Annotated in this window: 108 protein-coding genes and 2 tRNA genes (2 of these 110 only partly in view); 36 read left to right on the top strand and 74 right to left on the bottom strand. The window is 65.3% G+C overall.

What is annotated here, in order from left to right:
• Positions 1-263, top strand: the end of a protein-coding gene (locus tag ACK6C6_RS17995; RefSeq protein WP_409268582.1) for an integrase. 736 nt of this gene lie to the left of the window's left edge; 263 of the gene's 999 nt are visible here — the last part of the coding sequence; the start codon falls outside the window, past its left edge; the stop codon is at positions 261-263.
• A 632-nt stretch (positions 264-895) separates the two neighbouring features.
• Here the strand turns inward: ACK6C6_RS17995 and ACK6C6_RS18000 are convergent.
• Both ACK6C6_RS18000 and ychF read right to left on the bottom strand, forming a co-directional pair.
• Positions 896-2,089 carry a tyrosine-type recombinase/integrase gene (locus ACK6C6_RS18000; RefSeq protein WP_409268584.1) on the bottom strand — a complete coding sequence of 398 codons (1,194 nt, stop codon included), beginning with the start codon at positions 2,087-2,089 and terminating at the stop codon, positions 896-898.
• Positions 2,090-2,303: 214 nt separating this feature from the next.
• Positions 2,304-3,395, bottom strand: a complete 1,092-nt coding sequence (ychF, locus tag ACK6C6_RS18005; protein WP_036208816.1) for a redox-regulated ATPase YchF — start codon at positions 3,393-3,395, stop codon at positions 2,304-2,306.
• A gap of 270 nt (positions 3,396-3,665) precedes the next feature.
• Between ychF and ACK6C6_RS18010 the strand changes: the two genes are divergently transcribed.
• Positions 3,666-4,361, top strand: coding sequence for a transglycosylase domain-containing protein (locus ACK6C6_RS18010; RefSeq protein ID WP_409268585.1), 696 nt, complete (start codon positions 3,666-3,668; stop codon positions 4,359-4,361).
• On the opposite strand, the gene ACK6C6_RS18015 is transcribed toward ACK6C6_RS18010, so the two are convergent.
• A complete protein-coding gene (locus ACK6C6_RS18015) occupies positions 4,358-5,452 on the bottom strand; it encodes a patatin-like phospholipase family protein (RefSeq protein ID WP_409268586.1) in 1,095 nt (364 codons plus the stop codon). The two genes, ACK6C6_RS18010 and ACK6C6_RS18015, sit on opposite strands and share 4 nt — an antisense overlap.
• 97 nt (positions 5,453-5,549) lie before the next feature.
• Between ACK6C6_RS18015 and ACK6C6_RS18020 the strand changes: the two genes are divergently transcribed.
• A complete protein-coding gene (locus ACK6C6_RS18020) occupies positions 5,550-7,412 on the top strand; it encodes a DUF3857 domain-containing protein (protein WP_409268587.1) in 1,863 nt (620 codons plus the stop codon).
• A gap of 25 nt (positions 7,413-7,437) precedes the next feature.
• Here the strand turns inward: ACK6C6_RS18020 and pth are convergent, their stop codons facing one another.
• From pth to ACK6C6_RS18055, 7 genes are all read right to left on the bottom strand, one after another.
• Positions 7,438-8,022 carry an aminoacyl-tRNA hydrolase gene (pth, locus tag ACK6C6_RS18025; RefSeq protein ID WP_027867204.1) on the bottom strand — a complete coding sequence of 195 codons (585 nt, stop codon included), beginning with the start codon at positions 8,020-8,022 and terminating at the stop codon, positions 7,438-7,440.
• Between the two features lie 153 nt (positions 8,023-8,175).
• The gene (locus ACK6C6_RS18030; protein ID WP_209589137.1) at positions 8,176-8,763 is read right to left on the bottom strand and encodes a 50S ribosomal protein L25/general stress protein Ctc; all 588 of its coding nucleotides are present in this window, start codon (positions 8,761-8,763) and stop codon (positions 8,176-8,178) included.
• Between the two features lie 194 nt (positions 8,764-8,957).
• Positions 8,958-9,908, bottom strand: a complete 951-nt coding sequence (locus ACK6C6_RS18035) for a ribose-phosphate pyrophosphokinase (RefSeq protein WP_036208830.1) — start codon at positions 9,906-9,908, stop codon at positions 8,958-8,960.
• Positions 9,909-10,051: 143 nt separating this feature from the next.
• A tRNA-Gln gene (locus tag ACK6C6_RS18040) sits at positions 10,052-10,128 on the bottom strand.
• Positions 10,129-10,200: 72 nt separating this feature from the next.
• Positions 10,201-11,094, bottom strand: a complete 894-nt coding sequence (ispE, locus tag ACK6C6_RS18045; protein ID WP_409268588.1) for a 4-(cytidine 5'-diphospho)-2-C-methyl-D-erythritol kinase — start codon at positions 11,092-11,094, stop codon at positions 10,201-10,203.
• A gap of 6 nt (positions 11,095-11,100) precedes the next feature.
• A complete protein-coding gene (locus tag ACK6C6_RS18050; RefSeq protein ID WP_409268590.1) occupies positions 11,101-11,706 on the bottom strand; it encodes an outer membrane lipoprotein LolB in 606 nt (201 codons plus the stop codon).
• A gap of 35 nt (positions 11,707-11,741) precedes the next feature.
• A complete protein-coding gene (locus tag ACK6C6_RS18055; RefSeq protein WP_409268591.1) occupies positions 11,742-13,589 on the bottom strand; it encodes a tetratricopeptide repeat protein in 1,848 nt (615 codons plus the stop codon).
• 114 nt (positions 13,590-13,703) lie between these two features.
• On the opposite strand from ACK6C6_RS18055, the gene mutM reads away from it, so the two are divergent.
• Genes mutM through mutY form a run of 3 tightly spaced genes read left to right on the top strand, consistent with a single transcriptional unit; the run spans position 13,704 to position 17,564 of the window.
• Positions 13,704-14,537, top strand: coding sequence for a bifunctional DNA-formamidopyrimidine glycosylase/DNA-(apurinic or apyrimidinic site) lyase (gene mutM, locus ACK6C6_RS18060; protein ID WP_036208840.1), 834 nt, complete (start codon positions 13,704-13,706; stop codon positions 14,535-14,537).
• A 19-nt stretch (positions 14,538-14,556) separates the two neighbouring features.
• Complete coding sequence (locus ACK6C6_RS18065; protein WP_409268593.1) at positions 14,557-16,464, top strand: dynamin family protein; 1,908 nt, start codon at positions 14,557-14,559, stop codon at positions 16,462-16,464.
• Positions 16,461-17,564, top strand: a complete 1,104-nt coding sequence (gene mutY / locus ACK6C6_RS18070; protein ID WP_409268594.1) for an A/G-specific adenine glycosylase — start codon at positions 16,461-16,463, stop codon at positions 17,562-17,564. The genes ACK6C6_RS18065 and mutY overlap by 4 nt, the downstream gene beginning before the upstream one ends.
• Before the next feature lie 183 nt (positions 17,565-17,747).
• On the opposite strand, the gene ACK6C6_RS18075 is transcribed toward mutY, so the two are convergent.
• The 8 genes from ACK6C6_RS18075 to ACK6C6_RS18110 all read right to left on the bottom strand — a co-directional run bounded on the left by ACK6C6_RS18075 (position 17,748) and on the right by ACK6C6_RS18110 (position 27,931).
• Positions 17,748-18,881, bottom strand: coding sequence for a deoxyguanosinetriphosphate triphosphohydrolase (locus tag ACK6C6_RS18075; protein WP_409268595.1), 1,134 nt, complete (start codon positions 18,879-18,881; stop codon positions 17,748-17,750).
• A gap of 5 nt (positions 18,882-18,886) precedes the next feature.
• Positions 18,887-20,530: a bifunctional shikimate kinase/3-dehydroquinate synthase AroKB gene (aroKB, locus tag ACK6C6_RS18080; RefSeq protein WP_409269193.1), complete on the bottom strand. Its 1,644-nt coding sequence runs from the start codon at positions 20,528-20,530 to the stop codon at positions 18,887-18,889.
• 120 nt (positions 20,531-20,650) lie between these two features.
• Complete coding sequence (locus ACK6C6_RS18085; RefSeq protein WP_409268596.1) at positions 20,651-22,780, bottom strand: Ig-like domain-containing protein; 2,130 nt, start codon at positions 22,778-22,780, stop codon at positions 20,651-20,653.
• 55 nt (positions 22,781-22,835) lie between these two features.
• The gene (gene pilQ, locus ACK6C6_RS18090; protein WP_036208856.1) at positions 22,836-25,022 is read right to left on the bottom strand and encodes a type IV pilus secretin PilQ; all 2,187 of its coding nucleotides are present in this window, start codon (positions 25,020-25,022) and stop codon (positions 22,836-22,838) included.
• Positions 25,023-25,030: 8 nt separating this feature from the next.
• Positions 25,031-25,579, bottom strand: coding sequence for a pilus assembly protein PilP (locus ACK6C6_RS18095; protein ID WP_409268598.1), 549 nt, complete (start codon positions 25,577-25,579; stop codon positions 25,031-25,033).
• A complete protein-coding gene (locus ACK6C6_RS18100; RefSeq protein WP_409268599.1) occupies positions 25,576-26,244 on the bottom strand; it encodes a type 4a pilus biogenesis protein PilO in 669 nt (222 codons plus the stop codon). The genes ACK6C6_RS18095 and ACK6C6_RS18100 overlap by 4 nt, the downstream gene beginning before the upstream one ends.
• Positions 26,241-26,867 carry a PilN domain-containing protein gene (locus ACK6C6_RS18105; protein ID WP_209589127.1) on the bottom strand — a complete coding sequence of 209 codons (627 nt, stop codon included), beginning with the start codon at positions 26,865-26,867 and terminating at the stop codon, positions 26,241-26,243. The genes ACK6C6_RS18100 and ACK6C6_RS18105 overlap by 4 nt, the downstream gene beginning before the upstream one ends.
• Positions 26,867-27,931 (bottom strand): pilus assembly protein PilM, encoded by a 1,065-nt coding sequence (locus ACK6C6_RS18110; RefSeq protein WP_409268601.1) that lies wholly within the window; start codon positions 27,929-27,931, stop codon positions 26,867-26,869. The genes ACK6C6_RS18105 and ACK6C6_RS18110 overlap by 1 nt, the downstream gene beginning before the upstream one ends.
• A gap of 342 nt (positions 27,932-28,273) precedes the next feature.
• On the opposite strand from ACK6C6_RS18110, the gene ACK6C6_RS18115 reads away from it, so the two are divergent.
• Complete coding sequence (locus tag ACK6C6_RS18115) at positions 28,274-30,607, top strand: penicillin-binding protein 1A (RefSeq protein ID WP_409268602.1); 2,334 nt, start codon at positions 28,274-28,276, stop codon at positions 30,605-30,607.
• 66 nt (positions 30,608-30,673) lie between these two features.
• On the opposite strand, the gene cyaY is transcribed toward ACK6C6_RS18115, so the two are convergent.
• Entirely contained in the window at positions 30,674-31,003 is a 330-nt protein-coding gene (gene cyaY / locus ACK6C6_RS18120; protein WP_027867221.1) for an iron donor protein CyaY, read from the bottom strand.
• A 41-nt stretch (positions 31,004-31,044) separates the two neighbouring features.
• On the opposite strand from cyaY, the gene lptM reads away from it, so the two are divergent.
• Together lptM and lysA are read left to right on the top strand one after the other, a co-directional pair.
• On the top strand, positions 31,045-31,239 hold the full coding sequence (gene lptM, locus ACK6C6_RS18125) for an LPS translocon maturation chaperone LptM (RefSeq protein ID WP_200879954.1): 195 nt from the start codon (positions 31,045-31,047) through the stop codon (positions 31,237-31,239).
• A gap of 8 nt (positions 31,240-31,247) precedes the next feature.
• Positions 31,248-32,525, top strand: a complete 1,278-nt coding sequence (gene lysA, locus ACK6C6_RS18130) for a diaminopimelate decarboxylase (protein WP_209589124.1) — start codon at positions 31,248-31,250, stop codon at positions 32,523-32,525.
• 109 nt (positions 32,526-32,634) lie between these two features.
• Here the strand turns inward: lysA and ACK6C6_RS18135 are convergent, their stop codons facing one another.
• The 4 genes from ACK6C6_RS18135 to ACK6C6_RS18150 form a co-directional block, all read right to left on the bottom strand.
• The gene (locus ACK6C6_RS18135) at positions 32,635-33,261 is read right to left on the bottom strand and encodes a sulfite oxidase heme-binding subunit YedZ (RefSeq protein ID WP_409268604.1); all 627 of its coding nucleotides are present in this window, start codon (positions 33,259-33,261) and stop codon (positions 32,635-32,637) included.
• Complete coding sequence (gene msrP, locus ACK6C6_RS18140; protein WP_027867224.1) at positions 33,261-34,232, bottom strand: protein-methionine-sulfoxide reductase catalytic subunit MsrP; 972 nt, start codon at positions 34,230-34,232, stop codon at positions 33,261-33,263. The genes ACK6C6_RS18135 and msrP overlap by 1 nt, the downstream gene beginning before the upstream one ends.
• A 131-nt stretch (positions 34,233-34,363) precedes the next feature.
• Positions 34,364-35,752, bottom strand: a complete 1,389-nt coding sequence (locus tag ACK6C6_RS18145) for a heavy metal sensor histidine kinase (RefSeq protein WP_409268605.1) — start codon at positions 35,750-35,752, stop codon at positions 34,364-34,366.
• Positions 35,749-36,435: a heavy metal response regulator transcription factor gene (locus ACK6C6_RS18150; RefSeq protein WP_209589120.1), complete on the bottom strand. Its 687-nt coding sequence runs from the start codon at positions 36,433-36,435 to the stop codon at positions 35,749-35,751. Before ACK6C6_RS18150 ends, ACK6C6_RS18145 begins: the two co-directional genes overlap by 4 nt.
• Before the next feature lie 117 nt (positions 36,436-36,552).
• Between ACK6C6_RS18150 and ACK6C6_RS18155 the strand changes: the two genes are divergently transcribed.
• Both ACK6C6_RS18155 and uraH read left to right on the top strand, forming a co-directional pair.
• On the top strand, positions 36,553-37,044 hold the full coding sequence (locus ACK6C6_RS18155) for a GlcG/HbpS family heme-binding protein (protein ID WP_409268607.1): 492 nt from the start codon (positions 36,553-36,555) through the stop codon (positions 37,042-37,044).
• A gap of 29 nt (positions 37,045-37,073) precedes the next feature.
• Entirely contained in the window at positions 37,074-37,484 is a 411-nt protein-coding gene (gene uraH / locus ACK6C6_RS18160) for a hydroxyisourate hydrolase (RefSeq protein WP_409268608.1), read from the top strand.
• 3 nt (positions 37,485-37,487) lie between these two features.
• Here uraH and ccsB read toward each other — a convergent pair whose 3' ends face one another.
• From ccsB to ACK6C6_RS18175, 3 genes are all read right to left on the bottom strand, one after another.
• Complete coding sequence (gene ccsB, locus ACK6C6_RS18165; RefSeq protein WP_409268610.1) at positions 37,488-38,648, bottom strand: c-type cytochrome biogenesis protein CcsB; 1,161 nt, start codon at positions 38,646-38,648, stop codon at positions 37,488-37,490.
• A gap of 21 nt (positions 38,649-38,669) precedes the next feature.
• Positions 38,670-40,760 (bottom strand): cytochrome c biogenesis protein ResB, encoded by a 2,091-nt coding sequence (locus tag ACK6C6_RS18170; RefSeq protein WP_409268612.1) that lies wholly within the window; start codon positions 40,758-40,760, stop codon positions 38,670-38,672.
• Between the two features lie 110 nt (positions 40,761-40,870).
• A complete protein-coding gene (locus tag ACK6C6_RS18175) occupies positions 40,871-41,530 on the bottom strand; it encodes a cytochrome c (protein ID WP_209589114.1) in 660 nt (219 codons plus the stop codon).
• 161 nt (positions 41,531-41,691) lie between these two features.
• On the opposite strand from ACK6C6_RS18175, the gene yihA reads away from it, so the two are divergent.
• Both yihA and hemB read left to right on the top strand, forming a co-directional pair.
• Complete coding sequence (gene yihA, locus ACK6C6_RS18180; RefSeq protein ID WP_409268614.1) at positions 41,692-42,402, top strand: ribosome biogenesis GTP-binding protein YihA/YsxC; 711 nt, start codon at positions 41,692-41,694, stop codon at positions 42,400-42,402.
• Between the two features lie 33 nt (positions 42,403-42,435).
• The gene (gene hemB, locus ACK6C6_RS18185; protein ID WP_409268615.1) at positions 42,436-43,443 is read left to right on the top strand and encodes a porphobilinogen synthase; all 1,008 of its coding nucleotides are present in this window, start codon (positions 42,436-42,438) and stop codon (positions 43,441-43,443) included.
• 76 nt (positions 43,444-43,519) lie between these two features.
• Here hemB and ACK6C6_RS18190 read toward each other — a convergent pair whose 3' ends face one another.
• The 6 genes from ACK6C6_RS18190 to ACK6C6_RS18215 form a co-directional block, all read right to left on the bottom strand.
• Positions 43,520-45,214 carry a tyrosinase family protein gene (locus tag ACK6C6_RS18190; protein ID WP_409268617.1) on the bottom strand — a complete coding sequence of 565 codons (1,695 nt, stop codon included), beginning with the start codon at positions 45,212-45,214 and terminating at the stop codon, positions 43,520-43,522.
• Between the two features lie 216 nt (positions 45,215-45,430).
• Positions 45,431-46,342 (bottom strand): hypothetical protein, encoded by a 912-nt coding sequence (locus tag ACK6C6_RS18195; RefSeq protein WP_409268618.1) that lies wholly within the window; start codon positions 46,340-46,342, stop codon positions 45,431-45,433.
• Positions 46,343-46,532: 190 nt separating this feature from the next.
• Positions 46,533-49,625, bottom strand: coding sequence for an efflux RND transporter permease subunit (locus ACK6C6_RS18200; RefSeq protein WP_209589105.1), 3,093 nt, complete (start codon positions 49,623-49,625; stop codon positions 46,533-46,535).
• Positions 49,622-50,818 carry an efflux RND transporter periplasmic adaptor subunit gene (locus ACK6C6_RS18205; RefSeq protein WP_209589104.1) on the bottom strand — a complete coding sequence of 399 codons (1,197 nt, stop codon included), beginning with the start codon at positions 50,816-50,818 and terminating at the stop codon, positions 49,622-49,624. Before ACK6C6_RS18205 ends, ACK6C6_RS18200 begins: the two co-directional genes overlap by 4 nt.
• A 150-nt stretch (positions 50,819-50,968) precedes the next feature.
• Positions 50,969-52,330 (bottom strand): ATP-binding protein, encoded by a 1,362-nt coding sequence (locus ACK6C6_RS18210; RefSeq protein ID WP_209589103.1) that lies wholly within the window; start codon positions 52,328-52,330, stop codon positions 50,969-50,971.
• Positions 52,327-53,055: a response regulator gene (locus ACK6C6_RS18215; protein ID WP_036208920.1), complete on the bottom strand. Its 729-nt coding sequence runs from the start codon at positions 53,053-53,055 to the stop codon at positions 52,327-52,329. The genes ACK6C6_RS18210 and ACK6C6_RS18215 overlap by 4 nt, the downstream gene beginning before the upstream one ends.
• A gap of 206 nt (positions 53,056-53,261) precedes the next feature.
• On the opposite strand from ACK6C6_RS18215, the gene ACK6C6_RS18220 reads away from it, so the two are divergent.
• Complete coding sequence (locus ACK6C6_RS18220) at positions 53,262-53,825, top strand: Spy/CpxP family protein refolding chaperone (protein ID WP_409268620.1); 564 nt, start codon at positions 53,262-53,264, stop codon at positions 53,823-53,825.
• 51 nt (positions 53,826-53,876) lie between these two features.
• Here ACK6C6_RS18220 and dsbD read toward each other — a convergent pair whose 3' ends face one another.
• From dsbD to ACK6C6_RS18370, 30 genes are all read right to left on the bottom strand, one after another.
• Positions 53,877-55,727 (bottom strand): protein-disulfide reductase DsbD, encoded by a 1,851-nt coding sequence (dsbD, locus tag ACK6C6_RS18225; protein ID WP_409268622.1) that lies wholly within the window; start codon positions 55,725-55,727, stop codon positions 53,877-53,879.
• 130 nt (positions 55,728-55,857) lie between these two features.
• A complete protein-coding gene (rplQ, locus tag ACK6C6_RS18230; RefSeq protein ID WP_005663400.1) occupies positions 55,858-56,253 on the bottom strand; it encodes a 50S ribosomal protein L17 in 396 nt (131 codons plus the stop codon).
• Between the two features lie 120 nt (positions 56,254-56,373).
• A complete protein-coding gene (locus ACK6C6_RS18235; RefSeq protein ID WP_027867241.1) occupies positions 56,374-57,351 on the bottom strand; it encodes a DNA-directed RNA polymerase subunit alpha in 978 nt (325 codons plus the stop codon).
• 232 nt (positions 57,352-57,583) lie between these two features.
• A complete protein-coding gene (gene rpsD, locus ACK6C6_RS18240; RefSeq protein ID WP_409268624.1) occupies positions 57,584-58,207 on the bottom strand; it encodes a 30S ribosomal protein S4 in 624 nt (207 codons plus the stop codon).
• 267 nt (positions 58,208-58,474) lie between these two features.
• On the bottom strand, positions 58,475-58,885 hold the full coding sequence (gene rpsK, locus ACK6C6_RS18245; protein ID WP_027867243.1) for a 30S ribosomal protein S11: 411 nt from the start codon (positions 58,883-58,885) through the stop codon (positions 58,475-58,477).
• Between the two features lie 14 nt (positions 58,886-58,899).
• Positions 58,900-59,265 carry a 30S ribosomal protein S13 gene (gene rpsM / locus ACK6C6_RS18250; protein WP_036208931.1) on the bottom strand — a complete coding sequence of 122 codons (366 nt, stop codon included), beginning with the start codon at positions 59,263-59,265 and terminating at the stop codon, positions 58,900-58,902.
• A gap of 16 nt (positions 59,266-59,281) precedes the next feature.
• The gene (rpmJ, locus tag ACK6C6_RS18255) at positions 59,282-59,395 is read right to left on the bottom strand and encodes a 50S ribosomal protein L36 (RefSeq protein ID WP_005663407.1); all 114 of its coding nucleotides are present in this window, start codon (positions 59,393-59,395) and stop codon (positions 59,282-59,284) included.
• A gap of 36 nt (positions 59,396-59,431) precedes the next feature.
• Positions 59,432-59,650, bottom strand: a complete 219-nt coding sequence (gene infA / locus ACK6C6_RS18260; RefSeq protein ID WP_005663428.1) for a translation initiation factor IF-1 — start codon at positions 59,648-59,650, stop codon at positions 59,432-59,434.
• Positions 59,651-59,670: 20 nt separating this feature from the next.
• On the bottom strand, positions 59,671-61,005 hold the full coding sequence (secY, locus tag ACK6C6_RS18265) for a preprotein translocase subunit SecY (protein ID WP_027867245.1): 1,335 nt from the start codon (positions 61,003-61,005) through the stop codon (positions 59,671-59,673).
• A gap of 28 nt (positions 61,006-61,033) precedes the next feature.
• On the bottom strand, positions 61,034-61,465 hold the full coding sequence (gene rplO / locus ACK6C6_RS18270; RefSeq protein ID WP_209589100.1) for a 50S ribosomal protein L15: 432 nt from the start codon (positions 61,463-61,465) through the stop codon (positions 61,034-61,036).
• A gap of 26 nt (positions 61,466-61,491) precedes the next feature.
• Positions 61,492-61,671, bottom strand: a complete 180-nt coding sequence (gene rpmD, locus ACK6C6_RS18275) for a 50S ribosomal protein L30 (RefSeq protein WP_027867247.1) — start codon at positions 61,669-61,671, stop codon at positions 61,492-61,494.
• An 11-nt stretch (positions 61,672-61,682) separates the two neighbouring features.
• Positions 61,683-62,201 (bottom strand): 30S ribosomal protein S5, encoded by a 519-nt coding sequence (gene rpsE, locus ACK6C6_RS18280; RefSeq protein ID WP_036208946.1) that lies wholly within the window; start codon positions 62,199-62,201, stop codon positions 61,683-61,685.
• A 12-nt stretch (positions 62,202-62,213) separates the two neighbouring features.
• Positions 62,214-62,576: a 50S ribosomal protein L18 gene (rplR, locus tag ACK6C6_RS18285; protein ID WP_005663438.1), complete on the bottom strand. Its 363-nt coding sequence runs from the start codon at positions 62,574-62,576 to the stop codon at positions 62,214-62,216.
• An 11-nt stretch (positions 62,577-62,587) separates the two neighbouring features.
• Positions 62,588-63,121: a 50S ribosomal protein L6 gene (gene rplF, locus ACK6C6_RS18290; protein ID WP_036208949.1), complete on the bottom strand. Its 534-nt coding sequence runs from the start codon at positions 63,119-63,121 to the stop codon at positions 62,588-62,590.
• A 9-nt stretch (positions 63,122-63,130) separates the two neighbouring features.
• On the bottom strand, positions 63,131-63,526 hold the full coding sequence (rpsH, locus tag ACK6C6_RS18295) for a 30S ribosomal protein S8 (RefSeq protein ID WP_027867250.1): 396 nt from the start codon (positions 63,524-63,526) through the stop codon (positions 63,131-63,133).
• Positions 63,527-63,541: 15 nt separating this feature from the next.
• Positions 63,542-63,847, bottom strand: a complete 306-nt coding sequence (gene rpsN / locus ACK6C6_RS18300; RefSeq protein WP_005663444.1) for a 30S ribosomal protein S14 — start codon at positions 63,845-63,847, stop codon at positions 63,542-63,544.
• A 4-nt stretch (positions 63,848-63,851) separates the two neighbouring features.
• Positions 63,852-64,391, bottom strand: coding sequence for a 50S ribosomal protein L5 (gene rplE / locus ACK6C6_RS18305; RefSeq protein WP_036208953.1), 540 nt, complete (start codon positions 64,389-64,391; stop codon positions 63,852-63,854).
• Between the two features lie 5 nt (positions 64,392-64,396).
• On the bottom strand, positions 64,397-64,711 hold the full coding sequence (gene rplX / locus ACK6C6_RS18310) for a 50S ribosomal protein L24 (protein ID WP_036208955.1): 315 nt from the start codon (positions 64,709-64,711) through the stop codon (positions 64,397-64,399).
• Positions 64,712-64,720: 9 nt separating this feature from the next.
• Entirely contained in the window at positions 64,721-65,089 is a 369-nt protein-coding gene (gene rplN, locus ACK6C6_RS18315; protein ID WP_005663451.1) for a 50S ribosomal protein L14, read from the bottom strand.
• A 225-nt stretch (positions 65,090-65,314) separates the two neighbouring features.
• Positions 65,315-65,587, bottom strand: a complete 273-nt coding sequence (gene rpsQ / locus ACK6C6_RS18320; protein ID WP_027867253.1) for a 30S ribosomal protein S17 — start codon at positions 65,585-65,587, stop codon at positions 65,315-65,317.
• A complete protein-coding gene (gene rpmC, locus ACK6C6_RS18325; RefSeq protein WP_027867254.1) occupies positions 65,584-65,775 on the bottom strand; it encodes a 50S ribosomal protein L29 in 192 nt (63 codons plus the stop codon). Before rpmC ends, rpsQ begins: the two co-directional genes overlap by 4 nt.
• Positions 65,776-65,787: 12 nt before the next feature.
• Positions 65,788-66,207 carry a 50S ribosomal protein L16 gene (gene rplP / locus ACK6C6_RS18330; RefSeq protein ID WP_027867255.1) on the bottom strand — a complete coding sequence of 140 codons (420 nt, stop codon included), beginning with the start codon at positions 66,205-66,207 and terminating at the stop codon, positions 65,788-65,790.
• 2 nt (positions 66,208-66,209) lie between these two features.
• Positions 66,210-67,004 (bottom strand): 30S ribosomal protein S3, encoded by a 795-nt coding sequence (rpsC, locus tag ACK6C6_RS18335; RefSeq protein ID WP_036208959.1) that lies wholly within the window; start codon positions 67,002-67,004, stop codon positions 66,210-66,212.
• A gap of 11 nt (positions 67,005-67,015) precedes the next feature.
• Entirely contained in the window at positions 67,016-67,348 is a 333-nt protein-coding gene (rplV, locus tag ACK6C6_RS18340; protein ID WP_171085678.1) for a 50S ribosomal protein L22, read from the bottom strand.
• Positions 67,345-67,620, bottom strand: coding sequence for a 30S ribosomal protein S19 (gene rpsS / locus ACK6C6_RS18345; protein ID WP_005663463.1), 276 nt, complete (start codon positions 67,618-67,620; stop codon positions 67,345-67,347). The genes rplV and rpsS overlap by 4 nt, the downstream gene beginning before the upstream one ends.
• Before the next feature lie 10 nt (positions 67,621-67,630).
• Positions 67,631-68,461, bottom strand: coding sequence for a 50S ribosomal protein L2 (rplB, locus tag ACK6C6_RS18350; RefSeq protein WP_036208962.1), 831 nt, complete (start codon positions 68,459-68,461; stop codon positions 67,631-67,633).
• Positions 68,461-68,778 (bottom strand): 50S ribosomal protein L23, encoded by a 318-nt coding sequence (gene rplW / locus ACK6C6_RS18355; RefSeq protein WP_027867259.1) that lies wholly within the window; start codon positions 68,776-68,778, stop codon positions 68,461-68,463. Before rplW ends, rplB begins: the two co-directional genes overlap by 1 nt.
• Complete coding sequence (gene rplD, locus ACK6C6_RS18360; protein ID WP_036208965.1) at positions 68,775-69,395, bottom strand: 50S ribosomal protein L4; 621 nt, start codon at positions 69,393-69,395, stop codon at positions 68,775-68,777. The genes rplW and rplD overlap by 4 nt, the downstream gene beginning before the upstream one ends.
• 3 nt (positions 69,396-69,398) lie before the next feature.
• Positions 69,399-70,055, bottom strand: a complete 657-nt coding sequence (rplC, locus tag ACK6C6_RS18365; protein WP_036246294.1) for a 50S ribosomal protein L3 — start codon at positions 70,053-70,055, stop codon at positions 69,399-69,401.
• Positions 70,056-70,332: 277 nt separating this feature from the next.
• Positions 70,333-70,409: transfer RNA gene (locus ACK6C6_RS18370), tRNA-Val, on the bottom strand.
• Positions 70,410-70,726: 317 nt separating this feature from the next.
• On the opposite strand from ACK6C6_RS18370, the gene ggpS reads away from it, so the two are divergent.
• Positions 70,727-73,048, top strand: coding sequence for a glucosylglycerol-phosphate synthase (gene ggpS / locus ACK6C6_RS18375; protein ID WP_409268626.1), 2,322 nt, complete (start codon positions 70,727-70,729; stop codon positions 73,046-73,048).
• Between the two features lie 11 nt (positions 73,049-73,059).
• A complete protein-coding gene (locus tag ACK6C6_RS18380) occupies positions 73,060-74,151 on the top strand; it encodes a mechanosensitive ion channel family protein (RefSeq protein ID WP_409268628.1) in 1,092 nt (363 codons plus the stop codon).
• Here ACK6C6_RS18380 and ACK6C6_RS18385 read toward each other — a convergent pair.
• Entirely contained in the window at positions 74,148-75,146 is a 999-nt protein-coding gene (locus ACK6C6_RS18385; protein WP_409268630.1) for a LacI family DNA-binding transcriptional regulator, read from the bottom strand. The genes ACK6C6_RS18380 and ACK6C6_RS18385 overlap by 4 nt on opposite strands.
• Before the next feature lie 159 nt (positions 75,147-75,305).
• Between ACK6C6_RS18385 and ACK6C6_RS18390 the strand changes: the two genes are divergently transcribed.
• The 7 genes from ACK6C6_RS18390 (at position 75,306) to ACK6C6_RS18420 (ending at position 82,114) form a co-directional block, all read left to right on the top strand.
• The gene (locus tag ACK6C6_RS18390; RefSeq protein WP_036208976.1) at positions 75,306-75,881 is read left to right on the top strand and encodes a TerD family protein; all 576 of its coding nucleotides are present in this window, start codon (positions 75,306-75,308) and stop codon (positions 75,879-75,881) included.
• A gap of 84 nt (positions 75,882-75,965) precedes the next feature.
• Complete coding sequence (locus ACK6C6_RS18395; RefSeq protein ID WP_409268631.1) at positions 75,966-76,985, top strand: ATP-grasp domain-containing protein; 1,020 nt, start codon at positions 75,966-75,968, stop codon at positions 76,983-76,985.
• Positions 76,982-78,166: a phosphoribosyltransferase domain-containing protein gene (locus tag ACK6C6_RS18400; RefSeq protein ID WP_409268632.1), complete on the top strand. Its 1,185-nt coding sequence runs from the start codon at positions 76,982-76,984 to the stop codon at positions 78,164-78,166. The genes ACK6C6_RS18395 and ACK6C6_RS18400 overlap by 4 nt, the downstream gene beginning before the upstream one ends.
• Positions 78,144-78,896, top strand: a complete 753-nt coding sequence (locus tag ACK6C6_RS18405) for a hypothetical protein (RefSeq protein WP_409268633.1) — start codon at positions 78,144-78,146, stop codon at positions 78,894-78,896. Before ACK6C6_RS18400 ends, ACK6C6_RS18405 begins: the two co-directional genes overlap by 23 nt.
• Complete coding sequence (locus ACK6C6_RS18410; RefSeq protein WP_409268635.1) at positions 78,893-79,975, top strand: cysteine protease StiP family protein; 1,083 nt, start codon at positions 78,893-78,895, stop codon at positions 79,973-79,975. The genes ACK6C6_RS18405 and ACK6C6_RS18410 overlap by 4 nt, the downstream gene beginning before the upstream one ends.
• The gene (locus tag ACK6C6_RS18415; protein ID WP_209589093.1) at positions 79,968-80,861 is read left to right on the top strand and encodes an HpcH/HpaI aldolase/citrate lyase family protein; all 894 of its coding nucleotides are present in this window, start codon (positions 79,968-79,970) and stop codon (positions 80,859-80,861) included. The genes ACK6C6_RS18410 and ACK6C6_RS18415 overlap by 8 nt, the downstream gene beginning before the upstream one ends.
• Entirely contained in the window at positions 80,858-82,114 is a 1,257-nt protein-coding gene (locus ACK6C6_RS18420; RefSeq protein ID WP_409268638.1) for a TerD family protein, read from the top strand. Before ACK6C6_RS18415 ends, ACK6C6_RS18420 begins: the two co-directional genes overlap by 4 nt.
• 13 nt (positions 82,115-82,127) lie before the next feature.
• Here the strand turns inward: ACK6C6_RS18420 and ACK6C6_RS18425 are convergent, their stop codons facing one another.
• The gene (locus tag ACK6C6_RS18425) at positions 82,128-82,697 is read right to left on the bottom strand and encodes a hypothetical protein (RefSeq protein WP_409268639.1); all 570 of its coding nucleotides are present in this window, start codon (positions 82,695-82,697) and stop codon (positions 82,128-82,130) included.
• Positions 82,694-83,587, bottom strand: a complete 894-nt coding sequence (locus ACK6C6_RS18430) for a hypothetical protein (RefSeq protein WP_409268641.1) — start codon at positions 83,585-83,587, stop codon at positions 82,694-82,696. Before ACK6C6_RS18430 ends, ACK6C6_RS18425 begins: the two co-directional genes overlap by 4 nt.
• 171 nt (positions 83,588-83,758) lie before the next feature.
• Between ACK6C6_RS18430 and ACK6C6_RS18435 the strand changes: the two genes are divergently transcribed.
• On the top strand, positions 83,759-83,947 hold the full coding sequence (locus ACK6C6_RS18435) for a hypothetical protein (protein WP_292038522.1): 189 nt from the start codon (positions 83,759-83,761) through the stop codon (positions 83,945-83,947).
• Between the two features lie 99 nt (positions 83,948-84,046).
• On the opposite strand, the gene rpsJ is transcribed toward ACK6C6_RS18435, so the two are convergent.
• The 5 genes from rpsJ to rpsL form a co-directional block, all read right to left on the bottom strand.
• Positions 84,047-84,364 carry a 30S ribosomal protein S10 gene (rpsJ, locus tag ACK6C6_RS18440; RefSeq protein WP_005663509.1) on the bottom strand — a complete coding sequence of 106 codons (318 nt, stop codon included), beginning with the start codon at positions 84,362-84,364 and terminating at the stop codon, positions 84,047-84,049.
• Between the two features lie 182 nt (positions 84,365-84,546).
• The gene (gene tuf / locus ACK6C6_RS18445) at positions 84,547-85,737 is read right to left on the bottom strand and encodes an elongation factor Tu (protein ID WP_036209002.1); all 1,191 of its coding nucleotides are present in this window, start codon (positions 85,735-85,737) and stop codon (positions 84,547-84,549) included.
• Between the two features lie 85 nt (positions 85,738-85,822).
• A complete protein-coding gene (gene fusA, locus ACK6C6_RS18450) occupies positions 85,823-87,928 on the bottom strand; it encodes an elongation factor G (RefSeq protein WP_036209005.1) in 2,106 nt (701 codons plus the stop codon).
• A 117-nt stretch (positions 87,929-88,045) separates the two neighbouring features.
• Entirely contained in the window at positions 88,046-88,516 is a 471-nt protein-coding gene (gene rpsG / locus ACK6C6_RS18455; protein WP_027867277.1) for a 30S ribosomal protein S7, read from the bottom strand.
• 148 nt (positions 88,517-88,664) lie between these two features.
• Positions 88,665-89,051, bottom strand: coding sequence for a 30S ribosomal protein S12 (rpsL, locus tag ACK6C6_RS18460; RefSeq protein WP_027867278.1), 387 nt, complete (start codon positions 89,049-89,051; stop codon positions 88,665-88,667).
• Between the two features lie 364 nt (positions 89,052-89,415).
• On the opposite strand from rpsL, the gene ACK6C6_RS18465 reads away from it, so the two are divergent.
• Entirely contained in the window at positions 89,416-91,194 is a 1,779-nt protein-coding gene (locus tag ACK6C6_RS18465; RefSeq protein WP_409268644.1) for a phosphoethanolamine transferase, read from the top strand.
• Here ACK6C6_RS18465 and ACK6C6_RS18470 read toward each other — a convergent pair.
• A complete protein-coding gene (locus tag ACK6C6_RS18470) occupies positions 91,181-92,767 on the bottom strand; it encodes a MutS-related protein (protein ID WP_409268646.1) in 1,587 nt (528 codons plus the stop codon). The genes ACK6C6_RS18465 and ACK6C6_RS18470 overlap by 14 nt on opposite strands.
• Before the next feature lie 35 nt (positions 92,768-92,802).
• Positions 92,803-93,696 carry a LysR family transcriptional regulator gene (locus ACK6C6_RS18475; RefSeq protein WP_409268648.1) on the bottom strand — a complete coding sequence of 298 codons (894 nt, stop codon included), beginning with the start codon at positions 93,694-93,696 and terminating at the stop codon, positions 92,803-92,805.
• 99 nt (positions 93,697-93,795) lie between these two features.
• Here ACK6C6_RS18475 and metE point away from each other — a divergent pair, with 99 nt between their 5' ends.
• From metE to ACK6C6_RS18530, 11 genes are all read left to right on the top strand, one after another.
• Positions 93,796-96,066, top strand: a complete 2,271-nt coding sequence (metE, locus tag ACK6C6_RS18480; RefSeq protein WP_409268650.1) for a 5-methyltetrahydropteroyltriglutamate--homocysteine S-methyltransferase — start codon at positions 93,796-93,798, stop codon at positions 96,064-96,066.
• 136 nt (positions 96,067-96,202) lie between these two features.
• Positions 96,203-97,978 carry a YbhB/YbcL family Raf kinase inhibitor-like protein gene (locus ACK6C6_RS18485; RefSeq protein WP_409268651.1) on the top strand — a complete coding sequence of 592 codons (1,776 nt, stop codon included), beginning with the start codon at positions 96,203-96,205 and terminating at the stop codon, positions 97,976-97,978.
• A 229-nt stretch (positions 97,979-98,207) separates the two neighbouring features.
• Positions 98,208-99,476: an efflux RND transporter periplasmic adaptor subunit gene (locus tag ACK6C6_RS18490; protein ID WP_409268652.1), complete on the top strand. Its 1,269-nt coding sequence runs from the start codon at positions 98,208-98,210 to the stop codon at positions 99,474-99,476.
• Between the two features lie 29 nt (positions 99,477-99,505).
• Entirely contained in the window at positions 99,506-100,216 is a 711-nt protein-coding gene (locus tag ACK6C6_RS18495; RefSeq protein ID WP_036209021.1) for an ABC transporter ATP-binding protein, read from the top strand.
• Between the two features lie 13 nt (positions 100,217-100,229).
• Positions 100,230-101,540 (top strand): ABC transporter permease, encoded by a 1,311-nt coding sequence (locus tag ACK6C6_RS18500; protein ID WP_409268654.1) that lies wholly within the window; start codon positions 100,230-100,232, stop codon positions 101,538-101,540.
• A gap of 25 nt (positions 101,541-101,565) precedes the next feature.
• Positions 101,566-102,798: an ABC transporter permease gene (locus ACK6C6_RS18505; RefSeq protein WP_409268655.1), complete on the top strand. Its 1,233-nt coding sequence runs from the start codon at positions 101,566-101,568 to the stop codon at positions 102,796-102,798.
• A 30-nt stretch (positions 102,799-102,828) separates the two neighbouring features.
• Entirely contained in the window at positions 102,829-104,160 is a 1,332-nt protein-coding gene (locus tag ACK6C6_RS18510; RefSeq protein ID WP_209589812.1) for a sigma-54 dependent transcriptional regulator, read from the top strand.
• Positions 104,157-105,530, top strand: coding sequence for a sensor histidine kinase (locus ACK6C6_RS18515; protein ID WP_409268657.1), 1,374 nt, complete (start codon positions 104,157-104,159; stop codon positions 105,528-105,530). Before ACK6C6_RS18510 ends, ACK6C6_RS18515 begins: the two co-directional genes overlap by 4 nt.
• A 16-nt stretch (positions 105,531-105,546) precedes the next feature.
• Complete coding sequence (locus ACK6C6_RS18520; protein ID WP_409268658.1) at positions 105,547-106,155, top strand: glutathione S-transferase family protein; 609 nt, start codon at positions 105,547-105,549, stop codon at positions 106,153-106,155.
• Positions 106,156-106,196: 41 nt separating this feature from the next.
• Positions 106,197-106,973 carry a spermidine synthase gene (locus ACK6C6_RS18525; RefSeq protein ID WP_209589815.1) on the top strand — a complete coding sequence of 259 codons (777 nt, stop codon included), beginning with the start codon at positions 106,197-106,199 and terminating at the stop codon, positions 106,971-106,973.
• A 248-nt stretch (positions 106,974-107,221) separates the two neighbouring features.
• The gene (locus ACK6C6_RS18530; protein ID WP_409268660.1) at positions 107,222-109,657 is read left to right on the top strand and encodes a TonB-dependent receptor plug domain-containing protein; all 2,436 of its coding nucleotides are present in this window, start codon (positions 107,222-107,224) and stop codon (positions 109,655-109,657) included.
• Positions 109,658-109,706: 49 nt separating this feature from the next.
• On the opposite strand, the gene ACK6C6_RS18535 is transcribed toward ACK6C6_RS18530, so the two are convergent.
• Both ACK6C6_RS18535 and ACK6C6_RS18540 read right to left on the bottom strand, forming a co-directional pair.
• On the bottom strand, positions 109,707-111,599 hold the full coding sequence (locus ACK6C6_RS18535; protein WP_409268662.1) for a kelch repeat-containing protein: 1,893 nt from the start codon (positions 111,597-111,599) through the stop codon (positions 109,707-109,709).
• A 15-nt stretch (positions 111,600-111,614) separates the two neighbouring features.
• Positions 111,615-111,852 carry the end of a hypothetical protein gene (locus tag ACK6C6_RS18540; RefSeq protein ID WP_409268663.1) on the bottom strand. It continues 1,292 nt past the right edge of the window, so only the last 238 of its 1,530 coding nucleotides appear in the window; its start codon lies off the right edge, out of view; its stop codon occupies positions 111,615-111,617.

A 111,852-nucleotide genomic window follows, 5' to 3' on the forward strand; every position in this document is an offset into this window, starting at 1 on the left:
GCCTATGGCCCATGCACCCTCAAACAATCACGGCCTATTGCTTTCGGCATCAATGGTCGGCTGATCTCAAACGCGCGGGCAACGCTGACGCTGCCAGTCGGGGGCTGGGCCACCGCAGTGCCAAAACGAGGCGAAACTATGGAACGGCCAATCAGGCGCACGGTGCTCATTGCCTACGCCCTATCAGTATCGAAGCCGATCAGCCTGTGATCGGTTTGCGCTCCCAATTTTGCCCCGATTTAATTACCCCGCAAGCAGAGTAATGCTGTCCGTCGAGAGCCGGGTAATTCCCGCGTTGATACCCCCCGCGCCTCCCCGGTGACCGTCGTCCGGTGACCATCGGGCAGAGGCTGAATTCTTTGCATTGCCAAATACAGTAAAAGGCGGCCATCACATTGCTCACACATTGAGAAGCAGTTGTTGTCACCGACTTCGCATAACGTTCCCATCTTTTTCGCACACAGCGGACACCATTCTTGTGCACAGCTGGCAACGTTCTCCACACAAGGATGACATCCTTTTTCATGCGGTTGTCGCCGTTAATGGCACATTTAAGTTGGATATAGCCTTCAAATGACCTGTCCCCAGCGCGTCCTGCACATTCTTTGAGCTGCATTCTTCGAGCTCAAAGAATGTGGCCGCTGAGCCAGATTTCGTCAGAAATCGGGCACTGCGGCAAGTGGGGACAACGTGAAGATCAGATGCGTCCAGTACTGCTCAAGCTGAAACCGGACTGTGACATGGGCCGAGTTGCCGCGAGCACGTGATGGGTGTAGACGAACTAGCGTAAGTCGCCAGGGCTGGCACCAGTCTAAAATACTGCCTTCACCGCATCAGTCAACTGCGTCCGCTAGGCTGCAAAAGTGGAGCCAACAGTCAGCTCAGATCGGCTGAGTCAGGCAGTTGGTTGCATGTCCGTGCCGACAGCTCTCCAAGCATCAAGCTTGTTTGCCCAATCCTGCATCATAGCTCGCCGCTCTTCCAAATAGGTCGCGTGGTTGTAAGTACGACGCACATTGTTTGGTTCAGCATGTGCGAGTTGAGCTTCAATGGCATCAGGTCGATACCCCATCTCGTTCAAGCGGGTACTACCTGTCGTACGCGTGCCATGCGGGCTGTACTTGGTCGCCCACCCAAGTTTTTTTAGTGCCTGTCGCAAGGCAGCGTCGGCCATCGGCCGCTGTCGGTCATCGCGGTTGGGGAAAACAAACTTCGTATGACCTGTAATCGGGTGCATTGCTTTGAGGAGGCCAACAGCTTGTATCGGCAACGGCACGATGTGTTCACGCCTAGCCTTCATGCGTCGAGCTGGAATTGTCCAGAGCGCATTTTCCATATCGAACTCACTCCACTCAGCCTGAACTGATTCGTTCGGTCGGCTCAACGTCAGCCACATCAATTGAAACGCTTTGATCGTTTGAAAGTTGCCTCCGTGCCCATCAAAGTCAGCGAGCAGCTTGCCGACCGCCTCAATGCTAAGCGCTCGCTTGTGTTGCGTCTTGTTTGGAGGTAGAGCCTTGCGAACAAACCAGACAGGGTCGCTGTCCGCACGCAAGGTAGAAACGGCATGCTCAAACACACTAGACATGGTCCGCTTTGCCTCTGCTGCGACCGTAGGTGCTCCACGCTTCGCAGTTTTGGTAAGGATGTCGAGCACGTGAGCCGATGTGATCTGGCGAACAGGAAGCTTGCCGATGGAGGGAAATACAACTCGCTCCAGCATGTCCAGCCGGCGCTTCTTTGTGACCTCTTCCCAGTCCTTCATCGCCAACCACTCCTCGGCGATGGCCTTGAATGTATTGGCAGAATCCTGCTCTCGTTTGATGCGCTCGATTTGGCGGTGCTGTACAGGATTGATACCCTCCCTGACCAGCTTGCGCGCAGCGTCACACTTCTCACGCGCCTCGCCGAGAGTCACGCTAGGGTAGTCGCCCAATGCGTACCACGAGGCCTTGTCGTTGAGCTTGAATCTGTAACGCCATGCCTTGATACCGTTCGGCTTGATCTCCAGGTACAGTCCCTTGTAATCATTGAGGCGATAGATCCCTTCCTTGGGCTTGGCAGCGCGGCATTGAGCATCGGTGAGCATATGAATAAGGTTGTTGTGGCAACACGCTCATCATATACACCCACCTTATTGATCTGCAAGTTTCGTATACACCGCCATAGGCACTTGCGCAGCACATACGCAAGTTGTTGCATGCAACAACAAGAAACAAGAAAGCCCCGATCTACGGGGCTTTCTTGAGGATTTCAGTCAGTTTTTGCAAACTCTTGAAACTGCCTGAAACGGCTTACTCGAATCAGACGTTGAACAAGAAGTTCAAAACATCCCCATCCTTGACGATGTACTCCTTGCCCTCCGCCCGCATCTTGCCCGCTTCCTTGGCGCCCGCCTCACCCTTGTAGGTAATGTAGTCGTCGTAGGAAATGGTCTGGGCACGGATGAAGCCGCGCTCGAAGTCGGTGTGGATCACGCCCGCCGCTTGCGGGGCGGTGGCGCCGACCTTCACGGTCCAGGCGCGCACTTCCTTCACGCCGGCGGTGAAATAGGTCTGCAGGCCCAGCAGCTTGTAGGCGGCGCGGATCAGGCGGTCCAGGCCCGGCTCTTCCATGCCCATGTCGGCCAGGAAGTCCTTCTTGTCCGCGTCGTCCATCTCGGCAATTTCCGATTCGATCGCGGCGGAGATGGCCACGATCGGCGCATTCTGCTTCTTCGCGAACTCGGTCAGCTTGTCCAGCAGCGGGTTGTCGGTGAAGCCGGTGTCCGAGACGTTGGCCACGTACATCGCGGGCTTGGCGGTGATCAGGTGCAGTTCGCGGATCAGGGCCATCTCGTCGGCGTCCAGGCCCAGGGTGCGGACCGGTTGGCCTTCGTTCAGGTGCGGCAGCATGCGTTCGCAGATGGCCACCAGCTTGGCCGCATCCTTGTCGCCCGAGCGCGCCTTCTTGTTCTCGCGGTGGATCGCCTTCTCGACGGCGCCCAGGTCGGCCAGCGCCAGCTCGGTCTGGATGACTTCGATGTCGTCGATCGGGCTGACTTTGCCCGCTACGTGGACCACGTTGTCGTCTTCGAAGCAGCGCACCACGTTGATGATCGCGTCGGTCTCGCGGATGTGCGCCAGGAACTGGTTGCCCAGGCCTTCGCCCTTCGACGCACCGGCGACCAGGCCTGCGATGTCGACGAATTCGACGATGGCCGGCACGACGCGTTCCGGCTTGACGATGTCAGCCAGCGCCTGCATGCGCGGATCCGGCACTTCGACCACGCCGACGTTCGGCTCGATGGTGCAGAACGGGTAGTTTTCAGCCGGGATGCCGGCCTTGGTCAGTGCGTTGAACAGGGTGGACTTGCCGACGTTCGGCAGGCCGACGATGCCGCATTGGAGGCTCATGGGAACTCTTTCTATTCGGTGAACGCGGAGCGCGAATGCTGCCTGCTCCAAAACCCCACATTGTAACCTCGGACGGGCCGGGTTGCCGAAAAAAACGGCGTGCGCCGCTCGTGCTGTTGTGTCCGATTACAGAGTGGATAGGTGTAAAAGCGCGTATTTTTGCCGGGTTTATTGCTGATAAGATCAAAATTCCACCATTTCCTGGAATGCCATGCCCCTCCAAGCACTGCAACTCGCCGTCGATACCCTGCTTGCATCAGGAGTGCTGCCATGAGCCGCGCGCGCAAGGCCTGGTGGCGCCTGCCCATGCTGCTGGCGCTGCTCCTGCTGGCCTACCTGGCGGTGGCCGCCGCCTGGGCATGGAGCGCCTTCGACGACGCGCGCCGCCTGGCCCCGCTGACGCACGAGGTCGAACTGTCCAACCGCCAGGCCGCGGTCCTGCTGCGCGTCGAAGACCCGGATTTCTACGGGCATCATGGACTGAGTCTCGGCCAGGGCCAGGGCGTGGCCACCATTTCATCGGCGCTGGCGCGTGAACTATTCCTCGGCAAGGATCGGCTCGACGGTGTGCCCGGCCTGATGCAGACGTTTTATCGTGGCGTGTTCGACTGCTGCAAGCGCATCGACCTGGGCCGCGACATGATGGCGCTGGTGCTGGACGCCAGGATGTCCAAGCGCGAACAGCTGCAGCGCTACAGCGCTACCGTCTACATGGGCACGCACGAAGGACAGCAGCTCAAGGGGCTGGCGCAGGCCGCGCGCAGCTACCTGGGCAAGCCGCTCGAGGCGACGACGGACGAGGAATTCATCCGCCTGGTAGCGATGATCAAGGCGCCCAACCACTACCATCCCTCGCGCAACGCGGCGGCGCTCGCCGAGCGCGCAGGGCGCATCCAGGCGCTTCTGCTCGGCAGCTGCGCGCCCGACGGATGGTTCGATACAGACTTCGAGGGCTGCGCGTCCTAGATCGGCTTGATCAGCGACAGGTCGGGCTTGGTCACGAACGCGGCCAGCTCGTCACGCAGGCGCTGCCCTTCCCCCATCGCGCGCGTCCAGCTGCGTATACGCTCGTCATGGTCGAGGCCATAGAACTTGAAGTCCGCCCGGTCCGGCAGCTTGGCGCGCGGCAGGGTACGCAGGAACTCATCGGATGGCGAAACGATCAGCACGTTATCTAACCAATGACGGTGCGCCCGCCCCGCGCGGCGCCACGGGAAGCCCTTGTCGAGCCAGCCCGGCACGATGTGCTGGGTGAAGTGCGGGTACAGCACCAGGTCGCCCTTCCCCTCCCCCGCCGCCTTCGCATAGGGCAGGGCCAGGTGGTAGTCGATGATGCCGCCGTCCCAGTAACAGCCCGGCGGCAGGTCGGCGATGCCGGTGACCGGCTTCATGATGAGCGGCAGCGTGCCGGACGCCAGCAGGCTGGCCGCCAGGTTCTGGCGCGTGAGCGACGAGAAATGCGTGGTGAAGGCGTCGAAGCGCTCGCGCAGCCACGGCGCCTGGGCGCGCGCGTCGCCGATCACCACACGTTCCATCATGCGGCCCAGCCAGGCGCGCGAGCAGGCGTTGTGCAGCGCCGCCGTGGCGAAGCCGCGCAGTTCGGCGCGCGAGTGCTGCGGCGCCGCCAGCCCGCCCTTGCCGCGCACCGCCAGCAGGTGCAGGCGGTGGTGCGGATGGCTGACGATGTCGTCCTCGTGGCCGCGCACGAATTCGCCCAGCAGGCCCTGCACCACCTCGTCGATCTGCTGCTGGGTCGGCTTCTTGCTGGTGTAGCGCTGGCCGGCGTACAGCTCGCCCAGGCGCGCGAAGGCCTTGACGGGATCGCGCTGGCAGGCGGCGGCCATGCGCCAGGCGCCGATCGAGGAACCGATGAGCACGCGCTCGCGCGGCGCGCCAGGGAGCCATTCGCCGAACATCCACTGGTCGAGCGCCTGGAAGATCAATCCCTTGGGGCCGCCGGCCGCGGCCGGCACGATGGCGATGTCCTGCGCGCGCAAGCCCTGCGCGCCGATCTGGGCCAGGGCCAGGGGCCCGGCGTGGAATGTGAGTGCCTTCATGGGGCGAAATTATGGCAGGAAGAACGTCGTTGCGCAGGCTCAAGGGTGGCATGGAGGCGCTGCGTAACATGGGTCTTTCGCTTTCGCGGAGCCCGCCATGCCCTTTCGACTTGCCTTGTTCCTGATGCTGCTATTCTCCTGCGGCCGGCTGGCGGCAGCCGACAGCGGCACGGACCGTTCGGTCCTCATCGAGCGGCATCACCAGCACTTCACGGTCGATGCCGACGGCGCCTATACCCTCGATGTCGAGCTGGTGAAAACCATCGCCACGCCCTCCGCCGTCGAGCAGCATGCCGAGCAGTTCATCAGCTTTAATGGCTCGCTCGACAAGGTGGAATCCATCGAAGCCTGGACCACCAAGCCCGACGGACGCCGCGTGAAGCTTGAACCGCAACAGATCCGCGACCAGCACGAAGCGGCCTCGCTCGAGGCACCCATGTTCCAGGACACACGCCTGAAAGTCCTCATCTTCCCCGGCGTGCAGGCCGGCGACACGCTCACCCTGCGCTATTCGCTACGGCGCCACACGCCCCTGTTTCCCGGCCAGTTCGAGGATTTCACCGTGGCCGGGCCCTACCGCCACAAGGACTTCCGGCTCACCTACGACCTGCCGGCCTCGATGACGCTGCAGGCGGACGCCGTCGGCTTCGTGCCGGTGGCCACCGACAGCGCGCCGGGCCGCCGCCGCCATGTCTTTCGCTACGTGGACGGCGACAACGCACGCATCGAGCAAGGCTCGGTGAGCTACCTCGACCATGGCCGGCGGCTGGCGGTCTCCACCTTCCCGGACTACCCGGCCTTCGCACGGGCCTACCATGCGCGCGCCAGCGGGGCAGCCAGGCCGGATGCGGCCATCGCGGCGCTGGCAAGCCAGCTCACGCAAGGACTGGACGACATACAGGCGCGCGCAATCGCGCTGTCGGACTGGGTACGGCGCAATATCCGCTACGTCGCGGTCTACCTGGGGCCGGGCGGCGTGGTGCCGCATGCCGCTTCCTCGGTGCTGGCGAACCGCTATGGCGACTGCAAGGACCATGCGGTGCTGCTGCAGGCGCTGCTGGCGGCCGCAGGCATTCCGTCCAGCGCCGCGCTGGTCAACGGCGACGGTGCCTATCGCCTGCCCGCGGTGCCGACGCTGGGCGTGCTGAACCACGTGATCGTCTATGTGCCGCAACTGCAGCTCTTCCTGGATCCGACTGCCGCCACGGTCGCGGGCGGCTTCCTGCCCCCAAGCCTGCTCGGCAAACCGGTGCTGCTGGCGGAGTCCGGCGGGTTTGCGGTCACGCCCATCTACCAGCCGGCACGCAGCCGCACCCTGACGCGCTTCGATATCGCGCGCGACGGCAGCAGCCGCTTCCATGTCCGGCGCACCAGCGGCGGCGCCATCGCCGAACCCTACCGCCAGGCCGTGCGCGGCACGCCCCAGTCCGAGCGCGAGCGTTTTGTCAGGCGCATGCTGGCAGGGCTTGGGCAGACGGGCGACGGCCTGTTCGAGCCGGGCGAGACCGACAGCGCCGGCAAGGCATCGCCCCGGGACGACTACACACTGGGCTTCTCGGGCGCGACGGACGGCTTCGTCCGCCTGCCGGGTCCGGCCGCGCTGGCCACCACCTACAATTTTTGGGGCGGACTGGGCGACGCGGTATTCGAGCTGGGACGCGAGCCGGAACGGCGCCAGGAATTCGTCTGCCCCGCCATCGATGCCGAGGACGAGCTGCGCTATGCGCTGCCGCCGCGCACCCGCGTGCTGGCGCTGCCCAAAGGGGTGACGGTGGATGACGGCAGGTTCTTCTACCGCTCGCAATATGTGCGGCAGGGGAATGAGGTGGTGGTGAAGCGCCGCCTGCAGTTCCGCCATACGGCGGCTACCTGTACGCCGGAAGACTACCGGAACATGCGGCCGGCGCTCGAGCGCATGATGGGCGACCTGCGCGGGCAGGTCGTGGTGCAGGGACGCTAGCGCGGTCCGGTTGCCGGCCGCGCGTTCAGGCGGTATGCAACTGCATCATCGCCACGTCCATCTTGCCTTCGCAGCATAGCGGAATGATGCGCAGGGCCTTGTCGATCGATTCCTCGATCAAGGTCTGCTCTTCGCGGCGCGGGCGGTGCAGCACGAAGTCGGCCACGCCCTGTTGCAGGTTGAGGCTGCGCGGATGGCCGATGCCGAGGCGCAGGCGCCAGTATTCCTGGGTGCCCAGCGCGGAGGTGATGTCCTTCAGGCCGTTGTGCCCGCCCGAGGAGCCGCCCTTCTTGAGCTTGGCGACGCCCGGCAACATGTCGAGCTCGTCGTGCACGACCAGCACCTCGTCTGGATTGATTTTATAAAAGCGCGCCAGCGCGCCGACCGACTGGCCGGAGCGGTTCATGTAGGTCAGCGGTTCCAGCAGCCAGACTTCGTTGCCCGCGATCCGGGTCTTCGCCACCATCGCATTGAAGCGCGATTCGCGCTGCAGGCGGCAGCCCGGCAGCGAATTGGCGAGATTGTCGACCAGCCAGAAGCCGGCGTTGTGGCGGGTTTGTTCGTATTCCGGGCCCGGGTTGCCGAGGCCGACGATCAGACGGATGGACATGCGCTGTCTACTTTGATTCTGGGAAAAACAGGATTATCGCCGAAAATAGCTGAGGAATAGCGCGAACAGGCGCGCCAACAAAAAACCCGCCGGGCAAGCCACGGCGGGTTTTCGATTCCAGCAAGCCGCCGAAGCGGCCGGCAAAGAAAGATATTACTCAGCAGCGGCTTCAGCCGAAGCGACGCCACGCGGGATCGAGGTGGTCACCAGGGTCAGGTTCTGGCCGTGGGTCAGCGCGGTCACGCCTTCCGGCAGGGTCAGGTCGTTCACGTGGATCGACTGGCCGGCTTCCAGCTTGCTCAGGTCGACTTCGATGAACTCCGGCAGTTTGCCCGGCAGGCAAGCCACTTCCAGTTCGTTGGCGACGTGCGAGATGACAGCGCTGCTCAGCTTGACGGCTGGCGAGATCTCGGCGTTGACGAAGTGCAGGGTGACCTTGGTGTGGATCGGCTTCGATGCGTCGACGCGCTGGAAGTCAGCGTGCAGGACCAGTTGCTTGTATGCGTGCATCTGGAAGTCGCGCAGCAGGACTTGCTGGGTCTTGCCTTCGATTTCGAGGTCCAGGACCGAACCGTGGAAAGCTTCTTTCTTGAGCGCGTGGAACAGCGCGTTGCCATCCAGAGCGATCAGTTGCGGGGCGTCGGCGCCACCGTAGATGATGCCCGGGGTCTGGCCAGCGTTGCGCAGGCGGCGGCTCGCTCCGGTCCCCTGCTGAGTGCGGTTGAATGCGACTACTTTCATGTGAAACTCCAAGATAAACGGGTCCGAATGCCGGAAAATTCCCGGCCCGGTAACCCAGTGGTGACCGCCCCGCGACCAGGGCAGTCGTGAACAAGCGCCATACTGCGCGCTCAAGAATTCGGTAAACCCAAGATGTTACAACGGCGCGCCGGCTATGTCAGCCAGGCGCGCCGTCAAAAACGACGATGTGTTGCTTATTCGGCGAACAGCGAGATGACCGAGTCACCCTTCACGATGCGCTTGAAGGTTTCGGCCAGCAGCGGTGCGCTGGTCAGCTGGCGGATCTTGGTGCAGGCGGCGCCGGCCGGGCTCAGCGGGATGGTGTCGGTGACGACCAGCTCGTCGAGCGGGGAATTCTGGATGCGGTCGATTGCCGGACCCGACAGCACCGGGTGGGTGCAGTAAGCGACGACTTTCTTGGCGCCGCGCTCTTTCAGCACTTCGGCGGCCTTGCACAGGGTGCCAGCGGTGTCGACCATGTCGTCCATGATCACGCAGTTGCGGCCTTCGACTTCACCGATGATGTTCATGACCTCCGACACGTTCGCCTTCGGGCGGCGCTTGTCGATGATCGCCAGGTCGCAGCCGAGGCGCTTGGCCAGCGCACGGGCGCGCACCACGCCGCCGACGTCTGGCGACACGACCAGCAGGTCGTCGTAGTTGCGCTTCTGCAGGTCGCCCAGCAGGATCGGCGATGCGTAGATGTTGTCGACCGGGATGTCGAAGAAGCCCTGGATCTGGTCGGCGTGCAGGTCCATGATCAGGACGCGCTCGACGCCGGCTTCTTCCAGCATGTTGGCGACCACCTTGGCCGAGATCGCGACGCGCGCCGAGCGCGGGCGACGGTCCTGGCGGGCGTAGCCGAAGTAAGGGATGGCGGCGGTGATGCGGCCTGCCGATGCGCGCTTGAGCGCGTCAACCATCAGGATGATTTCCATCAGGTTGTCGTTGGTCGGTGCGCAGGTCGATTGCAGGACGAAGACATCCTTGCCGCGCACGTTCTCGTTGATCTCGACCATGACTTCGCCGTCCGAGAATTTCGAGACGACTGCTTTACCGAGAGGAATGCCGAGATTCTTGGCGACCCCCTCTGCTAGTGCCGGATTAGCGTTGCCGGTAAAAACCATCAGGTTTTCGTAAGCCATGGAGGGAGTCCCAAGAAATGCGTTGTTGAATCTGGAAAAACAATCAGCCGGTCGAGCCGGCTGATTAGCTTATGGATGCAGGCCGAACGCTGCACCGCTGTTTATCCCGCTGGAGGATCATGCCTCGACAGCCGGGAAAACTTTGGCAGGGGAACAAGGATTCGAACCTTGGAATGCCGGAATCAAAATCCGGTGCCTTAACCAACTTGGCGATTCCCCTACACGACTGAACTGCTTGCCGTTACATTCTACGTATTTTAACGTCTAACGTCGCGACAGGCAAAATTTTATTCTACAACTCGTTGATTTGCAAGAGCGATTTCATCGGGTGGCTCGCCAGCGAATGCGCTTTCCAGGCTTTCCACCGCTCCGGCACCTGTGCCAGAACCTGGTCCGCTTCGCGCTCGCCGGAGAAGGCACAGAACACACATGCCCCCGAGCCAGTCATCCTGGCATCGCCGTAGCCGCTCAACCATCTCACCGCCTCTGCTACCGGCGGGAACAGGCGTTCAGCCACGTCCTGCAAATCATTTTTCCCGAAGCCAATCTGCTTGCCTGAAACAGCGAGGCTGCTGGAAAAGTCCGCTATTGTAACGGGCTTCGTATCCCTCGTCAAATCGTGCGCGGAAAAAATTGCTGGGGTCGGCACCGCGACGCCCGGCTCCAGCACCACGTACCAGCAATCCGGGCCCGGCACGGCCTGCAGGGCTTCGCCCACGCCTTCGGCAAACGCGGTCTCGCCGAACAGGAAAAACGGAATGTCGGCGCCGAGCGGCAGACCCAGTTCCATCAGTTCCTGTTGCGTCAATCCGGCCTGCCACAGGTGGTTGGCCGCCATCAGCGCGGTGGCCGCGTCCGACGAGCCGCCGCCCAGCCCGCCGCCCATCGGCAGGATCTTCTCGATGGCGACATCGATGCCCGGCGGTAGGCGGCCGTGGCGGCGTTGGTACTCCGCCTGCAGCAGATGCAGCGCGCGCACGATCAGGTCCTGCTCCTGCGGCACGCCCGGCACCTCGTTGGTGCGCACGATGCGTTCGTCGTCGCGCAGGTCGAAATGCAGGGTGTCGCCGTGGTCGATCAGCTGGAACACGCTTTGCAGCAGGTGGTAGCCGTCGGCGCGGCGGCCGGTCACATGCAGGAACAGATTCAGTTTGGCCGGAGCCGGGCAATGGTGAAGCGAACGCATTGATGCTTATCCCTGCCCTGCCGGATTGATGACAATGCGGATCTCGAGGTCCTGGATGTCGCCCACCGCGGCCCGGGTGGCGTGGATGAGGCGCGGCGCCGGCTGGGCGGCATTCGGGTCCTGCCATTCGACGAAGCGCAGGCGCCAGCCATCCTGCGTGACGACCTCGTTGCGTGCCGGCGATGCGCTGAAGCGCTGTCCTTGCGCATCCACGGCATAGCCCTGCAGCCAATCGCGCAGGCCGGACACCGGCAGCGGCCAGCCCAGCGTGCGCTGGCTCAGCGTGTCGACGTCGGCTTCCGTCACCGGCGCGCGGCCGGCCTGGGTCAGCGTAGCCGACTGGGGCGTGACCTCGATGGTCGCGACCGTCTGGCCCAGCGGGTTGGCGATGGTGACATCCACACGGCCCGGGCGCTGCGCCCAGTCGAAATTGACGGTCATCGATTCGCGGTTGCCGCTCTTCTGGTAGTTGACCGACAGGCGGCCGTCCAGGTCGATGCTGTCGCGGTAGGCGCCCACGGTGGCGACATTGGTGCTGGTGGTGGCGCAGCCGGCCAGGGTGATGAAGGCAGCGCTGAGGGCGAGCAGGGACAGGCGTCGGGTAATCGGCATCGGCAGTTGGGTCGGAATCGAAAGCGTGGATTATTTCACAAGCTCTGGCGCAGGCGCGCCAGCGTGCTGCGCAGGGTGTCGTTCTGCGGGTCCTTGGCGCGCGCCTCGCGCCACAACTCTTGCGCGGCGGCCTGCTGCCCCTTCTGGAACAGCACCTCGCCCAGGTGCACGGCGATTTCCGGGTCGCGCCGCAGCGCATAGGCATTGCGCAGGTATTTTTCGGCCTCGTCCAGCTTGCCCAGGCGGTACTGGACCCAGCCCATGCTGTCCATGATGAAGGGGTCGCCCGGCGCCATCTCGAGCGCCTTGGCGATCAGGGTGTAGGCTTCCTGCAGGCGGACATTGCGTTCGGCCAGCGAATAGCCGAGGGCGTTGTAGGCGTGGTGGTTGTCCGGCGCCAGCGCCATCACCTCGCGCAGCAGCTTCTCCATCACCTCGACGCGGCCGACCTTTTCGGCCAGCAGGGCGAAGTCGTACAGCAGGTCCGGGTTCTTCGGGAAGCGCTTGGCGGCGGCTTCCATCAGCGTATAGGCTTCCAGCAGGCGGCCGGCATCGCGCAGCAGCTGCACCTCGGCCACCGCCACCTGGGCCTGCTGCGCCGGCTCGATGGGTTTCAGGCCGGCCAGCAGCTTGCGCCCGCCCGCCAGGTCGCCCCCCTTGGCCATCAATTGGGCGCGGCGCAGCTGGGCGCTGAGCAGCAGCTCGGGGTCGGTGCCCGCGGGCACCTTGTCGAGCCAGGCCAGCGCGCCCGGAGCATCGCCGCGCTCGTCCGCGATCTGGGCCAGGATCAAGAGCGCCCGGGTTGGATCGCGCTCGTCGTCCGGATTGCGGCCGAGCACCTCGACGAAGCGGGTGAAATAGCCTTCGGCGGCCTTGGCGTCGTTCATCTGGGTGGCCAGCACGCCCAGCGCGTACAGGTTGCCGGCATCGTCCGGGCGTCCCTTGAGCAGGGTCTCGAACTGGGCGCGCGCCTGCGGGTACTGCTTCTGGTTGACCAGCACCCGGGCGTGCGCGGCGCGCACCTCGCGCGCCTCCGGATGGGTCTTCAGGAAGGCTTCCAGCATCGGGGCGATCTTCGCGTCGTCCCCGATGACCTGGGCCATCATGAGCACCGCGATTTCGGAATCCGGCTTGACGGCCAGTGCCGCCTGGGCTGCGCGCTGGGCCGCTTCCCGGTCGCCGCGCGCCAGGGCCGCCTGGGCGCGCACGATGTGCGCTTCGAAGGTGTCGTTGTAGGGAGCGATGACGCGCTCGAGCATCGCATTGGCCGCGTCCTTGTCCTTGGCGCGGCCGAGCAGTTGCTGGATCTGGAACAGCAGCACGCCGCGCTTCTCTGGAGGCGCTTCCTTCAGGCGCTCCACGAAGATCGGTTCGACGTCGGCGATATTGTCCGAGGTGACCACCATGCCGACGAAGTACTGGGTTGCCTCGTCCGACTGCGGGTCGAGCTCGCGCCACAGGCGCACGGCGGCCAGGGTGTCGTCGGCCTGGCGCGCGGTCACCGCCATCTCGGCCGCGCGGCGCGCCAGGCGCGGGTCGCGCGTCTGCTGGGCCAGCGACAGCATGGTGAGATACGGGCCCTGCCAGTCGCCCTTGCGGAATGCAAACTCGGCCTTAAGTAACTGGTTCAGCATGCTGCTGGTCAGCTCGACCTTCGGCAGCCGCGCTTCCACCTCGGCCCGTGCTTTCGCCTCAGCCTCCTCCTCGTCGTCCGCCTGCGCGGTGTCGGCGTCGCCGGACTGGGCCTCGGCGTCGGCCAGCGGCGTGTCCGAAGAGGCGCTTGCAGCCCCGGGCGCGGCCTGTTGTGCGGTTTGCTGTCCGGGCGCGACAGCGCATGCCGCCAGGATGCTGGAGAGGGTTACAATGACGAAAGCGTTTTTCAAGGCAATTCCATTCTGAGATGTTGTCTCTGATTCTACGCTCAAGCATGCGCCCGCGTGCACTGCAGCGCGTTTACTTAATGGCTGCCTAAGAATTTACACCACTCCCCTTACCCCATGCCTGAACTGCCAGAAGTAGAAGTCACCCGGCGCGGTGTCGCGCCCCATATCGAAGGCCGCGTCGTCGAAGGGGCGGTCTTGCGCCGCGAAGGCCTGCGCTGGCCCTTCCCGCCCGGCTTGTCCGAGCTGCTGGCCGGACGCCGCATCCTTGCTACCGGCCGCCGCGGCAAGTACCTGCTGATCGAATTCGAGCACGGCACCCTGATCGTCCACCTCGGCATGTCCGGCCACCTGCGCGTGCTGCCGCCCGGGATCGAGCCGCGCAAGCACGATCACTTCGACCTGGTGGTGAACGGTCCGGAGGGACGGCAGGTGCTGCGCCTGCACGACCCACGCCGCTTCGGCGCCGTGCTCTGGCATGGCAAGGACGAGGGCGAGCTCGAAGAACACCTGCTGCTGCGCGGGCTCGGCGTGGAGCCGCTGGGCGAGGGCTTTTCGGGCGAACTCCTGTGGCGCGAGACGCGCAAGCGCAATGCGCCGATCAAGCAGGTGCTGCTGGCGGGCGACATCGTGGTCGGCGTCGGCAACATCTACGCCTGCGAAAGCCTGTTCCGCGCCGGGATCAACCCGAAGACGCCGGCCGCGCGCATCAGCCGCGCCCGTTACGACCGGCTGGCCGAGGCCATCAAGGACATCCTGGCGGCCGCCATCGTGCAGGGCGGCAGCACGCTGCGCGACTTTATTGCGGTAAACGGGCAATCTGGATATTTCCAGCAGACATATTTCGTCTATGATCGTGCTGGAGTGCCCTGCCGCAACTGTGGGTCGCCGGTCCGCCAGATCAAGCAGGGCCAGCGTTCGACCTTCTACTGCGTGCAGTGCCAGCGCTGAACGTTACGAACACACAAAGATGCAGGATTTTCAACAGTATGGCGCCTGGCGCGCCGCCGTCGCGCAGCAGCTGGAGGGCTACGGCGCCGCGCTGCGCGAGGCCGCGCTGATCGACGGCGCCGGCGAGCAGCAGCTCGCGCGCGCCCTGGCGCGCCTGCGCGACGACCGTCTGTCGGTCGCCTTCGTGGCCGAGTTCTCGCGCGGGAAGACCGAACTGATCAACGCGATCTTCTTCGCCGACTACGGCCAGCGCATCCTGCCGTCCAGCGCCGGGCGCACCACCATGTGCCCGACCGAACTGCTGTACGACCCGGCGCTGCCGCCCTGCATTCGCCTGCTGCCGATCGAGACCCGGCGCCAGCACCTGTCCACCAGCGATTTCCGTGAGGACGCCGCTGCCTGGACCGTGCTGCCGCTCGAACTGGACGCCCCGGAGCGCATGACGGAGGCCTTCCGCCAGGTGAGCCAGACCCGCCGCGTGCCATCGATCGAGGCGCAGGAATACGGCCTGTGGGATTCGGACGACCCGGACCTGGCTTCCAGCCTGGGGGCGGACGGCACGGTCGAGATCCCGCAATGGCGCCACGCCATCATCAACCTGCCTCACCCGCTGTTGAAACAGGGCCTGGTGATCCTCGACACGCCCGGCCTGAACGCGATCGGCACCGAGCCGGAGCTGACCCTCAAGCTGATCCCGAACGCGCATGCGGTGCTGTTCGTGCTGGCCGCCGACACCGGCGTGACCAGGAGCGACATCGACGTCTGGCGCACCCACATCGGCGCCGGGCCGGGACGCCTGGCGGTGCTGAACAAGATCGACGCCATGTGGGACGAACTGCGCTCGCCGCAGGAAAACGAGGCCGAGATCGCACGCCAGCAGCACGATGCCGCCCAGCTGCTCGGCCTGGATGCTGCACGCGTGTACCCGGTGTCGGCGCAGAAGGCCCTGGTCGGCAAGATCAACGGCGACATGGCCCTGTTCGAGAAGAGCCGCCTGGGCCTGCTGGAAGCCGCGCTGTTCCACGACCTGGTTCCGGCACGCCGCGCCATCATCGCGGGCCAGCTGCGCGCAGACCTCGAGCAGCTGGCAGCCGGCCAGCAGGCGCTGGGCGCGGCGCGCATGCGCGACCTGGTCGAGCAGCTGCAGGAACTGAAAAGCCTGCGCGGCAAGAACCAGGGCGTGATCGCCCACATGATGCGCCGCGTCGAGCTGGAAAAGAAGGAATTCGACGCCAGCCTGTTCAAGCTGCAGGGCACGCGCGCGGTGTTCGCGCGCCTGTCCACCGAGCTGTACTCGACGCTGGGCATGGACGCCGTGCAGGAGCACACCGAGGCCGTACGCGCGGCCATGCAGGCGGCGCGCTTCGCGACCGGCATGCGGGCGCCGGTGCGCAGCTATTTCGAGGCGATGCGCGCCAACCTGAAGGCGTCGTCGGGCAAGGTCGGCGAGATCGGCGCCATGATGGACAGCATGGTCCGCAAGTTTTCAAGCGAGCATGGCCTGTCCCTGAGCAGCCCGATGTCGCTGTCGCTCGATCGCTACCGGCGCGAAATCGATGAGGTGGAAGCGCTGTTCCTGAAGCAGTTCGGCACCGCCACCCTGCTCATGACCAGCCGCGCCACCCTGCTCGAGCGCTTCTTCGACTCGATTGCCTCGCGCGTGCGCCACGTCTTCCGCGCCGCCAACACCGATGCGGAAGCCTGGCTGAAGGTGATCATGGCCCCGCTCGAGACGGCGATCCGCCAGCACCGCGACCAGCTGCGCCACCGCCAGGCTTCGATCCAGCGCATCCACGACGCCACCGACAGCCTGGAACAGAAGATCGCCGCCTTCGAGAGCAGCCAGCAGGCCTGGGACGGCACCCGCGCGCAGTTGGCGGGCATGGCGGAGCAGCTCGCCGCAGTATTGGAGAAACAAGCAGCATGAAACGCCTCACCGAATTCGACCAGCTGGCCGACCCGACCTTCTCGCAGGCGGTAATCGACTGGCAGCGCAGCCACGGCCGCCACACCCTGCCCTGGCAGAACACCACCGACGCCTACCGCATCTGGCTGTCCGAGATCATGCTGCAGCAGACCCAGGTGGCGGCGGTGCTCGGCTACTACGCGCGCTTCCTGGAGCGCTTCCCGACCGTGCAGGCGCTGGCCGAGGCGCCGAGCGAGGACGTGATGGCGCACTGGAGCGGCCTGGGTTACTACACCCGCGCGCGCAACCTGCATGCCTGCGCCAAGCGCGTGGTGCAGGACTACGGCGGCGTGTTCCCGAGCGACCCGGCGCTGCTGGCCGAGCTGCCCGGCATCGGCCGCTCGACCGCCGCGGCGATCGCCGCCTTCTCCAGCGGCGCGCGCGCCGCAATCCTGGACGGCAACGTCAAGCGCGTGTTCGCGCGGGTGTTCGGCATCGACCAGTATCCGGGCGAGAAGCGGGTCGAGGATGCGCTGTGGCGGCGTGCCGATGCGCTGCTGCCGGCGGAAGGCATCGAGTCGTACACGCAGGGCCTGATGGACCTGGGCGCGACGCTGTGCACCCGCAGCCGCCCGGATTGCCCGCGCTGCCCGCTGCAGGCGAGATGCGTCGCCTACGCGACCGGGCGCACGGCGGAACTCCCGGTACGCAAGCCGAAGAAGGCCACGCCGGAAAAGCGCGCCGCACTGCTGGTGGTGATCGACCGCGGGCAGGTGCTGCTGGAGCAGCGCCCGGGCACCGGGATCTGGGGCGGGCTGATGTCGCTGCCGGAGGTCGACGGGCACCTGGGGGTGGATGTGGATGCAGTGTCGTCGCCGGAGGTGGCCGCCGCCGCGGCGCAGTTCGGGACGGTGGACGAGGTGCAGGCGCTCAGGCCGCTGGTGCATGTGTTCACGCACTACAAGCTGCACATCGCGCCGTGGCAGGTGACGCTGGATGCACGTGGGAGTGCAACCGGCAGGCACCTGTGGTGGGACCTGCATGCGATCGGAGAGGCGCCGCTGCCGGCGCCGGTGAAGAAGTTGTTGCAGGAGTTGGGGACGCCGGGGTTGTTTGGGTGAGAAGCTGCCTTTCCACTACCTTCATTCCATTGTTGGCCTAAAAACCGTCATCCCGGCGAAGGCCGGGATCCAATTTCCCTCGCAGACCGCAAACGCTTGCGTGCACCCGCTAACGTGACGCAACGAACTTGGATTCCCGCCTTCGCGGGAATGACGTTCATGCGCTGACGACTGACGGTGGCGTCAGAAGTGATCGAGCGAAAAGATTCGCCGATGCTCCCTGATCGCATACCGGTCCGTCATCCCCGCAATGTAATCCGCAATCTTCCTCGCCTGCCGCATTGGATCCCCTTCCACCTGGTAATCGTTCGGCAGCAGCACCGGGTCCGTCAGGAAGGCCTCGAACAGCTCGCGCACGATGCGGCTGGCCTTCACGCGCATGCGGTTCACCTGGAAGTGCCGGTAGAGGTTCGCGTACAGGAAGCGTTTCAGCGCCGTGGTCTCCGCGCGCATCTGCGGCGAGAAGCGGATCAGGGGCGGCGAGGCGCGCACGTCGTCGATGTCCTTCGGCGCCGCTTCCTTGAGTAACGCAGCCGAGGTCTCGACCAAGTCGGCCGTCATCGCCGTGATCATCAGGCGGATCGTCTCGTACAGTGCGCGCCGTCCCGGCAGGCCCGGATACTGGGTCTCCACCGTATGGCGGTGGCGCGCGAACAGCTCCACTTCTTCCATCTGCGCCATCGTGAGCAGGCCGGAACGCAGGCCGTCGTCGATGTCGTGGTTGTTGTAGGCGATCTCGTCGGCCAGGTTGGTCAGCTGCGCTTCCAGGCTGGGCTGACTGCGCTCCATGAAACGGCGCCCGAGCTCGCCCAGCTGGCGGGCGTTCGCCAGCGAGCAGTGCTTGAGGATGCCCTCGCGGGTTTCGAAGGTGAGGTTGAGGCCGTCGAAGGCGCCGTAGTGCTCTTCCAGCTCGTCCACCACGCGCAGGCTCTGCAGGTTGTGCTCGAAGCCGCCGTAGTCCTTCATGCACTCGTTGAGCACGTCCTGGCCGACGTGGCCGAAAGGCGTGTGCCCGAGGTCGTGCGCCAGCGCGGTGGCTTCGACCAGGTCTTCGTTCAGCCCCAGGCTGCGCGCCAGCGTGCGGCCGATCTGGGCCACCTCGATGCTGTGCGTGAGCCGGGTGCGGAACAGGTCACCCTCGTGGTTCAGGAAGACCTGGGTCTTGTACTCGAGCCGGCGGAAAGCGGTCGAGTGGATGATGCGGTCGCGGTCGCGCTGGAACTCGCTGCGCGACCCTGCCGGCGGCTCGATGTGGGTCCGGCCGCGCGACTTCGACGAATGGGCTGCATAAGGGGCAAGGCGTGCGTCGAAGTCCATCGCGTTTACTCCTGGCAGGCGGCCACGCAGTTGGCCAATGTTGCCCGCAGGATCTCCGGCGGCACAGTCGTGATCGACGGGCTGCCCAGGGGCTTGAGCAGGATGAACTTGATCTCCCCGCCCTCGTTCTTCTTGTCCACCGCCATCAGCTCGATCCAGCGATCGAGGCCGAGGTCAGGCGCCACGGTCGGCAGGCCGGCCGCCTGCACCAGCTTGCGCACGCGCTCCACGGTCGCCGCGTCGATCAGGCCGAGGCGCGCCGACAGGTCGGCGGCCATCACCATGCCGCAGCCGACGGCTTCGCCGTGCAGCCAGGTGCCGAAGCCCAGGCCGGCCTCGATCGCGTGGCCGAAGGTATGGCCGAAATTCAGCACCGCGCGCAGGCCGCCTTCGCGTTCGTCCTTGCGCACGACTTCCGCCTTGATCTCGCAGGAGCGCGCGATCGCGTAGGCCATCGCTTCCGGCTCGCGCGCCACCAGCTTCTCGATGTTGGCCTCGATCCACTCGAAGTAGGCGGCATCGAGGATGGCGCCATGCTTGATCACCTCGGCCAGGCCGGCCGCCAGTTCGCGCGGCGGCAGGGTGTCGAGGGTGGCGGTGTCGGCGATCACGGCGCGCGGCTGGTAGAACGCGCCGATCATGTTCTTGCCGAGCGGGTGGTTGATGCCGGTCTTGCCGCCCACCGAGGAATCGACCTGCGACAGCAGCGTGGTCGGCACCTGCACGAAGGGCACGCCGCGCATGTAGCTGCTTGCCGCGAAGCCGGCCAGGTCGCCGATCACGCCGCCGCCCAGCGCCACGACGGTGGTCTTGCGGTCGCACTTGTGCTGGAGCAGCGCGTCGAACACCAGGTTCAGCGATTGCCAGTTCTTGTGCTCCTCGCCGTCCGGCAGGATGATCTCGACCACCTCGCGGCCGGCCGCGCGCAGGGCGCCGGCGACGCGCGCCAGGTACAGCGGCGCGACGGTGGTGTTGGTGACGATGGCGGCCTTGCCGCCGTCGATGTGGCGCGCCAGCAGCGCGCCGTCGTCCAGCAGGCGGGGGCCGATCGTGATCGGGTAGCTGCGCTCGCCCAGTTCGACGTTGAGGATGGTGGGTGCCGCTTGGTTCATTGCGTTCATCGGGTCGCTTGCCAGCCGGCGCGCGCGGGCGGACGCATAAGCGGCATCCTGCGCGACAAGCTGGTCCAAAATGATCTGTACCATCGATTGTACGTTAGGTCGGCCGGTATCGATGACGAGGTCCGCGATCTCGCGGTACAGCGGGTCGCGCTGGGCCAGCAGTTCCTCGAGTTTGGCGCGCGGGTCGGCGGTCTGCAGCAGCGGACGGTTCTTGTCGTGCGCGGTGCGCTGCAGGATGCTGCCGATCGAGGCGCGCAGGTAGACCACGGTGCCGCGCTCGGCCAGCAGCGCGCGGCTGGCGGGATTCAGCACCGCGCCGCCGCCGGTGGCCAGCACCAGGCCGTCCTGCGCGCTCAGCTCGCGGATCATGTCCGCTTCGCGCCGCCGAAAGCTGGCCTCGCCCTCGATCTCGAAGATCCAGGGAATCGACGCCCCGGTGCGCGCTTCGATCTCGTGGTCGGAATCGACGAAGCGCATGCCGAGCTTGCGCGCCAGCTGTCGGCCGATGGTGGTCTTTCCCGCCCCCATCAGGCCGACCAGGAAGATGTTGTTGTTCTTGGGATGAGGCACTGCCAGGTCCGCAGAAATGAAAAAAGACGGCCAGTATAGACTGGCCGCCTCTTGTTACGCCAAAAAATACCGGCGTGCTCAGCTGGATTTGAACGTGAACGCGCTCACGATACCCCTCGGCGTGGCGACGCGCACGACGAAGCTGCCGGCGGCGCAGGCAGCGTCCGGCTTGACCGTCACGTGGTGGATCGTGCCGCCGATCGCGTTGGTCGAGGCGACCAGGTTAGGCATGAATTCCGACAGCCCCAGCTTGGTCGTATCGCCACCACCCACGGTAGTGCCGAAGGGCAACGGATTATTGTTCCTGTCGTACAGGCGGAAGGAAAGCCTTTGCTCCGAGCAGCTCGCGCCCGCCACGCCCTGCACGATGCTCGGGTCACCGTCCGCGGCAGTCCAGTCGCGGCAGTTCGGGCCGGTACAGACCTGGCGCACCAGGTTCGCCTCGGAACCGCTGAAGGTCAGCTCGATCGAGCGGCGGATGTAGTTCAGTCCCCACTTGTTGTCGCCGGCGGCACTGTAGCTACTGCGGTTGTATGGGAACGGCAGGTCGCCCTTGCCGGCTTCATAGACGCCGTCCAGGCTGTCCTTCTTGTCCGGCTGCCCGCTCACCACGGCGTGGTTGCCGGTGTCGAGGAAGGCATCGCCCTGATCGACGAAGGGCTCGCCGCCCGACAGACAGGTGTCGACCAGCGGACGGTAGGGTGTCGTGCCGGTATAGCCGGTACAGGTGTACTGGCCATCGCCGTTGCTGTCGGTAAAGTCTTCGACGCCCTGCAGGTAGGCCAGCACGGTGACACGGCCGTTCACCGGCCGGAACTCCTGGGTACGCAGGTTGACGGTGCAGCCGCCGTTGCTGGTGACGCACGCGCCCTGGGCCGAACTGCCGACGGCGCCGCCTTCGGTGACGAAATTGACGGCGGTGTTGTCCGACACCGGGTTGCCGTACTGGTCGGCCAGCAGGACCGTGATGGCGCTGGTCTCGTTGTCGTAGCCGCCCTCGAGGTTGTACTTGGTGGCGCTCATCGACATGAACTTCTGCATCGGCAAACCGGTCGAGATGGTCAGGGTATCCGACAGGCCGCTGATCTTCACGCCGTTGCGGCTGGCTTCGGCAATGACGCGCACCGGGGTCGGGATCGTTCCCGACGACACCATGGTCATGACCCGGCCGGTGGAATCGGTGGTGGCGCGGGTCGGCGATACCGACAGGCCGCCGGTGCTGGTGGTGGGGCTGAAATCCACGTCCACGCCCTGCAGGCCGTTGCCATGCTGGTCGACCACGCGGAAGTTGATCTGCGCAGCCTCGGTACGGCCCTGGCCGCCCGATCCCTTCAGCACGATCGAACTGCCCGCCACGCTGCTGCCGGCGAACTGGATGGCGCCGATGTTGGCGGCGCCGACCGGGATGTCGATGCTCTGCGACGAGTTGCCGATCGAGACCGTGATGCGGTCGGTGCCCCTGAGGCAGCCGTTGTTGGTATAGGTGGCGGTCTGGAAGCCGTTGGCGAAGCTGCCGGGGACCAGGGTCGCGGTGCCGTCTCCCACGCACACGGAACTCATGGTGAGGCCAGGCGCCTCGGTCGCGGGCTGGCCGCCGCTCGATACGGGAATGCGCAGCGCGACGGTGCTGAACGCCGGCAGCGTGCCGCCAGGAGCAGGCACGAAGGCCAGTGTGCCGACCGTGCGCGGCGCGGCGCCGACCGAAATGTTGGTGGCGCCGGTGGCGGTCTTGCTCGCCACCACCGCAGTCGCGGTGATCGCGGTTGCACCGGCCGAATCGACGCTGGCCGGCTTGACCGCCACCACGGCCACGCCGCTGGCGTCGGTCAGGGCCGAGGCGCTTTCCGGCGTAAAGCTCACGAGGGTGCCTTCGCTCGCGCTGAACTTGACGATGACGTTCGGGGCCGGCTTGCCGGCCGCGTCCAGCACGGTCGCCTTGACCGAGGCGCTCTGGCCGCCGGACAGCGACGTGACGGCGGCGCCGCTGCCATTGGTCAGCGCGAGGCTGACTTTCGGCTCGCTGGTGGCCGGCGTGCCGGTGCCTCCGGTACCGGTACCCCCAGTGCCCGTGCCGCCCGAGCCGGTGCCGCCCGTGGCGCCCGGATTGCCGCCTCCGCCGCCGCAGGCAACGAGCATGGCGGCGGCAAGGCCGATCGCGGTCCAGCGGCCGATCGTACTCCGGACATCATGTTGTGGAGAGTAAGGCATGACTTCTGTTCTTTCTATTGTTATGTCGTTGTAATGTCTCGTTCGGGCGCCGCGCTCAGCGTCCCGCCGCCGCGTCGGTCACGATCTTCGGCGTGATGAACACCAGCAGTTCGGTCTTGGTGCTTTCGCGTCCGGTCGTCTTGAACAGGTAGCCGAGCACCGGCACGTCGCCCAGCAGCGGGACCTTGCTTTCGTTGTTGCGTTCGGTCTGCTGGTAGATACCGCCCAGCACCACCGTGCCGCCGTTCTCGACCATGACCTTGGTCTTCACGTGCTGCGTATTGATCGCCGGGCCGGCGCGGGTTTCCTCGCCCTTCGAGTCCTTGTTGACGTCGACGTCGAGCACGACGTTGCCGTCCGGGGTGATCTGCGGCGTCACTTCCAGGCGCAGGTTGGCCTTCTTGAAAGTGATCGAGGTCGCGCCGCTGCTGGTGGCGACCTGGAACGGCAGCTCGACGCCCTGCTCGATCACGGCGACCTGCTTGTCTTCGGTGACCACGCGCGGGCTCGAGATGATCTTGCCCTTGCCGTCTGCTTCCAGGGCCGACAGTTCCAGGTTGAGGAAGCGGTTGGCGGCCGAGGAGAACAGGCTGAAGGCCAGCGAGGACGCCGGCGTGCCGCCGATCGGCGCGGCCGGCAGGTTGACCATGGTGGTGTTGGTGTAGCCGTCGCCTTCGTCCGGGGTCTGTCCGGTGACCTGGCCCACGCCGGTCAGGTTGCCGCCGATCGCGACGCGCTCGTTGCCCTTGACCTGCCAGCCCGAATCGCCGCCGCGCAGGGTGCGCAGGTCGGCAAAGCCCAGCTTGGCGCCGAGGTTGCGCGAGAAGCCGTCGTTCGCTTCCACCAGGCGCGCCTCGATCAGCACCTGCTTGGAGGCGACGTCGGTCTTCTGGATCAGCTTGCGGATGTCCTCGATCTTGGAGGCGATGTCGGTCACGAACAGCTGGTTGGTGCGCGGGTCGATGATGGCGCTGCCGCGCTTGGACAGCACGCGGTTCCGGTTGCTGGTGTCGGCGGAAGCGCCGCCGTCCGGATCCAGGCCGAACACGGTGCGGAAGGCCTCGACCTTCTGGTAGTTCAGCTGGAAGATCTCGGAGCGCAGCGGCTCGAGGTCGGCGATCTGGGCGCGCTGCTCGAGCTCGAGCTTTTCCTTGGTCAGCAGTTCCTCGCGCGGCGCAATCCACAGCACGTTGCCGTTCTTGCGCATGTCCAGGCCCTTGGCCTGCAGGACCACGTCCAGAGCCTGGTCCCAGGGCACGTCGCGCAGGCGCAGGGTCAGGTTGCCGGTGACGGAATCGCTGGTGATGATGTTCAGGCCCGAGATGTCGGCGATCGCCTGCAGCGCGGCGCGCACTTCGACGTTCTGGAAGTTGAAGGACAGCTTCTCGCCGCGGTAGCCGCTAGCGTTGCCGCCCGGACGGTTCGGGTCTTCCTTGACCGGACGCACGTCGACGATCAGCTGGGTGTCGCTCTGGTACACCGACTGTTCCCATGCTCCCTGGGCGTCGATGGTCATGCGCACGTTCTCGCCCTGGGCCGCGGTGGTGATGCGCGAGACCGGCGTGCCGAAGTCGGTCACGTCGAGGCGGCGGCGCAGCGTCTCCGGCAGGCCGGTGCGCAGGAAGTCGACGATCACCTGGTTGCCGGCCTGGCGCACGTCGACGCCGACCTGGCCGTTCGGCAGATCGACCACGACGCGGCCTTCGCCGTTGCTGCCGCGGCGGAAGTCGAGGTCGCGCAACATGTGCTTTCCAGCCGAAACCGCGGGCGCGTTCGATGCGACCGGCATGCCGGAGGCGTTCACGGCCTGGGCCACGCCGCCCGAGCCCTCGACGGTGACGATCACCGACTTGCCGTCGATGGCGGTGGCATAGTTCAGCGCGCGCGCCATGTTCAGCACCAGGCGGGTGCGCGCGCCGGCCTGCACCACGTTCAGGCTGCGCACATCGCCGAGGTTGATGTCCTGCGAGGTCTTGCCGGTTGCGTTGCTGGTGGCGCCGAAGTCCAGCGCGATGCGCGCCGGATTGGTGATCGAGAAACCGATCGGCGGCTTGGCCGGCGCTTCGCGCATGGCGATGTTCAGGACCACGTTGGCGCCCTGCTGGTTGGCCGTGATCGATTCGATGGCGTTGCCCTGGGCCGCGGCGGCGCCCGCGGCAAGCGTCATCAGGACAGCAGCGCCGCAGCGCGCCAGCCAGGCCGGCACGGTGATGCGGAGGGTGCGAATGGTTTGCGTGTTCATGCCTGGGCTCATTTCCCGGTCTCCTTGCTTTCCGCCAGCTCGATCGTCGCCTTGCGCTCGACCCAGTCGCCGGTGGCGTCCTGCACTGTTTCCCTGATGTCGATCGCGCCTTCGCTGATGCGCGTGACCAACCCGTGATTCTGTCCGATGCGCTGGCCCGCCTTGACCCGATAGATCTGCGCGTCGATCTGCACCAGCGCGTAGCTGGCGCCGCCCTTCTGCAGGGTGCCGACCATGCGCATGACGTCGAGCGGGTAATGCTCGAGCACCTCGCGCGGGCGGCTCTCGTCCGGCTGCAGCGGATTGGTGCTGGTCGCCGCCATCCGCGCCATCTCGTTGAGCAGCTTGGCCTCGCTGAAGGGCTCGACCGCTTCGCCCGGGTTGTAGGCGTAGGGGACGAATTCCTTCGGTTCCGGCAGCGGTTTCACCTTCGGGACGGTCTCGCGCTCGACCTGCTTCATCCAGTCGCGCACTTCCTGCACGTCGCCGTCGCCGCAGCCGGCAAGCAGGGCTGCCGCGCCGAACGCGCAGACGATCTGCATCAGCTTGTGCGTCATTTCGCCGCTCCTTCCTTGACCTTCTTCTTGTCCTTGCGCGCCTTCTTCTGCGCGCCGATCTCGTCGGCGTCGAGGTAGCGGAAGGTCTTGGCCACCGCTTCCAGCTGCAGAGCGCCGTCGCGCGTCGTCAGGATCATGTTGTTGAGCGTGACGATGCGCGGCAGGTGGGCCATGTCGGCGGCGAAGGCGCCGACGTCGTTGTACTTGCCGCTCACCTTGATGTCGATCGGCAGTTCGGCGTAGTAGTCGCGGATCACTTCCTGGCCCGGCTTGAACAGCTCGAACTGCAGGCCGCGGCCGACGCCGGCCTGGTTGATGTCGGACAGCAGGTCCGCCATTTCCGACTTGCTCGGCAGCTGCTTCTCGAGGCGGACCACGTATTGGTCGACCTGGGCCTTCTGGGCCTGCAGGGCGTCGAGGTTGATCGCCTGGGCCATCTTGATCTTGTATTCGTCGCGCAGGCTGGCTTCCTGGGCGGCGAGCCTTTCCTGTTCCTGGAACTGCTCGCTCCAGTAGAAGAAATAGCCGAGGCCGGTGACGGCCGCCATCACGCCGGCCGCGCACAGCAGGCGCGGGGCCAGCGGCCACTGCCCGGGCTGGCGGCCCTGCAGGTCCTGGAACTGGGCGGCGAGCTGGGCGCCGAGGTCTTTGAGATCGATATTCATGGTGTTCCTGCCGCCTTGGCCAACTTGGCGCCCGGCTTGCCGTCGCCTTGCGCTTCCTGCTCGCGCGGGCGCTTGATCGCCACGTCCATCTGGAACTCGACGACCCGGCGCGCCGTCGCCTTGCCCTGGCCCAGGGTGGAGACCCGCACCTCGGTCAGGTTCGGGCGTTCCAGCCAGGGTGAGGAACCGGACACGTTGCGCAGCAGTTCGGCGACCCGCTCCTGCGACTGCGCATAGCCGTTCAGCGTCACCCGCTGGCCGTCCTGGCGGAAGGATTTCAGGTAGACGCCCTCCGGCGTCTGGCGCACCAGTTCGTCGAGCACGTAGACCGGCTGGTTGCGGTCGCTCTGCAGGTCCTCGACCGCCTGCTGGCGTGCCTTCAGGGCCTCGATTTCTTCCTTCAGGGTCTTGATCTGGCCGATCTTCTTGTCCAGTTCCGCGCTGGCCTGCTTGAGCACCAGGTTGCGTTCGTTCTGGACCGAGATGCGGCTGGCGTTCCAGGCGCCGACCAGCAGCACCACGGCGGCGCCGGCGACGCCGCCCGCCGCCAGCATGGCCACGAACGCCGCCTGCTTCTGCTTGCGCTTGGCTTCGCGGTGGGGTAACAGGTTAATGCGGATCATCAGCCGAACCTCCGCAGAGCCAGGCCGCAGGCGACCAGGTAGGCCGCGCCTTCCTGGCGCAGCTGCTGTTCACGCACGAGGGAACCGTAGGACATGCCCTGGAAAGGCGCCACGACACTGCTCGGAATGCGGGTGCGGCTGCCGATCAGTTCGAGGAGGCCGGGCAGTGCGGCGCAGCCGCCGGCCAGGTAGAGCTGGTCGATCCGGGTGTACGGCGTGGAGGTGAAGAAAAACTGGATCGCGCGCGTGACTTCCAGCGCGGCGCTTTCCAGGAAAGGCTGGAGCAGCTCGGCGCGGTAGTTCTCCGGCAGGTCGTCGGCGCGCTTGCGGGTTTCGGCGTCCTCGAAGGACAGGCCGTAGGCGCGCACGATGTCCTGGGTCAGGATATTGCCGCCAAAGGGCTGCTCGCGCTCGTAGATGGTCTCGCCGTCCTGCAGCACCGACACGTGGGTGGCCTGGGCGCCGATCTGGAACAGCGCCACGATCTGCCCGGGCTTGGCATTGGCGCTTCTCGCCAGCGCGGCGCGCGCGGCATAGGATTCGATGTCCATCACGGTGGCCGTCAGGCCGGCCGCTTCGGCGATCGCCACGCGGTCCTCGACCTTTTCGCGGCGCGCCGCGGCGAGCATGACTTCCATGTCTTCGGCCGAGTTAGGGGCCTGGCCGATCACGTCGAAATCCAGGCTGACTTCGTCCAGCGCGAACGGGATGTACTGGCTGGCCTCGGACTCCACCTGCACTTCCAACTGGTCTTCCGACAGGCCGGCCGGCAGGATGATCTTCTTGGTGATGACCGCGGCGGGCGGCATGCCGAGCGCCACGTGCTTGGCCTTGGTGCCGCTCTTTTTCCAGACGCGGCGCACGGCCTCGGCCACCTGCTCGATGTTTTCGATGTTGCCGTCCACGACCGCGCCACGCGGCAGCGGTTCGGCGGCATAGCGCTCCAGGCGCAGTTCACCCTTGCCGGCGTCTTCCAGCTCGACCAGGCGGACGCCCGACGTGCTGATATCGAGCCCGGCCAGCGGCGGACTCGATTTCCCGAACAAGGAACCTAGATTGATCACGAGCGTACTCCTCGGCTGCCCTCCTGCCCGTTGCAGGATCTTGTGTTGAACGCCCGCTTGGGGGTATGTCCTGTTAACTCAATGAGTTGGTGCATATTTATGAGGCACCGCGTTAGATCGTACTTAAAAGGATGCACCCAGACAAGATATTTCTATGAGGGAACACATCAATCCGGCGCGTGCGCGCCACACTCTGGCATGGAGTGTTATCACCCCTGCCACGACCGTTTCCAGCTTGCCATTGTTCCGCTTGCTTAGCCTTAAGTTCTGACTCAGCAGTCCGTGTGTCAGCTCCGAAAGCCCTGACTTATAATGGGACGGTTCAAGGGAGTAAAAACCAGCATGAAAGAGAAACAATCGCCCAAATCGGGCGCCTCGAAGTACAGTCCCAAGCGCCTGATCCTGATGGCCTTCGGGGCCCTCACCGGCCTGGCCGCCATCGGCGTGCTGGTGCTCGTGTTCGCGCTTGCGATGGCCTACCCGAACCTGCCCGCGCTCGACACCATCACCGACTACCGGCCCAAGATGCCGCTGCGGATCTTCACCGCCGATAACGTCCTGATCGGCGAATTCGGCGAGGAGCGCCGCACTCTGGTGCGTTTCAAGGACATCCCGGATGTCATGAAGAAGGCGGTGCTGTCGATCGAGGACGACCGCTTCTACGAGCACAGCGGCATCGACTACTGGGGCATCCTGCGCGCGGCGTTCCGCAACGCCACCACGACGACGCGCCAGGGCGCCTCGACCATCACCCAGCAGGTGGCGCGCAACTTCTTCCTGTCGTCCGAGCAGACCTTCAAGCGCAAGGCCTACGAGGCGATGCTGGCCTGGAAGATCGAGAAGAACCTCTCCAAGGACCAGATCCTCGAGCTCTACATGAACCAGATCTACCTGGGCCAGCGCGCCTTCGGCTTCCAGTCGGCGGCCCAGATCTACTTCGGCAAGGACCTGCGCGACATCAGCGTGGCCGAAGCCGCGATGCTGGCCGGCCTGCCGAAGGCGCCATCTGCGTATAACCCGGTGGTCAACCCGACCCGCGCCAAGACCCGCCAGCAGTACATCCTGCAGCGCATGCGCGATCTCGGCTACATCACCGAAGCCCAGTACGCGCAGGCCAAGAACGAGCGGCTCACGATCAAGACCGACAGCACCGCCTTCGGCGTGCACGCCGAGTACGTGGCCGAGATGGCGCGCCAGCTGGTCTACGAGCAGTTCAAGGAAGACACCTACACCCGTGGCCTGAACGTGTTCACCACCATCACCAAGGCCGACCAGGACGCGGCCTACCTGGCGGTGCGCCGCGGTGTGATGGAGTACGAGCGCCGCCACCCCTACCGCGGCCCCGAATCGTATATCGACATCCCCAGCAGCAAGGGCGAGGCCGAGGAAGCCATCGAGGCCGAGCTGGCCGAGCATCCGGACAGCGACAACATCGTCGCCGCCATCGTGCTGAAGGCCTCGCCGACCGAGGTGACCGCCACCATCGCCTCGGGCGAGACCATCAAGATGACCGGCCCGGGCCTGTCCTTCGCCAGGGCCTGGCTGTCGGAGAAGGCGGCGCCGAACCGCCGCCTGCGCCGCGGCGCGGTGATCCGCGTGATGCAGGACGACGAGTCGAAATGGGTCATCACCCAGATGCCGGAAGTGGAATCGGCCTTCGTTGCGACCAGCACCGAGGACGGCGCGATCCGCGCGCTGGTCGGCGGCTTCGACTTCAACCGCAACAAGTTCAACCACGTGACGCAGGCCTGGCGCCAGCCGGGCTCCTCGTTCAAGCCCTTCATCTATTCGGCTTCGCTCGAGCGCGGCCTGTCGCCGGCGACCATCGTCAACGACGCCCCGATCAGTTTCGATGCCGGCCAGACCGGCGGCCAGGCTTGGGTGCCGAAGAACTACGACAACCGGTACGAGGGCCCGATCACCATGCGGCGCGGCCTGACGCAGTCGAAGAACATGGTCTCGATCCGCATCCTGAACAAGATCGGCGCGCGCTACGGCCAGGAATTCGCGACCCGCTTCGGCTTCGACGCCGAGCGCAACCCCGCCTACCTGACGCTGGCGCTGGGCGCCGGCTCGACCACGCCGCTGCAGATGGCCGGCGCCTATGCCGTGTTCGCCAACGGCGGCTACCGCATCAGCCCCTACATCATCTCGAAGGTGACCGACAGCGACGGCAAGGTACTGTCCGAAGCGCGTCCGGAGCGCGCCGGCGTCGAGGCCAACCGCGTGATCGACGCGCGCAACGCCTTCCTGGTCGACAGCATGCTCAAGGATGTGGTGCGCTACGGTACCGCGACCAAGGCCATGGCGCTCAAGCGCACCGACCTGGCGGGCAAGACCGGCACCACCAACGATTCGGTCGACGCCTGGTTCGCAGGCTACAACCCGAAGCTGGTGGGCGTTGCCTGGATCGGCTACGACCAGCCGAAGAACCTCGGCAACCGCGAGACCGGCGGCGGCCTGGCCCTGCCGATCTGGATCAACTACATGGGCAAGGCGCTGAAAGGCGAGGAAAACGTCGAGCGCGACGTGCCGCCGGGGCTGATCCTGGCCAACGGCGAGTACTACTATGCCGAGATGCCGCCGGGCACCGGGGTGGCGACGCTGGACGTCGGCCCGCCGCCGGCGCCGGCCGAGCAGAAGCAGCGCGACGCGGTCAGGAACGAGTTGTTCTGATTTTTGACCGAATGGTAAAAAAATGGCGACCCGCGGGTCGCCATTTTTACGTCCGCCGCAAGGGAATCAGCCCATCGAAACGGGCGCCCCGCCCTGCTCCGTCACATACTGCGACAGCGAGGCGAACAGCTCGGTATCGTCGCGGGTATTGCGCCACTGGTCGCCGACGCGCTTGTAGTGGTAGCCGCCCGAGCGCGCCGCCACCCACATTTCCTGCAGCGGGGCCTGGCTGTTGATGATGATCTTCGACGCGTTGTCCAGGAATTCGACTTCCAGCACGTTGCCGCTGCGCTTGCACTCGACGTCGACCACGTCGTCGTCGTTCAGCTTGTCGAGGCAGGCCTCGATGCGGTCAAGGGTGCTTTCGGCCAGCGCCAAAAATTCGGATTCGGTCATGCTACACTCCAAAGTTCGCTAATCAAACCCCCATTCTAATCGTGAACTCCACCATCGCACGTCTTTCCGGTGCCGGCCTGGTGGCCGTGCTTCTCGCCGGCTGCGGCCAGACGGGTCCGCTCTACATGCCGAACCCGCCAGCCAAGCCCTCCGCAGCCGCCGTGGCGGAAGCCAATCCGCAGCCAGCCCAGCCAGTTCCATCGAATAACGCCTCCACCCCGGCCCCAACCAAGTAAGCTTACCCATGTCGCACTTCCAGTACCAGAACGGCGTCCTGCACGCCGACAGCGTTGCCCTGCCCGCCATCGCCGAACAATTCGGCACGCCGACCTATGTCTATTCGAAGTCGGCGCTGCTGGAAAACTTCCGCGCCTATTCCGACGCCTGCAAGGGCCGCGACGCACTGGTGTGCTACGCGATGAAGGCCAACTCGAACCTGGCCATCCTCGACCTCCTGAACCGCGAAGGCGCCGGCTTCGACATCGTCTCGGGCGGCGAACTGCTGCGCGTGATCGCCGCCGGCGGCGACCCGGGCAAGACCATCTTCTCGGGCGTCGGCAAGACCGTCGAGGAAATGCAGCTGGCGCTGGAAAAGGGCATCCTGTGCTTCAACGTCGAATCGATCCCGGAACTGCACCGCCTCAACGAAGTGGCCGGCAGCATGGGCAAGCGCGCGCCGGTGTCGCTGCGCGTGAACCCGAACGTGGACGCCAAGACCCACCCCTACATCGCCACCGGCCTGAAGGCCAACAAGTTCGGCGTGGCGTTCGACGATGCCCTGGACACCTACCGCACCGCGGCCTCGCTGCCGAACCTGGACGTGGTCGGCATCGATTGCCACATCGGCTCGCAGCTGCTGGACGACGCGCCGCTGCTGGAAGCGCTGGACAAGCTGATCGAGCTGATCGACACCCTGGCCGGCGAAGGCATCGTGCTGCACCACCTCGACATCGGCGGCGGCCTGGGCGTGAACTACGGCGCCGAGGGCGACAAGCCGCCGGTGCCGGTGGGCGACTACCTGGGCCGCCTGTTCGCCCGCATCGACGCCTGGCGTGCCGAGAAATACGAGGGCAAGCCGGTCAAGGTGATCTTCGAACCGGGCCGCTCGATCGTGGCCGATACCGGCGTGCTGCTGACCAAAATCGAGTACCTCAAGCCGGGCGTGGAAAAGAACTTCGCCATCGTCGACGCGGCCATGAACGACCTGATGCGTCCGACCCTGTACCAGGCCTGGATGGGCGTGCAGCCGGTCAGCCCGCGCGAAGGCGCCAAGCTGAGCTATGACGTGGTGGGTCCCGTGTGCGAATCGGGCGACTGGCTGGCGCGCGAGCGCGATCTCGCCGTCGAGCCGGGCGACCTGCTGGCGATCATGACCGCCGGCGCCTACGGCATGACCATGGCCTCGAACTACAACACCCGCGGCCGCGCGGCCGAGGTGATCGTCGACGGCGACCAGGTCCACGTAATCCGCCAGCGCGAGAATCCGGCCGATCTGTTCGCGCTGGAATCGATGCTGAAATAATCTGTAGGGTGGGCAGGTTTCCTGCCCACGCGGTGATAGTTAGCGATTGAAAAGCCGCGCGCGCTGATCTTGCTGCTGGTTGACCGCGTGGGCGGGAGACCCGCCCACCCTACGACACCGCGGCTTTATGCGTCTTCCTGGCCGCGCTCCAGTACACGCGCAATCCCAGCAGCGCCGCCACGACCAGCCCAAAAATGATCGGCTCCTGGAAGTCGTTCTTCCCCGCCTTCATCCACCAGAAATGCAGGATGCCCAGCGGCGCCACCACATAGATCAGCCGGTGCAGCCACTGCCAGCGTTTGCCGCCCAGGCGCCTGATCATCGCATTGGTGCTGGTCGCCGCCAGCGGAATCAGGAGCACGAAGGCGATGAAGCCCACGGTGATGAAGGGCCGTTTCACGACGTCCTTGAGCATCCCGGCGACGTCGAAGAAATGATCGAACCAGAAGAAACAGGTGAAGTGCAGCAGCGCATAGAAGAAGGCGAACAGCCCCAGCATGCGCCGCAGCCGCACGCCCCAGTTCCAGCCGGTGAAACGGCGCAGCGGCGTCACCGCCAGCGTGATGCACAGGAAGTACAGGGTCCAGTCGCCGGTGCCGCGCGTGAGGAATTCGAGCGGCTCGACCGGCACGCCCTGGAATACCAGCCAGGCCATGCGCAGGAAAGGCAGCAGCGCCAGCACGAACACCACCGCCTTGATCGTGCCGACCTGCTTGTTGGACGGAGTGAACGCCATCAGTAGAACTTCTTCAGGTCCATGCCGCTGTACAGCGAGGCGACCTGGTCGTAGCCGTTGAACATCAGGGTCTTGCGCTTGCGCTGGAAGAAGCCATCCTCGCCGATGCGGCGCTCGGTGGCCTGCGACCAGCGCGGGTGGTCCACGTTCGGGTTCACGTTCGAATAAAAACCGTATTCGCTCGGCGCCGAGTCGTTCCAGGCGGTGCGCGGCTGGCGGCTCACCAGGCGGATCCGGACGATCGACTTGGCCGACTTGAAGCCGTACTTCCAGGGCACGATCAGGCGCACCGGCGCGCCGTTCTGGTTCGGCAGCACCTGGCCGTACATGCCGACGGTGAGCAGCGTGAGCGGATGCATGGCCTCGTCCATGCGCAGGCCTTCCACATAGGGCCAGTCGAGCACGCCGCTGCGCAGGCCGGGCATCTGCTTGCGGTCGGCCAGGGTGGTGAACTCGACGTACTTGGCATTGGCGGTCGGCTCGACCTGCTTGAGCAGGTTCGACAGCGAATAGCCGACCCAGGGAATCACCATCGACCAGCCCTCGACGCAGCGCAGGCGGTAGACGCGCTCTTCCAGCGGCGCCAGCTTGAGGATGCGGTCGATGTCGAGCGTGACCGGTTTTTTCACCTCGCCCTCGATCGTCACGGTCCACGGCCGGGTGCGCAGGCTGTGCGCGTTCTCGACCGGGTCGCCCTTGTCGGTACCGAATTCGTAGAAGTTGTTGTACGAGCTGGCGTCCTTGAACGAGGTTTGCTGTTCCTGCGTCGACAGGGCCGCGTTGCGGGTGGCGGCGAGCTTCACGCCTTGCGCGAAAGCTTCGCGGTTGGCCATCTCCCAGATACCGCTGCCCACGGCTGCCGTGGCGGCGATACGGGCGATAAACTGGCGCCGGCCTTCATACACTTCGCGCGGCGTGATCTCGGACGGATACGGGAGGTCGATCCCGTTCGGACTGCGTTTGAAAAGCATGGCTGACTCCGCTACAGAGAGAGACTTCAGGTTACACCAGACGGCTTGGGCGCACGTTAGCGCCGGCTGCCGTCCGGCAAGGATGAGGCGCGGCACGCTGGACAAAAGCGCGTCAGGCCCCGCCCGGCGCCCTACCCGGTGGGAAAGGCAAGGATGAAACGGGTGTCGGGACCGTTCGACTGCACGATCGCTTTGCCGCCGTGCAGGTTCAAGATGGCGCTGACGATGGACAGGCCCAGTCCCGTCGAGCCTTCCGCATCGCTGCGGGCGCTGTCGGCGCGGTAGAAGCGGTCGAACAAATGGTCCAGGTGCTCGCGTGGAATCGCCGCGCCCACGTTGCTCACGCTCAGCTCCAGCATGCCGGGGCGCGGTTCGGCATGCAGCCTGATGGTGCTGCCCGCATCCGCATGGCGCACCGCGTTCGAGACCAGGTTGGCCAGTGCCCGCCGCACCAGCGCCGGATCGGCGGCGAAGCGCCCCTCCCCGCTGCATTCCAGGCGCAGGCCGCGTTCCTCGGCCATGCCCTCGAAGAAATCCGCCACCCGCTCCAGCTCATCCAGCGCCACCAGCGGCTGGCGCGCCAGCACCACCTCGTCCTGGCCGGCGCGGGCGAGGAACAGCATGCTCTCGATCATGCGCGCCAGGCGCTCGAGCTCCTCGATGTTCGAGGCCAGCAGGGTTTCATATTCTTCCCGGCTGCGGCCCTGCCCGAGCGCGACCTGGCTTTGTCCGATCATGTTCGTCACCGGCGTCCTGAACTCGTGCGCCAGGTCGGCCGAGAAGCCGGACAGGCGCGCATAGCCATCCTGCAGGCGTTGCAGCATGGCGTTGAAGGCATCGATCAGCGGCCGCAGCTCGGACGGCGCAGCGCCGATGTCGAGGCGTTGCGCCAGGGTGCCCGGCTTGATGAGGGCCGCATGCTCGGCGACCGTGCGCAGGGGCCGCAGGCCGCGGCGCAGCATCAGGGCCGCCAGCGCGGCAGCCAGCAGGGCGCCGACCGCGCAGGCGGCCAGGATACGGGCGCGGTAGCGCGCGAACATGGCGGTGCGTTCGGCATAGGCGCGCGCCACCACCACCGTCACCTGATTCGCGCCCAGGCGCGCGCTGCCCGCGACCACCCGGCCGGGCGTGCCGTCCTGCGCCGTCCAGCCGGCGATGGCGTCGCGGCCCGGCGCCGGCCCGGCCTCCGGCGGCACGGGATAGCGCTCGCCACGCGGGTTGATGTCGGCCAGCACCGCACCGCCCGGCGCGACGATGCGCACCAGCGAGTTCTCCTGGCCGCTCATGGTGTCGCGGAAAAAATCGGGCTGCGCCGCCAGCAGTTCGGCCGCGCCCGGACGACCGAGCACGATCTGCACCTGGCGCAGCTTGCCCAGCAATTGCAGGTCGTCGCGGCGCGCGATCTCGGCCACGAAGGCGCGGTACAGGTAGATGCCCAGGCCCGCCGCGGTCAGCGCGACGATCAGCACGAAGGCGAGCGTCACGCGCAGGGTCAGGGAATGGCGCCAGGAGGGTTTCATGCCGGGGCCTGCGCCTCGCAGACGTAGCCCATGCCGCGCCGCGTATGGATCAGTTTCTGCGTGAAGGGGTCGTCGATCTTGCGCCGCAGGCGGCGCACGGCGGCATCGATGACGTTGGTATCGCTGTCGAAGTTCATGTCCCAGACCTGGGACGCGATCAGGGCGCGCGACAGCACCTGGCCCTGGCGCCGCGCCAGCAGGTGCAGCAGCGCGAACTCCTGGGCCGTGAGCGCGATGGTCTCGGCGCCGCGCCGCACGCGGCGGCGCAGCACGTCGATTTCGAGGTCGGCGATGCGGATCAGTTCTTCCTCGCGCACCGGCCCGCGCCGCAGCAGGGTGCGGATACGCGCCACCAGCTCGACAAAAGCGAAAGGCTTGACCAGGTAATCGTCGGCGCCCAGTTCCAGCCCGCGCACGCGGTCCTCGACCTCGTCGCGCGCCGTCAGGAACAGCACCGGGATCTGTTCGGTATCCGGGTCGGCGCGCAGGGCTTCCAGTACCTGCCAGCCGTCCATGCGCGGCAGCATCACGTCCAGCACCACCAGCTCGATCTCTTCCTCGCGGGCGATGGCCAGGCCGTCGCGTCCATTGCGCGCGAGCCGCACCGCAAAGCCCGACTCGGCCAGGCCGCGCTGGAGGTAATCGCCGGTCTTCGGCTCGTCTTCGATCACGAGAATGCTCATAAGCGCATTCTATGCCGAAGGGATGCGCCCAAACATGACGAAACTGTCATCTGGCGGTCAGCCTGGCGTCGGCAGGCGCATGACAAGATGGCGGCCATCCCATGTCGAAGGAAGACCATGTCCAGAAATCTCATCTTGCTTCTCGCAGCGCTGGCCGCGGCCCCGGCCGGCGCACAGCTGCGCCAGCAGCCGGCACTCGGCCTGGAAGCGGCCAAGCGCCTGGCGGAGCGCGCCATCCAGTCCTGCCGCAGTGAAGGCCGCGCGATCGTCGTGGCCGTGGTCGACCAGGGCGGCAACCTGGTGGTCGTGCAGCGCGACGACGGCGTCGGTCCGCACAATACCGAGGCCAGCCGGCGCAAGGCGTATACCGCGCTGTCGACGCGCAAGCCGACGCTGCTGCTGGCACGCGACGCGCAGTCCGCCCCGGACACCCGCAACCTGGCCACCCTGCCCGAACTCCTGCTGCTCGGCGGGGGCGTACCGCTGCTGGCGCACAAGCAGGTCGTCGGCGCCATCGGCGTGGCCGGCGGCGGCGGGCCGCTGAACGACCATGCCTGCGCGGAGCGCGCCATCGGCGCCGTGCCCGAGCTCGACCAACCCATCCCTTGAATATTGTTGCCTTAACTTAGGAGAACGCCATGCAAACCATCCACCGACTCGCCCTCGCCAGCCTGCTGGGCTTTGCCAGCATCGCGGCAAGCGCCGCGCAGAATCCGCTCAGCGTCCACGTGCTCGACCTGCAGAGCGGCCAGCCAACGGCAGGCATCGAAGTCACGCTGGAACAGCGCGCAGGCATCGGGTGGCGCGAACTGGCGCGCGGCGTCACCAACGAGCAGGGACGCATCCCTGCCCTGTATCCGGAAAATAAACCGATGCCGGCGGCCGACTACCGCATCGTGTTCAAGACCGGCGAGCACTACAAGCGCAAGGGGCAGCCCAGCTTCTTCCCCCAGATTCCGGTCGAGTTCACCGTGGATGCGCCCACGCAGCATTACCACGTCCCGCTGCTGCTGAGCCCCTTCGGCTACTCGACCTACCGGGGTAATTGAGGATTACAGCTCGCCGTAGGAGTGCAGTCCCGACAGGAACATGTTCACGCCCAGGAAGGCGAAGGTCGTCACCAGGAGGCCCACCACCGACCACCAGGCCGCCACGCGGCCGCGCAGGCCCGACATGAGGCGCATGTGCAGCCAGGCCGCGTAGTTGAGCCAGACGATCAGGGCCCAGGTTTCCTTCGGGTCCCAGGACCAGTAGCCGCCCCAGGCTTCGGCCGCCCACAGGGCGCCGAGGATGGTGGCGACGGTGAAGAAGGCGAAGCCGACCGAGATCGACTTGTACATCACGTCGTCCAGCACGTCCAGGCTTGGCAGGCGGTCGGCCAGGATGCCGTGGGATTTGAGCAGGTAGGCGCAGCCGACCATCGCGGCCAGCGCGAAGGTGCCGTAGCCGATGAAGTTGGCCGGCACGTGGATCTTCATCCACCAGCTCTGCAGGGCCGGCACCAGCGGCTGGATCTGGGCGGCGTCGCGCGACACCGTGTACCACAGCAGGAAGGCCACCGCGGCCGCGATGATCAGGAGCACGAAGGGGCCCAGCTGGCGGGTCGCGTAGCGGCCTTCGTAGTAGAGGTAGAACAGCGCGGTGATGATGGCGAACAGGATGAACACTTCATACAGGTTCGATACCGGGATGTGGCCGACGTCGGGGCCCATCAGGTAGGACTCGTACCAGCGCACCATCATGCCGACCGAACCGAGCACTACGCCGGCCCAGCACAGCTTGCTGCCGACCGAACCGCCGAATTCCGAGCGGCCGGCCAGGCCGATCCAGTAGAACACGGTCGAGAACACGAACAGTGCGCTCATCCACAGGATGGCGGACTGGCTCGACAGCATGTACTTCAGGAAGAATTTCTGGTTCGCCGCATCGATGGCGCCGCCGTACATGGAAATCGCCCACAGCGACAGCACCGCCACCAGCGGCAGCAGCCAGCGCATCGGCTTCCAGTACCAGCCCAGCAGCGCGAAGGTGGGCGCGGTGAGCACCAGGATCACCTGCTCGTAGATGTCCATGTGGTGGGCGTAGCGGTTCAGCGCGAACAGCGCCCCCACCAGGAGAGCAGCGCCGTACAGCCAGTCGATCGCGTTCAGGCTGCGGAAGAAGCCCGGCTCCGGGGAATAGGCCTTGGGCTGGCCGGCTTGCGACAGTTCCATCTTGGTCTCCTTGCCGCGGGCTCAGGCCGGCTGCGGCAGTTTCACTTTCAAATCGTCGAATTCGCGCTCGAAGTCGAGCGTCTTGCGCTGGGTGCTCATGGCCATCAGCGCATGCGCGCCATGCTCGGTATCGCGCACCCACACCCACATGCGCCGTTCACGAATATAAAACATTGCGAACACGCCCGCTACCAGCAGCAGGCAGCCGAGGTAGACGATGTTCTTGCCCGGCGAACGGGTCAGCTGCAGCACCGAGGCTTTCACTTCGGTGAACTCGTCCAGCTGCAGGTAGACCGGGGCGCCGTAGAACACGCTGTCCGACAGCGCATTGGTGGCCAGCTGCAGGAAGCGACCGTTGGCCTCGCTCGCCTCGATGGCCGGCAGACCGGCGCGTGCGTTGGCGGCCTGCCACAGCTCCCACAGGGCGCCGTTGAGCATCTTCATGAAGATGTTGGCCGCCTTTTCCTGCTCGGCCTGCGGAATCTTTTCCAGGAACTGCGACACGCCGATGAAGCCGCCGCGCCCCCCGTTCTCGCCGGCGAAGATGGCCAGCGTACGCGCCGCGGACTCTTCCAGCTGGCCGCCCAGGCCCGCCTGCTGTTCCGGCGCCAGCGCACGCGCCGCGTAGCGCCGGGCCGCATCCTGCCGCAGCGAAGCGTCGGCCAGCGCCGCGCGCAGGCGCATCCAGGTGCGCACGCTGTAGTCGGCATCCGCCGGAATGCGCAGGAAGCTGAAGTTTTCCTGCGGATTGTTGCGCACGCCGGCCAGGTAGACCTGGGCGCCGTCGAGCGTGAGCGGCTGCATGTAGTTCATGAACTCGCGCGCCTGGCCGGTCTTGTCGCGCAGCTTGTACTGCACGCTCGGGCCGACGTTCTTCAGGTCCTTGGCATGGTCGGTCCTGGCCGCCGAGCCGGAGGCCTTGCCGAGCGTGGCGCTGAGCTGCTCGTTGAAGGAGGTGTTCTTCGCCACCGCACGGGCATCCTGGTTGGCCGCGATGTTCTCGACGTTGAAGGGACGGAAGCCCGACCATTCCACCGACCAGGTCTCGTCGCCCTGCTTGAGCTCGGTGCTGGAGCCCACCGTGCCTTCGATCTGGAAGGCCTTGTCGGCCGTGCCGCTCATCGGGAAGCCGGTGAGCTTGAGCTTGCTGCCGCCGTCGTCGAAGCTCGATTGGTAGACGGCGATGCCCTTGTAGATCAGCGGGTGGTTGACTCTGATGGAAGCCGGGAAGGTCTTGCCGGTTTCATGGTCGCGCACCGTGACGTCGCTGGCGAACAGCTTGGGCATGCCGGTCGAGTAGAAATCGATGTGGAATTTCTCCAGCTTGATCGAGAACGGCAGTTCTTGCACCAGCACGCCGGAGGCCTGCGGCAGCAGGGCCGTATCGCTGGTCTGGCCTTCGGCGATCAGGGTATTGCCGCGAAAGGTCGGGTTCGAAATGCCGAGGCGGTGCTGGGCCGGGATGTCGGCGATCACGCCGCTGCCGCCGAACGGCGTCTTGCCGAAGAACCACTGCTGGAACTTGACCGGCATCTCCGAGTCGAGCATGCCGCCCAGCAGGATCACGATGATGGCGGTGTGCGCGAAGATGTAGCCGAACTTGTTGCCGGCGCCCTTCTTCGCCGCCACCAGCATGCCGCCATCCTTTTCGACCAGCTTGACCGCGTAGCCGGCGTGGCGCAGGCGTTCGGCGGTCTGGGCGGCAAGAAGGGTGCGGGCCACCGGCGCGGTCCACTCAAGCTTGTGGTGGAAGTTGCGCAGCGATTCCTCGCGCACGTGCTCGCGCCAGCTGCGCATGTCGCGCACCATCTTCGGCGCATTGCGCACCACGCACAGGGCGGTGGACACGATCAGGAAGACCAGGATCAGCAGGAACCACCAGCTCGTGTACACGTTGTACAGGCCGAGTTTGGCGAACACCTCGAACCAGAACGGGCCGAACTGGTTTACGTAGTTCGGCATCGGCTCGTTCTGCTTGAGGACGGTGCCGATGACCGAGGCGATGGCGACGATCGTGAGCAGGCTGATGGCGAAGCGCATCGACGACACCAGCTCGACCGCTTCGGCGAACCCGCGGCGGCGGGTGTTCAGTTCAATTCCGGTGGTACTCATGTTCTATCTTCTACAGCGCCCAGGAAACCGGGCAAACCTGCCGAGCATACAGCAAAAAGGGCAGCCAGCTCAGCGCCGCCGCCCCTTCTTTTTTTATATCCTGGCGCTGCTTATTTCAGGCCCGCGATATAGTCGGACACCGCCTTCATTTCTTCCGGCGACATGCGCTGTGCCAGCGTGGTCATCTGGACACTGTTCTTGCGGGTGCCGGTCTTGAAGGCGTCCAGCTGGGCATAGGTGTAGTCTTGGTGCTGGCCCGACAGGCGCGGGTACTGGGCCGGAATGCCGCTGCCGGTGGCGCCGTGGCAGCTGGCGCAGGCGGCGACGCCCTTCTCGGCGATGCCGCCGCGGTAGATCTTGCGGCCCAGCTCGACGGTGTCCTTGTTCTTGGCGGCGCCCGGCTTGGCCTTCTGGGTGGCGAGGTAGGCAGCGATGTTGCGCTTCTCATCCTCGGTCAGCATCTTGGCGTAGGTCGTCATGACCGGGTTCTGGCGGTTCGGGGTGGTGAAATCGACCAGCTGCTTGTGGGTATAGGCGTCGATCTGGCCGGCCAGCTTGGGGTTGGCGACGATGGTCGAGTTGCCGGCGGCGCCGTGGCAGGACATGCAGGCCGGCAGGCCGCGCGCGGCATCGCCCGCATCGTAGAGGGTTCCGCCCTTGGCCGGGTCGGCCTTGGCGACGGCGGTTTGCGGCGCCGCAGAGGCACTACCGCACAGGACCAGGCTTGCAACCAACAAGGACTTCAAAAGCGGAAACGTCAAACGATTCATACAAGCACCCTGAAAAAGTCAAAAACAGATTTTGGAATTTACAGTGAAACAGTGCAGCGGCCTTACTGGCGCTCCCCCGGGGCGGAGCATGGTTCAACCCCTTATTGTACAATAGCTTTGTTTCCCTATCGCCATTTCGTTGTCATTTAAACCTTCCCCTTATGTCCAAACTTTGGCAGGCCCGGTTCTTCACGACCGTTAACCAGTTGCGCGACCTTCCCGGCACCCATGTGCCCGAAATCGCCTTCGCCGGGCGCTCGAACGCGGGCAAATCCACGGCGATCAACATCCTCACCAACCAGAAGGGCCTGGCGTTCGCCTCGAAGACCCCTGGCCGCACCCAGCACATCAATTACTTCTCGATCGGCGGCGCCCACGTGGCCCAGCACCGCAAGGACCCGACCATCGTCGAAGAGATCCGCGCCCTGCTGGTCGACCTGCCGGGCTACGGCTATGCCGAAGTGTCGGGCACGGCCAAGCTGCACTGGCAGAAGCTGCTGGGCGACTACGTCCAGCGCCGCGAGCAATTGGCCGCGCTGGTGCTCATCATGGACTCGCGCCGCCCCTTCACCGACCTCGACGTGCAGATGCTGGAATGGTTCGCCCCGACCGGCAAGCCGATCCACTGCATCCTGACCAAGGCCGACAAGCTCAACCAGAACGAAAAGACCAACGCCCTGCGCCAGGCGCAGAAGATCCTCGACAGCTACGTCGACGAAGACGGCGAAGGCTTCCCCTTCACGGTACAGCTGTTCTCGGCGCTCAAGCGCATCGGCATCGAGGAGGCGGACGCCAAGATCCTCGAGCTGCTGGGACTCGATCGCGAGGACGCGGACCTGGACGACGCTGACGAAGATTCGGATTCGGAATAATCCCGGCCCCACCGGGACAACCTTGGAACTGACATGACCATCATCACTCCCGCCACCTATCCTGCTGCCCGCATGCGCCGCATGCGCCGCGACCCGTTCTCGCGCGCCCTGATGCGCGAAAACGTCGTCACCGCCTCCGACCTGATCTACCCGGTCTTCATCCTCGAGGGCGAGAACCAGCGCCAGCAGGTGGCCTCGATGCCGGGCGTGGAGCGGGTGTCGGTGGACCTGCTCTTGACGGTGGCCGAGGAATGCGTGGCGCTGGGCATCCCGATGCTGGCGCTGTTCCCGGTGGTCGATGCCTCGCTCAAGACCTATGACGGCGTCGAGGCGACCAATCCGGAAGGCCTGGTGCCGCGCGCCGTGCGCGAGCTGAAGCGCCGCTTCCCGGAACTGGGCATCATGACCGACGTCGCCCTCGATCCCTACACCACCCACGGCCAGGACGGCCTGCCGGACGAGAACGGCTACATCGTCAACGAGAAGACTATCGAGATGCTGATCCGCCAGTCGCTGGCGCAGGCCGAGGCCGGCGTGGACGTGGTGGCGCCCTCGGACATGATGGACGGCAGGATCGGAGCAATTCGCGGTGCGCTCGAACAGAACGGCCACATCCACACCCGCATCATGGCCTACTCGGCCAAGTATGCATCGAGCTTCTACGGCCCGTTCCGCGACGCGGTCGGATCAAGCGCCAACCTGGGCAAGGCGGACAAGAACACCTACCAGATGGATCCGGGCAACAGCGACGAAGCGCTGCGCGAAGTGGCGCTCGACCTGGCCGAAGGCGCCGACATGGTGATGGTCAAGCCGGGCATGCCCTACCTCGACGTGGTGCGCCGCGTGAAGGACGAGTTCAAGGTGCCGACCTTTGCCTACCAGGTCAGCGGCGAGTACGCGATGCTGAAGGCGGCGGCCCAGAACGGCTGGCTGGACCATGACAAGGTCATGATGGAATCGATGATGGCCTTCAAGCGCGCCGGCGCCGACGGCGTGCTGACCTATTTTGCGCTGGACGTGGCGCGCAAGCTCAAGGGCTGAGCAAGCCCCTGTCACGAAGAAACCGCGCCGCGTGTGAACCGGGCGCGGTTTTTTATTGCCTGGCGCCTCTGCCCGCTCAGTAGGCTTCGATGCTCACCGCCACCAGCTCCACCGCGTCGCCATGGACCTTGTCGTGGTGCTGATGGTCGTGCCCCTGCTCGTGGCAATCCGGCCCGCACATCGGCACGACGCGCAGCCGGATCTTGCCGTCCGCCGGCGGCAACTGGCGCAGCTTCTCGCTCAGCGGCAGGCTGTAGGTCAACGCGCCGTGGGCGCCGCGGTGGCCGAACATCATGATGGTGGCCAGGTAGTGGGGGCTGGACGCGTCCACGTGCGACAGGTCGTCCGGTCCGTTCAGGATCACCATGAAGGCGTCGTGCGACATCTGCGGGAAGTTCAGGGTGACGTTCGCCACCAGTACTTGCCCGGCCGTCCGCGCCGCCTCGATCGTCGCGCCGGGCAGGTGCGCCACCGCGCTGGCCGGTGCCGCTTCGGACACCTCGCGCCGCTGCGCGCTGCCGACGACGCGCGCGCGCCTGCCGTTCTGGCTGGCGACGGCATACCTGGGAATCAGATCCTCTCCGGAGCCGGGCTCGTAGTCGTAGCCGAAGGGCGTCATCCAGGCATAGTCCCCGGCCCGGGTCTGGCTCACGGGCTGGCCCTTGGCATTGACGAAGAACAGCAGCGGATCGCGTGCCCAGCGGTAGTAGTCGCTGGCCCGTTCCGCCGCGGATTTCTGCTCGTCCGGCAGGTCGGTGCGCAGCTCGTGGCCGGCCGGCAGGAAAGGCAGGCCGAGCTGCATCTGCTTGCGCGTCCACACGTCCCACAGGCGGTCCATGTTGCCGTGGTGCAGGAAGAAAATCGGGTCGACCGGCGACAGCATGTCGGTCATGAAACCGCGCGCCTCGACGAAATTGCAGTCGCGCGAACCGACGCAGCGGTGGATCGAATTGTGCGGGCGGGCTTCCAGGATGCCGAAACCGGCGCTGGTGTGGTGGTTCGATGTCTTGGCGCTGCCGAAGGCGATGAAGTCGGGCGCCGCCAGCGCCGCCTGGATGGTGGCGGGCGAAACGGCATCCGCCGTGGCCAGCGAGAAGCCCGGCTGCTCGCGCCGGATGCCGCGCGCGCCCGGCTGGTCGAAGAACATGCCGCCGCGTGGATCCGTCACCATGTCGAACAGCAGGTCCGGCTCGAAACGGATGCGGCGCGACAGCAGCTGGCCGAGCTGGCTGCGCCCATCGAAGCCGCTGCCGGGCAGCGACCAGTAGCCGGCGCCCGCGATCACGCCCGTGATCATGCGCTCGAAATCCTGGCGGCCGGCCAGGTAGGCCGGGTGGTTGGGATCGAGCACGTCGTCGAACATGTCGTCGGGCACCTGCTGGTCCACGGTCCAGTCCCAGTACGGCAGGGCGAAATGCGGGTCGCCGCTCAGCTCGCGGCAAATCTGTTCGAACCAGCCGAGGTAGGCGCGGTGCCACGGCAGGAACCACCAGTTGCCGTGCGGGCAGTCCATCGTGTGGACGATGGCCTGGCGATACCAGTTGCGCGGGTCCTCGGGCGGCAGCGCCAGCATGGCGCGCACGGCCTTGGCATAGCTCTTGAGCATACGCTTGCCATGCTTGCCGGTCGCATTGTAGCGGCGGTAGCGACGCTGCTTGTCGTCTGCCAGGGCCATGCCGAACGGCAGCATGCCGGCGCAAAGGCCGAGGCCGGCCGTCTTCAGGACTGCGCGGCGCGACTGCTTGAATACCTCGTGGTGCTTGTCGGTCATAAGTGCTCTCCGTCGATGTGAAGAACAATGTCTGGACTTAATTTGTCCAGGCAAATCGATGCGTGTCCGGATCGGACAGGCATGACCTCAGCCTAAACGGTCCACCGAGGGGAGCGTATGGGCAAGAACAAGCTCATCAGTAAGGGATTGCGCGGGATCGAGACAGTTTCCCACGTGCAGGCAAGAAGGGCGGGATACGCATGTCCCCGCCCGGGTTCAACGCCACTGCGGTGGCGGCTTGTATTCCGGGAACATTTCCTTGAACAGGAAGGTCATCAGCTGGTCGGTATCCTGCGGGCGCGCGCTCAGCTTGACGATGCGTCCGAGACGGTGCGAATCCCACTCGAAGTCCCCGGTCTTTTCGCGGCGGATCAGCTCGATCATCTTCTTGACCACGGCGATCTCGATGTCGGGCTCGCTGCCCTGCTCGACCGTCACCTGCGTCAGCCAGCGGCGCTGGAAGTTCGGGTTCCAGCCGCGGAACTTCAGGTCCATGCTGTGGAAGGTCTTGTTCGACACCGAGAACACGCCGCCGCTCTCGTTGCGATCTTCGCGGCCGCGGCCATTGATGGCGGCGATATTGGCCAGCGCATTGCGCATACCCTTGGCCGATTCGCTTTCCTCGGCCGACGGCTGCTCGCTGCCGGTCGCGGCGCCGCGCTGGCGGCGCTTGGCGTTGATGAAGTCCTGCATGTCGACGGGCTTCTGCTCGTCGAACTTCTGCGGCGGTTTGGTTTCTTTAACAGGCTCTTCCGGCGGGGTCGTGATCGTGTCCGGCAGGCGCGCGATCTCGATGCGCTCCTGCTTCGGCACCGGAATGGACGGCATGGGCAAAGGCTTGGGAGCCTGTTGGCGCGGCGCCTCCGCCTCTTTTTGTTGCATCGGTGCGACGTAGACCACCTTGCCCTCGTCGCCGGAGGCCGGCTTGGCCTGTTTCGCGTCCTTGTCGGGCTGGAACAGCCAGATCACGACCAGCAGGACGTGCAGCAGGATCGTGCCGACCAGCGCCGGACGGTTCGGTCCCTGGCGGCCATACGTGAGCACGGGCCGGCCCTGCATCGGCAAGGGCTGGCCGCAGTGCGTGCACACGTCGCTGTGCTCGTCGTAGATGTGGGAATGGTCACGCAAGGTCGAACGGGTTCCTGATCGGCGTCTATCAATACTGCGAGAGCCGCAGTCTAACCGTTTTGCGCCGCCCGCGCACTTTGGAAGTACTTAAAGAGCAACACAACTTCCCTGGGAATCCCTTGAAGGATGTTACGAGATGTTTCAGACCGCCGGAAACCGGCAGGCGGATCGCTCCGCCTGCCGCTCGCCATCAGTGTGCAGCTTCCAGCTTGGCCAGCTGGCGGTCCGTCATCGGACCGGTGCCGCTGTACTTGTCGAGGTAGAGGTAGATCACCGGGGTGATGTAGAGCGTGATCACCTGCGAGAAGATCAGGCCGCCGACCACGGCCAGGCCCAGCGGCTGGCGCAGCTCGGCGCCGGCGCCGATGCCCAGCGCGATCGGCAGCGCGCCCATCATCGCGGCCAGCGTGGTCATCAGGATCGGACGGAAGCGCAGGATGCAGGCCTCGCGGATCGCCTCCTGCGGCTTCATGCCGCCGTTGCGCTGGGCGTCGAGGGCGAAGTCGATCATCATGATCGCGTTCTTCTTCACGATACCGATCAGCATCAGGATACCGATCATGGCGATCAGGGTCAGGTCCATATCGAACATCCATAGCGTCAGCAAGGCCCCCACCGCCGCGGACGGCAGGCCGGCCAGGATGGTGATCGGGTGGATGTAGCTCTCGTACAGCACGCCCAGCAGCACGTAGATCACGCCGATGGCGGTGATGATCAGGATCAGCTGGCTCGACTGGGTGTCCTTGAACACGGCTGCGTCACCGCCGTAATTGGTGATGATCGAGGCCGGCAGCTTCATGTCGCGGCCCATCTGCTCGATGGCGGCGGTGGCGTCGCCCAGCGGCACGCCCGGGGCCAGGTTGAAGGACAGCGTGATCGCCTGCAGCTGGCCCTGGTGGTTGACCGCCAGCGGGCCGACCGTGCGCTTGACGGTGGCGAAGCTGGACAGCTTGACCAGGTCGCCGTTCTTGGAACGCACCGAAACGCGCGACAGCGCTTCGTCGTAGTAGCGGTCGGCGGCCGCCGCCTCCAGGATCACGTAGTAGCTGGCCGCGGTCGAGTAGATGGTCGAGACCTGGCGTTCACCAAAAGAAGCGTACAGCACCGTGCGGATGTCGGCCATCTCCACGCCCAGTAGCGCGGCCTTGTCGCGGTCGATGTCGATGGTGGCCTGCAGCGCCTTGTTCTGCGAGTCGCTGGTGACGTCGCGGAAGCGCTGGTCGGCGCGCATGCGCTCGAGGAACTGCTCGGCCCAGCCGCCGATCTCGCCGCCCGACACGCTCTGCAGCGTGTACTGGTAGCGGCTCTTGGACTGGCGTCCGCCCAGCTGCAGGTTCTGCACCGGCGACATGAATACCTGCACGCCGGCGACCTGGCGGGTGGCCTTGCGCAGGGCGTCGACCACTTCCGACATCGGCGGGCGTTCGCTGCGGGGTTTGAGCACCAGGAACATGCGGCCGGTATTGCCGCCGCCGGTGAACGAGGTCACGTCCTTCACGTGCGGGTTGGCGCGCACGATGTCCACCACCTGGGCCTGCAGCTTCTGCAGGGCCACCGAGGAGGTGTCTTCCGAGGCCTCGACGGTCACGCGCAGCTGGCCGATGTCTTCTTCAGGGAAGAAGCCCTTCGGCATGGTCATGTACAGCACGGCGGTCAGCACGAAGGTGCCGAGCGCCAGCATCAGCACCAGGAAGCGGTGGCGCAGCGCCATGTCCAGGGTGCGGGCATAGCCGTCGCGCACGTTGGTGAACATCGCTTCGAAGCGGCGGCCGACCCAGGACATTTCTTTCGGATCGACGTGGCCGCCATGCTTGATCAGGCGCGAGCACAGCATCGGCACCAGGGTCAGCGAGACCACGGCCGAGACCAGCACGGCGAGACCGACGATCACGGCGAACTCGCGGAACAGCAGGCCGATCACGCCCGGCATGAAGAAGATCGGGATGAACACCGCCACCAGCGAGATCGAGATCGAGATGATGGTGAAGCCCATCTCGCGCGAGCCGATCAGGGCCGCCTGCATCGGCTTCTTGCCCATCTCCATGTGGCGCACGATGTTTTCCAGCACCACGATAGCGTCGTCGACCACCAGGCCGACCGCCAGCGTGATGCCGAGCAGCGAGATGTTGTCGAGGCTGTAGCCGAAGGCGTACAGCAGGGACAGCGCTCCCAGCAGCGAGATCGGCACGGTGACGGCCGGGATGAAGGTCGCGGTCAGGCGGTGCAGGAACAGGAAGATCACCAGGATGACCAGCACCACGGTGCCGGCCAGGGTCAGGTTGACGTCGTGGATCGCCTCACGGATCGAGTCCGAGCGGTCGTTGACCAGGTGAATCTTGATCGACTGCGGCAGCTGGGTTTCGAAACGCGGCATCAGCGCGCGCACCGAGTCGACCACCTGCACGGTGTTGGCGTTGGGCTGGCGCTGCACCATCAGCACGATCGAGCGTTCGCCGTTCAGGCTGCCGGTAGCCTTGACCGACTGGTAGCTGTCCTCGACCTGGGCGATGTCGCGCAGGCGCACCGGCAGGCCGTCGCGGGTGGCGACGATCAGGCCGGCGAAGTCGGCGGCGCGCATCAGCTGGCCGCCGCCCTGGATGGTCAGGGTCTGGGTCGGGCCGTCCAGGATGCCGAGCGGGGTGATCGAGTTGGCCGAACGCAGCGCGGTGGCCAGTTCCGACATCGAGATATTGCGGGCGCTCATCAGGTCATGCTGGGCGCGTACCCGCACCGCGAAGCGCTTGCCGCCGTTGACCGTCACCTGGGCGATGCCGGGCAGGGTCGAGATCGCCGGCGAGACCAGGTTCTCCGCGTAATCGTTCAGCTCCGACAAGTCCATGGACGGCGAAGTCATGTGCATGAACAGGATCGGGGAATCGGCCGGGTTGATCTTGCGGTAGGACGGCAGGTCGGTCATCTCCTGCGGCAACTGGCGCTGGACCTGCAGCAGCGCGGCCTGCACGTCGACGGCGGCTTCGTTGACGTCGATCGATTCGTCGAACTCGAGCGTCAGCGAGGTGTTGCCCTGCGTGTTCGTCGAGCTGATCATCTTGATGCCGGCGATGGTCGCGAACTGCTTTTCCAGCGGCAGCGCGACCGACGAGGCCATGTTCTCCGGGCTGGCGCCCGGCAGGTTGGCGTTGACGTTGATGACCGGCGTGTTATAGCTCGGCAGCGCCGCGACCGGGATGTGCATGTAGGCCAGGACGCCGACCAGCACCAGGCTGATCGACATCAGCACCACCATCACGGGACGGCGGATACACAGTTCGGACAGGTTCATGCCTTGTCACCCTTCTGTGCGGCCGGCATCGCTGCGTTCGACGCGGCTGCATCCTGGGACTTGGCGCCAGCCGGACGCACCTTGCCGCCCGGACGCAGGTTCTGCTTGCCTTCGGTGATGACCTTCTCGTTGCCGGTCAGGCCAGTCACGGCAGCATACTCGCCGAAGCCGTGCAGGCGCGCCACCTTGACCTGTTTCGCCTCGTTACCCTCGCCCACCACGTACACGAAGGTGCCCTGGGTGCTGGTGATGATGGCGTTCTGCGGGATCACGACGGCGTCGCGGATGGTCTGCGTGGTGACGCGGGTGGTCACGTACTGGCCCGGCCACAGCATCGAGTCCGGGTTGGCGAACTGGGCCTTCACGCGGATGGTGCCGGCGGCCGGGTCGACCGCGTTGTCCACGAACTTCAGCTCGCCGGTGACCGGCTTGCCCTCGGGACCGGTGCTGGCCTGCACCGCCACCTTGCCGGCGCGCTGGGCCGCCAGCAGCGCGCCGAGGCTTGACTCGGGCATGTTGAAGGAGACGTCGATCGGATCGAGCTGGGTGATGGTCGTCAGAGACGTGGACGGCTGCACCAGGGCGCCCGGATGGATGTCGATGGCGCCGACGCGGCCCGACATCGGGGCGCGGATGGTGGTGTAGCTGGCGCTGACCTGGCTGGCACGGGCCGCCGCGGCATTGCTTTGCACCAGCGCACGTGCTGCCTCGACTTGGCTCTTCAGGGAGTCGACCGCGCTCTGGGACAGGAAATTCTGGGCGGCGAGTTCCTGGCTGCGCTTGTACTGGCGCTCCAGGTCGGCCAGGGTGGCGCGGTTCTGCGCCACTTGCGCCTCGGCGCGGGCGACGTTGGCGCGGTCGGCGCGGTCGTCGAGCGAGAACATGACCTGGCCTTCCTTGACGAACTGGCCTTCGCGGATGTGGACCTGGCGGATGGTGGCGGTAGTCTGCGGGTGCAGGTCGACGGTGCGCACCGGGGTCACGGTGCCGTTCGCGGACAGTTCCACGCCGACGTCCTGGCGCTGCGGCGCCACCACGTTCACGGTGGTCGGCGGCATGCCGCCCCTGGCGCCCGGGCCCTTGCCGCCCTGGCCGTTGTCGGCGTGGGCGCCGTCACCCTTGTTCAGGTACCAGGCGCCGGCGACGGCCAGCGCCACGACACCCACGATGAATCCCGCATTCTTCTTTTTCATGTTCGTCCCTTGCCGCCAGTCCCTGCGGCTCTTTCTCTTGTGTTATGCGCGCGTGCAAAAAAAAGTCGCGGTGCTGCATTCTCGCACGCTCTTGTTTCAGGATTGTGTATCCGCCATGTTGTAATCACAACCTTGCGCTGGTTTTGTCCCTTATTTGTTCGGGTAATACTCCGGCAGTACCAGGGTCACTTCCAGGCCGCCTTCCGGATGGTTGGCCAGCGCGATGCTGCCGCCATGCTGTTCGGCGATGTTGCGGGCGATGGTCAGGCCCAGGCCGGTGCCGCCCGACTCGCGCGAACGCGAGGTTTCGACGCGGTAGAACGGATCGAACACCCGGCCCAGCTCGCCCGCCGGGATGCCGGGGCCGCTGTCGCGGATGCGGATGCGCGCCGCGCCGTTGATGCGGTCCACGCAGACGCGCACGTCGCGGCCGTACTTCACCGCGTTGTCGATCAGGTTGCCGAGGCAGCGGCGCAGGTCCAGCGGCCGGCCCAGCAGGGCCATGCCGGCCTGCCCCTTCAGCGTCACCTGCTGTCCGGCGTCGACGGCGTCGGCGCACACCGCTTCCAGCAGCGAGTCGAGGTCCAGCATCTGCATGTTCTCGGTGGTGTCCATGCTGCGCGCCAGCACCAGGCCTTCGCGCACCATGGCCTGCATGGCCGACAGGTCGCCGATCAGGCGTTCCTGCAGTTCCGCGTTCTGCACCTTTTCGAGGCGCAGGCGCATGCGCGTCAGCGGCGTCTGCAGGTCATGCGTGATCGCCGCCAGCATCTGGGTACGCTGGAAGATGTACTGGCGGATCCGCGCCTGCATGGCGTTGAAGGCGGCGCTGGCCTGGCGGATCTCGCTGGCGCCGCTCAAGGAGAGCGGCGGGCGGTTGATGTCGTGGCCCAGGTCCTGAGCGGCCCGCGCCAGCACCTTCAGCGGGCGGGTGGTCATGCGCGCCACCACGTAGGCAAGCGCGGCGATGCTGAACAGGAACAGGCCGATGGTGGTGCGGTAATCGGTTTCGGGACCGGTGAAGGCCGAGCGCGGCGGCAGCACCGACAGGCGCAGTTCTTCGCCGTCGCGCAGGCGCACGTTCAGGGTTTCGCAGGCGCCATGCCACTGGGTGCGGATCAGGCCGTAGAGCACGGCCTGCTGGTGCGGCATGTCGCACGAAGCCGGCCGGTTGGCCGCCGAGCTGATGCCGTAGCCGTCGCCCAGGCGCGCCGCCAGCGAGCGCGCGAACCAGCTCTGCGACGCCGCCAGCGGCTGGAGATTGCCGACTTCCAGGCGCAGGCCCGGGCGGTTCGCCACCGACAGGTAGACCGAGCGTGCCGAGGCCGGCACGATTTCGGTCGCCATCACCAGTTGTTCGGCGCGTTCGAGCAGGTGCTGGTCGCGCTGCTGTTCGATGACGCGCTGGCGCTCGAGGTCGGCTGCCAGCTGGGTCAGTGCCGCGGAAATCAGGATACCGAGCAGGAGCGTGATGAACACGCGTCCGGTCATCGATCCGAAGAAGGCTTTCACGCAGGCGGCTCCACGGTCACCTGCCCGGCCAGCACGTAACCGCCGTTACGCACGGTCTTGATGATCTGTGGCATGCGCGCATCCTCGCCCAGCTTCTGGCGCAGGCGGCTGATCTGGATGTCGATCGAGCGGTCGAAGGGGTCGGCGTCGCGGCCCTGGGTCAGGTTGAGCAGCTGGTCGCGGTTGAGCACGCGATTGGGGTGCTCCAGGAACACGCGCAGCAGGCGGAACTCGGCGCCCGACAGCATGATGACCACACCCTGCGGATTGACCAGGTGGCGCGCGGTCAGGTCCAGGGTCCAGCCGGAGAAGCGCATCTGCTGCACGTTCTCGGACGGGGCATTCGAGGGCATCGCGTGCGAACGGCGCAGCACGCTGCGGATGCGGGCCAGCAGCTCGCGCGGCTCGAAGGGTTTCGGCAGGTAGTCGTCGGCGCCCATCTCGAGGCCGAGGATGCGGTCGAGCGGCTCGTTGCGGGCGGTCAGCATGATGACCGGCAGGCTGGAGGTGGCGCGCAGCTTGCGGCACAGGGTCAGGCCGTCGTCGCCCGGCATGTTCAGGTCGAGCACGATCAGGTCGGGGCGCGCGTCGTCGAGCGCCTTCCACATACCGGTGCCGTCGGCTGCCGAAATGGTGCGGTAGCCGTTCGATTCCAGGTAGTCGGCGAGCAGGGTGCGGATGTCGCGGTCGTCGTCAACAATCAAAATCGTAGAGGGATTATCCATAGCCTCAATTATCCGCATCTAAGCCAAGCTTGGACACCGTTTTTGTATCGGCTTGTATATGCCGATGAGCGCGAAACATATTGATACAAAGTATCGGACAGGGGAAATCCCACGGTTACACTTGTTGGCCATGATGGGAACCGTGCAGCGAGCAGTCCGGAAGCGAAGATGCACACCAACCTGCCTCTCACACAAAGGAAAACACCATGAACACCGTCCGCAAAAACATCGTGATCGTCCTGGCTGCCTTCGGTATCGCCGGCGCCTCGCTCGGCGTCCAGGCGCAGACCACCGCCCCGCTCGAGGGCCGCCATGCCCACGCCATGAGCAAGGAGCAGCGCGAGGCCAAGCGCGCCGAATTCCGCGCCTTGAGCCCGGAGCAGCGCCAGGCCAAGATGGACGAGTTCCGCGCCAAGCGCGCCGAGATGCGTGCCGCCCGCCAGGCCAAGCTGGCCGAATCGCTGAAGCTGACCCCGGCCCAGCAGCCGGTGTGGCAGGCCTTCGTGGCCAGCATGACGCCGCCGCAAAAGGGTGAGCGTGCCGGCCAACGCCTGAACAAGGAACAGCGCACCGCCCTGACCGCGCCGCAGCGCCTGGAACGCCGCATCGCCCTGCAGAAGGAGCGCACCGCGCGCATGGAAGCCCGCCTGTCGGCCCTGAACAGCCTGTATGCGGCCTTGAGCCCGGAACAGCGCAAGGTCTTCGACGAGCAGCAGCAGCGCCGCGGCGGCCGTCACCACGGCGGCCATGGCAAGATGATGCGCGGCTGAGCACCTGCATCGACGTAAAAAAGACGCCCTCGGGCGTCTTTTTTGTTCAGCTCACGGCAGCTTGGCCAGGGAATTCAAGAACTTCTTTGCATCCTGGTAGCCGATCACCCGGCTATCGGGAATCTCCTGCCCATCCGGCCCGAACAGGATGATGCCCGGCGGCCCGAACAGCTTGAAGCGCTTCAGCATCGCCTTGTCTTCCGCATCATTGGCGGTCACGTCGACCTGCAGCAGGATCGTATTGGCCAGCTTCGCCTGCACCGCCGGGTCGACGAAGGTCAGCTTCTCCATCTCCTTGCAGGACACGCACCAGTCGGCATAGAAATCCAGCATCACGGTCCTGCCGCCGGCGCTCAGCAGCTCGCGGTCGAGGTCCTGCACCGTCTTGATGCGCTTGAACACCAGGCCCTGGTGCGCCCCGCCCGTCAGGTGCGCCAGCGGCGCCAGCGCGTCGCGGCCGCCGGTGGCGGCGCCGACCAGCTGCACGCCCCCCAGCACAGCAAACGCGGCGCCCGCTGCCATCGAGGCCCAGTGGCGGTGCTTGCGCAAGAGATAAAAGCCATAGCCGAACAGCAGCGCGGCCCAGCCCAGCATCTGCACGATGGGCGGCAGCACCGGCGACACCAGCCACAGGGCCATCGCCAGCATCAGCACGCCGAACAGGCGCTTGACCGACTCCATCCAGGCGCCCGCACGCGGCAGCAGCGAGCCGGCCGAGACGCCCACCAGCAGCAGCGGAATGCTCATCCCGACCGCCATCGCGAACAGGGCCGCGCCGCCGATCACCACGTCGCGGGTCTGGCTGATGTAGACCAGGGCGCCGGCCAGCGGCGCGGCGACGCAGGGTCCGACGATCAGGGCCGAGATGGCGCCCATGGCGAACACCCCGGCAAGCTTGCCGCCCGACTGGCGGCCGGCAGTGTTGGCAAGCCGGGTCTGCAGCGCGGCCGGCATCTGCAGTTCGTAGAAGCCGAACATCGACATCGCCATCGCCACGATCAGGAGGGCAAACGCGCCCAGCACCCACGGATTCTGCAAGGCGGCGGCCAGGCCCTCCCCTGCCAGGCCGGCGGCCACGCCAAGCAGCGTATAGACGATGGCCATGCCGAGCGAGTACGTCGCCGACAGGATGAAACCGCGCGAACGGCCGGCCTGGCGTCCTTCACCGACGATGATCGAGGACAGGATCGGCACCATCGGCAGCACGCAGGGCGTGAAGGCCAGGCCCAGGCCGAGCAGGACGAAGGCGGGGACGATGGCCAGCAGGCGCCCGCCCTCGAGGATGCCGGCGATACCGGCCATGTCGGACGGCTGGGCGGCAGCTGCGGGCGCGGCTTCTGCAGGCGGCGCCTGGACAGGAATTGCCGGCGCCGCATCCATGGCGGGAGCCGGCGACAAGGGCGCGGTCGACATCTGGGGCGCATTCGCGCCGATCGGCAATGCCGGCGCGGCGCCGCCGGCGCCCGCCGACAGCTGCGCGCTGTGCTCCTGCGGCGGATAGCACAGGCCGGCGTCGGCGCAACCCTGGCTGGCGGCCGTCAGGGTGAACGGACCGCTGCCCTCGACCGGAATGCGGATCACCAGGTCGCTCTTGTAGGTCTCGACATCCTTCTGGAAGGTCTCGTCGTACTTCACCTTCCCGGGCGGGATCTCGGGCGTGCCGAGCTTCGCTCCGGCAGCGCGGAAGGCGAAGCGCTCGCGGTACATGTAGTAGCCCTCGGCGATCTGGTAGCGCACTTCGAGGGTTTGCGGGTCGGCCATGCGCGCCTCGAAACGGAAGGCGATCGCGGGATCGAGGAAGTCGTCGGCGGCGCGTGCGCTCCCGGCACCTGCCATCAAGATCGAAAACAGGCTCAGGCAGGCAAGGAGGATGCGGGCGAAGCGGTGCAGCGAATGGAACATGGTGTTGGATGAGTTGTTTCAGCGCACCGGCATGGTACACCGGGCCGCCGCACCCTGCTCGGACCACGATACTGCAGGCGAAAAAAAAACCAGGCACGGGGCCTGGTTTTTTAGTCGTCGCGGAAGGCGATTACTCGGCGGTCGGTGCTTCTTCAGCCGAGGTGACTTCCGGACGGTCCAGCAGTTCGACGTACGCCATCGGCGCGTTGTCGCCCACGCGGAAACCCATTTTCAGGATGCGCAGGTAGCCGCCGTTACGGTTGGCGTAACGTGGGCCGAGTTCAGCGAACAGCTTCTGCACCATTTCGCGGTCGCGCAGGCGGGCGAATGCCAGGCGCTTGTTGGCCAGGGTGTCGGTCTTGCCCAGGGTCAGGATCGGTTCGATGACGCGACGCAGTTCCTTGGCTTTCGGCACGGTGGTCTTGATGGCTTCATGACGCAGCAGCGAGACGGTCATGTTGCGCAGCATTGCCAGGCGGTGGGACGAGGTACGGTTCAGCTTACGGAGGCCGTGACGGTGACGCATGGTACTTCCTTTCGAGTGTTTAATGTCCAGTTCTTCGATCGTTCATGCCGGAGCATGACCGCGGACCGGTTCTAGGGGTTTAAAACTGCCCGGACAACATTGTCCGGGCAGGTACAGCAATTACTTCTCGAGACCAGCCGGCGGCCAGTTTTCCAGCTTCATGCCCAGGGTCAGGCCACGGGATGCCAGCACTTCCTTGATCTCGTTCAGCGACTTGCGGCCCAGGTTCGGGGTCTTCAGCAGTTCGTTTTCCGAACGCTGGATCAGGTCGCCGATGTAGTAGATGTTCTCGGCCTTCAGGCAGTTTGCCGAACGGACGGTCAGTTCCAGGTCGTCCACCGGACGCAGCAGGATCGGATCGACCAGCGGAGCGCGCGACGGTGCTTCGGCGGCGGCTTCGGTGCCTTCCAGGGCGGCGAACACGTTCAGCTGGTCAACCAGGACGCGTGCCGACTGGCGGATCGCTTCTTCCGGGGTGATGACGCCGTTGGTTTCGATGTTGATGATCAGCTTGTCCAGGTCGGTACGCTGTTCGACACGGGCCGATTCCACGGCGTAGGACACGCGACGGACCGGCGAGAACGATGCGTCCAGGATGATGCGGCCGATGGTCTTGTTGGTGTCTTCCGACAGGCGGCGCACGTTACCAGGAACGTAGCCACGGCCCTTCTCGACCTTGATCTGCATGTCCAGCTTGCCGCCGGCGGTCAGGTGAGCGATCACGTGATCCGGGTTGATCAGTTCCACGTCATGCGGCAGGTCGATGTCCGAAGCCAGCACGGCGCCTTCGCCTTCCTTCTTCAGGGTCAGGGTGACGGAATCACGGTTGTGGACCTTGAAGACCACGCCCTTCAGGTTCAGCAGCAGGTCGACGACGTCTTCCTGCACGCCGTCCAGCGACGAGTACTCGTGCACGACACCGGCGATCGTCACTTCGGTCGGCGCGTAGCCGATCATCGACGACAGCAGCACGCGGCGCAGCGCGTTGCCCAGGGTGTGGCCATAACCACGCTCGAACGGCTCCATCACGACTTTCGCGTGACCAGGAGCGATTGCTTCGACATCGATGATACGTGGTTTCAACAGACTGTTTTGCATGAAATGTCCTTTTCAATACCCTCGGCTCGTTACACCGATAAGGCTGATGGCATTAATAGAAAGCGCCTGCTCGACGAGCAGGCGGTGATACGAATTCGGATGCGAAGGAAGGACAGGAATCGAAATCCGCTGCGGTGCCAAGCCGTGCTTGCTGCGCCCGCACTGCCCCGCCATCGCCCCCGCATGCGCGGGGTTTGGCGACAAGGGGACGGCAAGCCGTCCCCAGTCGTCATTAACGCGAGTACAGTTCGACGATCAGCGCTTCGTTGACGTCGGCAGCGATCTCGTTACGCTCGGGGAACGAACGGAAGGTGCCTTCGAACTTCTTGGCATCGACCGAGACCCAGCTCGGGAAGCCGACTTGCTCGGCCAGCGACAGGGCTTCAGCGATACGCACTTGCTTCTTGGCCTTTTCGCGCACAGCGATTACGTCGCCGGCCTTGACCTGGTACGAAGCGATGTTCACGACGTTACCGTTGACGGTGAAGGCCTTGTGGCTCACCAGCTGGCGCGCTTCAGCGCGGGTCGAGCCGAAGCCCATGCGGTAGCAGACGTTGTCCAGGCGCGATTCCAGCAGCTTCAGCAGGGTCTCACCGGTGTTGCCCTTGCGGCGCGATGCTTCTGCGAAGTAGCGGCGGAACTGGCGCTCGAGCACGCCGTAGATACGCTTGACCTTCTGCTTTTCACGCAGCTGGTTGCCGTAGTCCGAGGTGCGGGCACCCGACTTGACGCCGTGCTGGCCTGGCTTGACGTCCAGTTTGCACTTCGAGTCGAGCGAGCGACGTGCGCTCTTCAGGAACAGGTCGGTGCCTTCACGGCGCGACAGTTTTGCTTTTGGTCCGATATAACGTGCCACGTTGAATCCTTAAAATAATAATCACGCCCCGGAGGCATCGCATGCGATGCGGCAGGCGCTAGTCCACCGCTCGATTGCGATAGACGTGGCTTGAAAAACCGCCCACCGTGAGAACGGCAGACGACAAGAGCCGGGCAGTATAACCCATTTTTGGGCTACTACACCGGTCAATCTGGTAAAACACAACGGGGCGCAAGGCCCCGTCGTTGGCTTTTCGCGACGCAGGAGAGGGTTTGCACCCTCCCCTACTGCCGAGTCAACGTCGTATTAGATACGACGACGCTTCGGCGGACGGCAGCCGTTGTGCGGAACCGGGGTCACGTCCTGGATTTCGGTGATCTTGATGCCCAGGTTGTTCAGTGCACGCACAGCCGACTCACGGCCAGGGCCTGGGCCCTTGATGCGCACTTCCAGGTTCTTCACGCCCGATTCCTGAGCGACCTTGCCTGCGGCTTCGGCAGCAACCTGCGCTGCGAACGGGGTCGATTTGCGCGAACCCTTGAAGCCGGCGCCGCCGGAGGTTGCCCACGACAGAGCATTGCCCTGACGGTCGGTGATCGTGATGATGGTGTTGTTGAAGGACGCGTGCACGTGGGCGATGCCCTCGGCGACGTTCTTCTTGACTTTCTTGCGTGCGCGGGCTGCTGCTGCGGCTGCGCTGCTCTGTTGCTTGGCCATGGTCGGTTCCTAGATTATTTCTTGAGCGATTGAGCTGCCTTGCGCGGGCCCTTGCGGGTACGAGCATTGGTGCGGGTACGCTGACCGCGCACTGGCAGGCCCTTGCGGTGACGCATGCCGCGGTAGCAGCCCAGGTCCATCAGACGCTTGATGTTCATGGACAGTTCGCGGCGCAGGTCGCCTTCCACGACAAACTTCGCAACTTCGTCGCGCAGCTTCTCGAGTTCGTTATCGTCGAGGTCCTTGACCTTCTTGTTGGTAGCGATGCCGGTTGCGTCGCAGATCTTCTGCGAACGTGGGCGGCCAATACCGTAGATAGCCGTCAGGCCGATCACGGTGTGCTGATGATTTGGGATGTTAACCCCTGCAATACGTGCCATTCGTTATTCCTCGAAATTAACCTTGACGCTGCTTGTGACGCGGCTCGACGCAGATCACACGGACCACGCCCTTGCGCTTGATGATCTTGCAGTTGCGGCAGATCCGCTTGACTGAAGCGTTAACTTTCATTTTGCACTCTCTTCGGTTCGTTTACTTTAATGATTTTTACTTGGTGCGGAACACAATGCGGGCCCGGGACAGGTCATACGGAGTCAGTTCCACCGTTACCTTGTCACCCGGGAGAATGCGGATGTAATTCATGCGCATTTTACCCGAGATATGTCCCAGAACCACGTGCCCGTTTTCCAGCTTCACGCGAAATGTTGCGTTTGGGAGATTCTCCAGAATCTCCCCTTGCATTTGGATGACGTCGTCTTTTGCCATTCGGTCTATGCCTTCCTCGCTTAACGCGACGGAATTCCGCCCTTGAAATTCGCCTTGCGCAGCAGCGAATCATATTGCTGCGACATGACGTAGTTCTGCACTTGTGCCATGAAGTCCATCGTCACCACAACAACGATGAGGAGCGACGTGCCACCGAAGTAGAAAGGAACTTTCCACTGCGAGGTCATGAACTCCGGCACCAGGCACACCAGGGTGATATAGACCGCACCGGCCAGGGTCAGGCGCATCAGGATCTTGTCGATGTAGCGTGCAGTCTGCTCGCCCGGACGGATGCCCGGAACAAACGCGCCGCTCTTCTTCAAGTTGTCCGCCGTTTCCTTGCTGTTAAATACCAGCGCCGTGTAGAAGAAGCAGAAGAACACAATCGCCACCGCATACAGCAACGCGTGGATCGGCTCACCGGTAGCCAGCGAAGCAGCCAGGTCTTTCAGGAACCCGATGAACGGGCCGCTGGCGTCCTTGCCTCGCGTGTACCAGTCGACGATCGTCGCCGGGAACAGGATGATCGAGGAGGCGAAGATCGGTGGGATCACGCCGGCCATGTTCAGCTTCAAGGGCAGGTGGCTGGTTTGGCCACCGTAGATCTTGTTGCCGACCTGGCGTTTAGCGTAATTGACCAGAATCTTGCGCTGCCCGCGTTCCACGAACACGACGGCATACGTCACGGCCACCACCAGAACCACGATGATGATCGCGGCGATGCTGCTGATCGAACCGTTCGAGACCAGGGTGAACAGGCCACCCAGGGCCGACGGCAGACCTGCTGCGATACCGGCAAAAATGATGATCGAAATACCGTTGCCAAGACCACGTTCGGTGATCTGCTCGCCCAGCCACATGAGGAACATGGTGCCGGTCAGGAGCGTCACCACCGTGACGAAGCGGAAGCCCATGCCCGGATCGAGCACGAGACCAGGCTGCGCTTCGAGCGCGACCGCGATGCCGAACGCCTGGAACAGTGCCAGTGCCACCGTGAAGTAACGGGTGTACTGGGTGATCTTGCGGCGGCCGGCTTCGCCCTCTTTCTTCAGCGCCTCGAGTTGCGGCGAGACGATCGATGCAAGCTGCATGATGATCGAAGCCGAAATGTAAGGCATGATGCCGAGGGCGAACACGGTAAAGCGGGACAGGGCGCCACCCGAGAACATGTTGAACATGCCCAGGATGCCGCCTTCGTTCTGCTTGAACAGCGCTGCCAGCTGCACCGGGTCAATCCCGGGGACCGGGATGTGAGCACCGATGCGGTACACGACCAATGCGCCAAGCAAAAACCACAGCCGACCCCAGGGGAAGCCGGAAGCGGCGCTTTTACCAAGTTGTGAATTAGTCGCCAATTTTTGCTCCGATCAGGCAGGGCCGCAATTAAGCGACCGAACCGCCAGCTGCTTCGATCGCGGCGCGTGCGCCGGCAGTTGCCTTCAGGCCCTTGAGGGTCACCGCTTTGGTGATCTCGCCCGACAGGATGACGCGCACGTCGCGTGCCACCACCGGCAGGATGCCTGCTTGCTTGAGCACCAGGATGTCGATCTCGCCGACGGCCAGGTTGTTCAGGTCCGACAGACGAACTTCAGCCTTGAAGCTTGCGTTCAGCGACTTGAAGCCGCGCTTCGGCAGACGGCGCTGCAGAGGCATCTGACCGCCTTCGAAGCCGACTTTGTGGAAGCCGCCCGAACGCGATTTCTGACCCTTGTGACCGCGGCCGGCAGTCTTGCCCAGGCCCGAGCCGATACCGCGGCCAACGCGGCGCTTCGCGTGCTTGGCGCCGTCAGCTGGTTGAATGGTATTGAGTTCCATTGATTTCTCCGTACGTAAGCCGCGGCTTACGAAACAACTTTAACGAGGTACGCGACTTTGTTGATCATGCCACGCACAGCTGGGGTGTCCTGCAGCTCGGAGACCGAGTTGACACGACGCAGACCCAGGCCGCGCACGGTAGCACGGTGATCCTGACGGGTACCGATCAGGCCCTTGACGAGCTTGACTTTGACAGTGTTTGCCATGTGTGTTCCCCTTAACCCAGGATGTCTTCAACCGACTTGCCGCGCTTGGCAGCGATATCGGAAGCAGTGCTCATTTTCGACAGACCGTCGAGGGTCGCGCGAACCAGGTTGTACGGGTTCGACGAACCGGTCGACTTGGCGACCACGTCGGTCACGCCCATCACCTCGAAGATAGCGCGCATTGCGCCACCAGCGATCACGCCGGTACCCGGCTTGGCCGGCGACATCATGACGCGCGATGCGCCGTGACGACCGGTAACGGTGTGGTGCAGCGTACCGTTCTTGAGGGGCACCTTGATCAGGTTGCGGCGGGCTTCTTCCATCGCTTTTTGCACGCCGACAGGAACTTCCTTCGACTTGCCCTTGCCCATGCCGATGCGGCCATCGCCGTCACCGACAACGGTCAGCGCTGCAAAACCCATGATACGACCACCCTTCACCACTTTGGTGACGCGGTTGATCGCGATCATTTTCTCGCGCATGCCATCATCCGGCTTGTCGCTTGCCATTTTCGCTTGCATTTTTGCCATGACGATTCTTCCTTAGAACTTCAGACCGGCTTCACGCGCGGCTTCTGCCAGCGCCTTCACACGGCCGTGGTAACGGAAACCCGAACGGTCGAATGCGACTTCGGTGATTCCTGCTTTCAGTGCTTTTTCTGCGACGCGCTTGCCGACCAGGGCAGCAGCGGCAGCGTTGCCGCCGGCGCCGGTCTTGCCAGCCAGTTCAGCACGCACTTCAGCTTCCAGCGTCGAGGCCGACACCAGCACCTTAGCGTCCGGGCTGATCAGGTTCGCATAGATGTGCAGGTTGGTGCGGTGAACCGACAGACGGTTCACGCCCAGCTGGGCGATCTTGATGCGGGTTTGACGTCCGCGACGCAGACGCGATTGTTTCTTGTCCATGTCAGCTCCGATTATTTCTTCTTGGTTTCTTTAAGCTTCACCACTTCGTCCGAATAACGGACACCCTTGCCCTTGTAAGGCTCAGGCGAGCGGTAAGCGCGCACTTCAGCGGCCGTCTGGCCGACCTTCTGGCGATCGATACCCTTGATCACGATTTCGGTCGGGGTCGGGGTGACCGCGGTGACGCCTTCCGGCATCGCGTGCAGCACCGGGTGCGAGAAGCCCAGCGACAGGTTCAGGGCGTTGCCCTGCACAGCTGCCTTGTAGCCCACGCCCACCAGGTTCAGCTTCTTCTCGAAGCCCTTGGTGACGCCGGTAACCATGTTGTTGACCAGGGCGCGCAGGGTGCCCGACATGGCGTTCGATTCACGCGAATCGTCCACCACGTCGAAAGTCAGCGTGCCGTTGTTGTTTTCCACTTTGACCAGGCCGTTCAGCGACTGGGTCAGGGTGCCGAGCGGGCCCTTGACGGTGATCGACGACGCATTGATTGCGACTTCGGCACCTGCCGGGACGGCGATTGGCATCTTAGCTACTCGAGACATGTCTACTCCTTAAGCCACGTAGCACAGCACTTCGCCACCGACGCCGGTAGCACGTGCCTTGCGATCGGTCATCACGCCTTGCGGGGTCGAGACGATTGCCACGCCCAGGCCATTCATGACCGACGGGATTTCGTTCTTGCCCTTGTAGACGCGCAGGCCAGGACGGGACACGCGCTCGATGCGCTCGATGACCGGACGGCCGGTGTAATACTTCAAACCGATTTTCAGTTCAGCCTTGCCACCTTCGGTGGTCACGGCGAAATCTTCGATGTAACCCTCGTCCTTCAGGACGTTGGCGATCGCAACTTTGACTTTCGACGACGGCATGTTGACGGTGGTCTTCGAAACGGTCTGTGCGTTGCGGATGCGGGTCAGCATATCGGCGATAGGATCGCTCATACTCATTGCTTATCTCTCCTATTACCAGCTAGCTTTGGTCATACCCGGGATTTCGCCTTTCATGGCGAATTCGCGGAGTTTGGTACGGGCCAGACCGAATTTACGGAAGGTGCCACGTGGACGGCCGGTCATGGCGCAGCGGTTACGCTGGCGGGTCGGCGCCGAGTTACGCGGCAGGGCCTGCAGCTTCAGGCGTGCTTCGTAACGTTCTTCTTCCGACTTCGACTGGTCGTCGATGATTGCTTTCAGAGCTGCACGCTTTGCGGCGAATTTCTCCACCAGGTCTGCACGCTTCTGTTCGCGGTTAATCAGTGCAAGTTTTGCCATGCTCTTAGTTCCTGAACGGGAATTTGAAGGCGGCGAGCAGCGCTTTGGCTTCTTCGTCGGTCTTAGCGGTGGTGGTGATCGAGATGTTCATGCCACGCAGCGCATCGATCTTGTCGTAATCGATTTCCGGGAAGATGATCTGCTCTTTGACGCCGATGTTGTAGTTGCCACGGCCATCGAAGGATTTGCCGTTCACACCACGGAAGTCACGCACGCGCGGCAGGGCCACGGTGATGAAGCGGTCCAGGAATTCGTACATGCGATTGCCACGCAGGGTGACCATCGTGCCGATCGGGTAGCCTTCGCGGATCTTGAAGCCTGCGATTGCCTTGCGTGCCTTGGTGACGACCGGCTTCTGGCCGGCGATCTTGGTCAGGTCGCCAGTGGCGTGCTCGATGACCTTCTTGTCGGCGACTGCTTCCGACAGACCCATGTTCAGGGTGATCTTGGTCAGGCGCGGGACTTCCATGATCGACTTGTAACCGAATTTCTCGGTCAGTTCGGCGACGACTTTGTCTTTGTAAATTTGTTGGAGACGGGCCATTTATCTTACCCCTTCACTACTTCGCCGTTCGACTTGAAGACGCGGACTTTTTTGCCGTCCACATCTTTGAAGCCAACGCGATCTGCCTTGCCGGTCGCAGCGTTGAACAGCGCGACGTTCGACACGTGAATCGGCATAGTCTTGTCGACGATACCACCAGTAACACCGGTCATCGGGTTCGGCTTGGTCGCTTTCTTAGCGACGTTGACGCCTTCAACGATGACGTGCTCAGCGTCTACACGCTTCTGAACGACGCCACGCTTGCCCTTGTCCTTGCCGGCCAGAACGATGACTTCGTCGTTTTTACGAATTTTATCCATGTCGATTCCTTACAGAACTTCAGGTGCCAGCGACACGATCTTCATGAACTTCTCGGTACGCAGTTCACGCGTGACCGGTCCAAAGATACGGGTGCCGATCGGCTCCAGCTTGGCGTTCAGCAGGACAGCGGCATTGCCGTCGAACTTGACCAGGGAACCGTCCTGGCGGCGCACACCTTTAGCGGTACGCACAACCACGGCGTTGTAAATTTCGCCCTTCTTGACGCGACCACGCGGCGCAGCCACCTTGACGGTGACCTTGATGATGTCGCCAATGCTCGCATAACGGCGCTTCGAGCCGCCCAACACCTTGATGCACAGAACTTCCTTGGCACCGGTGTTGTCGGCTACTTCGAGCCGGCTTTCGGTTTGAATCATGATATTTTCTTTCCCAACTTAAGCCGTAGAAAACCCCACGGAAACCGTGGGCCTGCGGTCAGTCTTGGTCCCGCCATGACGCCCCTGCTGGAGCCCCATGTTTGGGTGATGGACTTTCCATTCGTTACAGGCCGCAGAACCGCGGAGGAATACTGCGGCAACACATGAACGAAGCCCGCTAGTATCACAGATACCAGCGGGCCACGCAAGACAAATTTTTAGGCTTTAGATGACCTGTGCTTGCTGCACAACACGGGTCACGGTCCAGGCCTTCGTCTTCGAGATCGGGCGACCTTCCGTGATCTCGACCGTGTCGCCGGTCTTGACCTGGTTGGTCTCGTCGTGCGCGTGATACTTGTTCGAACGCACGATGATCTTGCCGTACAGCGGGTGCTTCACGTGACGCTCGATCAGGACGGTCACCGTCTTGTCCATCTTGTCGGACACGACCTTGCCGACCAGCGTACGCTTCAGCGCCGTTTTAGTGGTGTCGTTCATTTGGCTTCCTTCGAGTTCATCACAGTCTTCACACGCGCGATGTCGCGACGTACTTTCTTGAGCTGCGCGGTATTGCCCAGCTGCTGGGTAGCGATTTGCATGCGCAGGCCGAACTGGGCCTTCAGCAGCTCATTCAGCTCCTTCTGCAGCGCTTCCTGGTCCTTGCCGCGGAGTTCCGATGCTTTCATATTCAACTCCTGTTATTGGCCGACTTGACGGACCACGAAAGTGGTCGCCAGCGGCAGTTTGGCAGCGGCCAGGCGGAACGCTTCGCGCGCCAGTTCTTCAGCGACGCCGTCCATCTCGTACAGGACTTTGCCTGGCTGGATTTCAGCGACGTAGTACTCCGGGTTACCCTTACCGTTACCCATACGGACTTCGGCCGGCTTGTTCGAGATCGGCTTGTCCGGGAAGATACGGATCCAGATACGGCCGCCACGCTTGATGTGACGGGTCATCGCACGACGTGCAGCTTCGATCTGGCGTGCGGTGATACGGCCGCGGGCAACTGCCTTCAGGCCGAACTCACCGAACGACACCGAGGTGCCGCGGGTGTGCGAAATGCCGGTGTTACGGCCCTTCTGCTCTTTACGATACTTTCTGCGGTTTGGCTGCAGCATGCTTATTCTCCTGCTTTCTCAGCAGCCGGCTTGGCAGCGCGGCGGCCTGCTGGTGCGGTACCTGGCTTGGCGCCCGGACGGCCACGGCCGGCAGGCTTGCCATCATCGCGGCGCGGGCCGCGTGGCTTCTTCTCGTCGGCCGGGACGTCGATCACAGGTGCTTCGCCCGTTGCCGAACGATCGCCCTTGTAGACCCACACCTTGACGCCGATGATGCCGTAGGTGGTCGATGCTTCGCTGGTGCCGTAGTCGATATCGGCGCGCAGGGTGTGCAGAGGCACACGGCCTTCGCGGTACCATTCGGTACGTGCGATTTCGATGCCGTTCAGACGGCCCGACGACATGATCTTGATGCCGACGGCGCCCAGACGCATGGCGTTCTGCATCGCGCGCTTCATGGCGCGACGGAACATGATGCGCTTTTCGAGCTGCTGGGCGATCGAGTCGGCGATCAGCTGCGAATCGATCTCAGGCTTGCGGATCTCTTCGATGTTGACGTGCACGGGCACGCCCATGATCTTCGTCAGCGACGACTTCAGCACTTCGATGTCTTCGCCCTTCTTGCCGATCACGACGCCAGGACGCGACGAGTAGATCGTGAAGCGTGCGTTCTTGGCAGGACGCTCGATGACGATACGGCCGACCGAAGCGTTCTTCAGCTTCTTCTTCAGGAAAGCGCGAGCTTCCAGGTCTTCCTTCAGCATTTCGGCGAAGTTGCCGTTGCCAGCATACCAGCGCGACGCCCAGTTACGGGTGACCGCCAGGCGGAAGCCGGTTGGGTGGATTTTCTGACCCATCGTGTGACCCCTTAGTTACCGACAGTCACGTAGATGTGACAGGATTGTTTCGAAATGCGATCGCCGCGGCCCTTCGCACGTGCGGTGAAGCGCTTCAGGATCGGGCCCTTTTCAACGTAGATCTGCACGACCTTCAGTTCGTCGATGTCGGCGCCATCGTTGTGTTCCGCGTTGGCGATTGCCGACTCGAGAACCTTCTTGATGATGGTCGCGCCCTTCTTCGGGCTGAACTGCAGAATGTTGAGTGCTGCGTCAACTTTCTTGCCGCGGATCAGGTCCGCAACCAGGCGGCCCTTTTGTTCCGACAGGCGAACGCCTTTGAGGATTGCTTTAGTTTCCATTATCGTTTCGCCTTCTTGTCAGCAGCGTGGCCCTTGAACGTACGGGTCAGCGCGAATTCGCCGAGCTTGTGGCCGACCATATTCTCCGACACGTACACCGGCACGTGGACCTTGCCGTTGTGCACAGCGATGGTCAGACCGATGAAGTCCGGAGTGATCGTCGAGCGGCGCGACCAGGTTTTGACTGGCTTCTTGTCTTTGGTCGCTTGCGCGGCTTCGACTTTCTTCACCAGGTGGGCGTCAATGAACGGCCCTTTTTTCAATGAACGAGTCATGTTTTATCCCTTATTTCTTGCCGCGGCGCGAGACGATCATCGACGAAGTGCGCTTGTTCGAACGCGTCTTCTTGCCCTTGGTCTGCTGGCCCCATGGCGACACCGGATGGCGACCTGCTGCCGTACGGCCTTCACCACCACCGTGCGGGTGGTCGATCGGGTTCATGACGACACCGCGGACGGTCGGGCGGACACCGCGCCAACGCATCGCACCGGCTTTACCGATCTTGCGCAGGCTGTGCTCGGCGTTGCCGACTTCACCCACGGTTGCACGGCACTCGATGTGCACGCGACGGACTTCACCCGAGCGCAGGCGAACCTGGGCGTAGGTGCCTTCGCGGGCCATCAGGACGACAGCGGCGCCGGCGGTGCGGGCCATCTGTGCGCCTTTGCCCGGCAGCATTTCGACGCAGTGCATCACGGTACCAACCGGGATGTTGCGGATCGGCAGGCAGTTACCGGCCTTGATCGGTGCTTCCGAACCGTTCATCAGGGTATCGCCGACAGCGACGCCCTTCGGAGCGATGATGTACGCACGGGCGCCGTCCGCGTAGCACAGCAGAGCGATGTGCGCGGTACGGTTCGGGTCGTATTCGATACGCTCGACCTTGGCAGGGATACCGTCCTTGCTGTTACGCTTGAAGTCCACGACACGGTAGTGCTGCTTGTGGCCACCGCCGATGTGGCGGGTGGTGATGTGACCGTTGTTGTTACGGCCAGCAGTCTTCGATTTCTTCTCAACCAGGGCTGCGAACGGACGGCCTTTGTACAGGTCGCTGTTCACAACCTTCACCATGCCGCGGCGGCCTGGGGAGGTTGGCTTCATCTTAACGAGTGCCATTATTTAGCCTCCTCGACAAAATTGATTTCCTGGCCCGGCTTGAGGGCCACGAAAGCGCGCTTGGTGTGGTTGCGGCGACCGGTGAAACGGCCCGAACGCTTGACCTTGCCTTCGCGGTTGACGGTTTGCACCGATTCCACTTCGACTTTGAACAGCAGTTCGACGGCAGCCTTGATTTCCGGCTTGGTTGCATCCGGCAGAACCTTGAACACGATCTGTTCGTTCTTTTCAGCGACGAAGGTCGCCTTTTCGGAAATAACCGGAGCCAGCAGCACCTTCATCAGGCGCTCTTCGCTGAATTTGATAGCGGTGCTCATGCGTACATCTCCTCGATCTTGGCCAGAGCAGCTTTGGTGACCAGGACTTTCTTGTAGAACACCAGCGACATCGGATCGGCCGACTTCGGCTCGACGACGAGCACGTTCGGCAGGTTGCGCGATGCCAGTTCCAGGTTTTCATCGATGGTGTCGGTGATCACCAGGACCGATTCCAGACCCATGCCCTGCAGCTTTTGCGACAGCAGCTTGGTCTTCGGAGCTTCGATCGACAGGTTTTCGACAACGTTCAGACGGCCTTCGCGGGCCAGCTGCGAGAAGATCGAGCAGATACCTGCGCGGAACATCTTCTTGTTGACCTTGTGCGAGAAGTTCTCGTCCGGGGTGTTCGGGAAGATGCGACCACCGCCGCGCCACAGAGGCGACGACGACATACCAGCACGAGCGCGGCCGGTGCCCTTCTGGCGCCATGGCTTCTTCGTGGTGTGGCTGACTTCTTCACGGTCTTTCTGCTTGCGGTTGCCGCTGCGCGCGTTGGCGGCGTAGGCGACCACGATCTGGTGGATCAGGGCTTCGTTGTATTCGCGGCCGAACACGGTGTCGGCAGCTGCAACGCCGGCGCCAGCTTGACCTTGCTCATTCAGGAGCTGGAGTTCCATACTTTAGGCTCCTTTCTTGGCTTTGGTTTTGACAGCCGGCTTGACGATCACCTGGCCGTTCTTGGCGCCAGGAACGGCACCTTTCACGAGCAGCAGCTGACGGTCAGCGTCGATGCGGGCGATTTCCAGGTTCTGGGTGGTGACGGTAACGTCGCCCATGTGACCGGTCATGCGCTTGCCCGGGAACACGCGGCCCGGATCCTGCGCCATACCGATGGAGCCAGGAACGTTGTGCGAACGCGAGTTACCGTGGGTCTGACGACCCGAGGCAAAGTTGTAACGCTTGATGGTACCGGCGTAGCCCTTACCGATCGAGGTGCCCTGCACGTCGATTTTCTGGCCCACTTCGAACATCGAAGCATTGATGGTGTCGCCGGCTTTGAGTTCAGCGGCTTTGGTGGAATCGATGCGGAATTCACGCAGCATCGTGCCGGCTTCGACGCCAGCTTTGGCGTAGTGACCAGCAGCAGCCTTGTTCACGCGGGAAGCGCGACGCTGGCCGAAGACGACTTGCACAGCAGTGTAGCCGTCAGTTTCAGGGGTTTTGACTTGCGCAACACGGTTGTTGGACACGTCCAGCACGGTGACAGGGATCGAATCGCCGTCATCCGTGAAGATACGCATCATGCCAACCTTGCGACCGAGGAGGCCCAGGCTCATTTTTTCTCCATTCCCACCTACGATTGGGCGGGGCTAATTAGTACTACTAAAAAAGCATGGGCTGAAAAAGACGTGCCCATACCGAAGCCGGCTAGTATAGCGCGCAAACGGCAACGGCGCAACAGGATAAATCGAGGTGACCTCGGCCTGTTGCGTTTTCCGCAGTAGCTGGAGAGAGCAAGGAATCTGACCTGGCTGGTCAGCACAGAAAAGGCACACCGCTGCGCCTTTTCTCTGCAGGCTACGACCATTGCTGGGAGCCTGCGATCTGGAAGTCTGGTGGGCGGTGCAGGATTCGAACCTGCGACCCCTTGGATGTCGACCAAGTATTCTAACCAGCTGAACTAACCGCCCGGGGAGCCGCATTATACGTAGCAGCCCGACAGTTTTGCAATAGCTTTTTTTCGGACCTGTTTTGCATGCTCTCCAACATGTCCTCCCGGATCGCCGGTTGTCGATGCCGCCGTGAAATGCTATTGTACAAATGCATTTTGCGGGCGACCTTCCCGCCCCTCCCGCTTTTCACGTTCCCTTCGCCGGCAGATGACGGTGCGTCCAGCGCACCATGCCTGCCCTTTTTTCCTGGCGCGCCCGCCTCCCGGCGGATCCAGCGCGCCCCGACCCGGTCCGCCGCCCCAGGTGCGCGGACGCATCGCAGATAAGGATGATTCATGACTGTCATTGACTCGCAACGTTGGTCCCGCCCCCTCGATCCCGCCCGCCTCGTGCTCGCCACCGACCTCGACGGCACCCTGCTCGCGGGCACCCATGAGGCGCGGCGCCGCGTGCGCGACCTGTTCGCCGCGGCCGCCGAGGCCCCTGCGGACGCCCGCCCCACCCTGGTCTTCGTGACCGGACGCGGCCTGGAAACCGTCATGCCCCTGCTGAGCGATCCCACCATCCCGAGCCCCGACTACATCATCGCCGACGTCGGCGCCACCGTGGTCGACCGCGAGCTGCGGCCGGTGGAGCCGATCCAGCACGAGCTGACCTCGCACTGGCCGGGCAGCCAGGCGGTGCTGCGCGCCCTGTCCGGCTTCCCGCAGCTGGTACGCCAGAGCGTGCCGCAGGAACGGCGCTGTTCCTTCCTGGCCTCCGAAGACGCCGTCACGCCGGCGCTGCAGGCGGCGGTGGAAGCGCTCGGCTGCGAGCTGCTGTTCTCGGCCGGGCGCTACCTCGACGTGCTGCCGCGCGGCGTCGGCAAGGGCGCGGCGCTGCGCCGCCTGGCCGCCGTGGCCGGCTTCGACCCGGCCAGCGTGGTGGTGGCGGGCGACACCCTGAACGACCTGTCGATGTTCGAAGCGGGTTTCCGCGGCGTGGTGGTGGGCGGCGCCGAGCCGGCGCTGGTGGAGCGCGTGCGCAGGAACGCGCGCGTGCACGTGGCGTCCCTCGAAGGCTGCGGCGGCATCCTGGAAGGCCTGGCGCGCCACGGCATGCCGCTCGGCGCCACCGCCGCACCGAGCGCCGAGCCGGTATTTGGCGAGGCCGAACTGGTGATGGTCTACCACCGCCTGCCCTACGACGAACTGGTGGTGGACGGCGTCACGCTGCAGCGCCGCCCGAAGAGCCCGAACGGCATCATGCCGACCCTGCTGAACTTCTTCGCCGGCGGGCGCAAGGGCTCCTGGGTGGCCTGGTCGCAGCAGGAATCGCGCACGCCGGAAGGCTTCGACACCCACGTGGCGGTCGACCCGCAGCGCTATCCGCAGCTCAAGGCGGCGCGCATCGCCCTCACCGGCGAGGACATCGAGCTGTTCTACAAGAAGTTCTCGAAAGAGGCCTTCTGGCCGATCATCTTCTCCTTCCCGGACAAGGCCGAATTCCACCAGGCGCACTGGGAGCGCTTCCTGGAAGTGAACCGCCTGTTCGCCGAGCAGACCGCGCGCGAGGCCGCCCATGGCGCCACCGCCTGGATCCACGACTACAACCTGTGGATGGTGCCGGCCTTCCTGCGTCCGCTGCGCCCGGACCTGACGATCGCCTTCTTCCACCACACCGCCTTCCCCTCGAGCGACGTGTTCAACATCCTGCCGTGGCGGCGCGACATCATCGGCAGCCTGCTGCAGTGCGACTACGTGGGCTTTCACATCCCGCGCTACGTCGAGAACTTCGTCGACGCGGTGCGTTCGTTCGCCCCCGTGGAAGTGGCCGGCAGCGTCCCGTGCGCGCCGCGCTTCCTCACCTATGGCTGCGCACTCGGGGTCGACCGCATGATGACCGCGATCGAGGTCGGCGGACGGCGCGTGGCGCTGGGCGCCCATCCGGTCGGCACCGACGTCAAGCTGATCCGGCGCCTGGCGGACAGCAGCGAAGTGCAGCGCCAGCTGGCCGAACTCGACGGCCTGCTGGAAGGCCGCACCGGGATCGTCTCGATCGAGCGCCTCGACTACGTCAAGGGTTCGCTGGAAAAGCTGCAGGCCTTCGAGCGCATGCTGGAGCGCCATCCCGAACTGCTGGGCAAGGTGACCCTGCTGAACATCGTCACCCCGGCCGCCAGCGGCATGGAGATCTACGACAGCCTGCGCGAAGAGCTCGACCGCACCGTGGGCCGCATCAACGGCCGCTTCTCGACCCTCGACTGGGTCCCGGTGCGCTATTTCTACCGCTCGCTGCCCTTCGAGGACGTGGTGGCCCACTACGCCGCCTGCGGCATCGCCTGGATCACGCCGCTGCGCGACGGCCTCAACCTGGTGGCCAAGGAGTATGTCGCCACCCGCCATGCGGTGGGACGGCCCGGGGTGCTGATCCTGTCCGAGTTTGCCGGTGCCGCGGTCGAGCTGCACGGCGCCCTGCTGGTCAATCCCTACGACGCCAATGCCATGAGCGAGACCCTGTACCAGGCGCTCAGCATGGGCGCCGACGAAGTCGCCTACCGCGCCGCGCGGCTGGCCATGATCGTGGAGGAGCACGACGTCACGCGCTGGGGCGAAGGCTTCCTGACTGCGCTGGCGCGCAATGAAGCGCCGGCCGTCGACGAACGTCCGGCCGCATGAAAGGAGTACACATGGATACCGTTTTCCTGGGTAACCCGGTGGCCGACTGGCTGATGGCGCTGGCCGCCGCCGCCGTGGTGGTGGCCGGCCTCGACGCCGTCAAGTCGATCCTGCTGCGGCGCCTGCGCTCCTTCGTGGCGGCCAATCCGGGCGGCTCGCGCGCGCTCGGCGCCGCCGTGGCCGCGCTGTCCAAGACCCGCCTGGTGGTCTTGATCATCGTCGGACTGTATGCCGGCGCCAGCCTGCTGGCCCTGCCCGAGCGTACCCACCTCTTCATCAGCCGCGCCGCGATCGCCGCGGTGCTGATCCAGTGCGCGATCTGGGGCGACCATGCGCTGCGCGCCTGGCTGGCCGGCACCCGCGCCCAGCAGGCCGCCGATCCCGACCGCGTCACCTCGTCGACCGCGATCGCCTTCCTCCTGCGCGTGGTCCTGTGGGCGGTGGTGGGCCTGATGACCCTCGATAACCTGGGCGTCAACATCACCGCCCTGGTGGCCAGCCTGGGGGTCGGCGGTATCGCCGTGGCGCTGGCGGTGCAGAGCATCCTGGGCGACCTGTTCGCCAAGCTGTCCATCGTGCTCGACAAGCCCTTCGTGGTGGGCGACTTCATCATCGTCGACAAGATGCTGGGCACGGTGGAGAGCGTCGGTCTGAAGACCACCCGGGTGCGCAGCCTGGGCGGCGAACAGATCGTGTTCTCGAACGCCGACCTGCTCAAGAGCCGCATCCACAACCTGCGCCGCATGGAGGAGCGCCGCGTGGTGTTCCAGGTGGCGGTGACCTACGACACGCCGGAACCCTCCCTGCGCGCCCTGCCCCGCCTGCTCGAAGACATCGTCGCGGCCCAGGCGCAAGTGCGCTTCGACCGCGCCCACCTGGCTTCGCTGGCGGCGCCCGCCTACACTTTCGAGATCGTGTACTACGTGGCCAGCCCGGACTACCGCGTGTTCATGGACGTGCAGCAGGAAATCTACCTGCGCATCGTGGCGATGCTCGGCGAGCAGGGTGTCCGCCTGGCGCTGCCGGCACAGACCGTGCATTGGGGAGCGGCCGGCGAGCCGGTCGTCGACCAGGTTCCGGTCGAGACCCGGGCCGCGGCCTAGACCGGCGCGGTCGACTGCCGCACCACCAGGCTGCCCTGCAGCCGGCGGCGCATGCGCGGCCGGGTATCGCCGCGGATGCGCCCGACCAGCAGCTCGGTCAGCTGCCGGCCCAGCGCATGGGTCGGCTGGGTGACGGAACTCAGGCGTGGCGTCGCGAACGCGGCCATGCCGAGGTCGTCGCCGCCGACCACCGACAGCTGGCCGGGCACCGCCACGCCGGCTTCCTGCGCCGCGCACAGGCCGCCCAGCGCCATCAGGTCGTTGCAGGCAAACACCGCCGTCGGCGGCGTGTCCAGCGCCAGCAGGCCCTGCATCGCATCGTGGCCGCCGGCGCAATCGGGAGTCGCATGCACCAGGTAGGCGGCGGGCAGCGACAGGCCCGCATCCAGCAGGGCACGGCGCAGGCCGGCGATGCGCTCCAGGCTGTGCGGTTCGGCCCGGGGCCCGGCCACGCAGGCGATGCGGCGGTGGCCCAGCTCGATCAGGTGGCGGGTGGCGGCATGGCCCGTCGCTTCGTGGTCGAGGCCGATGAAATCGGTGTCCACGGCCGGCACCTCGTGGTCGGCCAGCACGATCGGCACGCGCTGGCTGGCCAGCAGCGGAGCCAGTTCGTCGCGGGCGCTGCCGGCCACCAGGATCAGGCCATCGATGCGTTTCTCGGTCAGGCTGCGCAGGTGGGTGGCCTGACGCTGCACATCCCCGTAGCCGTTGCACAGCATGATGTTGTAACCGACCTCGAAGGCCGCGTCCTCGATGCCGCGCAGCAGCTCGGCGAAGCAGGGATGGGTATTGTCGGGAATGGAGACGCCGATGGTATGGCTCTTGTCGTTCTTGAGGCTGCGCGCCATCGCGTTCGGGATATAGCCCATCTCCTCGATGGTGGCCAGCACCTGCCTGCGCACGGCTTCGCTCACCGCCCGGGTCCCGTTGATCACGTGCGAGACGGTCGAGGTCGATACGCCGACCCGCTCCGCCACCTGCTTCATTGTTGCCATTCTGCCTCCTTCGGGCGGCAATTATGACCGGAATGTTACGAAGCGGCCACTGGCGTATGGACATCACGAGAGTGAGTAATGTGAAATTCGGAGCGTGTACAATCGAATAATTAACGCCGTCATCGGCGGCCGATCAACCCCACCACGTAAGGAGTTCGTATGGCAATCAGTCTGCAGAAAGGCGGCAACGTCAACCTGAGCAAGGAGGCACCTGGCCTCACCAAGGTGATCATTGGCCTGGGCTGGGACCCGCGTTCCACCGACGGCGCCGCCTTCGACCTGGACGGCAGCGCATTCATGCTAAAAGCCGACGCCAAGGTGCGCGGCGACGCCGACTTCATTTTCTACAACAACCTGAAATCGAGCGACGGCTCGGTGGTCCACGCCGGCGACAACACCACCGGTCAGGGCGAGGGCGACGACGAGAAGATCGCGGTCGACCTGTCGCGCGTCCCGGCCGAGGTCGAGAAGGTCTCGTTCTGCGTCACCATCCACGACGCCGACGCGCGCCGCCAGAACTTCGGCATGGTCGCCAAGGCGTATATCCGCTGCCTGAACGCCAACGGCGAAGCGGAGATCGCACGCTACGACCTGTCCGAGGACAGCTCGACCGAAACCGCAATGATCTTCGGCGAACTGTACCGCCACGGCGGCGAATGGAAGTTCCGCGCCGTCGGCCAGGGCTTCAAGGGCGGCCTGGGTCCGCTCGCGCGCTCGTTCGGCGTCAACGTCTAAACCTACAAGAGCGCGGCCCGAGCCGCCTGTTGTTACGCGCCCGCTGCCCGCGGGCGCGTACGTCCACCTGTCTTGAAAGACTTCATGCGCGTCTGGTACAACAGGACGTTTTCGTCCATCTACGCCGCGATCCGGCTGATCCGCGAGGCCGATACCGCCCAGCGTTTCACCATCATCCACAGCAATGCCAACCGCCATACCCCGGCGGCGCGCCTGGCCCATGAGTTCCACGGCGAGCCCGTCGGCCTGGAGCCGGCTGCCTACGTCGAGTGGTGCCTGGAATTCTGCCGCAAGCAGCGCATCGACATCTTCGTGCCGGGCCGCGAAGCCACCACCCTGGCCGCGCAGCACGCGCGCTTCCTGGAAATCGGCACGCGCGTGCTGAGCGCGGCCACGCCGCAGAAGCTCCAGCTCATGCACGACAAGGCCGGCTTCTACGCGGAGACCGATCTGCCGCAGGCGCCGGTGGCCGAATTCCGCCGCTTCGACAACGTCGACCAGTTCGATGCCGCCTGGGCCGAGCTGCGCCCGCGCCATACGAAGCTGTGCATCAAGCCCGCGCGCGGCATCTACGGCATCGGCTTCGCCATCGTCGACGAAGAGCGCAGCAGCGCCGCCCTGCTCCTGGCGGGCGTCGAGTACCACATCGGCTACCAGGACCTGCGCCGCGGCCTGACGGAGCTGAAGGAATTCCGCACCATGCTGCTGATGGAATTCCTCGAGGGCGCCGAGTACAGCGTCGACTGCGTGGGCGACAACGGCCGCCTGGTGGCGGCGGTGGCGCGCCGCAAGCCGGCGCAGGCAGGCAGCGGCCAGCTGATCGACATGCGTCCCGAGATCATCGAGGCGACCACGAAACTCGCCGCCGACTATGGCCTGAACGGCATCTTCAACGTGCAGTTCCGCGAAGCCGGCGGCAAGCCGCGGCTGCTCGAGATCAACCCGCGCATGTCGGGCGGCATCGGCATGGCCTGTGCGGCCGGGCCGAACCTGCCCTGGATCGCACTGAAGGGCTTTGCCGACGGTTTCGACACGGTCGAGGTGGCGCCGGTACGCAACGGCACGCGCGTCATTGAAGTCCCGGAAGCGCTGGAGCTGGCATGAACGCGAAGTCCGACCTGGACGCCCTGTCACGGCGCAGCGTGGCCCTGCCCACCGGGACGCTCGACGTCGCGCTTGCAGAGGGCGCTGACGAGTTTGAAGAGCTGCTCGGCTTCGCGGCGCGCGCCAATGCCAAGCGCGGCTTCCTGTTCCTGAGCAAGGTGCTGGGCAAGCACTGGCCGGTGACACCGTCGAGCATGCTCGCGATCCACGAACGCCTCGCCGCCACCGTGCCGGCCAGCGATGGGCCGGTGGTGTTCATCGCCATGGCGGAAACCGCGATCGGCCTGGGCCAGGGCGTGTTCGAAGCCTGGCTGCGCGCCAATCCCGGACGTGAAGCCCTGTTCATCCACACCACGCGCTACCGCGCAGGTACCGGTGAGCTGATCGAATTCGAGGAAGCGCACAGCCATGCGCCGCGCCAGTTCCTGCACATGCCGGAAGATCCCGCCCTGCGCGCGCTGCTGCTGGCGGCCTCCACCCTGGTGCTGGTGGACGACGAAGCCAGCACCGGCAACACCTTCCTGAACCTGACCGCGGCCTGCCGCCGCCTTAATCCGGGCATCGCGCGGGTGCACCTGGCGACGATCACCAATTTCATGGGTGGAGAGGCCACTGCCGCCTTGTCCGGGCGCTTCGGCCTGCCGGTGACGATGGGCGCGCTGCTCAGCGGCGAGTACCGTTTCACGCCGGGCGACTATGTGGCCCCGGCCACCCCTGCCCAGCGTTTCGATCCGGATGCGGACCGCGGCGCCAGCACCGGTTTCGGCCGCCTGGGCCTGCGCGCCGCCTTGCGCGCCCCCGAGGCGCTGGCAGAGCGCCTGGCAGGCGAATTCGCGCCTGGCGCCAGGGTCGCCGTACTGGGCACCGGTGAATTCATGCATGCCGCCATGCTGCTGGGCGCGGCGCTGGAACGGCGCGGCGTCGACGTCCGGGTGCAGTCGACCACGCGCTCGCCGATCCTGACCTGGGGTGCGGTCAGCCACGCATTGAGCTTCCCCGACAACTACGGCGAGGGCATCGCCAATTTCATCTACAACATCGCGCCTGGCCAGTACGAGCACGTGCTGGTCTGCCACGAGACCGCGCCCAACGCCCCCTTGCGCGAGCTCGCCGCTCTGCTGGACGCGCGCCTGTTCCACTTCCTGTCCGAGGCTGACGTTGAAGAAGTTCCTGTTCGCTGACCTGGACGACACGCTGTTCCAGACCTTCGAGAAGTGCGCAGCAAGCGAGGCGCTCGAGCCGGCCGCCTATTACAAGGACGGCAGCATCTGCTCGTACACCACGCGCGCCCAGCGCGCCTTCCTGAGCTTCGTGCAGGACGGCATGACCGTGATCCCGACCACGGCGCGCGACCACGACGGCCTGCGCCGCGTGCACCTGCCCTTCGACAGCTACGCCGTCATCAACTATGGCGGCGTGGTGCTTGCCCCCGGCGGCGGCGCCGACATGCCCTGGCTGGAAGGAATGCGCAGCGCGATGCATGCCGCCCTGCCCGGCCTGCAGGAGCTCGCGCGGCACATCGACGACTACGCGGCGCGCACTGGCTTCGGCGGGCGGGCGCGCATGATCGAGGATTTCGCCACGCCCTTCTTCCTGGTCGTGAAAGACCCGGACAAGCGCCACGAGCGCCTGGCGCCGATCGAGGAAGAGGTGGTGCGCCCCTGGATTGCCGATGGCCGCCCGGACTACGTCGTGCACCGCAACGGCAACAACCTGGCGATCCTGCCGAAGGCGCTGGACAAGGCCAACGCGGTGGCCCACATCACCGGCAAGTTGCGCGCCGAGTACGGCGACATCGTCACCTTCGGCATGGGCGACAGCCGTTCCGACGCGCGCTTCATGGCCGCCTGCGACTATGCCATCGTGCCGCGCGCCACCCAGCTCGCGCGCCTGACCGTGGAGGCCCTGTGAGCTTCCCGGGCAGCTACCGCGCCGGCGAGGTGGACTTCCTGCTCACGCGCTTGCAGGCGCAGGAGTTCACCAGCGTGCATGACAAGGAGCGCCTGATCCAGTCCGGCCAGCGCCACTACAGCCAGATGCTGTCTCCCGAATCGCTGCCCTCGCCGCGCTACATGGCCGTGTTCGAGGATGCCTGCCGCGCCAACAATGCGCGCATGGCGGCGGACTGCCTGCGCCTGGCCGGCCTCATCGCCGCACGGCGCAGCGGCGCCATCGTTGTGGTCTCGCTGGCGCGCGCCGGCACGCCGGTGGGCGTGGTGGTGGCGCGGCTGCTGCGCGAGGTGTTCAAGCGCGAGGCGGTCCACTATTCGGTGTCGATCGTGCGCGACCGCGGCATCGACCAGGCCGCCCTGCGCCACATCCTGGCCCGGGGCCACGCGCCGGAATCGGCCGTGTTCGTGGACGGCTGGACCGGCAAGGGCGTGATCGCGCGCGAGCTGGCGCTGTCCGTGTCCGCCTTCAATGCGGCGCAGGGGACCGGCATCGACAATGGCCTGTACGTGCTGTCGGACCTGGCCGGCGCCGCTGCCGTCGCGGCCTCCGGCGACGACTACCTGATCCCGTCGAGCATCCTGAATGCCACGGTGTCGGGGCTGGTGAGCCGCACGGTACTGGACGAACGGATCGGTCCGGACGACTTCCACGGCTGCGTCTACTACGGCGAGTTTGCCCCCCATGACCAGTCGCAGCGCTTTGCCGATGCGCTGGTGGCGCTGGCGCAGGCTGGCGGCGAGGTGTCGCACGCCGCGCCGCTGGACGCAAAAGCGGCTGCCGAACGCTCGCGCGCCTACCTCGAGGGCGCCATGGCGCGCTACGGCATCACTGACGTCAATCTCATCAAGCCCGGCATCGGCGAGGCCACCCGCGTGCTGCTGCGCCGCGTGCCGCGCCTGCTGGTGCTGCGCCAGCCGGGCGCCGCGGACGTGCGGCACCTAAAAGTGCTGGCCGAAGAAAAACAGGTGCCGGTCGCGGTCGACCCGCTTCTGCCCTATCACGCAGTTTCCCTGATCAGGAGTGCATCGGATGCTTAAGTCTTTAGGCGCGTCACTGTACGTGCCGGCCAATCACAAGGACCTGGCCAGAATCGCCAATGGCGAGAAGCTGCCGGACGCGCGCTCGCTCATCTTCTGTCTGGAAGACGCCATCGCCGACCGCGAACTGAGCTGGTCGCTGTTCAACCTCTCGGTGGTGCTGGCGAACATGCGCAGCGAGGTCACGGCCGAGCGTTTCGTCCGGGTGCGCAACCCGGAAGTGATGGCGCGCGTGCTGGCCATGCCGGGTGCCGAGAAGCTGAGCGGCTTCGTGCTGCCGAAGATCACGCGCCACAACTTCGACAGCTATTTCCGCCTCGTGCGCGATACCAATCACGTCCTGATGCCGACGCTGGAGACGGCGGAAGTGTTCAGCGACAGCGAAATGCAGCAGCTGCGCGCCGTGTTCGAAGGCCCGGGCGTGCGCCACCGCATCCTGGCATTGCGCATCGGGGGCAACGACCTGCTCGCCCTGCTGGGCCTGCGCCGGCCGCGCGGCATGACGATCTACCGCACGCCCCTGGGGCCGGTGATCGCGCGCCTGGTGACCACCTTCCGGCCTTGGGGCTTCGCCTTGACGGCGCCGGTGTTCGAATACCTCGACCTGCCCGAGCTGCTCGACCAGGAAGTGCTAGAAGACCTGGCCCACGGCATGGTCGGCAAGACCGCGATCCACCCGACCCAGATCGCCCCGATCGAGCAGCACTACCAGGTGCGCCCGCAAGACCTGGCGGTGGCGCGCGCCATCCTCGACGAGGCCAGCCCCGCCGTGTTCCGCATGAACGACGCGATGTGCGAAGTCGCCACCCACCGCGCCTGGGCCGAGCGCCTGGTGGAACAGTCGCACCGCTTCGGTTCCCGTTCGATGGAAGGAGAAACCTCATGAATGTGTTCTCGCGTGGCCAGAAAGGCAAGCTGGCAGACCTCGGCATCGGTCATAGTTTTACCGTCGAGGTGGATATCGGGGCGCCCGGCCTCTCGGTCGACGTGTCCTGTTTCGGCCTGGATGCGGCCGAGCGCCTGTCGGATGAGCGCTACATGGTGTTCTACAACCAGCTGGCCAGCCCCGAGGGTGCGGTACGGCTGGAGTCGAACGGGTCGCTGGCGCGCTTCGCCGTGAATCTCGATGCCCTGCCGGCGACGATCGCGAAGCTGGTGTTCGTCGCCGCCATCGACGGCGTCCAGACCATGCGCTCGCTCGGCGCCTGCGCCCTGAATCTCGGCAGCGCAGTGCGCTTCCCGTGGTCAGGGGCGGACTTCGGCGACGAAAAGGCGGTCATCGTGGCGGAGCTGTACCGGCGCGACGGCATGTGGCGTTTCGGCGCGGTCGGCCAGGGCTTCAATGGCGGGCTGTCGGCGCTGCTGGCGCATTTCGGCGGCACCGAGGCCAAGCCTGCCGCCGCTTCTGCTCCCACCTCGGCGCCCCCGCCTGCGCCGGCGCAGCCCAGGGTCTCGCTGTCGAAGGTCACGCTGGAAAAGCGCGGCGACAAGGTCTCGCTCGACAAGCGCCCCGGTCGCGGCTTCGGCCGCATCCACGTAAACCTGAACTGGAACCAGTCGGCGACGGCAGCGCCGCCGCAGCAGCCTGCGAAAACAGGCTTCTTCGACAAGCTAATCGGCGGCGCGATCGGCGGAGGCGGCGCCGGCCGCAAGGGCCGCGGCGGCATCGACCTCGACCTCGGCTGCATGTACGAGCTGGCCGATGGCCGGCGCGGGCTGGTGCAGGCGCTCGGCAATGCCTGGGGCGACTTCGAACGCGAGCCCTACATCCGCCTGGATGCCGACGACCGCACCGGCGCGGTGGCCGGCGGCGAGAACCTGACCATCAACGGCGAGCGCTTCGACCAGATCCGCCGTGCGCTGATCTTCTCCTTCATCTACGAGGGCGTGCCCAACTGGGCGGCGACCGACGGCGTGGTGACCATCACCGCGCCCGAGCAGGCGCCGATCGAGGTGCGCCTGGATGGCGGCGGCAACCAGATGATGTGTGCGATCGCGCTGATCGAGAACCGGGGCGGCAGCTTGCAGGTCACCAAGCTGGCCGAGTATTTCCAGCAGAGCGGCGGGACCAGCGCGCACGAGCTGATGGACCGCCATTTCGGCTTCGGGCTGCGCTGGAAGACCGGCTCGAAGGGCTAGCCGCCTGCCGGCGCTACCACTTGCAGCCGGTATCGGTGATCGTGTCGATCGCCAGCGGAATCAGCGCGAACACATTCAGCGAGGTGCCGCCGCTGTACTTCTTGGTGCAGGGCGGCCGCTTGGCTTCCCTGATGGCGCGGCCGAGGTCCTTCTTTTCGATTTCCAGCCGATGCTCGGCATCGCGCACCTGTTCGAATGGTTCCGGTACGTGCTCCCTGGCCACGCGACGGGCAGTGGCGCGCAGTGCGTCCATGTCCAGTTGTTTGCCCTGCGCTACGGGCTGCTCCGCGCTTGACTCCTGCGGTTCCGGAACGGATGGCACGGCCACCATGTCCGATGACGCGGGCGCGGCCTGCGCTGGCGTGGCCTTTGGCTTGCGGGGTGCCGGGGACGGGGTGGCAGCTTCCACCGGCCTCGGCCTGGCCTTTGCCGGAACCGGCACGAATTCGATGTAGTCGGCCGGACCTGTCTCATCCCTGACAGCGGGCGTGCCGGCATAGCGGAGCAGGATCGCGAGGAAGACCAGGTGGGCCAGGATGATCAGCGCCCCCGGCCCAACGCGCAGCTGCCGGGAACGCGTCATCCGTGCTGCTCGACGCTGCTGGCCAGCAGTTCCGGACGGTCGAGGTAGAGCAACACATAGCGCGGCGCGGTCCGGCGGACCTGCCAGTGCAGCAGCGTCACGCCGGCGTCCGGCTTCATGACCAGCACGCAATTCGGTTTGTCGAAAGGCGTCACCGTGATGGTGTCGGCAGGATGGATGCCATGGCGCCGGCGCCAGCGTTCCGGCGCCTCGGTCACCGCGTCGACGCGCTCGATGCTCGAGAGCGGAATGCTGCCCTGGGTGCGCACGCCGACGCGCAGGTGCAGCACCTCGGCCGCCAGCACATGGCTGCCTTCGGCCACGTGCCAGCGGTCGCCCAGCACCCAGGCGAGCGTGTACACGGCCCCGATGCCGCCGACCACATGGATGAGCATGCGCGTGTCCGGATCGTCGACGAACAGGTGGAGGATGCCGAAGTCGATCGGCAGTTCGAGGAATACCGCGACCATCGCGCAGCCGATCGCGGTGCCGTAGGCCCCGCGCTGCAGGTAGGTCAGCGCCGTGCCTTCCGGCCGCGCCAGCGGCTTGCGGCGGCGCAGCCATTGCAGGAAGCCGGTCCACATCAGGCGGTCGAGCCTGGCCATGCCGATCAGTTCCGGCGGCAGCAGCGCAAGGATGCGGCCACGCCAGCCGGTAGCGCCGCGCAGGCGCTGCAGTGCGTCGGGCAGGTGTGCCAGGTCCTTGGCGGCCAGCAGGACCAGGGGCAGCGCGAGGGCGAGCTTGCGCAGTGCAGGTCCAATCGCGTCGGGCGCCGCCAGCCGCACCAGCAGCAGGATGAAGAAGCCGAGATAAGCGTAGCCCGCGAGCTGCGTCCAGGAGAGGCGGCGCAGCTCGAACGCTGCGGAGTGGAAGCTGTGTGTAACGGACATGCGCTTTTCGCTCGGTTGTGATCGCTACGATTACAACACGGCGAGCCTGCGCGAACAATTTGCTCCGCATAAAGCGCTAGACGCGATGGAGCAGGCTCCTTCTGCCGCTTGCGCCAGCGCAATGTATGCAGCAAAAGCGCACTCGACAATGGACTTTTGCACGGAGGCCTTATGTCGAACTTCGATCATCTCCCAGACGATGCCACCCGCCTCACGGCCGCGAGCCTGCGCGCGCATTTTACGGGTCACCCGACACTGGTCGGCTGGATCGGCCGGTATGCCCTTCTGGTGCTGGTTCTCGGCGGCGGCGCCGTCCTCTTCAGTATGCTCGCGCCGGTGCTGTACGCCCTGCTCGACTGACCCGCTTCCGCGGCGGCCGCAAATGACAAGGGCCGGGAGTCCTTGTGAACTCCCGGCCCTTGCTACCTCAGCGGATTGATCCGCTGGCGGTGGATGCGATTACTGCAGCTTGATTTCGACGTCGACGCCAGCCGGCAGGTCCAGCTTCATCAGTGCGTCAACGGTCTTGTCGGTCGGATCAACGATGTCCATCAGACGCTGGTGGGTGCGGATTTCGAACTGGTCGCGCGAGGTCTTGTTGACGTGCGGCGAACGCAGGACGTCGAAACGCTGGATGCGGGTCGGCAGCGGGACCGGGCCCTTGACCACTGCGCCGGTGCGCTTGGCGGTGTCGACGATTTCCAGAGCGGACTGGTCGATCAGCTTGTAGTCGAACGCTTTCAGGCGGATGCGGATTTTCTGGTTCGGAGCGGACATGCTATTTCCTTTAAAAGAACGTTCCGGCAAGGTGCCGGCAATGTGTGAAAGGTGCTTCGGTACTGCTCAAGAGGCGGGAGTATAACATCGTTCCCTCTCATAAAGATGGGGACAGGTCGAAAAACCTGTCCCCATCGTTGTCACGGCGGGACAAGCCCACCGTTAGATCAGGCTAAGCGAACTTAGGCGATGATCTTGGCCACCACGCCGGCGCCGACGGTACGGCCGCCTTCGCGGATTGCGAAGCGCAGACCTTCTTCCATCGCGATCGGAGCGATCAGCTTGACGGTGATCGACACGTTGTCGCCTGGCATGACCATTTCTTTGTCGGCCGGCAGCACGATCGAACCGGTCACGTCAGTCGTACGGAAGTAGAACTGCGGACGGTAGTTGTTGAAGAACGGGGTGTGACGGCCGCCTTCGTCTTTCGACAGGACGTACACTTCGCCGGTGAAGTCGGTGTGCGGCTTGATCGAGCCCGGCTTGGCCAGAACCTGGCCACGCTGGACGTCTTCACGCTTGGTGCCGCGCAGCAGCAGGCCGACGTTGTCGCCAGCTTGACCCTGGTCCAGCAGCTTGCGGAACATTTCCACGCCGGTGCAGGTGGTCTTGACGGTGTCAACGATACCGACGATTTCGATTTCTTCGCCGACCTTGATGATGCCGCGCTCGACACGACCGGTCACCACGGTGCCGCGACCCGAGATCGAGAACACGTCTTCCACCGGCATCAGGAAGGCGCCGTCAACGGCACGTTCCGGGGTCGGGATGTACGAATCCAGAGCGTCAGCCAGTTGCATGATGGCGTCTTCGCCCAGCGGACCAGCCTGGCCTTCCAGGGCCATACGAGCCGAACCCTTGATGATCGGCAGGTCGTCGCCCGGGAACTCGTACTTCGACAGGAGCTCGCGCACTTCCATTTCGACCAGTTCCAGCAGTTCTGCGTCGTCGACCAGGTCGCACTTGTTCAGGAACACGATGATGTACGGAACGCCAACCTGACGCGCCAGCAGGATGTGCTCGCGGGTCTGCGGCATCGGGCCGTCAGCGGCCGAGCACACCAGGATCGCGCCGTCCATCTGCGCTGCACCGGTAATCATGTTCTTGATGTAGTCGGCGTGGCCTGGGCAGTCAACGTGCGCGTAGTGACGGTTTGCGGTTTCGTACTCGACGTGCGCGGTGTTGATGGTGATGCCGCGTGCTTTTTCTTCCGGAGCCGCGTCGATCTGGTCGTAGGCCTTGGCTTCGCCGCCGAACTTCTTCGACAGAACGGTTGCGATTGCAGCCGTCAGGGTGGTTTTGCCGTGGTCAACGTGACCGATGGTGCCGACGTTGACGTGCGGCTTGGTCCGTTCGAATTTTTCCTTTGCCATTTCCTATCTTCCTTTAAAAGAAACGTATTGTTTTTTAGCTGTTGTTGGGGACAGGTTCTCGTGAAACCCGTCCCCGGTTTTTTTATTACTTGGCTTTTGCGGTCACGATAGCGTCGATCACGTGCTTCGGAGCTTCCGAATAGTGCTTGAACTCCATCGTGTAGGTCGCACGGCCCTGGGTTGCCGAACGCAGCGAGGTCGAGTAACCGAACATTTCCGACAGCGGGACTTCGGCCTTGATGATCTTGCCGCCGCCGCCCGGGATTTCGTCCATGCCCTGCACCATACCGCGGCGGGACGACAGGTCGCCCATCACGGAACCGGCGTAGTCTTCCGGCGTTTCCACTTCCACGGCCATCATCGGCTCGAGGATGACCGGGTTCGCCTTGCGGCAGCCGTCCTTGAACGCCATCGAGCCCGCCATGCGGAACGCGTTTTCGTTCGAGTCGACGTCGTGGTACGAACCGAAGGTCAGGGTGACTTTGACGTCAACGACCGGGTAGCCAGCCAGCACGCCGCTGGTCAGGGTCTCGCGAACACCCTTCTCGACTGCCGGGATGTATTCGCGTGGAACCACGCCGCCCTTGATGGCGTCGATGAACTCGAAGCCCTTGCCCGGCTCTTGCGGTTCGATGGTCAGGACTGCGTGACCGTACTGGCCGCGGCCGCCCGACTGCTTGACGAACTTGCCTTCGACGTCGGTGACTGCCTTGCGGATGGTTTCGCGGTACGCAACCTGCGGCTTGCCGACGGTTGCTTCCACGTTGAACTCACGCTTCATGCGGTCAACGATAATTTCCAGGTGCAGCTCGCCCATACCACCGATGATGGTCTGGCCCGACTCTTCGTCGGTACGCACGCGGAACGACGGGTCTTCCTGAGCCAGACGGTTCAGTGCCAGGCCCATCTTTTCCTGGTCAGCCTTGGTCTTCGGCTCGACTGCCTGCTGGATGACCGGCTCCGGGAACACCATCTTTTCGAGGATGATCGGTGCCGACGGATCGCACAGGGTCTCGCCGGTGGTTGCTTCTTTCAGGCCGACTGCTGCGGCGATGTCGCCTGCGCGGACTTCCTTGATCTCTTCGCGCTGGTTGGCGTGCATCTGCAGAATACGACCCAGGCGTTCCTTCTTGCCCTTGATCGGGTTGTAGACGGTATCGCCCGAATTCACGACGCCCGAGTACACGCGGAAGAAGATCAGCTGGCCGACGAACGGGTCGGTCATGATCTTGAATGCCAGCGCAGCGAACTTCTCGCTGTCGTCGGCCTTACGCGAGGTCGGCTGCTCTTCTTCGTCGGTACCTGCGACCGGCGGGATGTCCACTGGCGACGGCAGGTATTCGATGACCGCGTCCAGCATTGCCTGCACGCCCTTGTTCTTGAATGCGGTGCCGCACATCATCGGGACGATTTCGCCGGCGATGGTACGGGTGCGCAGCGCTTTCTTGATCTCGGCTTCCGACAGTTCGCCCTCTTCGAGGTACTTGTTCATCAGCTCTTCCGACGCTTCAGCGGCGGTTTCGACCAGCTTCTCGCGCCACTCGTTGCAGGTGTCGAGCAGTTCGGCCGGCACGTCGACGTATTCGAACTTCATGCCTTGCGAAGCGTCATCCCACAGGATGGCCTTCATCTTGACCAGGTCGACCACGCCCTTGAAGTTGTCTTCGGCGCCAATAGGCACTTGCAGCGGGATCGGGTTGGCCTTCAGGCGGGCGCGCATCTGCTCGTACACCTTGAAGAAGTTTGCACCGGTACGGTCCATCTTGTTGACGAAGGCCAGACGCGGAACCTTGTACTTGTTAGCCTGACGCCACACGGTTTCCGACTGCGGCTGCACGCCGCCGACTGCGCAGTAAACCATGCAGGCGCCGTCCAGCACGCGCATCGAACGCTCCACCTCGATGGTGAAGTCGACGTGGCCCGGGGTGTCGATGATGTTGAAGCGGTGCGGCTCGAAGTTGCTGGCCATACCTTTCCAGAAGCAGGTCGTCGCTGCCGAGGTAATGGTGATGCCGCGCTCTTGCTCTTGCTCCATCCAGTCCATGGTGGCGGCGCCGTCGTGCACCTCGCCCAGCTTGTGGTTCACACCCGTGTAGAACAGGATGCGCTCGGTGGTCGTGGTCTTGCCGGCGTCGATGTGAGCGGAAATACCGATATTGCGGTAGCGCTCAATGGGGGTAGTGCGTGCCATAATTTTTCCTAAATCTTTGAATGGACAAAACCGGACGGCATTTTGACGATCAAAACGCGCCCGGCCTGAACAACAGATACTGCAGGCCGCACTCCCCGAAGGGGTTTGGCCATTTGCTTAGAAGCGGAAGTGCGAGAACGCCTTGTTCGCTTCTGCCATGCGGTGCACTTCGTCACGGCGCTTCATTGCGCCACCGCGCATTTCAGCCGCTTCCATCAGTTCACCACCCAGGCGTTGCGGCATGGATTTTTCGCTGCGCTTGTTTGCGGCTTCGCGCAACCAACGCATGGACAGCGCCATACGACGAACCGGACGAACTTCCACTGGCACCTGGTAGTTGGCGCCGCCGACACGGCGGGATTTCACCTCGACCATCGGCTTGCAGTTGTTGATCGCGGTCGTGAACACTTCCAGCGGGTCCTTGCCCGATTTTTGCTGGATGTGCTCGAACGCACCGTAGATGATGTTTTCAGCGACCGATTTCTTACCGGACAGCATCAGAACGTTGACGAACTTGGCGACATCGGTGTTGCCGAATTTTGGATCCGGCAGGATTTCGCGCTTGGGTACTTCACGACGACGTGGCATTTCAATTCCTTCCTATCTTCAGTTGAGTGCGGGATCCGCACTCGCGAAAGACCCTCATGATCTTTCACTTACTCGGCCTTCCGGCCGGCTCAACTTAACTTTTTAATGTGACCTGTACGTGACAGGGTCCGCAGGATTACGCGAAGAATTACTTCTTGGCGCCGGCCTTGGCGCGCTTCGCACCGTACTTCGAGCGAGCCTGCTTACGGTCTTTCACGCCCTGGGTATCCAGTGCGCCGCGGACCATGTGGTAACGCACACCCGGCAAGTCTTTCACACGGCCGCCGCGGATCAGGACGACGCTGTGCTCTTGCAGGTTGTGGCCTTCACCGCCGATGTACGAAATGACTTCGAAACCGTTGGTCAGGCGAACTTTAGCGACCTTACGCAGTGCCGAGTTCGGCTTCTTCGGGGTCGTGGTGTAGACACGGGTGCAAACGCCGCGCTTCTGCGGGCAGTTTTCCAGTGCCGGGGACTTGCTCTTCACAACCGCGGCTTCACGCGGCTTGCGAATCAGTTGATTGATGGTTGGCATCGTTCAAAAATCCAACAAAGTTACTACGTTGATGACCCGGACCCTTGTTGCGCTTGTCCGGGGACTGAAACCTAGTCCCGGATTCGTGCTCACAGCAGAGGCGACGAAAGCCACTCACCGAAGGAGCGGCTGCGAATGCGTATACCATGTGCAGAATAAATCGAGAACTCGCGAGTATAGACCCGATGCGCAAGTGGGTCAACCGCTTTGCCGGCCGGTCGACCTGGCGGCAGGGTAAACCTGGGGTTTACCGTGGTGGATGTGGCAAGCCTGCTACAGAGCTACTGTCAAGCTTGCGGCAAGGATAGTGTATTTCCGGCTATAAAGACAGGATAATAGCCGATTTCGCCCTCTTCCCGCCCCGATGTCCCGCCTGCTTCGTCCCGCCAACCTGTACCTGCTGCTGAGCTACGCCCTGCTGTCGAGCATGCCTTTTGCGGCGAAGCTGCTGGACCTGCCGGGTGCGCAAGGCGGCAGCGACCCATGGCAGCTGCTGGGCGCCGGCGTGTTCGCCTGGATCGCCGCCTGGGCCCTGTGCAAGCGCCCGGCCTGGTTCCACTGGGCCCTGCTGCCGGCCTTCCTGGCCCTGCCGACCGAGCTCTACCTTCTTGTCTATTATGGACAGGGGATTTCGACGCACCACCTGGGCATCATCGCCGAGACCAGCCCCAGCGAGGCACTCGAGTTCCTGGGCGGGAAAGCCTGGCTGCTGGGCGCGGTGATCGTCGGCGTGCTGCTGTGGTTCGGCTCGACCTGGACGGCCGCCTGGCGTACCCGCGACCTGGACTGGAACGACCGCTCGCGCTGGATCGTGCTGGCGGTGCTGGGCGCCGGCGCCGCGGTGCTGGCCTACGGGCAGCAATCCGGCTTCGCCCAGGCCGACGGGAAACACGCTGCCGCTACCGCGGGACGCTGGCCGCCACTGCCCGCCTGGACCAGGCCGCCGGTCGACCTGGCGCTGTTTGCCCAATCCTGGCCCTTCGGCCTGAGCGCGCGCGGCCTCGACTTCTATAAGGAGCGGGTCTACCTGGCCGAACTGAACCGGCGCAGCGCCGCCTTCCGCTTCGGGGCGAAGCAGGCGGACGGCGAGCATGGGCCGCAGGTGCTCGTGGTGGTGCTGGGCGAATCCTCGCGCTACGACCGCTGGAGCCTGAACGGCTATGCACGCGAGACCAATCCCTTGCTGGCGCAGGAAGAGAACCTGGTCATGCTGAAGGACGTGATCACGCCGGTATCGGCTACCCGCCTGTCGATCCCGGTGATCATTTCGCGCAAACCTGCAATGCAGAGCCTGAAGGATGGCTTCTCCGAAAAATCCTTCCTGTCGGCCTTCAAGGAGGCCGGCTTCAAGACCTTCTGGATCTCGAACCAGGTCTCGTTCGGCAAGTTCGACACGCCGGTGTCGGTGTTCGCGAAAGAAGCGGACGACGTCCAGTTCCTGAACCTGGGCAGCGTGTCCGACGCCTCCAACCACGACGCGGTCCTGCTCGCGCCCTTGCGGCGCGCCATCATTGATCCGGCGCAGAAGGTGCTGGTGGTGCTGCACACGCTGGGCAGCCACTGGAACTACGCGCACCGCTACCCGCAGGAGTTCGACCGCTGGCAGCCTTCGCTGAAGTCGATCGAGAAGCCCGACTACACCAATCCGCGCATCGAGCCGCAGATGAACAACAGCTACGACAGCGCCATCCTGTATACCGACTGGTTCCTGTCGAACGTGATCGGGGTGCTGAAGGAAACCGGCCTGCCCGCCTCGCTGCTGTACGTGGCCGACCATGGTCAGACCCTGTACGACAAGTCGTGCAAGATCGCCTTCCACGGCCATAACACGCAGTACGAATTCCACGTGCCGGCCTTCGTCTGGTATTCGGGCAGCTACGCCGAGCGCTTCCCGGCCAAGGTCGCGCAACTGAAACGCCATCAGAAGGCGAAGCTCTCGACCGAGAACATGTTCCACACGGTGCTCGACATGGCCGACGTCCGCTACCCCGGCGAAAGCCTGGAACGCAGTTTCGTCAGTCCGGCCTTCAAGCGCCACAAGCGCTACGTCGACAGCTACGGCTGGACCGACTACGACGACGCCACCATGCGCGGCGACTGCCGCGAGGTGATTGCGAAGGGTAAGCCGCTCAAGCGCAACTGAGGGCAGGCGGCTGCTTTTCCTCGGACTCGGCCAGGTGTGCGCTGAGCCAGCACGCCACTTCGGCGGCCCGGCCCTCGATCCGCTCCCCGAAACCCTGTGTGGCCAGCAGCGCGATGCCGTTCGGGTCGCGCAGCACGCCCGGCAACAGGACCGGCCGGCCACTGGCGGTATCGATGCGGTACGGTTCCAGCTTGCCCGCGAGGATACGCGCCAGCACCAGGTTGTGCGAGGACACCAGCACCAGGTCGCGCTCGCACAGGCTTTCGAGCACCGCGGCTGCGGCCGACACCGATTCCAGGTGGTTGGTGCCGCGGAAGACCTCGTCGACCAGGCAGATGCCGGCCGGCTCCCCGCTCGCATCCAGCAGTTCGCGCGCCCGGCGCAGTTCCGACATATAGAGACTCTCGCCGCCCAGCAGCGAATCCTCGTTCTGCATGCTGGCGCGCACCGGCACGGCCGGCAGGCGCGCCTGCTGCGCGTAGCAGAAGCCGAAGGCGCGCGCCGCCACCAGGTTCAGGCCCACCATGCGCAGGAAGGTGCTTTTTCCCGAAGCGTTCTGGCCCGAGATGAAGGCGCCCTGCCCGTCCAGGCTGACGGACAGCGGGACCGGCATCTCCATCAGCGGGTGCACGCCGCCCTGCAGGTCCAGCGTGCGCGCGGCGCTGCGTTCGGCCCAGCACCAGTGCTGCTGGCGGCGCAGGTGGCGTGCCAGCGCCACGTCGGCCTCCAGCTCCGCGCTGCGCAGGTAGAAGGGGCGCAGGAAGTCGCGCGCCCCGTACACGGTGCGGATGGTCTTCCAGTAGCGGCGGATGTTGTAGGCGGCGAACCAGTTCATGTAGGCCTCGCCGCCCGGGATCATGCGCAGCAGCAGCGGGCGCCCGAGGCGCTTGTGGAGGCGTGCCGCTGCGGCGCGCTCCTCGACGAAGGGCGCCAGCAGGGGGCCGCCGAGTTGCGCCAGCGTGTGGCTCCCGGCCAGCAGCGCGTTCAGGCTGTCCAGCGTGTTCTTCCACAGCTCGAGGCGGCGGTGGTAGCCGATCTGCAGCGCCATCAGCGGCGCCACCGCGGCCAGGGTCGCGATCCAGCCGAGCGGCTGCGTGACGAGCAGGCCCAAGGACATCACCAGCAGCAGCGGCAGCACCCAGATGAATCCGGCCCAGGCGGGCGCTGGCGGCGCCTCGCCCTCAAACAGCAGGCCGGCGACCTCGGTCTCGGCGTAGCGCAGCGGGCGCAGCGCCAGGTTCAAGGCGTCGAGGCGCGCCGGATCGGCCAGCAGGCCGCGCAGGCGCTCTCCCAGCGCGGCGCAGCCGGCATCGTCCAGGCCTGCACGCAGGTGGCGGTGCAGCACCTGGCGGCCGAAGATGCTGGTGCCTTGTGCAAGTTGCTCTTCGTAGGCCGGGAGCAGCAGATCATGCCAGGTCTGCTCGTCGAGCGCCGTGCGGACGTCCCCGGTAATGCGGTGCAGGCGGCCGGTTTCTTCGGGAGTGAAGAAGTGCGAGGGCGGCTCGCGCTCGGCGTCGCGTTTGACAACATGGCGGAAGAGGCGCTGCAGGCGTGCGAGTTCGGATCGGATCATGCCGCGATCCTAGCAGCGTGCCGGCGCCTCAAATCTCAAGCATTGTCACCGAGGCCGGCCGCCATGGCGATAAAGGCGTCGAGGTAGCCGATCGCGGCGTCGTCCTCGCGCGTGCCGAGGAAGATCTGCTTCGGGATGCCGTTCGGGCCGAGACGCACCGGCACCACCGGCATGCGCGCGGCGTATTCCTCGACCAGCCAGCGCGGCAGCGCCGCCACGCCGCGGCCGCTGGCAACCATCTGCAGCAGGATGTCGGTGGTTTCGATGGTCTTGCGCTGGCGCGGGGCACAGCCGGCCGGCAGGAAGAACTGGTTGTAGATGTCGAGGCGGTCGATGTCGACCGGGTAGGTGATCAGGACCTCGTCGGCCAGGTCGCAAGGCTCCACGAAGGCGCGGCCGGCCAGCGGGTGGTCTTTCGCCAGCACCAGCACCTGCTCGTAGTCGAACACCGGCACGAAGCGCAGGCCCGGCTTGAACAGCGGATCGGGCGTGACCAGCACGTCGATCTCCCATCCCTCGATGGCCTTGATGCCGCCAAACTGGAAGCGCTGCCTGACGTCGACATCGACGTCCGGCCAGGCCGCCAGGTAAGGCGCCACCACCTTCAGGAGCCAGGCATAACAGGGCGCGCACTCCATCCCGATGCGCAGGGTGCCGCGCTGGCCCTCGGCATACTGCGCCATCAGGCGCTCGGCGTGTTCGAGCTGGGGCAGCAGGCGATTGGCCAGGCCCTGCAGGTAGAGACCGGCCTGGGTCAGGCGCAGGCTGCGGCCGTCGCGGGTCCAGACTTCGACCCCGAGCTGCCCCTCCAGCTTGCGGATTGCGTGGCTGAGCGCCGATTGGGTCAGGTGCAGGCTCTCGGCGGCGGCCGTCAGCGAACCGCGCTGCTCGACTGCCCGCAGGATCATCAGGTGGACACGTTCCAGCATGGATACATGAATGAATTTGATCGATATATGAAATCATATCAATTTTATTCATGAGTTGTCCGTCCTATCATGGCTGCGACCACCAACAGGACGCATACCATGACCATCACCCACAACCTCGGCTTTCCCCGTATCGGCGCCCGCCGCGAACTGAAATTCGCCCTCGAGCGCCACTGGAAGGAAGCTGCCCCGGCCGTCGAACTGGAAGCCGGGGCTGCCCAGCTGCGCGCCCGCCACTGGGCCCGGCAATCCGCGCTCGACCTGGCCCCGGTCGGCGACTTCTCGCTCTACGACCACGTGCTCGACATGAGTTTCACGCTCGGGAACGTGCCGCAGCGCGCCCATGCCCACCACGGCGACGCGCTGGACGCCTACTTCCGCGTGGCCCGCGGCCGCGCCTCGCACGCCGACTGCGGCTGCACCCACGCCGGCGAAATGACCAAGTGGTTTGACACCAACTACCACTACATCGTCCCCGAATTCGACGCCTTCACGACGTTTACACTGGACACCTCGCGCTTGCGGCAGCAGTTGCAGGAAGCGTTCGACGCCGGCGTGCGCGCCAAGCCGGTGATACTCGGCCCCCTTACCTACCTGTGGCTCGGCAAGTCCCACGACGACAGCGACCGCCTGGCGCTGCTGCCCGCCCTGCTGCCGGTGTACGCGGAACTGCTCGACTGGCTGGCGCAGACCGGCGTCGAATGGGTACAGGTCGACGAGCCGGCGCTGGTCACCGACCTCGACGCGCGCTGGCGCCAGGCCTATGCGGACGCCTACGCGGCGCTGCGCGGCCACGGCCCGAAACTGCTGCTGGCCACCTACTTCGGCCGCCTGGAGGACAACCTGCCGCTCGCCTGCGGCCTGCCGGTTGCCGGCCTGCACCTGGACGCCATCAACGCGCGCGACGAGATCGAGCCGGCGATCGCCCTGCTGGGCCCCGACAAAATCCTGTCGCTCGGCGTGGTCGACGGCCGCAACATCTGGAAGACCGACCTGCATGCGACCCTGGCCTGGCTGGAGCCGGTGCAGCGACAGCTGCAGGCGCGCCTGTGGATCGCGCCGTCCTGCTCGCTGTTGCACGTGCCGGTCGACCTGGAACTCGAGACCGGCATGGACCCCGAGGTCCGTTCCTGGCTCGCATTCGCCGTGCAGAAACTGGACGAGCTGCGCCTGCTGCAAACCGCGCTCGACCATGGCCGTGTCGGCGTGCAGGACGCCTTGATCGCGAACGCCGCCACCATCGACCGCCGCCGTGCCTCTGCGCGCGTGCACAATGGTGAGGTGGCGCGGGCCGTCGCCGCCATCGCGCCGGCGCTGGGCCAGCGCGTCAGCGCCCACGCCCAGCGCGCCACCGAGCAGGCCGCCGCACTGGCGCTGCCCGCCTACCCCACTACCACCATCGGCTCCTTCCCGCAGACGCCGGAGATCCGCCAGGCGCGCCGCCGCCACAAGCTGGGCGAACTCGACGACGACGCCTACCGCGCCGCCATGCAGGCCGAGATCGCGCGCTGCGTGCAAGCCCAGGAAGCGCTGGGCCTGGACGTCCTCGTGCACGGCGAGGCCGAGCGTAACGACATGGTCGAGTACTTCGGCGAACAGCTTGATGGCTTCGCCTTCAGCGCCAACGGCTGGGTGCAGTCCTATGGCTCGCGCTGCGTGAAGCCGCCGATCCTGTACGGCGACGTGCAGCGCCCGCGTCCGATGACGGTGGAATGGACCTGCCATGCCCAGTCGCTGACGAACAAGCCGATGAAGGGCATGCTGACCGGCCCGGTCACGATGCTCAACTGGTCTTTCGTGCGCGACGACCAAGCGCGCGCCGTCACCTGCCGCCAGCTGGCGCTGGCGATCCGCGCCGAGGTCCAGGACCTCGAACGGGCCGGCGTGCGCATCATCCAGATCGACGAGGCCGCGCTGCGCGAAGGCCTGCCGCTGCGCCGCGCCGGCTGGCCCGGCTACCTGGACTGGGCGGTCGAGGCGTTCCGCATCGCCGCCAACGGCGTGCGCGACGCCACCCAGATCCACACCCATATGTGCTATTCGGAGTTCAACGACATCATCGCCGCCATCGCCGCCATGGACGCCGACGTGATCACCATCGAGACCTCGCGCTCCAATATGGAACTGCTCGGCGCCTTCGACGACTTCCGCTACCCGAACGGCATCGGCCCCGGCGTCTACGACATCCATTCGCCCAACGTCCCAAGCCGCGAGCAGATCGTCGCGCTGATGCAGAAGGCCGCCGCGCGTATCCCCGCGGCGCAACTGTGGGTGAATCCGGACTGCGGCCTCAAGACGCGCAGCTGGGACGAGGTGCTGCCGGCGCTGGAGAACATGGTGGCGGCGGCGCGGACCCTGCGCGCCGCCTAGCGTGCCTGTCCCGCCTGTTGTCCTGCGCTGTCCCGCCAACGCGACAGTCTGCGTACGTTCTCCCACATACCGTCGGTCGATACTCTGGCACGATTTTTTATCACATCCAACCACGGTAACGAGGGAGAACCAGGGCATGAAACGCGTGACAGCAGCGGTTGTAATCGGCATGGCGACAGGCGCCGCCTGTGCCCAACAGGGTGACGGGACCCGCTTCTCTGCCCCGTCCAACGTCTTCAAGCCGGCCAAGGTCGAGGCCACTCCCGAGCGCATGCGCGGCATCAAGGCGCCGCAGGGCTTTACCGTCACCCCCTTCGCCACGGGCTTGAAGAACGCCCGCATCATCGCGGTAGCGCCCAATGGCGACATCTACGTCAGCCGGCGCGACCAGGGCGACGTGCTGTTGCTGAAGGACACGAACGGCGACGGCAAGGCCGACGGCGCGCCGGTCGAAGTGGCCAACCGTGCCGGCGCGCACGGCATGGCGATCAAGGACAACAAGTTCTATCTCGTCACCGTCAAGGAACTGTTCGTGGCCGACATCAAGCCCGACGGCCGCCTGGGCGATCTGAAGCTGCTGATGGGCGACCTGCCGGATTCCGGCCAGCACCCGAACCGCACCATCGCCTTCGGGCCGGACGGCATGTTGTATCTCACCGTGGGCAGCACCTGCAATACCTGCAACGAGAGCAATCCCGAGAACGCCACCATCCTGCGCGTCTCGCCGGACGGCCAGCAGCGCAGCATCTTCGCTTCGGGCCTGCGCAACACCATCGGCTTCGACTGGCATCCCCAGACCGGCGAGCTGTGGTCCTTCGATCACGGCATCGATTTCCTCGGCGACGACCAGCAGCAGGAAGAGATCAACAAGATCGAGATGGGCAAGATGTACGGCTGGCCGCACGTCTACGGCGGCGGCGACATCTACCCGCAGAGCACCCCGGTGGGCGAGATCAAGAAAGAAGAATGGAAGGCGCGCAGCACCCCGATGGTGCTGGGCTACACCGCGCATGCGGCGCCGATGCAGATGGTGTTCGGCCACCGCGGCGGCTTTCCGGCCGAGTACAGCGGCGACGCCTTCGTGACCATGCGCGGCTCCTGGAACCGCGCCCAGGCGTCCGGCTACGAGATCGTGCGGGTGCGCTTCGCGGGCGGCCGGCCGACCGCCGTCGAACCCTTCGTCACCGGCTTCCTTACCGACGGCGGCAAGACCCACATCGCACGTCCGGTCGGCCTGGCGTGGGCCAAGGACGGTTCGCTCCTGATGGCGGACGACGGCAACGGCGTCATCTACCGCATTGCCCACAGCGCCGGCAAGCCCGGCAACCTGAGCGCGATGGCCCCAAGCGGTCCGATGCGCGACCAGGCCAACAAGGGCAATGGCGTGCCGCTCGCAAACAAGCGGCCCGAGACCCAGTCGACAGGGACGCTGTCGGTCAGCTCGCCGAGCTTCAAGGCCGGCGGCGCGATGGACCAGAAATACAGCGAATACGCCGACGGCGTGTCGCCGGCCCTGGCGTGGAAGCCAGTGCCGAATGCGAAGTCCTACGCCATCATCATGGAAGACCCGGACGCCAAACCGGTCACGCCCTTCGTGCACTGGCTGGCCTGGAACATCCCGGCGAACGTCACCAGCCTGCCCGAAGGCCTGCAGGAGCAGCCGCGCCTGACCGATCCGGAAGGCGTGCTGCAGGGCCGGAACACGCGCGGCTCGATGGGTTACTTCGGGCCCAAGCCGCCGGTGGGCGACAAGCCGCACCACTACCATTTCCAGGTGTACGCACTCGATACCATGCTGGATGTGCCCTTCGGCGCCGACCGCGACCAGCTGCTGCAGGCGATGCAGGGGCACGTGATCGGCAAGGGCGAGGTCATGGGCACCTACGCCCAGAAGCAGAAGCCGCAGAAGTAAGGAAGCAAGCCAAGGAGCACCCCCAGGACGGGCGCGGATGCAGTCGGTTCGCGCCCGTCCGCTTTTGCAGAATCGGACGCTCCTGTGTCCGGACGCTGTCCGCGGCCTGTAATGACGGACACCGCGGACACCGGACGCGGCAGCAATATTCCCCGTAAAATCAGTCACTTGCTCTACTGGCACGGATCGTGCATTGACAACGCCATCCAACGTTGTCACCCGAGATGCCATGATCCGCGATACATCAGAACAAGACGCCGTCCTCACCCCGGCCCCGGTCCACAAGCTCAAGCGCCGCGCGCTGTGGGTGGGCGGCGCCATCGCCCTCCTCGCCGTCAGCGTCGCCGTGCTGGGCGCCTGGACCAGCAGCGAACACTCCGTCAGCGAAGCCCGCCTGCGCATCGCCGAAGTCACCCGCGGCACCCTGGTGCGCGACGCGTCGGTGAATGGCCGCATCGTGGCCGCCGTCAGCCCTACCCTGTATTCGACCGCCCCATCCACCGTCAACCTGAAGGTCGCCGCCGGCGACACCGTCAAGAAGGGCGACGTGCTGGCGGTGCTGGAGTCCCCGGACCTGACCGATGAACTCAAGCGCGAGACCTCGAGCTACGAACAGCTCAAGGCCGAGGTGGCGCGCCAGCAGATCCTGGCGCGCAAGCAGAAGCTGCTGGCCAAGCGCGAAGCCGACACCGCCGAGATCGACCGCCTGTCGGCCCAGCGCACCCTGGAGCGCTACGAGAGCGTGGCCCAGGTCGGCATCATCGCCAAGATCGACTACCAGAAGGCCAAGGACGCCCTGAACTCGGCCGAGATCCGCGCCAACCACGCCTCCCAGGCCGCCGCGCTCGAAGGCGACGACGTCCAGCTGGCCCTGAAGACCAAGATCAACGAGCTGGAACGCCAGCGCCTGTCGCTGGCCAACGCCCAGCGCCGCGTCGACGAGCTGACCGTGCGCGCGCCGGTGGACGGCTTCATCGGCACCCTCAACGTCCAGAACCGCATGGTGGTGGCCGCCAACGCCCCCCTGATGACCCTGGTCGACCTGTCGAAGCTCGAAGTCGAGGTCGAGGTGCCGGAAACCTATGTGGCCGACATCGGCCTGGGCATGAACGCCGAGATCACCCTGCCGTCGGGCAAGGCCACCGGCAAGCTGTCCGCGCTGTCGCCGGAAGTGGTGAAGAACCAGGTGCTGGCGCGCGTGCGCTTCGACGGCGAGCAGCCGAAAGGCCTGCGCCAGAGCCAGCGCGTGACCGCCAGGTTGCTGATCGAGGAGCGCCCCAATGTCTTGACGCTGCCGCGCGGCCCCTTCGTCGAAAGCGAAGGCGGACGCCATGCCTACGTGGTGCGGGACGGGATCGCCGTGCGCACCCCGATCCAGTTGGGCGCCACCAGCATTTCCGCCGTCGAGATCCTGTCGGGCCTGAAGCCGGGCGACAAGGTGGTCGTCGCCGGCACCGACACGTTCAATAACGCCGCGCGCGTCTCGATCAACCGCTGAACAAGACCAACACAAACTAGGAGAATCCCATGCTGCGCATGACCAACCTGAGCAAGGTGTACCGCACCCACATGATCGAGACCCACGCGCTGCGCGGTTTCGAGATCGAAGTCAAGCAGGGCGAATTCGTCACCGTGACCGGCCCCTCCGGTTCGGGCAAGACCAGCTTCCTGAACATCGCCGGCCTGCTGGAAGAATTCACCTCGGGCGAATACATCCTCGACGGCGTCAACGTGAAGGGCCTGGACGACAGCGCCCGCTCGCGCCTGCGCAACGAGAAGCTGGGCTTCATCTTCCAGGGCTTCAACCTGATCCCCGACCTGAACCTGTTCGACAACGTCGACGTGCCGCTGCGCTACCGCGGCTTCAACAAGACCGAGCGCAAGGAGCGCATCGAGGACGCGCTGGCCAAGGTCGGCCTGGCTTCGCGGATGAAGCATTTCCCGGCCGAGCTGTCCGGCGGCCAGCAGCAGCGCGTGGCGATCGCGCGTGCGCTGGCCGGCTCGCCCAAGCTGCTGCTGGCCGACGAACCGACCGGTAACCTGGACACCCAGATGGCACGCGGCGTGATGGAACTGCTGGAAGAGATCAACGCGGCCGGCACCACCATCCTGATGGTGACCCACGATCCGGAGCTGGCGGTGCGCACCCACCGCAACGTGCACATCATCGACGGCCAGGTCTCGGACCTGGTGCGCAAGGGCCCGACCCTGGTCGACAAGGCCGCCGTGACCGCATAAGGACGACCAGACCATGTTCTCCTACTACTTCAAGCTGGGCGTGCGCAGCCTGCGCCGCAACCCCGCCCTGACCGCCCTGATGGTGCTGACCCTGGCCATCGGCGTGGCCGCCAGCGTGTCCACGCTCACCATCCTGCACATGATGTCGGGCGACCCGATCCCCGCCAAGAGCGACCGCCTGCTGGTGCCGCACGTGGACAACGGCCCGGTCGAAGGCTGGTCGCCGAGCGACGGTCCCAACGACGACCAGCTGGGCTACATCGACGCCGCCAACTTCATCAAGAGCGGCCAGGGCGAGCGCCGCACCGCCATGTACGGCGTCTACCAGCCGATCGAGCCGCCGCGCACCGACATCCCGGCCTTCACCGCCTCCGGCCTGGCCCCGACCCGCGACTTCTTCGCGATGTTCGATGTGCCCTTCCTGCACGGCCAGGCATGGACCGAAGGCGACGATGCGCGTGGCGCCGACGTGGTGGTGCTGGGCCGCGCGACCGCCGAGAAGCTGTTCGGCGAGGCCAGTCCGGTCGGCAAGCAGATCAGGATCGGCGGCTTCCCGTACACGGTGGTCGGCGTGCTGGACAACTGGAATCCGCTGCCGCGCTACTACAGGCTGATCGGCGGCAGCCGCTTCGGCAACTCGGAAGAATTTTTCATCCCCTTCTCGACCGCGCTGCGCCACGAAATGGGCCACAACGGCAGCATGAACTGCAGCGCCAACCGCGACCCGGGCTTCGCCAACCTCCTGACCTCGGAATGCACCTGGATCCAGGCCTGGTTCGAAACCAGGAGCAGCAGCGACCGCGCCGAACTGCAGACCTGGCTCGACAACTATGCGAGCGAGCAGCGCAAGCTGGGCCGCCTGAAGCGCAATGCGCCGAACAAGCTGTACGACGTGATGGAATGGATGGAGCACATGAAGGTCGTCGGCAACGACAGCAAGCTGTCGGCCTGGCTGGCCTTCGGCTTCCTGATCCTGTGCCTGGTCAACACCGTCGGCCTGCTGCTGGCAAAGTTCTCGGTGCGCGCGTCCGAGATCGGCGTGCGCCGCGCGCTCGGGGCTTCGCGCCGCGACGTGTTCCAGCAGTTCCTGATCGAGACCGGCGTGGTCGGCCTGGTCGGGGGTGTGCTCGGCCTGGTGCTGTCCTTCGGCGCGCTGGCCCTGATCGGCATGCAGAGCAAGGGCATGGCGGCGGTCGCCCGCATGGACTGGCAGATGCTGATGCTGACCTTCCTCATGTCCGTCACCGCGGCCATCGTCGCCGGCCTGCTGCCCACCTGGCGCGCCTGCCAGGTGACGCCGGCCATCCAGCTGAAATCGCAATAAGAACGAGCAAACGAGAGAGACCATCATGGAAATCAAGCCCATCCTGTCCGCGCTGATGCGCAACAAGACCGGTCCGATCCTGGTCGCGCTGCAGGTCGCGCTGAGCCTGGCGATCCTGGCCAACGCCCTGCATGTCGTCAACGAGCGCCGCGAAGTCGCGGCGCGCCCAAGCGGCCTGCTGGATGAAGCGGCGACCTTCTACTTCAACGTGCGCAACCTGAACAGCGACGGTCCCGAGCAGATGCTCGCCACCATGAAGCGCGAAGCCGATGTGCTGCGCGCGGTGCCGGGCGTGGTCTCGGTGGCGAACGTGTCGCAGATGCCGATCTCGGGCAGCGGCAGCAGCAACAGCGTCGCGCTCGACCGGCGCCAGGAACGCGAGAGCGCGATCGCCTCGATCTACATCTCGGGCGATTCGCTGGTCAAGACCTTCGGCCTGAAGATCGTCGAAGGGCGCGACTTCCTGCCGCAGGAACTGGTCGACGTCAACGAGAACGAGAGCCGCGAATTGCCCAAGCAGCTGATCATCTCGAAAGCGCTGGCGGACAAGCTGTGGCCGGGGAGCTCGGCAATCGGCAAGACCCTGTACTTCGGCACCGGCGAAGACGCCCAAGGGACCGAGGTCGTCGGCGTGGTCGAACGGCTGCAGTCGGCCCATGGCGACCTGGGCGAGCGCGGCGAGTGGTCCGCGATCACCCCGGCGCGCCTGTACGGCAACCCCGGCGCCCTGTATGCCGTCCGCGCCGAAGCGGGCCAGCGCGACCGCGTCATGAAGGAAGCGGAAGAAGCGCTGCGCAAGTCGTCGGCGACGCCGATGATCCTGGAGGCCAAGACGGTCACGGACGACCGCCAGAAGCGCTACCGCGGCGACGTCGCGCTGTCGTGGATGCTGATCACCGTCAGCGTGCTGCTGCTCCTGATTACCTGCTCGGGCATCGTCGGCATGGCCAGCCTGTGGGTCACCCAGCGCCGCAAGCAAATCGGCGTGCGCCGCGCCCTGGGTGCGCGCAAGGTCGACATCCTGCGCTACTTCATCACCGAGAACGTATTGATCACCAGTGCCGGCGTGTTCGGCGGCGTGCTGCTGGGCCTGGGCCTGAACCACCTCCTGGTGACCAGGCTGGAAATGGCGCGCCTCCCGGCCGAGTACCTGATCGGCGGCGCGATCGTGTTCTGGGCGCTGGGCATCCTGGCGGCCTACGGTCCGGCGTGGCGCGCGGCCAGCATTTCGCCGGCGACCGCCACCCGCAGTGCCTGATGGCAAACAACCAGTGCTAAACTTGCCGTCATGCCCACTGTACTGATCATCGACGACAACGCCGCGGTCGCCATCGCGCTCGACGTCCTGTTCTCCCTCCACGACATCGCCGCCCTGCGCGCGGCCTCGCCCGAGGAAGGACTGGACATCCTCGGGCGCGAGCACGTGGACCTGGTCATCCAGGACATGAACTTCACGGCCGACACGACCTCCGGCGAGGAAGGCGTGGCGCTGTTCCGCGAGATCCGGCGGCGCCACCCGGACCTGCCGGTGATCCTGCTGACCGCCTGGACCCACCTCGACGCCGCGGTGGAGCTGATCAAGGCCGGCGCCGCCGACTATCTCTCCAAGCCCTGGAACGACGAGCGCCTGCTCACCACGGTGAGCAACCTGATCGAGCTGGGCCAGGCCAACCGCGCCCTGAACCAGCGCCTGCAGCGCGAGCGCAAGGCCAAGCGCGAGCTGGAACAGAACTTCGACCTGCGCGGCCTGGTCTGGCAAGACCCGGCCACCGAGCGCGTGCTCACCCTGGCCTGCCAGGTGGCGCGCGCCGACGTGCCGGTCCTGATCACCGGCCCGAACGGCACCGGCAAGGAACGCATCGCCGAGATCATCCAGGCCAACTCGCAGGTGGCCGACGGCCCCTTCGTGGTGCTGAACTGCGGCGCCCTGCCCTCGGAACTGATCGAGGCCGAGCTGTTCGGGGCCGACGCCGGCGCCTACACCGGCGCTTCCAAGGCCAGGGAAGGCAAGTTCGAGGCGGCCGACGGCGGCACTCTGTTCCTCGACGAGATCGGCAACCTGCCGCTGGCCGGCCAGATGAAACTGCTGCGCGTGCTGGAAACGGGGCGTTTCGAGCGACTCGGCTCCAACCGCGAGCGCCAGGTGAAGGTGCGCGTGATCAGCGCCACCAATGCGGATCTTGGCGCCATGATCCGCGCCGGGACCTTCCGCGAAGACCTGTTCTACCGCCTGAACGTGATCGAGCTGCGCCTGCCGCCGCTTGCCGCGCGCCCGGGCGACATCCTGCCGCTGGCACTGTCCTTCCTGCGCGGGAAGACCCTGCACCCGTCCGCGGAAAGCGCCCTGCAGGCCCACACCTGGCCCGGCAACGTGCGCGAGCTGAAAAACGTGATGGCGCGCGCCAGCCTGCTGGCGCAAGGTGATGTCATCAAAGCCGCCGATCTCGGCCTGCCGGTGGCGGTGGCGCCCACGCCGGACACGGAGCCGGACCGCGACGCCATCGTGCAGGCGCTGGCGCGCGCCGGCGGCGTGGTGGCGCAGGCTTCAAACGAACTGGGCCTGTCGCGCCAGGCACTGTACCGGCGCATGGAGCGGCTCGGCATCGCCAGGCCGGCATGAAGCGCACAGGGATCCGACTCTCGCTGGTCACGCGCTGGTCGGCGCTGGTCGGCACTCTGCTGGCCCTCGGCATGCTGATCGCGCTCGGGCTGGACCACCTGTTCCCCGAGCATCCCGCGCTGGTCTTCTTCACCTGCCTGGTGGCGATCGTCCCGATCGCCATCATCACCATCCGCACCCAGATCCAGCCGATCCTGTCGCTGTTCCGCGCCCTCGAGGGCACGGTGGCGAGCTACCGCGACGGCGACTTTTCCTTCAGCCTGCACTGGCCGCAGAACGACGAGCTGGCCGACCTGATCGCCGCCCACAATGACCTGGGCCAGGTGCTGCGCGAACAGCGCCTCGGCCTGGTGCAGCGCGAGCTGCTGCTCGACACCATGGTCCAGAACACCCCGGTGGCCATGCTCCTGGTGACGGACTTCGCCACCGATACGGGCACCTCGGCCGGCACCATCGTCTACGCCAACCTGGCCGCGCGCCAGCTGCTGTCCGAGGGCCGCAAGCTCGAAGGGCACGGACTGGGCGCCGTGCTCGAGACCGCGGCCCCGGCCCTGAAAGAGGCGCTGGCGCGCGGCGGCGACGGCCTGTTCACCGCCGGCGAATCCGAGGAAGAAGAGGTCTACCACCTGGCGCGCAGCAGCTTCACCCTGAACGGCCGGCGCCACGAGCTGCTGCTGCTGCGCCACCTCACCACCGAGCTGCGGCGCCAGGAAGTGCAGACCTGGAAGAAGGTGATCCGCGTGATCAGCCATGAACTGAACAATTCGCTGGCGCCGCTGGCCTCGCTCGCGCACTCGGGCGCGGAGCTGGTGCGGCGCGGGCAGACCGAGCGCCTGCCCCAGATCCTGCAGACCATCGGCGAGCGCACCCGCCACCTCGAGACCTTCATCCTGGGCTATGCACGCTTCGCCAAGCTGCCCACGCCGCGCCTCGAAGCCCGCCCCTGGGACGTGTTCATCGACGCTCTGGCCGAGCAGGTGCCGTTCCGCCTGCTCGGCGACTTGCCGCAGGAGCCGGCCTGGATCGACGCCCCACAGATGGAGCAGGCCCTGCTGAACCTGCTCAAGAACGCCCACGAATCCGGATCGCAGCCCGACGATGTCGCGCTGCAGGTGCGCCGCGTGCAGGACGCCCTGCGCATCGACGTGCTGGACCGCGGCACCGGCATGAGCGACGCGGTGCTGACCAACGCCCTGGTCCCCTTCTATTCCACCAAGCGCAGCGGCACCGGCCTCGGACTGGCGCTGGCGCGCGAGATTGCCGAAGCCCACGGCGGCCGCATCTCGCTCTCGAACCGCGAGGGCGGCGGCCTGGCCGTCACCCTCATCCTGCCGGCGCTGCCGGCCCTGTCGGGCCCCCACACCCCATGAGCATGAAAGGATGCACATGCTGAAGATCATCGGCAAGGACACGTCGATCAACGTGCGCAAGGTGCTGTGGACCTGCCGCGAGCTCGGGCAGTCCTTCGAGCGCGAGGATTGGCACGAGGGACACGCCGGGCTGAACCCGAACAAGCTGGTGCCGGTACTGGTGGACGAAGGCTTCGTGCTGTGGGAGTCGAACACGATCTGCCGCTACCTCTGCAACCGGTACGGCGAACAGGGCGCCGGCGCCTTGCTCCCTGTTGGCGCGCGCGACCGTGCCCGCGTCGAGCAATGGATGGACTGGCAGGCCACCGACCTGAATACGGCCTGGCGCCCTGCCTTCATGGCGCTGGTGCGCAGGCACCCGTCTTACCGGGACCCGGCGCAGGTCGAGGCCAGCATCGCCGCCTGGAACCGCCACATCGGCATCCTCGATGCCCAGCTGCGCGCCACCGGCGCCTACGCCGCGGGCAGCGCCTTCACGCTGGCCGACGTCGTGCTGGGACTGTCGGTGAACCGCTGGATGATGACGCCCATGGACAAGCCGGACTTGCGCCACGTGGCGGCCTATGTCGAGCGCCTGAGCGAACGGCCGGGTTTCCGCGAGTTCGGGCGCAACGGCGTCGCTTGACATGGTCTGGTAAGATCGGCTTTCACCGCCGCTCCTCTGCCATGCCGCCTTCCTACGCCCGCATCGATCCCCGTTTCGCCCAGCCTGGCCACCCGCCCGCCACCATCGACGAGTTCGACGGCGTGCGCTTCCTGCACCTGGGCACCTCCTGGGTGCAGGGCGCGATGCGGCTGTCCAAGCCGGACGCGATCGAGCTCGAATACGTCCAGATGATGATGATGTGGACGCTGTTCATCCAGAACCCGCGCCGCATCGTGCAGCTGGGCCTCGGCAGCGCGGCCCTGACCAAGTTCTGCTACCGGCGCTTTCCCGGCGCACGCGTGAGCGTGGCCGAGCTGAACCCGAACGTGATCGCCATCTGCCGCGCCCTGTTCGGCCTGCCCGAGAACGACGCGCGCCTGGACGTGCGCGAGATGAACGCGCTCGACTTCGTGCTCGATGCCGGCAACCACGGCCAGGTCGACGTGCTGCAGGTCGACCTGTACGACCACGATGCCCGCGGCCCGGTGCTCGATTCGCTGGATTTCTACCAGGGCTGCTACGACTGCCTCACGAACGACGGCATCATGACCGCCAATGTGTTCGGCGACTTCAACAGCTACGACAAGAACCTGCTCACCATGCAGCAGGTCTTCGACGCCGTGGTCTGGCTGCCCGAGGTGCACGATGCCAACATCGTGGTGCTCGCCTTCAAGAACGCCCCGGAGCTCGACTTCTCGGTGCTGTACGAACGTGCAGGCGAGATCCGGCGCCACCTCAACCTGCCTGCCAAGAAGTGGGTGGACGGGCTGAAGGAGTGGATGCGCGACCACGCCTGAGGGTCGCGCAGCGGCAGCTCAGCGCGCCAGCCCCCCCTCGGCCTTGGCCAGCGACAGTCCCGCTGCTAGCACAGACGGTCCTCGCTTGCCATCCCCTTCTCATCAATACACCGAATCACGTAAAACTGTTGTGTCTTGCACAGTTCACACTTGTATTTACGCATTTCCTTGTTCAGAATCAATTCGCCACGGTTATGGGAGACCTAGTTTTTGTGATGGCGTAATTCAATTCTCAACAAGGGGACAAGATGGTGAAACACGCAGAAAAGCAGGTATTGCTGGTGACCGCGCTGGTATCGGCCATGACATCGGCATTCGCGCAGGAAGCAGCGGGCGGCCAGGAACAGAAGGAGACGGCCACCGTGGTCGTGCTGGGTTCGCGGACCCAGGCCAAGACCGCACTGGACACCGCCGTGCCGGTCGGCCTGATCAGCGCGAAAGACCTCCAGTCGGCCGGCTCGCTCGAACTCGGCAAGGTGCTGCAGGACCTCGACCCTTCGTTCAACTTCACTACTACTTTTATTAGCGACGGCACCGACATCATCCGCCCCGCCACCTTGCGCGGGCTCGGCCCCGACCAACTGCTGGTGCTGGTCAACGGCAAGCGCCGCCACCAGCAGGCGCTGGTCAACGTGCAGCAGACCATCGGCCGCGGCTCGGCCGGCACCGACATCAATGCGATTCCCTTGTCCGCCATCCAGTCGATCGAAGTGCTGCGCGACGGCGCCGCGGCGCAGTACGGCTCGGACGCGATCGCCGGCGTGATCAACATCGTGCTGAAAAAGGGTGTCACCGATACCCAGTTGAGCGCCAGTCTCGGCACCACCAAGGAAGGCGACGGCGACACCTTCAGCGGCAGCGCGCACAAGGGCTTCGCCCTCGGCGCCAACGGCGGCTACCTGAACCTGTCGGTCGAAGGCCGCGACCGCGACGAAACCAATCGCGCCGGCCTGGACACCGCGCGCGTCAACCCGCCGCGGGTCACCCAGCGCATCGGCGACAGCAAGGCCAAGGACGCCTACCTGTGGCTGAACGCCGCGCTGCCCTTGGGTGGCGGCGAGCTGTACGCTTTTGGCGGCGCATCCCGGCGCAAGGGCGATTCGTCCGGCTTCTTCCGCACCGCCGACGACGCGCGCAACGTGCCGGCCGTGTACCCGAACGGCTTCCTGCCGAACATCATCACCACCGTCAAGGATGCCTCGCTCGGCGTCGGCTACAAGCACGACCTGAGCGGCGACTGGAGCGTGGACCTGAGCGTCAACCATGGCCGCAGCGAGCTCGGTTTCCACGAGCGCAACTCGATCAACGTCAGCTACTACTACGAGAACGGCAGCTCGCCCCTGGAGGCCGACACCGGCAAGCTAAAGTTCGACCAGACCACGCTGAACCTGGACTTCAAGGGCTCGGTCGACGTCGCCGGCGCCCCGCTCCACATCGGCGCCGGGTTCGAATGGCGCCGGGATAACTACCAGATCGTGGCCGGCGACCCGGTCTCTTACCAGTACGGCCGCAGCAACGACCCGCGCAAGATCATCCGCGACCAGAGCGGCGGCATCGCGGCATCCGGCATCCAGGGCTTCCCGGGCTACACCCCGGGCACGGAGGTGGACGACGGCCGCCACAACACCGCTTATTACATCGACCTGGAACGCAAGCTCGGCGATGCGCTCTCGCTGGGCGCGGCCCTGCGCCACGAACGCTACTCGGACTTCGGCAACACCACCATCGGCAAGCTGAGCCTGCGCTACGACCCGTCGCGCACGATCGGCCTGCGCGCCAGCGCCTCGACCGGTTTCCGCGCGCCGGGCGTGCAGCAGAAGTTCTACAGCTCGGTGTCGACCAACCTGAATGCCGCCGGCGTGCTGACCGAAACCCTGACCGCGCGCGAGAACAGCGCCGTGACCCGCGCCTTCGGCATCGCCCCGCTGCAGGAGGAAACCTCGAAGAGCGCCAGCGTCGGCATGATCCTGCGTCCGACCCAGAACTTCTCGGTGACGGCCGACCTGTACCGCACCAACATCGACGACCGCATCGTGTTCTCGTCGAACATCGCGCCGGAGTCGGGCCCGTGCACCACGGCGGCCGCCTGCCCGATCCGGGCCATCCTCGACCCGCTGCGCGTGGGACAGGCGCAGTTCTTCACCAATGCGATCGACACCAGCACCACCGGTTTCGACCTGGTGGCCCAGCACACCACGCGCGGCCAGGGTTCGACCCTGGTGCTGTCCGGCCAGCTCGGCTTCAACCGCACCAAGGTGAAGGACCGCCATTCGCAGTCCTCGGTCTTGACGGGCGCGCAGCTGTTCGACGACACCCAGGTGACGCTGATCGAGAAGGGACAGCCGCGCCAGCACCATGTGGTGGCCGCCGACTACACGTTCGGCCAGTGGAATGCGACGGCGCGCGCGAACTACTTCGGCGAAGTGGAAGGCCAGGGCTTCACGCCGGGCTTCATCCAGACCTGGTCGGCGAAGTGGATCTTGGACCTGACCGGGCGCTACAACTTCACCAGGAATCTGAGCCTGACGGCGGGCGTCAACAACCTGTTCGATACCTATCCGACCCGGTGGGACCCGGTGAAGGCGGCGCCCTTTCCGCAACTGGGCTTTACGCACTGCTGGGAAACCTGCCCGTTCGGGATCAATGGGCGCTCGTACTACGTGAAGGCGGATTACGCGTTCTGACGCCACGTCCCGCGACCCGTGCCTGGCGCGGGTCGCGGATGTGGTGCTTTTACTTGAATGCGTCCGGTCGACCTTTGAACCACTGGGCGAGGCCGGCGACAAAGTCTGCAAGATGGTCTTTGTCAGGCGTGCGCAGCGCGTGCCCGGCCTTGGGATACTCGATGAACGTGAAGTTCTTATCGGGGCGTGCGGCGAAGTAGTCGCGCAGCTTGCGGCCTGATTCGATCGGGACGCTGTCGTCTTGTTCGCCCATTGCGGCGACGATCGGGATAGTCAAAGCCGCGTAGGCCGCCAGTGGATCGTAGAACAGGTGCGAACTCCAGTAGCGATACGAGTTGCCGAAGAACTCCTTGTCGACGTTGTGCGGGTCCGCCTTGATGGCAGCATAGGTCTGGAGTAACTGCTCGCGCGTGAACAGCGTTGCATAGGGCGCCACGCCACGCGCATTGAAAATCAGGAACTCTTCGCTTTGCGGCAGGCCGCCGCTGCCACCCGTGGCAAGCCAACCGATTTTCTTGCTGCGCGAAGCAACGATCGGGGCGACCATGCCGCCTTCGGAGAAGCCCAGGATTGCCAGCTTGCGCGCCGCGAGCCTCTTCAGGCGCGGCTCCTTGTCGATGAATGCCAGTGCGTCCTCGACCCGGCGCTCCAGGTAATCCGCGCGGCGATAGGTCGCAGAACAACGCGTTCCATCGTCGCCCTTCTCGATGCCGGCTTTTTCGAGAAAGTAGACATCGACGGGCGCCGGGTAGCGCTGGAAGAAGGCAGGGATGCGCTGGCCGAACGCGCGGCAACCCGATCCGCTGATCAGGAGGATCGGAACCGCATTGTCAGCAGAGCCGGCATCGTGCAGGCGGAAATAGCGGCGCTGCTGGCCGTCGATCTGCATCGTTGCCTCGTCGAGCCTGCGTTCGGCCGGGATCTCGAGGACTTCCAGCACCCGGCTGGCGCCCACTCCGACCTTTTCACCGCCCCCCATCAGGAAGATGCGGTTGCCGACCACAGCCGCGCCATGCCCGTGCCGTGGCGTCGGCATGGCCGGCAGGGCCGACCAGCGGTCCGTCTTGGGATCGTAGACCCAGGCATCGGGAAACACCTTGCTGGCCGGGACAAACTGCTCGCCGCCGAAGGCATACAGCTTGCCGTCGTAGGCGGCCGCAGCCAGGCCGCCCTGGGCCTGGGGCATCGGGGCCCTGGTCTCCCAGCGGCCGGTAGAGGGATCGTAGACCTCCAGCGTCGCCAGATTGACCGGACGCTGCCGGCCATCGGCCTGCTTGAGCATCTGGCGGCCACCCACCACATAGATCTTGTCGTCGATGACGGCGGCGGCTGCGCTGTTGCGCGCGCTGGGCGCGTCGGGGATGCGCTCCCAGCGCTTGGTGCGCGTGTCCAGCGCCTCGCCGCGGGCGGTATCCATGTGCGCGTTGATGTGTGCCGCCTCCGGGCTCGTCGGGACGCGCCCGCCGATGAAGTAGATCTTGTCCTTGACGGTAGCGACCACGCCTTCGGCCCGCGCCTGCGGCAGGGACGGGCCAGCCGACCACCGGTTCGTCCCGGCGTCGTACACGAACACGGTCGCATGGGCGCGCCAGTCCGGAATGGCGCCGGAGAAGCCGCCGATGCCGTAGATCCTGCCGCCGGCCTCGGCCAAGGCGATATGGTGCCGGCCTTCCGGCAAGGGCGCGAGCGTGGTCCAGCGGCCCGCTTTTACGTCGTAGGCTTCGACATGGTCGGTGAAACCCGGCGGCTGCGAGAGCACACCGCCTGCCACGATGATCCTGTCGCCCAGCACGGCGGGATAGATTTCCTGCCGCGCGATGGCGGCATCAGGCGCGCGGGACCAGCGTACTGCCGGCGTCGCGTCGGCGGCTGCCTGCGCCGCGGCCTGGCAAGGGGTGGCGAGCAAGGCCACGGCCAGCATGGCCGGCAGAATCGATTTCACTTGTGTCTCCTTCGGTCAGCGACGCTCGCGCCACCAGAGCAACAGCATCGCCAGGGTGAACGCGAGCGCGAACGGCCAGGCCGGGAAGGCACGTGCGGCGCCCGCCAATGCTGTCGCCGGCGTACGCGCGGCAAAGCGCGCGGTGGCATCGCGCCGCTGCGCCGCCTGCCATTGCGGCCAGTCGCCCGGCGCGTAGACGTAGACCGCATGCGTGCCCGCTTTCGCATCCTCTACCTGCAACCAGCCCGACCGC

Source organism: Massilia sp. BHUDP2 (genome assembly GCF_046236355.1).
In the GTDB taxonomy this organism is placed as follows: domain Bacteria; phylum Pseudomonadota; class Gammaproteobacteria; order Burkholderiales; family Burkholderiaceae_D; genus Telluria; species Telluria varians.

Bases quoted from the DNA above. Each gene is read 5' to 3' on its own strand.
- rplP (WP_027867255.1), bottom strand. From the start codon at position 66,207: ATGCTGCAGCCAAACCGCAGAAAGTATCGTAAAGAGCAGAAGGGCCGT.
- ACK6C6_RS18400 (WP_409268632.1), top strand. From the start codon at position 76,982: ATGAACGCGAAGTCCGACCTGGACGCCCTGTCACGGCGCAGCGTGGCC.
- ACK6C6_RS18105 (WP_209589127.1), bottom strand. From the start codon at position 26,867: ATGATCCGCATTAACCTGTTACCCCACCGCGAAGCCAAGCGCAAGCAG.
- ACK6C6_RS18380 (WP_409268628.1), top strand. From the start codon at position 73,060: ATGGATACCGTTTTCCTGGGTAACCCGGTGGCCGACTGGCTGATGGCG.
- ACK6C6_RS18505 (WP_409268655.1), top strand. From the start codon at position 101,566: ATGGAAATCAAGCCCATCCTGTCCGCGCTGATGCGCAACAAGACCGGT.
- ACK6C6_RS18485 (WP_409268651.1), top strand. From the start codon at position 96,203: ATGAAACGCGTGACAGCAGCGGTTGTAATCGGCATGGCGACAGGCGCC.
- ACK6C6_RS18085 (WP_409268596.1), bottom strand. From the start codon at position 22,780: ATGCCTTACTCTCCACAACATGATGTCCGGAGTACGATCGGCCGCTGG.
- uraH (WP_409268608.1), top strand. From the start codon at position 37,074: ATGCAAACCATCCACCGACTCGCCCTCGCCAGCCTGCTGGGCTTTGCC.
- ACK6C6_RS18035 (WP_036208830.1), bottom strand. From the start codon at position 9,908: ATGGCTTACGAAAACCTGATGGTTTTTACCGGCAACGCTAATCCGGCA.
- rplE (WP_036208953.1), bottom strand. From the start codon at position 64,391: ATGGCCCGTCTCCAACAAATTTACAAAGACAAAGTCGTCGCCGAACTG.
- ACK6C6_RS18525 (WP_209589815.1), top strand. From the start codon at position 106,197: ATGCCGCCTTCCTACGCCCGCATCGATCCCCGTTTCGCCCAGCCTGGC.
- ggpS (WP_409268626.1), top strand. From the start codon at position 70,727: ATGACTGTCATTGACTCGCAACGTTGGTCCCGCCCCCTCGATCCCGCC.
- rplW (WP_027867259.1), bottom strand. From the start codon at position 68,778: ATGAGCACCGCTATCAAATTCAGCGAAGAGCGCCTGATGAAGGTGCTG.
- ACK6C6_RS18135 (WP_409268604.1), bottom strand. From the start codon at position 33,261: ATGGCGTTCACTCCGTCCAACAAGCAGGTCGGCACGATCAAGGCGGTG.
- hemB (WP_409268615.1), top strand. From the start codon at position 42,436: ATGACCATCATCACTCCCGCCACCTATCCTGCTGCCCGCATGCGCCGC.
- ACK6C6_RS18050 (WP_409268590.1), bottom strand. From the start codon at position 11,706: ATGCCGATTACCCGACGCCTGTCCCTGCTCGCCCTCAGCGCTGCCTTC.
- rpmC (WP_027867254.1), bottom strand. From the start codon at position 65,775: ATGAAAGCATCGGAACTCCGCGGCAAGGACCAGGAAGCGCTGCAGAAG.
- metE (WP_409268650.1), top strand. From the start codon at position 93,796: ATGACCATCACCCACAACCTCGGCTTTCCCCGTATCGGCGCCCGCCGC.
- ACK6C6_RS18420 (WP_409268638.1), top strand. From the start codon at position 80,858: ATGAATGTGTTCTCGCGTGGCCAGAAAGGCAAGCTGGCAGACCTCGGC.
- infA (WP_005663428.1), bottom strand. From the start codon at position 59,650: ATGGCAAAAGACGACGTCATCCAAATGCAAGGGGAGATTCTGGAGAAT.
- ACK6C6_RS18425 (WP_409268639.1), bottom strand. From the start codon at position 82,697: ATGACGCGTTCCCGGCAGCTGCGCGTTGGGCCGGGGGCGCTGATCATC.
- ccsB (WP_409268610.1), bottom strand. From the start codon at position 38,648: ATGGAACTGTCGCAAGCCGGCCAGCCCAAGGCCTATTCCCCGGAGCCG.
- ACK6C6_RS18465 (WP_409268644.1), top strand. From the start codon at position 89,416: ATGTCCCGCCTGCTTCGTCCCGCCAACCTGTACCTGCTGCTGAGCTAC.
- ACK6C6_RS18220 (WP_409268620.1), top strand. From the start codon at position 53,262: ATGAACACCGTCCGCAAAAACATCGTGATCGTCCTGGCTGCCTTCGGT.
- rplB (WP_036208962.1), bottom strand. From the start codon at position 68,461: ATGGCACTCGTTAAGATGAAGCCAACCTCCCCAGGCCGCCGCGGCATG.
- ACK6C6_RS18200 (WP_209589105.1), bottom strand. From the start codon at position 49,625: ATGAACCTGTCCGAACTGTGTATCCGCCGTCCCGTGATGGTGGTGCTG.
- rpsN (WP_005663444.1), bottom strand. From the start codon at position 63,847: ATGGCAAAACTTGCACTGATTAACCGCGAACAGAAGCGTGCAGACCTG.
- rplN (WP_005663451.1), bottom strand. From the start codon at position 65,089: ATGATTCAAACCGAAAGCCGGCTCGAAGTAGCCGACAACACCGGTGCC.
- rplC (WP_036246294.1), bottom strand. From the start codon at position 70,055: ATGAGCCTGGGCCTCCTCGGTCGCAAGGTTGGCATGATGCGTATCTTC.
- ACK6C6_RS18010 (WP_409268585.1), top strand. From the start codon at position 3,666: ATGAGCCGCGCGCGCAAGGCCTGGTGGCGCCTGCCCATGCTGCTGGCG.
- ACK6C6_RS18150 (WP_209589120.1), bottom strand. From the start codon at position 36,435: ATGAGCATTCTCGTGATCGAAGACGAGCCGAAGACCGGCGATTACCTC.
- ACK6C6_RS18205 (WP_209589104.1), bottom strand. From the start codon at position 50,818: ATGAAAAAGAAGAATGCGGGATTCATCGTGGGTGTCGTGGCGCTGGCC.
- rpsE (WP_036208946.1), bottom strand. From the start codon at position 62,201: ATGGCAAAAATGCAAGCGAAAATGGCAAGCGACAAGCCGGATGATGGC.
- ACK6C6_RS18470 (WP_409268646.1), bottom strand. From the start codon at position 92,767: ATGATCCGATCCGAACTCGCACGCCTGCAGCGCCTCTTCCGCCATGTT.
- mutY (WP_409268594.1), top strand. From the start codon at position 16,461: ATGAAACGCCTCACCGAATTCGACCAGCTGGCCGACCCGACCTTCTCG.
- rplR (WP_005663438.1), bottom strand. From the start codon at position 62,576: ATGGACAAGAAACAATCGCGTCTGCGTCGCGGACGTCAAACCCGCATC.
- ACK6C6_RS18145 (WP_409268605.1), bottom strand. From the start codon at position 35,752: ATGAAACCCTCCTGGCGCCATTCCCTGACCCTGCGCGTGACGCTCGCC.
- rpsK (WP_027867243.1), bottom strand. From the start codon at position 58,885: ATGGCCAAGCAACAGAGCAGCGCAGCCGCAGCAGCAGCCCGCGCACGC.
- rpsL (WP_027867278.1), bottom strand. From the start codon at position 89,051: ATGCCAACCATCAATCAACTGATTCGCAAGCCGCGTGAAGCCGCGGTT.
- ACK6C6_RS18065 (WP_409268593.1), top strand. From the start codon at position 14,557: ATGCAGGATTTTCAACAGTATGGCGCCTGGCGCGCCGCCGTCGCGCAG.
- ACK6C6_RS18515 (WP_409268657.1), top strand. From the start codon at position 104,157: ATGAAGCGCACAGGGATCCGACTCTCGCTGGTCACGCGCTGGTCGGCG.
- pth (WP_027867204.1), bottom strand. From the start codon at position 8,022: ATGTCCATCCGTCTGATCGTCGGCCTCGGCAACCCGGGCCCGGAATAC.
- rplF (WP_036208949.1), bottom strand. From the start codon at position 63,121: ATGTCTCGAGTAGCTAAGATGCCAATCGCCGTCCCGGCAGGTGCCGAA.
- ACK6C6_RS18510 (WP_209589812.1), top strand. From the start codon at position 102,829: ATGCCCACTGTACTGATCATCGACGACAACGCCGCGGTCGCCATCGCG.
- ACK6C6_RS18430 (WP_409268641.1), bottom strand. From the start codon at position 83,587: ATGTCCGTTACACACAGCTTCCACTCCGCAGCGTTCGAGCTGCGCCGC.
- rplX (WP_036208955.1), bottom strand. From the start codon at position 64,711: ATGGATAAAATTCGTAAAAACGACGAAGTCATCGTTCTGGCCGGCAAG.
- fusA (WP_036209005.1), bottom strand. From the start codon at position 87,928: ATGGCACGCACTACCCCCATTGAGCGCTACCGCAATATCGGTATTTCC.
- ACK6C6_RS18490 (WP_409268652.1), top strand. From the start codon at position 98,208: ATGATCCGCGATACATCAGAACAAGACGCCGTCCTCACCCCGGCCCCG.
- rpsQ (WP_027867253.1), bottom strand. From the start codon at position 65,587: ATGAACGACACCACTAAAACGGCGCTGAAGCGTACGCTGGTCGGCAAG.
- ACK6C6_RS18020 (WP_409268587.1), top strand. From the start codon at position 5,550: ATGCCCTTTCGACTTGCCTTGTTCCTGATGCTGCTATTCTCCTGCGGC.
- mutM (WP_036208840.1), top strand. From the start codon at position 13,704: ATGCCTGAACTGCCAGAAGTAGAAGTCACCCGGCGCGGTGTCGCGCCC.
- ispE (WP_409268588.1), bottom strand. From the start codon at position 11,094: ATGCGTTCGCTTCACCATTGCCCGGCTCCGGCCAAACTGAATCTGTTC.
- ACK6C6_RS18415 (WP_209589093.1), top strand. From the start codon at position 79,968: ATGCTTAAGTCTTTAGGCGCGTCACTGTACGTGCCGGCCAATCACAAG.
- ACK6C6_RS18395 (WP_409268631.1), top strand. From the start codon at position 75,966: ATGCGCGTCTGGTACAACAGGACGTTTTCGTCCATCTACGCCGCGATC.
- rpsJ (WP_005663509.1), bottom strand. From the start codon at position 84,364: ATGTCCGCTCCGAACCAGAAAATCCGCATCCGCCTGAAAGCGTTCGAC.
- ACK6C6_RS18155 (WP_409268607.1), top strand. From the start codon at position 36,553: ATGTCCAGAAATCTCATCTTGCTTCTCGCAGCGCTGGCCGCGGCCCCG.
- lysA (WP_209589124.1), top strand. From the start codon at position 31,248: ATGTCGCACTTCCAGTACCAGAACGGCGTCCTGCACGCCGACAGCGTT.
- msrP (WP_027867224.1), bottom strand. From the start codon at position 34,232: ATGCTTTTCAAACGCAGTCCGAACGGGATCGACCTCCCGTATCCGTCC.
- ACK6C6_RS18095 (WP_409268598.1), bottom strand. From the start codon at position 25,579: ATGACGCACAAGCTGATGCAGATCGTCTGCGCGTTCGGCGCGGCAGCC.
- yihA (WP_409268614.1), top strand. From the start codon at position 41,692: ATGTCCAAACTTTGGCAGGCCCGGTTCTTCACGACCGTTAACCAGTTG.
- ACK6C6_RS18390 (WP_036208976.1), top strand. From the start codon at position 75,306: ATGGCAATCAGTCTGCAGAAAGGCGGCAACGTCAACCTGAGCAAGGAG.
- ACK6C6_RS18530 (WP_409268660.1), top strand. From the start codon at position 107,222: ATGGTGAAACACGCAGAAAAGCAGGTATTGCTGGTGACCGCGCTGGTA.
- ACK6C6_RS18495 (WP_036209021.1), top strand. From the start codon at position 99,506: ATGCTGCGCATGACCAACCTGAGCAAGGTGTACCGCACCCACATGATC.
- ACK6C6_RS18000 (WP_409268584.1), bottom strand. From the start codon at position 2,089: ATGCTCACCGATGCTCAATGCCGCGCTGCCAAGCCCAAGGAAGGGATC.
- ACK6C6_RS18175 (WP_209589114.1), bottom strand. From the start codon at position 41,530: ATGAATCGTTTGACGTTTCCGCTTTTGAAGTCCTTGTTGGTTGCAAGC.
- ACK6C6_RS18435 (WP_292038522.1), top strand. From the start codon at position 83,759: ATGTCGAACTTCGATCATCTCCCAGACGATGCCACCCGCCTCACGGCC.
- rpsM (WP_036208931.1), bottom strand. From the start codon at position 59,265: ATGGCACGTATTGCAGGGGTTAACATCCCAAATCATCAGCACACCGTG.
- rplO (WP_209589100.1), bottom strand. From the start codon at position 61,465: ATGGAACTCAATACCATTCAACCAGCTGACGGCGCCAAGCACGCGAAG.
- rpmD (WP_027867247.1), bottom strand. From the start codon at position 61,671: ATGGCAAACACTGTCAAAGTCAAGCTCGTCAAGGGCCTGATCGGTACC.
- ACK6C6_RS18015 (WP_409268586.1), bottom strand. From the start codon at position 5,452: ATGAAGGCACTCACATTCCACGCCGGGCCCCTGGCCCTGGCCCAGATC.
- rpsS (WP_005663463.1), bottom strand. From the start codon at position 67,620: ATGACTCGTTCATTGAAAAAAGGGCCGTTCATTGACGCCCACCTGGTG.
- ACK6C6_RS18520 (WP_409268658.1), top strand. From the start codon at position 105,547: ATGCTGAAGATCATCGGCAAGGACACGTCGATCAACGTGCGCAAGGTG.
- ACK6C6_RS18385 (WP_409268630.1), bottom strand. From the start codon at position 75,146: ATGGCAACAATGAAGCAGGTGGCGGAGCGGGTCGGCGTATCGACCTCG.
- ACK6C6_RS18115 (WP_409268602.1), top strand. From the start codon at position 28,274: ATGAAAGAGAAACAATCGCCCAAATCGGGCGCCTCGAAGTACAGTCCC.
- ACK6C6_RS18030 (WP_209589137.1), bottom strand. From the start codon at position 8,763: ATGAAAGTAGTCGCATTCAACCGCACTCAGCAGGGGACCGGAGCGAGC.
- rpsG (WP_027867277.1), bottom strand. From the start codon at position 88,516: ATGCCACGTCGTCGTGAAGTACCCAAGCGCGAAATCCTGCCGGATCCA.
- rplD (WP_036208965.1), bottom strand. From the start codon at position 69,395: ATGGAACTCCAGCTCCTGAATGAGCAAGGTCAAGCTGGCGCCGGCGTT.
- ychF (WP_036208816.1), bottom strand. From the start codon at position 3,395: ATGAGCCTCCAATGCGGCATCGTCGGCCTGCCGAACGTCGGCAAGTCC.
- ACK6C6_RS18475 (WP_409268648.1), bottom strand. From the start codon at position 93,696: ATGCTGGAACGTGTCCACCTGATGATCCTGCGGGCAGTCGAGCAGCGC.
- ACK6C6_RS18500 (WP_409268654.1), top strand. From the start codon at position 100,230: ATGTTCTCCTACTACTTCAAGCTGGGCGTGCGCAGCCTGCGCCGCAAC.
- ACK6C6_RS18190 (WP_409268617.1), bottom strand. From the start codon at position 45,214: ATGACCGACAAGCACCACGAGGTATTCAAGCAGTCGCGCCGCGCAGTC.
- rpmJ (WP_005663407.1), bottom strand. From the start codon at position 59,395: ATGAAAGTTAACGCTTCAGTCAAGCGGATCTGCCGCAACTGCAAGATC.
- rpsH (WP_027867250.1), bottom strand. From the start codon at position 63,526: ATGAGTATGAGCGATCCTATCGCCGATATGCTGACCCGCATCCGCAAC.
- ACK6C6_RS18170 (WP_409268612.1), bottom strand. From the start codon at position 40,760: ATGAGTACCACCGGAATTGAACTGAACACCCGCCGCCGCGGGTTCGCC.
- dsbD (WP_409268622.1), bottom strand. From the start codon at position 55,727: ATGTTCCATTCGCTGCACCGCTTCGCCCGCATCCTCCTTGCCTGCCTG.
- ACK6C6_RS18075 (WP_409268595.1), bottom strand. From the start codon at position 18,881: ATGGACTTCGACGCACGCCTTGCCCCTTATGCAGCCCATTCGTCGAAG.
- aroKB (WP_409269193.1), bottom strand. From the start codon at position 20,530: ATGGGGGCGGGAAAGACCACCATCGGCCGACAGCTGGCGCGCAAGCTC.
- tuf (WP_036209002.1), bottom strand. From the start codon at position 85,737: ATGGCAAAGGAAAAATTCGAACGGACCAAGCCGCACGTCAACGTCGGC.
- ACK6C6_RS18100 (WP_409268599.1), bottom strand. From the start codon at position 26,244: ATGAATATCGATCTCAAAGACCTCGGCGCCCAGCTCGCCGCCCAGTTC.
- ACK6C6_RS18235 (WP_027867241.1), bottom strand. From the start codon at position 57,351: ATGCAAAACAGTCTGTTGAAACCACGTATCATCGATGTCGAAGCAATC.
- rpsC (WP_036208959.1), bottom strand. From the start codon at position 67,004: ATGGGTCAGAAAATCCACCCAACCGGCTTCCGCCTGGCGGTCACCCGT.
- rplQ (WP_005663400.1), bottom strand. From the start codon at position 56,253: ATGCGTCACCGTCACGGCCTCCGTAAGCTGAACCGTACCTCGTCCCAC.
- pilQ (WP_036208856.1), bottom strand. From the start codon at position 25,022: ATGAACACGCAAACCATTCGCACCCTCCGCATCACCGTGCCGGCCTGG.
- ACK6C6_RS18215 (WP_036208920.1), bottom strand. From the start codon at position 53,055: ATGGATAATCCCTCTACGATTTTGATTGTTGACGACGACCGCGACATC.
- cyaY (WP_027867221.1), bottom strand. From the start codon at position 31,003: ATGACCGAATCCGAATTTTTGGCGCTGGCCGAAAGCACCCTTGACCGC.